Annotated in this window: 119 protein-coding genes and 3 tRNA genes (1 of these 122 running past the window's edge); 39 read left to right on the top strand and 83 right to left on the bottom strand. The window is 55.8% G+C overall.

The annotated features are described in order from the left end of the window. Positions 1-374: 374 nt before the first annotated feature. Together PHF39_RS01870 and PHF39_RS01875 are read left to right on the top strand one after the other, a co-directional pair. On the top strand, positions 375-1,001 hold the full coding sequence (locus tag PHF39_RS01870; protein ID WP_300219581.1) for a hypothetical protein: 627 nt from the start codon (positions 375-377) through the stop codon (positions 999-1,001). Positions 1,002-1,060: 59 nt separating this feature from the next. Further along, complete coding sequence (locus PHF39_RS01875; RefSeq protein ID WP_300219583.1) at positions 1,061-1,219, top strand: hypothetical protein; 159 nt, start codon at positions 1,061-1,063, stop codon at positions 1,217-1,219. A 349-nt stretch (positions 1,220-1,568) separates the two neighbouring features. On the opposite strand, the gene PHF39_RS01880 is transcribed toward PHF39_RS01875, so the two are convergent. Together PHF39_RS01880 and PHF39_RS01885 are read right to left on the bottom strand one after the other, a co-directional pair. Next, a complete protein-coding gene (locus PHF39_RS01880) occupies positions 1,569-2,345 on the bottom strand; it encodes a hypothetical protein (RefSeq protein ID WP_300219585.1) in 777 nt (258 codons plus the stop codon). Positions 2,346-2,442: 97 nt separating this feature from the next. Then, positions 2,443-3,222 carry a hypothetical protein gene (locus PHF39_RS01885; protein ID WP_300219587.1) on the bottom strand — a complete coding sequence of 260 codons (780 nt, stop codon included), beginning with the start codon at positions 3,220-3,222 and terminating at the stop codon, positions 2,443-2,445. Between the two features lie 311 nt (positions 3,223-3,533). Here PHF39_RS01885 and PHF39_RS01890 point away from each other — a divergent pair, with 311 nt between their 5' ends. From PHF39_RS01890 to PHF39_RS01900, 3 genes are all read left to right on the top strand, one after another. Beyond that, on the top strand, positions 3,534-4,319 hold the full coding sequence (locus PHF39_RS01890) for a response regulator (RefSeq protein WP_300219589.1): 786 nt from the start codon (positions 3,534-3,536) through the stop codon (positions 4,317-4,319). A gap of 21 nt (positions 4,320-4,340) precedes the next feature. After that, positions 4,341-5,027, top strand: a complete 687-nt coding sequence (locus PHF39_RS01895) for a class I SAM-dependent methyltransferase (protein WP_300219591.1) — start codon at positions 4,341-4,343, stop codon at positions 5,025-5,027. 78 nt (positions 5,028-5,105) lie between these two features. Then, complete coding sequence (locus tag PHF39_RS01900) at positions 5,106-5,912, top strand: tetratricopeptide repeat protein (protein ID WP_300219593.1); 807 nt, start codon at positions 5,106-5,108, stop codon at positions 5,910-5,912. A 32-nt stretch (positions 5,913-5,944) separates the two neighbouring features. Here the strand turns inward: PHF39_RS01900 and PHF39_RS01905 are convergent. After that, positions 5,945-6,019, bottom strand: a tRNA-Met gene (locus PHF39_RS01905). Positions 6,020-6,141: 122 nt separating this feature from the next. Between PHF39_RS01905 and trxA the strand changes: the two genes are divergently transcribed. The 4 genes from trxA to eif1A all read left to right on the top strand — a co-directional run bounded on the left by trxA (position 6,142) and on the right by eif1A (position 9,614). After that, on the top strand, positions 6,142-6,543 hold the full coding sequence (gene trxA / locus PHF39_RS01910) for a thioredoxin (protein WP_300219595.1): 402 nt from the start codon (positions 6,142-6,144) through the stop codon (positions 6,541-6,543). Positions 6,544-6,618: 75 nt separating this feature from the next. After that, positions 6,619-8,433: a KUP/HAK/KT family potassium transporter gene (locus PHF39_RS01915; RefSeq protein ID WP_300219597.1), complete on the top strand. Its 1,815-nt coding sequence runs from the start codon at positions 6,619-6,621 to the stop codon at positions 8,431-8,433. A gap of 130 nt (positions 8,434-8,563) precedes the next feature. After that, complete coding sequence (locus PHF39_RS01920) at positions 8,564-9,205, top strand: LysE family transporter (RefSeq protein WP_300219599.1); 642 nt, start codon at positions 8,564-8,566, stop codon at positions 9,203-9,205. A 100-nt stretch (positions 9,206-9,305) separates the two neighbouring features. Beyond that, complete coding sequence (eif1A, locus tag PHF39_RS01925) at positions 9,306-9,614, top strand: translation initiation factor eIF-1A (protein ID WP_300219953.1); 309 nt, start codon at positions 9,306-9,308, stop codon at positions 9,612-9,614. Between the two features lie 123 nt (positions 9,615-9,737). On the opposite strand, the gene PHF39_RS01930 is transcribed toward eif1A, so the two are convergent. Genes PHF39_RS01930 through PHF39_RS01955 form a run of 6 tightly spaced genes read right to left on the bottom strand, consistent with a single transcriptional unit; the run spans position 9,738 to position 13,633 of the window. Next, a complete protein-coding gene (locus PHF39_RS01930; RefSeq protein ID WP_300219601.1) occupies positions 9,738-10,517 on the bottom strand; it encodes a hypothetical protein in 780 nt (259 codons plus the stop codon). After that, a complete protein-coding gene (locus PHF39_RS01935) occupies positions 10,514-10,987 on the bottom strand; it encodes a hypothetical protein (RefSeq protein ID WP_300219603.1) in 474 nt (157 codons plus the stop codon). Before PHF39_RS01935 ends, PHF39_RS01930 begins: the two co-directional genes overlap by 4 nt. Further along, on the bottom strand, positions 10,965-11,336 hold the full coding sequence (locus tag PHF39_RS01940; protein WP_300219605.1) for a hypothetical protein: 372 nt from the start codon (positions 11,334-11,336) through the stop codon (positions 10,965-10,967). Before PHF39_RS01940 ends, PHF39_RS01935 begins: the two co-directional genes overlap by 23 nt. Then, on the bottom strand, positions 11,324-11,824 hold the full coding sequence (locus PHF39_RS01945) for a hypothetical protein (protein WP_300219607.1): 501 nt from the start codon (positions 11,822-11,824) through the stop codon (positions 11,324-11,326). The genes PHF39_RS01940 and PHF39_RS01945 overlap by 13 nt, the downstream gene beginning before the upstream one ends. Continuing rightward, positions 11,818-12,924, bottom strand: coding sequence for a hypothetical protein (locus tag PHF39_RS01950; RefSeq protein WP_300219609.1), 1,107 nt, complete (start codon positions 12,922-12,924; stop codon positions 11,818-11,820). The genes PHF39_RS01945 and PHF39_RS01950 overlap by 7 nt, the downstream gene beginning before the upstream one ends. Further along, positions 12,917-13,633 (bottom strand): hypothetical protein, encoded by a 717-nt coding sequence (locus PHF39_RS01955; protein WP_300219611.1) that lies wholly within the window; start codon positions 13,631-13,633, stop codon positions 12,917-12,919. The genes PHF39_RS01950 and PHF39_RS01955 overlap by 8 nt, the downstream gene beginning before the upstream one ends. A gap of 302 nt (positions 13,634-13,935) precedes the next feature. Between PHF39_RS01955 and PHF39_RS01960 the strand changes: the two genes are divergently transcribed. Next, on the top strand, positions 13,936-17,073 hold the full coding sequence (locus PHF39_RS01960; protein ID WP_300219613.1) for an invasin domain 3-containing protein: 3,138 nt from the start codon (positions 13,936-13,938) through the stop codon (positions 17,071-17,073). Between the two features lie 169 nt (positions 17,074-17,242). Here the strand turns inward: PHF39_RS01960 and hisG are convergent, their stop codons facing one another. Beyond that, positions 17,243-18,115: an ATP phosphoribosyltransferase gene (gene hisG / locus PHF39_RS01965; RefSeq protein ID WP_300219615.1), complete on the bottom strand. Its 873-nt coding sequence runs from the start codon at positions 18,113-18,115 to the stop codon at positions 17,243-17,245. Positions 18,116-18,173: 58 nt separating this feature from the next. Further along, positions 18,174-19,439 carry a DUF1015 family protein gene (locus PHF39_RS01970; RefSeq protein WP_300219617.1) on the bottom strand — a complete coding sequence of 422 codons (1,266 nt, stop codon included), beginning with the start codon at positions 19,437-19,439 and terminating at the stop codon, positions 18,174-18,176. 177 nt (positions 19,440-19,616) lie between these two features. Between PHF39_RS01970 and rimI the strand changes: the two genes are divergently transcribed. Both rimI and PHF39_RS01980 read left to right on the top strand, forming a co-directional pair. Next, positions 19,617-20,102: a ribosomal protein S18-alanine N-acetyltransferase gene (rimI, locus tag PHF39_RS01975; protein WP_300219619.1), complete on the top strand. Its 486-nt coding sequence runs from the start codon at positions 19,617-19,619 to the stop codon at positions 20,100-20,102. Positions 20,103-20,212: 110 nt separating this feature from the next. Beyond that, positions 20,213-21,811: an amino acid permease gene (locus tag PHF39_RS01980; RefSeq protein WP_300219621.1), complete on the top strand. Its 1,599-nt coding sequence runs from the start codon at positions 20,213-20,215 to the stop codon at positions 21,809-21,811. A gap of 47 nt (positions 21,812-21,858) precedes the next feature. Here PHF39_RS01980 and hmgA read toward each other — a convergent pair whose 3' ends face one another. Continuing rightward, positions 21,859-23,139 carry a hydroxymethylglutaryl-CoA reductase (NADPH) gene (gene hmgA, locus PHF39_RS01985; RefSeq protein WP_300219623.1) on the bottom strand — a complete coding sequence of 427 codons (1,281 nt, stop codon included), beginning with the start codon at positions 23,137-23,139 and terminating at the stop codon, positions 21,859-21,861. A gap of 5 nt (positions 23,140-23,144) precedes the next feature. On the opposite strand from hmgA, the gene PHF39_RS01990 reads away from it, so the two are divergent. After that, a complete protein-coding gene (locus PHF39_RS01990; protein ID WP_300219625.1) occupies positions 23,145-24,095 on the top strand; it encodes a class I SAM-dependent methyltransferase family protein in 951 nt (316 codons plus the stop codon). Between the two features lie 458 nt (positions 24,096-24,553). Here PHF39_RS01990 and PHF39_RS01995 read toward each other — a convergent pair whose 3' ends face one another. The 7 genes from PHF39_RS01995 to PHF39_RS02025 form a co-directional block, all read right to left on the bottom strand. After that, entirely contained in the window at positions 24,554-25,156 is a 603-nt protein-coding gene (locus PHF39_RS01995) for a MarR family transcriptional regulator (RefSeq protein WP_300219627.1), read from the bottom strand. 64 nt (positions 25,157-25,220) lie between these two features. Further along, positions 25,221-25,877 (bottom strand): hypothetical protein, encoded by a 657-nt coding sequence (locus PHF39_RS02000; RefSeq protein WP_300219629.1) that lies wholly within the window; start codon positions 25,875-25,877, stop codon positions 25,221-25,223. Between the two features lie 103 nt (positions 25,878-25,980). After that, positions 25,981-26,553, bottom strand: a complete 573-nt coding sequence (locus tag PHF39_RS02005) for a hypothetical protein (protein WP_300219631.1) — start codon at positions 26,551-26,553, stop codon at positions 25,981-25,983. A gap of 248 nt (positions 26,554-26,801) precedes the next feature. Continuing rightward, positions 26,802-27,194, bottom strand: coding sequence for a Zn-ribbon domain-containing OB-fold protein (locus PHF39_RS02010; RefSeq protein WP_300219633.1), 393 nt, complete (start codon positions 27,192-27,194; stop codon positions 26,802-26,804). 1 nt (position 27,195) lies between these two features. Then, positions 27,196-28,362, bottom strand: a complete 1,167-nt coding sequence (locus tag PHF39_RS02015; protein ID WP_300219635.1) for a thiolase domain-containing protein — start codon at positions 28,360-28,362, stop codon at positions 27,196-27,198. After that, the gene (locus tag PHF39_RS02020) at positions 28,359-29,408 is read right to left on the bottom strand and encodes a hydroxymethylglutaryl-CoA synthase (protein WP_300219637.1); all 1,050 of its coding nucleotides are present in this window, start codon (positions 29,406-29,408) and stop codon (positions 28,359-28,361) included. Before PHF39_RS02020 ends, PHF39_RS02015 begins: the two co-directional genes overlap by 4 nt. Next, positions 29,402-30,112, bottom strand: coding sequence for a helix-turn-helix domain-containing protein (locus tag PHF39_RS02025; protein ID WP_300219639.1), 711 nt, complete (start codon positions 30,110-30,112; stop codon positions 29,402-29,404). The genes PHF39_RS02020 and PHF39_RS02025 overlap by 7 nt, the downstream gene beginning before the upstream one ends. Before the next feature lie 124 nt (positions 30,113-30,236). Here PHF39_RS02025 and PHF39_RS02030 point away from each other — a divergent pair, with 124 nt between their 5' ends. The 3 genes from PHF39_RS02030 (at position 30,237) to PHF39_RS02040 (ending at position 32,854) form a co-directional block, all read left to right on the top strand. After that, complete coding sequence (locus PHF39_RS02030; protein WP_300219641.1) at positions 30,237-30,902, top strand: DUF120 domain-containing protein; 666 nt, start codon at positions 30,237-30,239, stop codon at positions 30,900-30,902. Continuing rightward, complete coding sequence (gene ribB, locus PHF39_RS02035; protein ID WP_300219643.1) at positions 30,899-31,582, top strand: 3,4-dihydroxy-2-butanone-4-phosphate synthase; 684 nt, start codon at positions 30,899-30,901, stop codon at positions 31,580-31,582. Before PHF39_RS02030 ends, ribB begins: the two co-directional genes overlap by 4 nt. 87 nt (positions 31,583-31,669) lie before the next feature. Next, positions 31,670-32,854, top strand: coding sequence for a Xaa-Pro peptidase family protein (locus tag PHF39_RS02040; protein WP_300219645.1), 1,185 nt, complete (start codon positions 31,670-31,672; stop codon positions 32,852-32,854). A 72-nt stretch (positions 32,855-32,926) separates the two neighbouring features. Here PHF39_RS02040 and PHF39_RS02045 read toward each other — a convergent pair whose 3' ends face one another. The 6 genes from PHF39_RS02045 to PHF39_RS02070 all read right to left on the bottom strand — a co-directional run bounded on the left by PHF39_RS02045 (position 32,927) and on the right by PHF39_RS02070 (position 38,629). Further along, positions 32,927-33,088, bottom strand: coding sequence for a hypothetical protein (locus tag PHF39_RS02045; RefSeq protein ID WP_300219647.1), 162 nt, complete (start codon positions 33,086-33,088; stop codon positions 32,927-32,929). A 145-nt stretch (positions 33,089-33,233) separates the two neighbouring features. Further along, complete coding sequence (locus PHF39_RS02050) at positions 33,234-34,061, bottom strand: methyltransferase domain-containing protein (RefSeq protein ID WP_300219649.1); 828 nt, start codon at positions 34,059-34,061, stop codon at positions 33,234-33,236. 44 nt (positions 34,062-34,105) lie between these two features. Beyond that, on the bottom strand, positions 34,106-35,422 hold the full coding sequence (locus PHF39_RS02055) for a hypothetical protein (RefSeq protein WP_300219651.1): 1,317 nt from the start codon (positions 35,420-35,422) through the stop codon (positions 34,106-34,108). A 156-nt stretch (positions 35,423-35,578) separates the two neighbouring features. Next, positions 35,579-36,328, bottom strand: a complete 750-nt coding sequence (locus tag PHF39_RS02060) for a hypothetical protein (protein ID WP_300219653.1) — start codon at positions 36,326-36,328, stop codon at positions 35,579-35,581. A 442-nt stretch (positions 36,329-36,770) separates the two neighbouring features. After that, positions 36,771-37,370, bottom strand: a complete 600-nt coding sequence (locus PHF39_RS02065; RefSeq protein ID WP_300219655.1) for a nucleic acid-binding protein — start codon at positions 37,368-37,370, stop codon at positions 36,771-36,773. Continuing rightward, a complete protein-coding gene (locus PHF39_RS02070; protein ID WP_366144146.1) occupies positions 37,367-38,629 on the bottom strand; it encodes a nucleotide-binding protein in 1,263 nt (420 codons plus the stop codon). Before PHF39_RS02070 ends, PHF39_RS02065 begins: the two co-directional genes overlap by 4 nt. Positions 38,630-38,780: 151 nt before the next feature. Here PHF39_RS02070 and PHF39_RS02075 point away from each other — a divergent pair, with 151 nt between their 5' ends. Continuing rightward, positions 38,781-38,975 (top strand): DUF1858 domain-containing protein, encoded by a 195-nt coding sequence (locus PHF39_RS02075; protein WP_015284064.1) that lies wholly within the window; start codon positions 38,781-38,783, stop codon positions 38,973-38,975. A 233-nt stretch (positions 38,976-39,208) separates the two neighbouring features. Here the strand turns inward: PHF39_RS02075 and PHF39_RS02080 are convergent, their stop codons facing one another. The 4 genes from PHF39_RS02080 to PHF39_RS02095 all read right to left on the bottom strand — a co-directional run bounded on the left by PHF39_RS02080 (position 39,209) and on the right by PHF39_RS02095 (position 42,153). Beyond that, complete coding sequence (locus PHF39_RS02080; RefSeq protein ID WP_300219658.1) at positions 39,209-40,099, bottom strand: adenosylcobinamide amidohydrolase; 891 nt, start codon at positions 40,097-40,099, stop codon at positions 39,209-39,211. Then, positions 40,096-40,458 (bottom strand): anaerobic ribonucleoside-triphosphate reductase, encoded by a 363-nt coding sequence (gene nrdD, locus PHF39_RS02085; protein WP_300219659.1) that lies wholly within the window; start codon positions 40,456-40,458, stop codon positions 40,096-40,098. The genes PHF39_RS02080 and nrdD overlap by 4 nt, the downstream gene beginning before the upstream one ends. Before the next feature lie 124 nt (positions 40,459-40,582). Then, entirely contained in the window at positions 40,583-41,221 is a 639-nt protein-coding gene (gene pyrF, locus PHF39_RS02090; RefSeq protein WP_300219660.1) for an orotidine-5'-phosphate decarboxylase, read from the bottom strand. Beyond that, entirely contained in the window at positions 41,218-42,153 is a 936-nt protein-coding gene (locus PHF39_RS02095) for a deoxyhypusine synthase (protein ID WP_300219662.1), read from the bottom strand. The genes pyrF and PHF39_RS02095 overlap by 4 nt, the downstream gene beginning before the upstream one ends. A 131-nt stretch (positions 42,154-42,284) precedes the next feature. On the opposite strand from PHF39_RS02095, the gene PHF39_RS02100 reads away from it, so the two are divergent. From PHF39_RS02100 to PHF39_RS02125, 6 genes are read left to right on the top strand one after another with little or no spacing between them, the layout of a single operon-like run. Continuing rightward, positions 42,285-42,758 (top strand): hypothetical protein, encoded by a 474-nt coding sequence (locus PHF39_RS02100; protein WP_300219664.1) that lies wholly within the window; start codon positions 42,285-42,287, stop codon positions 42,756-42,758. A 37-nt stretch (positions 42,759-42,795) separates the two neighbouring features. Next, positions 42,796-43,179, top strand: coding sequence for a hypothetical protein (locus tag PHF39_RS02105; protein ID WP_300219665.1), 384 nt, complete (start codon positions 42,796-42,798; stop codon positions 43,177-43,179). A gap of 1 nt (position 43,180) precedes the next feature. Further along, positions 43,181-43,498 carry a hypothetical protein gene (locus tag PHF39_RS02110; RefSeq protein WP_300219667.1) on the top strand — a complete coding sequence of 106 codons (318 nt, stop codon included), beginning with the start codon at positions 43,181-43,183 and terminating at the stop codon, positions 43,496-43,498. Continuing rightward, positions 43,495-43,716 (top strand): hypothetical protein, encoded by a 222-nt coding sequence (locus PHF39_RS02115; protein WP_300219669.1) that lies wholly within the window; start codon positions 43,495-43,497, stop codon positions 43,714-43,716. Before PHF39_RS02110 ends, PHF39_RS02115 begins: the two co-directional genes overlap by 4 nt. Position 43,717: 1 nt before the next feature. Next, on the top strand, positions 43,718-44,071 hold the full coding sequence (locus PHF39_RS02120) for a hypothetical protein (protein WP_300219671.1): 354 nt from the start codon (positions 43,718-43,720) through the stop codon (positions 44,069-44,071). Next, a complete protein-coding gene (locus tag PHF39_RS02125) occupies positions 44,025-44,330 on the top strand; it encodes a hypothetical protein (protein ID WP_300219673.1) in 306 nt (101 codons plus the stop codon). Before PHF39_RS02120 ends, PHF39_RS02125 begins: the two co-directional genes overlap by 47 nt. Positions 44,331-44,523: 193 nt before the next feature. Here the strand turns inward: PHF39_RS02125 and PHF39_RS02130 are convergent, their stop codons facing one another. Beyond that, positions 44,524-45,246 (bottom strand): chemotaxis protein CheW, encoded by a 723-nt coding sequence (locus PHF39_RS02130; protein ID WP_366144147.1) that lies wholly within the window; start codon positions 45,244-45,246, stop codon positions 44,524-44,526. Between the two features lie 209 nt (positions 45,247-45,455). On the opposite strand from PHF39_RS02130, the gene PHF39_RS02135 reads away from it, so the two are divergent. After that, positions 45,456-47,795 carry a hypothetical protein gene (locus PHF39_RS02135; protein WP_300219675.1) on the top strand — a complete coding sequence of 780 codons (2,340 nt, stop codon included), beginning with the start codon at positions 45,456-45,458 and terminating at the stop codon, positions 47,793-47,795. 239 nt (positions 47,796-48,034) lie between these two features. On the opposite strand, the gene PHF39_RS02140 is transcribed toward PHF39_RS02135, so the two are convergent. The 3 genes from PHF39_RS02140 to PHF39_RS02150 form a co-directional block, all read right to left on the bottom strand. Beyond that, positions 48,035-48,550: a hypothetical protein gene (locus PHF39_RS02140; RefSeq protein WP_300219677.1), complete on the bottom strand. Its 516-nt coding sequence runs from the start codon at positions 48,548-48,550 to the stop codon at positions 48,035-48,037. Positions 48,551-48,685: 135 nt separating this feature from the next. Continuing rightward, the gene (locus PHF39_RS02145; protein ID WP_366144157.1) at positions 48,686-52,483 is read right to left on the bottom strand and encodes a PAS domain S-box protein; all 3,798 of its coding nucleotides are present in this window, start codon (positions 52,481-52,483) and stop codon (positions 48,686-48,688) included. A gap of 24 nt (positions 52,484-52,507) precedes the next feature. Then, the gene (locus PHF39_RS02150; protein WP_300219679.1) at positions 52,508-53,344 is read right to left on the bottom strand and encodes a response regulator; all 837 of its coding nucleotides are present in this window, start codon (positions 53,342-53,344) and stop codon (positions 52,508-52,510) included. A 154-nt stretch (positions 53,345-53,498) separates the two neighbouring features. Here PHF39_RS02150 and PHF39_RS02155 point away from each other — a divergent pair, with 154 nt between their 5' ends. After that, complete coding sequence (locus PHF39_RS02155; protein WP_300219681.1) at positions 53,499-54,584, top strand: tetratricopeptide repeat protein; 1,086 nt, start codon at positions 53,499-53,501, stop codon at positions 54,582-54,584. Positions 54,585-54,604: 20 nt separating this feature from the next. Here the strand turns inward: PHF39_RS02155 and PHF39_RS02160 are convergent, their stop codons facing one another. Both PHF39_RS02160 and PHF39_RS02165 read right to left on the bottom strand, forming a co-directional pair. Next, a complete protein-coding gene (locus tag PHF39_RS02160; protein WP_300219683.1) occupies positions 54,605-58,432 on the bottom strand; it encodes a PAS domain S-box protein in 3,828 nt (1,275 codons plus the stop codon). A 118-nt stretch (positions 58,433-58,550) separates the two neighbouring features. Continuing rightward, positions 58,551-59,774 (bottom strand): tRNA(Ile)(2)-agmatinylcytidine synthase, encoded by a 1,224-nt coding sequence (locus PHF39_RS02165; protein WP_300219685.1) that lies wholly within the window; start codon positions 59,772-59,774, stop codon positions 58,551-58,553. A gap of 43 nt (positions 59,775-59,817) precedes the next feature. Between PHF39_RS02165 and PHF39_RS02170 the strand changes: the two genes are divergently transcribed. Then, positions 59,818-60,747, top strand: a complete 930-nt coding sequence (locus PHF39_RS02170; RefSeq protein WP_300219687.1) for a transcriptional regulator — start codon at positions 59,818-59,820, stop codon at positions 60,745-60,747. A 166-nt stretch (positions 60,748-60,913) separates the two neighbouring features. On the opposite strand, the gene PHF39_RS02175 is transcribed toward PHF39_RS02170, so the two are convergent. After that, positions 60,914-62,182: a site-specific DNA-methyltransferase gene (locus tag PHF39_RS02175; protein WP_300219689.1), complete on the bottom strand. Its 1,269-nt coding sequence runs from the start codon at positions 62,180-62,182 to the stop codon at positions 60,914-60,916. Between the two features lie 41 nt (positions 62,183-62,223). Continuing rightward, entirely contained in the window at positions 62,224-62,373 is a 150-nt protein-coding gene (locus PHF39_RS02180) for a DUF2080 family transposase-associated protein (protein ID WP_300219691.1), read from the bottom strand. Positions 62,374-63,076: 703 nt separating this feature from the next. Here PHF39_RS02180 and PHF39_RS02185 point away from each other — a divergent pair. Together PHF39_RS02185 and thsA are read left to right on the top strand one after the other, a co-directional pair. Beyond that, positions 63,077-63,343, top strand: coding sequence for a hypothetical protein (locus PHF39_RS02185; RefSeq protein ID WP_300219692.1), 267 nt, complete (start codon positions 63,077-63,079; stop codon positions 63,341-63,343). A gap of 619 nt (positions 63,344-63,962) precedes the next feature. Next, the gene (thsA, locus tag PHF39_RS02190) at positions 63,963-65,618 is read left to right on the top strand and encodes a thermosome subunit alpha (protein ID WP_300219694.1); all 1,656 of its coding nucleotides are present in this window, start codon (positions 63,963-63,965) and stop codon (positions 65,616-65,618) included. Positions 65,619-65,847: 229 nt separating this feature from the next. On the opposite strand, the gene PHF39_RS02195 is transcribed toward thsA, so the two are convergent. After that, complete coding sequence (locus PHF39_RS02195; RefSeq protein ID WP_300219696.1) at positions 65,848-66,465, bottom strand: cupredoxin domain-containing protein; 618 nt, start codon at positions 66,463-66,465, stop codon at positions 65,848-65,850. A gap of 269 nt (positions 66,466-66,734) precedes the next feature. On the opposite strand from PHF39_RS02195, the gene PHF39_RS02200 reads away from it, so the two are divergent. Then, positions 66,735-67,079 carry a hypothetical protein gene (locus PHF39_RS02200; RefSeq protein WP_366144148.1) on the top strand — a complete coding sequence of 115 codons (345 nt, stop codon included), beginning with the start codon at positions 66,735-66,737 and terminating at the stop codon, positions 67,077-67,079. A 35-nt stretch (positions 67,080-67,114) separates the two neighbouring features. Here the strand turns inward: PHF39_RS02200 and PHF39_RS02205 are convergent, their stop codons facing one another. From PHF39_RS02205 to PHF39_RS02225, 5 genes are all read right to left on the bottom strand, one after another. Continuing rightward, positions 67,115-67,375, bottom strand: coding sequence for a 4Fe-4S binding protein (locus tag PHF39_RS02205; protein ID WP_300219700.1), 261 nt, complete (start codon positions 67,373-67,375; stop codon positions 67,115-67,117). After that, positions 67,372-67,899, bottom strand: coding sequence for a 2-oxoacid:acceptor oxidoreductase family protein (locus PHF39_RS02210; RefSeq protein ID WP_300219702.1), 528 nt, complete (start codon positions 67,897-67,899; stop codon positions 67,372-67,374). The genes PHF39_RS02205 and PHF39_RS02210 overlap by 4 nt, the downstream gene beginning before the upstream one ends. Beyond that, positions 67,892-69,004, bottom strand: coding sequence for a pyruvate ferredoxin oxidoreductase (gene porA, locus PHF39_RS02215; protein ID WP_300219704.1), 1,113 nt, complete (start codon positions 69,002-69,004; stop codon positions 67,892-67,894). Before porA ends, PHF39_RS02210 begins: the two co-directional genes overlap by 8 nt. Next, positions 69,001-69,879: a thiamine pyrophosphate-dependent enzyme gene (locus PHF39_RS02220; RefSeq protein WP_300219961.1), complete on the bottom strand. Its 879-nt coding sequence runs from the start codon at positions 69,877-69,879 to the stop codon at positions 69,001-69,003. Before PHF39_RS02220 ends, porA begins: the two co-directional genes overlap by 4 nt. Before the next feature lie 415 nt (positions 69,880-70,294). Beyond that, a complete protein-coding gene (locus PHF39_RS02225; RefSeq protein WP_300219706.1) occupies positions 70,295-71,173 on the bottom strand; it encodes a hypothetical protein in 879 nt (292 codons plus the stop codon). 313 nt (positions 71,174-71,486) lie between these two features. Between PHF39_RS02225 and PHF39_RS02230 the strand changes: the two genes are divergently transcribed. Together PHF39_RS02230 and PHF39_RS02235 are read left to right on the top strand one after the other, a co-directional pair. After that, positions 71,487-71,972, top strand: a complete 486-nt coding sequence (locus PHF39_RS02230) for a TrkA C-terminal domain-containing protein (protein WP_300219708.1) — start codon at positions 71,487-71,489, stop codon at positions 71,970-71,972. Further along, the gene (locus PHF39_RS02235; protein ID WP_300219710.1) at positions 71,972-73,114 is read left to right on the top strand and encodes a cation:proton antiporter; all 1,143 of its coding nucleotides are present in this window, start codon (positions 71,972-71,974) and stop codon (positions 73,112-73,114) included. The genes PHF39_RS02230 and PHF39_RS02235 overlap by 1 nt, the downstream gene beginning before the upstream one ends. Before the next feature lie 3 nt (positions 73,115-73,117). Here PHF39_RS02235 and PHF39_RS02240 read toward each other — a convergent pair whose 3' ends face one another. From PHF39_RS02240 to PHF39_RS02265, 6 genes are all read right to left on the bottom strand, one after another. After that, complete coding sequence (locus PHF39_RS02240) at positions 73,118-73,765, bottom strand: DUF2284 domain-containing protein (RefSeq protein WP_300219712.1); 648 nt, start codon at positions 73,763-73,765, stop codon at positions 73,118-73,120. An 86-nt stretch (positions 73,766-73,851) separates the two neighbouring features. Continuing rightward, positions 73,852-74,310, bottom strand: coding sequence for an FAD synthase (locus PHF39_RS02245; protein ID WP_300219714.1), 459 nt, complete (start codon positions 74,308-74,310; stop codon positions 73,852-73,854). Next, positions 74,307-74,678 carry a Mov34/MPN/PAD-1 family protein gene (locus PHF39_RS02250; protein ID WP_300219716.1) on the bottom strand — a complete coding sequence of 124 codons (372 nt, stop codon included), beginning with the start codon at positions 74,676-74,678 and terminating at the stop codon, positions 74,307-74,309. Before PHF39_RS02250 ends, PHF39_RS02245 begins: the two co-directional genes overlap by 4 nt. 87 nt (positions 74,679-74,765) lie before the next feature. Beyond that, positions 74,766-75,584: an acetolactate decarboxylase gene (gene budA, locus PHF39_RS02255; protein ID WP_300219718.1), complete on the bottom strand. Its 819-nt coding sequence runs from the start codon at positions 75,582-75,584 to the stop codon at positions 74,766-74,768. Positions 75,585-75,606: 22 nt separating this feature from the next. Next, a complete protein-coding gene (locus PHF39_RS02260) occupies positions 75,607-75,888 on the bottom strand; it encodes a peptidylprolyl isomerase (protein ID WP_300219720.1) in 282 nt (93 codons plus the stop codon). A gap of 45 nt (positions 75,889-75,933) precedes the next feature. Then, on the bottom strand, positions 75,934-77,346 hold the full coding sequence (locus tag PHF39_RS02265) for a dihydropteroate synthase-like protein (RefSeq protein WP_300219722.1): 1,413 nt from the start codon (positions 77,344-77,346) through the stop codon (positions 75,934-75,936). 41 nt (positions 77,347-77,387) lie between these two features. On the opposite strand from PHF39_RS02265, the gene PHF39_RS02270 reads away from it, so the two are divergent. Continuing rightward, positions 77,388-78,065 carry a PHP domain-containing protein gene (locus tag PHF39_RS02270; RefSeq protein ID WP_300219724.1) on the top strand — a complete coding sequence of 226 codons (678 nt, stop codon included), beginning with the start codon at positions 77,388-77,390 and terminating at the stop codon, positions 78,063-78,065. Continuing rightward, positions 78,020-78,862, top strand: a complete 843-nt coding sequence (gene truA, locus PHF39_RS02275; protein WP_300219726.1) for a tRNA pseudouridine(38-40) synthase TruA — start codon at positions 78,020-78,022, stop codon at positions 78,860-78,862. Before PHF39_RS02270 ends, truA begins: the two co-directional genes overlap by 46 nt. A 4-nt stretch (positions 78,863-78,866) precedes the next feature. Here truA and PHF39_RS02280 read toward each other — a convergent pair whose 3' ends face one another. Together PHF39_RS02280 and PHF39_RS02285 are read right to left on the bottom strand one after the other, a co-directional pair. Further along, on the bottom strand, positions 78,867-80,081 hold the full coding sequence (locus PHF39_RS02280; protein WP_300219728.1) for an NADP-dependent malic enzyme: 1,215 nt from the start codon (positions 80,079-80,081) through the stop codon (positions 78,867-78,869). Between the two features lie 91 nt (positions 80,082-80,172). Then, positions 80,173-80,589: an arsenate reductase ArsC gene (locus tag PHF39_RS02285; protein WP_300219730.1), complete on the bottom strand. Its 417-nt coding sequence runs from the start codon at positions 80,587-80,589 to the stop codon at positions 80,173-80,175. 105 nt (positions 80,590-80,694) lie between these two features. On the opposite strand from PHF39_RS02285, the gene PHF39_RS02290 reads away from it, so the two are divergent. Next, positions 80,695-81,234 carry a YkgJ family cysteine cluster protein gene (locus PHF39_RS02290; RefSeq protein WP_300219732.1) on the top strand — a complete coding sequence of 180 codons (540 nt, stop codon included), beginning with the start codon at positions 80,695-80,697 and terminating at the stop codon, positions 81,232-81,234. A gap of 44 nt (positions 81,235-81,278) precedes the next feature. Here the strand turns inward: PHF39_RS02290 and PHF39_RS02295 are convergent, their stop codons facing one another. The 8 genes from PHF39_RS02295 to trpE are packed head-to-tail and all read right to left on the bottom strand — an operon-like array spanning position 81,279 to position 88,310. Further along, complete coding sequence (locus tag PHF39_RS02295; RefSeq protein ID WP_300219734.1) at positions 81,279-81,824, bottom strand: DUF333 domain-containing protein; 546 nt, start codon at positions 81,822-81,824, stop codon at positions 81,279-81,281. Positions 81,825-81,881: 57 nt separating this feature from the next. Next, positions 81,882-82,688 (bottom strand): tryptophan synthase subunit alpha, encoded by an 807-nt coding sequence (gene trpA / locus PHF39_RS02300; protein WP_300219736.1) that lies wholly within the window; start codon positions 82,686-82,688, stop codon positions 81,882-81,884. Continuing rightward, positions 82,685-83,860 carry a tryptophan synthase subunit beta gene (trpB, locus tag PHF39_RS02305; RefSeq protein ID WP_300219738.1) on the bottom strand — a complete coding sequence of 392 codons (1,176 nt, stop codon included), beginning with the start codon at positions 83,858-83,860 and terminating at the stop codon, positions 82,685-82,687. Before trpB ends, trpA begins: the two co-directional genes overlap by 4 nt. Next, positions 83,857-84,447, bottom strand: coding sequence for a phosphoribosylanthranilate isomerase (locus tag PHF39_RS02310; protein ID WP_300219740.1), 591 nt, complete (start codon positions 84,445-84,447; stop codon positions 83,857-83,859). Before PHF39_RS02310 ends, trpB begins: the two co-directional genes overlap by 4 nt. Further along, complete coding sequence (locus PHF39_RS02315) at positions 84,438-85,193, bottom strand: indole-3-glycerol-phosphate synthase (protein ID WP_300219742.1); 756 nt, start codon at positions 85,191-85,193, stop codon at positions 84,438-84,440. Before PHF39_RS02315 ends, PHF39_RS02310 begins: the two co-directional genes overlap by 10 nt. After that, on the bottom strand, positions 85,190-86,209 hold the full coding sequence (gene trpD / locus PHF39_RS02320; RefSeq protein WP_300219744.1) for an anthranilate phosphoribosyltransferase: 1,020 nt from the start codon (positions 86,207-86,209) through the stop codon (positions 85,190-85,192). The genes PHF39_RS02315 and trpD overlap by 4 nt, the downstream gene beginning before the upstream one ends. Next, positions 86,206-86,787: an aminodeoxychorismate/anthranilate synthase component II gene (locus tag PHF39_RS02325; protein WP_300219746.1), complete on the bottom strand. Its 582-nt coding sequence runs from the start codon at positions 86,785-86,787 to the stop codon at positions 86,206-86,208. The genes trpD and PHF39_RS02325 overlap by 4 nt, the downstream gene beginning before the upstream one ends. Further along, positions 86,784-88,310 (bottom strand): anthranilate synthase component I, encoded by a 1,527-nt coding sequence (trpE, locus tag PHF39_RS02330; protein WP_300219748.1) that lies wholly within the window; start codon positions 88,308-88,310, stop codon positions 86,784-86,786. Before trpE ends, PHF39_RS02325 begins: the two co-directional genes overlap by 4 nt. 382 nt (positions 88,311-88,692) lie before the next feature. Between trpE and PHF39_RS02335 the strand changes: the two genes are divergently transcribed. After that, positions 88,693-89,274 (top strand): hypothetical protein, encoded by a 582-nt coding sequence (locus tag PHF39_RS02335; protein WP_300219750.1) that lies wholly within the window; start codon positions 88,693-88,695, stop codon positions 89,272-89,274. 36 nt (positions 89,275-89,310) lie between these two features. Here PHF39_RS02335 and PHF39_RS02340 read toward each other — a convergent pair whose 3' ends face one another. The 3 genes from PHF39_RS02340 to PHF39_RS02350 form a co-directional block, all read right to left on the bottom strand. Then, complete coding sequence (locus PHF39_RS02340) at positions 89,311-89,544, bottom strand: hypothetical protein (RefSeq protein WP_300219752.1); 234 nt, start codon at positions 89,542-89,544, stop codon at positions 89,311-89,313. Between the two features lie 105 nt (positions 89,545-89,649). Next, positions 89,650-89,817: a CxxC-x17-CxxC domain-containing protein gene (locus PHF39_RS02345; protein WP_015286826.1), complete on the bottom strand. Its 168-nt coding sequence runs from the start codon at positions 89,815-89,817 to the stop codon at positions 89,650-89,652. Positions 89,818-89,922: 105 nt separating this feature from the next. Then, positions 89,923-91,047 carry a TIGR04084 family radical SAM/SPASM domain-containing protein gene (locus PHF39_RS02350; protein ID WP_300219783.1) on the bottom strand — a complete coding sequence of 375 codons (1,125 nt, stop codon included), beginning with the start codon at positions 91,045-91,047 and terminating at the stop codon, positions 89,923-89,925. A 99-nt stretch (positions 91,048-91,146) separates the two neighbouring features. Between PHF39_RS02350 and PHF39_RS02355 the strand changes: the two genes are divergently transcribed. The 3 genes from PHF39_RS02355 to PHF39_RS02365 all read left to right on the top strand — a co-directional run bounded on the left by PHF39_RS02355 (position 91,147) and on the right by PHF39_RS02365 (position 93,178). Further along, entirely contained in the window at positions 91,147-91,788 is a 642-nt protein-coding gene (locus PHF39_RS02355) for a hypothetical protein (protein WP_300219785.1), read from the top strand. A 293-nt stretch (positions 91,789-92,081) separates the two neighbouring features. Further along, positions 92,082-92,297, top strand: a complete 216-nt coding sequence (locus PHF39_RS02360; protein WP_015286823.1) for a hypothetical protein — start codon at positions 92,082-92,084, stop codon at positions 92,295-92,297. A gap of 188 nt (positions 92,298-92,485) precedes the next feature. Continuing rightward, the gene (locus PHF39_RS02365) at positions 92,486-93,178 is read left to right on the top strand and encodes a transglutaminase domain-containing protein (RefSeq protein ID WP_300219789.1); all 693 of its coding nucleotides are present in this window, start codon (positions 92,486-92,488) and stop codon (positions 93,176-93,178) included. A 94-nt stretch (positions 93,179-93,272) separates the two neighbouring features. On the opposite strand, the gene PHF39_RS02370 is transcribed toward PHF39_RS02365, so the two are convergent. The 3 genes from PHF39_RS02370 to htpX all read right to left on the bottom strand — a co-directional run bounded on the left by PHF39_RS02370 (position 93,273) and on the right by htpX (position 94,409). Then, positions 93,273-93,346, bottom strand: a tRNA-Val gene (locus PHF39_RS02370). Positions 93,347-93,350: 4 nt separating this feature from the next. Then, positions 93,351-93,421 (bottom strand) — tRNA-Gly (locus PHF39_RS02375). Between the two features lie 103 nt (positions 93,422-93,524). Next, on the bottom strand, positions 93,525-94,409 hold the full coding sequence (htpX, locus tag PHF39_RS02380) for a zinc metalloprotease HtpX (RefSeq protein ID WP_300219791.1): 885 nt from the start codon (positions 94,407-94,409) through the stop codon (positions 93,525-93,527). 125 nt (positions 94,410-94,534) lie between these two features. Between htpX and PHF39_RS02385 the strand changes: the two genes are divergently transcribed. Beyond that, positions 94,535-95,185: a putative phosphothreonine lyase domain-containg protein gene (locus PHF39_RS02385; RefSeq protein ID WP_300219793.1), complete on the top strand. Its 651-nt coding sequence runs from the start codon at positions 94,535-94,537 to the stop codon at positions 95,183-95,185. Between the two features lie 477 nt (positions 95,186-95,662). Here the strand turns inward: PHF39_RS02385 and PHF39_RS02390 are convergent, their stop codons facing one another. The 18 genes from PHF39_RS02390 to PHF39_RS02475 all read right to left on the bottom strand — a co-directional run. Continuing rightward, the gene (locus PHF39_RS02390; RefSeq protein ID WP_300219795.1) at positions 95,663-95,809 is read right to left on the bottom strand and encodes a 50S ribosomal protein L40e; all 147 of its coding nucleotides are present in this window, start codon (positions 95,807-95,809) and stop codon (positions 95,663-95,665) included. 60 nt (positions 95,810-95,869) lie between these two features. Continuing rightward, positions 95,870-96,424, bottom strand: coding sequence for an XTP/dITP diphosphatase (locus PHF39_RS02395; RefSeq protein WP_300219963.1), 555 nt, complete (start codon positions 96,422-96,424; stop codon positions 95,870-95,872). Beyond that, positions 96,421-98,001 carry a bifunctional N(6)-L-threonylcarbamoyladenine synthase/serine/threonine protein kinase gene (locus PHF39_RS02400; RefSeq protein ID WP_300219797.1) on the bottom strand — a complete coding sequence of 527 codons (1,581 nt, stop codon included), beginning with the start codon at positions 97,999-98,001 and terminating at the stop codon, positions 96,421-96,423. The genes PHF39_RS02395 and PHF39_RS02400 overlap by 4 nt, the downstream gene beginning before the upstream one ends. A 9-nt stretch (positions 98,002-98,010) precedes the next feature. Continuing rightward, entirely contained in the window at positions 98,011-98,193 is a 183-nt protein-coding gene (locus tag PHF39_RS02405) for a 30S ribosomal protein S27ae (protein ID WP_300219799.1), read from the bottom strand. Between the two features lie 2 nt (positions 98,194-98,195). Further along, a complete protein-coding gene (locus PHF39_RS02410; protein WP_366144151.1) occupies positions 98,196-98,549 on the bottom strand; it encodes a 30S ribosomal protein S24e in 354 nt (117 codons plus the stop codon). A 42-nt stretch (positions 98,550-98,591) separates the two neighbouring features. Beyond that, on the bottom strand, positions 98,592-99,083 hold the full coding sequence (locus PHF39_RS02415; RefSeq protein ID WP_300219802.1) for a GTP-dependent dephospho-CoA kinase family protein: 492 nt from the start codon (positions 99,081-99,083) through the stop codon (positions 98,592-98,594). Then, positions 99,083-99,289 (bottom strand): transcription elongation factor subunit Spt4, encoded by a 207-nt coding sequence (spt4, locus tag PHF39_RS02420; protein ID WP_300219804.1) that lies wholly within the window; start codon positions 99,287-99,289, stop codon positions 99,083-99,085. The genes PHF39_RS02415 and spt4 overlap by 1 nt, the downstream gene beginning before the upstream one ends. Next, positions 99,273-99,914 carry a DNA-directed RNA polymerase gene (locus tag PHF39_RS02425; RefSeq protein WP_300219806.1) on the bottom strand — a complete coding sequence of 214 codons (642 nt, stop codon included), beginning with the start codon at positions 99,912-99,914 and terminating at the stop codon, positions 99,273-99,275. The genes spt4 and PHF39_RS02425 overlap by 17 nt, the downstream gene beginning before the upstream one ends. An 8-nt stretch (positions 99,915-99,922) precedes the next feature. Beyond that, positions 99,923-100,339: a PIN domain-containing protein gene (locus tag PHF39_RS02430; RefSeq protein WP_366144158.1), complete on the bottom strand. Its 417-nt coding sequence runs from the start codon at positions 100,337-100,339 to the stop codon at positions 99,923-99,925. Continuing rightward, positions 100,303-101,538 (bottom strand): translation initiation factor IF-2 subunit gamma, encoded by a 1,236-nt coding sequence (locus tag PHF39_RS02435; protein ID WP_300219808.1) that lies wholly within the window; start codon positions 101,536-101,538, stop codon positions 100,303-100,305. The genes PHF39_RS02430 and PHF39_RS02435 overlap by 37 nt, the downstream gene beginning before the upstream one ends. A 256-nt stretch (positions 101,539-101,794) precedes the next feature. Then, a complete protein-coding gene (locus PHF39_RS02440) occupies positions 101,795-102,088 on the bottom strand; it encodes a DUF2098 domain-containing protein (RefSeq protein WP_300219810.1) in 294 nt (97 codons plus the stop codon). A gap of 93 nt (positions 102,089-102,181) precedes the next feature. Next, positions 102,182-104,776 (bottom strand): oligosaccharyl transferase, archaeosortase A system-associated, encoded by a 2,595-nt coding sequence (locus tag PHF39_RS02445; protein ID WP_300219811.1) that lies wholly within the window; start codon positions 104,774-104,776, stop codon positions 102,182-102,184. Between the two features lie 80 nt (positions 104,777-104,856). Then, entirely contained in the window at positions 104,857-105,990 is a 1,134-nt protein-coding gene (locus PHF39_RS02450) for a glycosyltransferase (RefSeq protein ID WP_300219813.1), read from the bottom strand. 47 nt (positions 105,991-106,037) lie between these two features. Next, a complete protein-coding gene (locus PHF39_RS02455) occupies positions 106,038-106,637 on the bottom strand; it encodes an N-acetyltransferase (RefSeq protein ID WP_300219815.1) in 600 nt (199 codons plus the stop codon). Next, positions 106,634-108,379, bottom strand: coding sequence for a glutamine--fructose-6-phosphate transaminase (isomerizing) (gene glmS, locus PHF39_RS02460; protein ID WP_300219817.1), 1,746 nt, complete (start codon positions 108,377-108,379; stop codon positions 106,634-106,636). The genes PHF39_RS02455 and glmS overlap by 4 nt, the downstream gene beginning before the upstream one ends. Before the next feature lies 1 nt (position 108,380). After that, entirely contained in the window at positions 108,381-109,535 is a 1,155-nt protein-coding gene (glmU, locus tag PHF39_RS02465; RefSeq protein ID WP_300219819.1) for a bifunctional sugar-1-phosphate nucleotidylyltransferase/acetyltransferase, read from the bottom strand. A gap of 7 nt (positions 109,536-109,542) precedes the next feature. Next, positions 109,543-110,742, bottom strand: coding sequence for a bifunctional sugar-1-phosphate nucleotidylyltransferase/acetyltransferase (glmU, locus tag PHF39_RS02470; protein WP_300219821.1), 1,200 nt, complete (start codon positions 110,740-110,742; stop codon positions 109,543-109,545). 23 nt (positions 110,743-110,765) lie between these two features. After that, positions 110,766-111,638 carry the 3' portion of a phosphopentomutase/phosphoglucosamine mutase gene (locus PHF39_RS02475; protein ID WP_300219823.1) on the bottom strand. It continues 378 nt past the right edge of the window, so only the last 873 of its 1,251 coding nucleotides appear in the window; the start codon falls outside the window, past its right edge — the gene reads right to left on this strand; it ends in the stop codon at positions 110,766-110,768.

Raw genomic sequence — 111,638 nt, forward strand, 5'->3', positions numbered from 1 at the left:
CAGATTCGGAGCGGATCTGAAAGCTCGGTTATACCAAATGCAGAGGAAGGAAATCTCTTGCAAGATTATCCTTGCTAACCTTGACAGATTCATTCAATTTATCTTAATTGAGGATTTCTACAGAGCACAAAATTTAAAGTATCCGATGAGATTTCCGGATTTGAATTCTTATCCGTGACATCCATATTCACATCTCCAGCTACTGGAAGTATGACGATCCCCGATAAACAGAAAATTAAGACTATACAAATTTTATTCATAATAGAAATTGACATATCTTATTGTTTTTTTAATTATTGTATAAAAGAAGATCGTTTTAATTTTTGACATCAAAATTTTAATATTTTGATAGTGTATCAGATTGTACGATTCTCATGCGTTATCAAAAAAGGGAAAAAATCCTGATCCTTTTACTGATATTCAGTTCGATCTCATCCATAATCTGTTGTTGCTGGGCACTTGAACAACCACAGAATTCATCCGTTCTCGAACCTGTTAAAATCAAAACCCCGTCTCGACCTATACCGGATATTACTTCTCTTCAGGACGCCGATCAGAACACTTTTGTTTATTTACCAAAAACAGATTATGATTCAGGAGAACCAATCGAAATCTCCGGATCGACCACACTACCTGCGGGCACACATCTGTATATTGAAATTCACCGGGACTGGCATCAAAAAACAGTACCAGAAGGAAAAGCAATAGGTTGGCAACTCGATACAATAGTCCGGAATCGAACCGATGGAACTGATCGCAATTTTTTCGTCAGTTTTAATTCAACTATGCTGCTTCCCGGTGATTATTATATCAGTGTATGGAATCTCGATGCAGGCCCTGATGAGGAAGTATTACTCAATCGGACATCATTTCCTCTCACTATAGACAGATCTCTCAAACCTACGCAATCGGGAGTTCAGTTGCTTTCATTTTTTTTATCCCTGTCAGCAGCTATTGGTGTTGTAACAATCCTGAAAAAAGCCGGAGAAAAACCTGAATAATGGTATTGTGATATAAGCTTTGATTGATTTTCACTTCTGCATCATTTTTCAGTAATTATTTGCATTTACCTGATAATCGGCTCAAGTGGCAACGCTCTCTCCACCGGCGCCTCAGAATCTGCTACCCGCTCCCGATCGAGGGCGAGCAGGCGAAGACCTGCAACGTGGATTTCGTGGACGCGACGTACCAGACCAAGCTCGGGAGCTATGAGGCGTAAGATAGCCCCCATTCCCTGTTTGTCCAGTCTTTTTTTTGACGTAAAATCACCACCCCCCGGAAAACCGCCTTATCCTGCCCCGGTGCCCTGCCGGGAACAGTTTTGACTAAAGGAGCGGGCTCCAAATGGGGGCATTTGCGGGCAGCTGTTTTGCAGGTTTGGAAATCCGCTAAAATGCCCCGTTTCCAGAAAGACGGCTGTTATGGGATTTTTCCTGGGGCGGTGGACAAAAATTCTGTGGATCCGGAAAACCGAATCGCCGGATTGGCAAACGGGGCCCGTTTTGGGCTTATCTGAGAGATCCTTTTTCAGGTCCTTTCCGGAGCCGGCCGCATCACCATATGATCCGTCAGCGTATCCCCAGTCGCGGCAGAATATATTCCGATATCACGATCCCGCCAAGGACGAGACAGAGTATCACTGCCAGGATCGAGATGACGTTGGGCAGGACTTTATCAGGCTGACCCGGCGGGGAAGGAGGGAGACCCTCAAACTGCCACACCAGGAATTCCGAATGGAGCGCCGATGTAATCAGATCGCTCTGGACGGATGAGTTATCATCAGGACGATCAATTCCTGTCCGGCCGTAATATATGATGTACATGTAACCGGGTAACGTGACGAGATATCCGGATGTCGTATTGCTCCGGTATCCGATGGCAGGAATCGTATGAACCACGATATCCGCTGAGGAATTGGACCCGTTTGAAAAAAGACAGAGCGAAGTATTCGAAATTTCTCCATGAGATGCCAGATACGATGTGATCCGGGCAGACTGGTCTGAAAATTCCTTTCCTTCCGTAAAGTACCAGACTTCCGTAACATAATGGTCTCCGGTCTTCGTGTACAGGATATTCTGGTACGCGTGATACTTCGAGAGATCCGGGAATTCCGGCACCGGCTCCCGGGTTACGATAAAGTCACCGCGGATGGAGGCGTTGAGACTCTCGGGGCGGGGCAGCATGTAACCGGCCCGGTATTCCGGCGGCGGGATACCTGCGGAGGCTGGTACTGCGATGATTTGGGAGAGGAACATGCAGAAAACAAGGAGAGTACCGATTTGGATTATCCGGTAAAGATCCCGGTTTTCCGCTGCCATGTGTCTCATGGTGTACTCTCTTTTCATGGGTAATTGTATTTTGATGTGCCTGATAATCCCGACAACCGGCCCTGCCCGCCTCGTCCTGCCGTGACATCCTCTCATCGGAATCCGGCCTCCCCGGTCATGGTAATCTCATTCCCGGTAACAGGTACCCGAACACCACTATCCCGAAACCAAAGAGGAGGAGCACCAGCAGCCAGTCCAGCGGGGAGAGGGACGGGGACGCGGAAGAATGTTCCGGCATATGAGGTAACGAGTGGCCGAATTCCCCGCCCAGATTCGGGGGAACGGAACTTGCCATGAGGATCTTCTGGAAGGAAAAATTTTCACCGGCCCGGTACGAGCCTGCCCTGCCATAGTATGCGATGTACGAATGGTTGGGCAGGACAATGAGGTATCCCGAAGTGGCGTTGCTCCGGAATTCAGTCACCGGGATCTTCAGAACCGAATAATTCAGCCCGAGATAATACCCGGCGTACCAGGGATTTTTTGAGTATTGTTCCAGTTCCGGGAGAAGATCGATGGTGGTATCCGACAGCTCCCCCCGCGAGGCCATCCAGGATTTGATGGATGCTGACCCGGCGGACAGCTCGTGGCGATCGGTGAAATACCATGCCTCGCAAGCGTAGTGGTCTCCCGTTCTGGTATCCAGGAACGTCCGGCTGACGTTATACCGGGAGAGATCCGGGAATTCAGGTAACGGCTCGCGGGTCTCGCTTACATTGATCCGGACGGACTGGTTGACCCCATCAAGATACGGCAGCATAACGCTGGCCCGGTATTCCGGCGGCGGGACCCCGGCGGGGACCGGCACGGTGATGCATGGCATGAGGAGCAGGCAGAAAACAAGGAGAGACCCGATCCGAAGTGCCCGGGAAGGATGCCCGTGTTCCGGTGCCATGCGTGTCGTATTCCACTCTCTTTTTTCCGGGTATTATGCCTGAGGGTTGCGTGAATCCCGGTTCAGGCAGGGCCCTTTTCAGAGCGGTTTGATGAAAATTTTGAGATCTGGTATACCGAAATCGGGTGACGGTCTTCATTTTCCCCGATGTTCCGGGATCTCAGAAACCGGGGGGTACCGAAGAACCCTGCGTGGCCGGTCGAAGACCAGTGGTCTTCTCCTGGCCCGGGTGTGAAGATTCTCGTCATCAGAAAAGCATAAACAATTTCAGGTTCCACATCCGGCATAAACAACACGACACCCGGTGATCCATGCCCCCCTCTGCCACCCGCATCCTCATTGTCGAAGACGACACCATCATCACGCACCTCCTTGCGACCATGCTCCAGAAGAAGGGCTACTCGGTGGCGGGAGTCGTGACGACCGGTGAAGAGGCGGTCATAAAATCGGCGGAGCTTGACCCCGACCTCATCATCATGGATGTGGGCCTTGCAGGGAAGATGGACGGTCTTGAGGCAGCGCATTACATCTTCCAGCTCTTCTCCTACCCCATCCTTTTCGTGACAGGTTGTACTGATGAGGGCAAGATTAGTAAAGCAAAGTTCTCGCAGCCGTACGGAGTGATCTTCAAGCCGTTCACCCCCATTGAGATCGCGACCAACGTGGAGCTTGCGATCTACAACCACAGCCAGCGGTCGAAGTCCGCGAGCCAGTATCCCGCGGGAGAACCCGGCAAGATCAAGGAGATGCTCGACGCGGTCATCATGACCGACAAGCGGGGCCGGATTATCTACTTCAACCCGACAGCGCTCTGGTACATCGATCTTCCTGCAAAGGACATCTACCTCAGGCACTGGCGCGAGGTCATGATGTTCATCAACGACAAGACCGATGAGCAGCTCAAGGATCCGATCGCCGAGTCTGCCACCCACATGACCGGGGTCATCCATGAGTCCAATACCGCGATGGTGACGACAACGTCCAAGCGCCGGAAAGTCCGGCTCAATATCCGGCCAATCCTGGACAACCGCGGGCAGTTCCTTGCGGTTCTCGTTTCAATCCGGGAGAAGACCCCGAAGCCCGGGATGCCCCAGTAACGTAAGAGGAGGCGGGAGGATATGGATCATATCCGGCACGCGTTCAACCGGTTCGCGCAGCACTATGACCGGCAGCGGGAGTATATCATCCCGGAGCTCCGGCAGTTTTACGGAACCGCAGTCTGGGCTGCGGAATCGGAAAAAGCCGAACCGGAGATCCTTGACATCGGTGCCGGCACCGGCCTCTTCTCCATGTTCCTGCTGGAGAAGTTCCAGGGTGCGCACCTGACGCTCATCGATATCGCCGAGAACATGCTGGAGATGGCCCGCCAGCGGTTCGACGGCCGTGAGCACACAGAATACATCGTGCGCGACTACTCCACGGGCGAACTTGGCGGGCCGTTCGATATTGTCTGCTTGGCCCTCTCCATTCACCATCTTGAACCGGCGGATAAACGTCAGCTCTTTCGCCGGGTTTACGATGCTCTCCGGACCGGGGGGATCTTTGTCAACGCTGACCAGGCTGACGGGGAGACGCTCTACTTCCAGAAACGGTACTTAGAGTACTGGAACGATTTTTTGAAGACCGGCCCGATGAATGCGGAGCAGCATGAAGAGATCCTGAAGCGTCGCGATTCACTGGACAAGAACGAGAAACTCTCCGACCAGCTCGCGTGGCTGAAGGAAGCCGGCTTCTCGGATGTGGACGTGGTGTACCGGAACCGGACATTCATGGTAACCGTTGCACGGAAGGGCGGGGCCCTGTAAGGATTCTGTTGGGGACCCGGTGGTTTCAGACCACAGGACTATGTAGTCCCGCGTTGTACCTCTCATCAGTGATTCTCCATGAGAGTGCCTGCCAGACTCTTTGTTGCCATTCTTTTCTCGCTCTGCCTGCTGATTGCCGCTGCTTCTGCAGCCCCGACCGTTGCCGGTGTCTCATCTGCTGCAGCCGATACGTCGGGTACGCCCCCTCAGGACGCCGCGGTATATATTGCCGAAGCACAGGCAGCAGTCACGGAGTCGAACTGGACACGTGCGCTTACGGTCACGACACGCGGCCTTGCGTGGTACCCGGACAACCCGGGCCTTCTCTGTCTCCAAGGCTACACGTTCCGGAAGATGGGGCAGTACCAGAAATCTGTTGACCTCGTCTCACGGGCTATCCCTCTCGACCCAAAAGCAGTGCGGTACGCGAACCGGGGGTACGGTTATCTTGCCCTCGGTAACTATTCTGCGGCCCTGAACGATGCGAAGACCGGCATCTCCCTGGATCCAACGTACACCACAAACTATGGCGTGAAAGCACTGGCCCAGAGCGGGCTTGGACAGAATGCCCTGGCACTTGCAGCTGTTGATACGGCCCTTGAACAAGATCCCGGGAGCGCCCATTACTGGCACATCAAAGGCATGGTCCTTGCCGCCAGCGGAGACTGCTCCGGTGCGGTGGCTGCACTGGAACACTCGATCGCGATTGACCGGGAATATGTGCTACCCTGGCCGGGCTTTGGCACTGCAGAAGAGAAACTTGCTGCCGTGAAAACAGGCTGCAGCCCCGCTCCTGCAGGGACAACGCCGGCAAAATCCCCGCTGGGATGGATCGCAGTTGTCGGGCTCGCTGGTGCAGTCATCGCCCTTGGATCGAGAAAGTAATCTTCCGCAATCAGGTTTTTAAAACAGATCAGTAGCGAGGGATGGATTTGAACCATCGATCTACGGGTTATGAGCCCGTCGGGATATCCTGACTACCCTACCTCGCTTCCTTAATAATCAGGGTTATAATATAGTCAGGCGGCGCTGATATACTTTACTCAGTATTCCCGTCCCGGTCTCTCCTGTTGCCTCCGCTAGGATTATATCGGGACAACGGTATAGTGAAACCATGGATGATGAGCTTGCCCGTATACGGGAGAAGCGGATGCAGGAGTTGACCGGGAAAATGCAGGGCGCACAAAAAGGCGGAGTACAGCACGTCGATGAGATGCACTTCCAGCAGTTCGTGACCACGAACCAGTTTGCCGTCATCGATTTCTGGGCGGAGTGGTGCGGGCCCTGCCAGAGGATCGCGCCGGTGATGGACGAGCTCTCCATTGAATTTTCCGGGAAGGTTGCCTTTGGCAAGTGCAATACCGATGACAACCGGCGCATTGCCCTACAGTTCAACATCGATGCCATTCCGGCGATCATGCTCTTCTCCCGGGGCCAGCTGGTGGACCGGATCATCGGGGCGTATCCCAGGGAAGCGATCCGGGAGAAGATCATCCGCAGGTTCGGGCTTGATTAACCTCTTGTTCAGGTCTTCCCTCCCGGCGCAGGAAATGAAAAGGTTTACCCGATATCAATCCTAACCAATGAGATAATGGGCGATCCGGGAACACCTTTATCGAAGATCGTCAAGTCTCTCGGGCTCGTTTTCGGGGATATCGGGACGAGCCCGATCTATACGATGGGTGCGGTCATGCTCTTCATGATCCCGTCCTCGTTCAACATCTTCGGCCTCCTCTCCCTTGTCACCTGGACGCTCCTTATCGTCATCTCGGTCCAGTACATCTGGCTTGCAATGTCCCTCTCCGACAAGGGCGAGGGCGGGACAATCGTTTTGAAAAATATCGTTGATACGCTCCTGCAGCCCGGGATTGCCGCGTCCGCGGTCTCGGTCCTCACCATCATCGGGATTGCCCTCTTCATCGGCGACGGTGTGATCACCCCGGCGATCAGTATCCTCTCGGCGGTCGAGGGGATTGCCCTGATACCCGGGTTTGCGGGGATCCCCCGGTTCACGCTCCTCCTCATTGCAGCCGTGATTGCCATCGGGCTCTTCCTCTTCCAGAAGCGCGGGACTGACCGCATTGCCTGGACGTTCGGGCCCGTCATGGTGGTCTGGTTCGCTGTCCTTGCCCTCTCCGGGATTATCTCGATCATCGCTGCCCCGCAGGTCCTCTTTGCCTTAAGCCCGACCTATGCCATTGATTTCATTATCGACAACGGCTGGGCATCGCTGATGGTCATGTCGGCAGTTATCCTCTGTGTCACGGGTGGCGAGGCGCTGTATGCCGACATGGGGCACCTGGGCCGGGAACCGATTGTCAAGGGCTGGGCGGTGGTCTTCCCGGCTCTCGTCCTCAGCTACCTCGGGCAGGGGGCGTATGTCATGCAGACGGACAATACCCACAATGTCCTCTTTGCGATGATCAACCACATCAATCCCCTGCTCCTGGTCCCGTTTCTCATCCTCTCCATCTGCGCCACGGTCATTGCCTCGCAGGCGATGATCTCCGGAATGTTCTCGATCATGTACCAGGGAATGATGAAAAAAATCATCCCCAAGATGAAGGTCGAATACACCTCCCCCGAGCTCCGGTCCCAGATCTACATCGACGCGGTCAACTGGATGCTCCTCTTTGGCGTCCTCCTTGTCATCTTCGAGTTCCAGTCCTCGGAGAACCTCTCGGCGGCGTACGGCCTCGCCGTCTCGGGCTCGATGATGATCTCCGCCATCCTGATGACGATCATCTTCTTCAAGAGGGACCAGAAGATAAAGATGCTCATTGCCGGCACCCTGATCGCCCTCGACGCGATCTTCTTCATTTCCACGCTCTTCAAGATCCCCCATGGTGCATACTGGTCGTTCTTCATCGCCACCATCCCGCTCATCGTTATCGTCACGTTCATCCTCGGCCAGGACCGGCTCCACGCGATCCTCCGCCCGGTTCCCATCGAGGAGTTCCTCCCGAAGTACAAGGAGAGCTACGCGAACCTGCACAAGATCCGCGGGACAGCTCTTTATTTCGTCGGGGATGTCCACCGGCTCTCTCCCTACCTCCCCCAGGTCATCTTCAAAAACGAGATTTTGTACGAGAATAATATCCTTGTCTCCATCCAGATCACGGAGAAGCCATTTGGCATTACAACGGACTTTGACACCGCAATTGCACCCGGCCTCCACATCTTCCGGGTGGAATGCGGGTACATGGAGATCGTGGACGTGGTGAAGCTGCTGCAGGAGAAGGGGATCGACGAGAAGACGATCTTCTACGGCATCGAGAGCGTGGTCTCCGATACGCTCATCTGGAAGATCTACGGCATCATCAAGAAGAACACCCCGCCGTTCATCCAGTTCTATGCCCTTCCCCCGGAGAAGATCCACGGTGTCGTGACCCGGGTCGTGATGTGACCCGGGGAGTGCAATGCGGGTGTGCCGGGCAGCCGCCATCCCTGCCGGCCCGGCGCTTTTCGGGCGCGACACTGCAACATTGATGACAGGATACAGTCAACAGAGTAACCAGTAACACCGGGGTAACGCTATGGATTTCGGGCTCGTCATCCAGGGAATCATTGTCGGCCTCATCCTTGCCGTACCAGTCGGGCCGCTGTCCCTCATCTGCATCCAGCGGACCCTCTCTTCCGGCAGGCTCCATGGCCTCTTCTCCGGGTTTGGCATAACGGTTGCTGATTCCGTCTATGCTGTCATTGCATTCCTCGGGCTTGCCGCCATTTCAGGGTTTATCCTCTCCTTTGAAGTCCCGCTCAGGATCTTTGCCGGGCTGGTCCTCATTGTTGTCGGTGTGAGGATCATCGGTTTTGTCCCCGACCGCAGGCAGGACACGACCGGCCAGGACAGGTATTCGAAAGACTTTCTCTCGATGCTCGCCCTTGCCCTGGCAAACCCGATGACGCTGGTCTTTCTCATGGTGACCCTGCCGGGCTATGGGTTTGTCTTTGGCGGGACTTCGCTGTTGTCGGCAGGATGGTTTGTCTCCGGTTTCATTGCCGGTTCGGCTCTGTGGTGGATCATCCTGTGCTGGATGGTCGGGTCGTTCCGGGCCCGGCTCACGGAACGGAACCTGACGCTCATCAACCGTGCATCCGGTATCTTCATTGCCGGTGTCGGGGCGGTGATGATCCTCACGCCGGTCCTCGCACTGGCGGGGATAACCGGTATGTAAACCGGTGCACCCCGGCCCCCGTAAGAATAACTATATTTTCCCAAACACCAATAATTAAGCACGTACCAGCCGTCTTTACGGGATCAAGGGAGAGGTTCCACTGACAGAGAAGAAACCGGCAGCACCCCCGGGCGATGAGGTCATCAGGGTCAGGCTGCCCCAGAAACGCAACCGGGAGATGTTCGGCAGTGCCGAGCTCATGATGGGTGCAAACCATATCCGCATCCGCTGCTTTGACGGCGTGACCCGGATGGGAAGGATCAAGGGAAAGATCAAGAAGAAAGTCTGGATCCGGGAAGGCGATATCCTGATTATCATCCCGTGGAACTTCCAGGACGAGAAATGCGATATCGTGTACCGCTACACCGGCCCGCAGGTTGAGTGGCTGAGGCGGAATAATTATCTGTAATCTCTCTTTTTCGATAATTCAAGAATCTTATAAATTTTATAGTGAAAACAGGGTAACCGGGGAGTCACTTTTTCCTCGCACCTATCTGAAAACAAATTCCATGGACTCCTGCTCAAAAAGAGATCAGAGTGACCGGATAATCACTTCGTATTGTTTGATTACCAGTCGGCTTGTCGGGGGAAATTTATACGTCCGCAGCGGTTCGGTTGCAGGTATTTGTGTCATCCCCAGGGTATTTCGGAAATAATTATCCCAAGCGGTCGAGTAATCCCGGTCAGGATCGTATGTATAATCGATATATATATCATTCAACGGCACGTGGTCATCGAACCGGGTCTCGCCCAATGCCATCTGCACCGTGCCGATACCATGCTTTGCCATCAGGCCGTTGCTTGTCAGGTTCACAAGGTTGATAACCATGGTTTTCGTCTGCCCGTCATAGAACCACCGCGGCTCTGCGAGCATCACGGAACCCAGATTCTGGCGTTTCACAACAGCGCCGTTCTGGAGAGATACTTCTGTATTTGTTGATGCGGAATCGTACGTCAGGTCCCCGGACTTAAAGTCCTCAACAATAGCGCCTGATCCATCACGGATAGTAATTGTTGACGACGGGGGAGTATGGAGTGAATTATAGACTGTCAGGACCCCTCCCCCAATCTTCAGCGAGGTCTCCTTATAGGGGACGGTCTTGTAGGCCAGGCTTTTAACATCATTCTGGAGCACGATCATGTTTTTCTCCATGATCTGTTCGTCCGCGCTCGTCTGCTGCTGCATCAGCATCGGGTACCCGTACAGGGTGACAAGGCCGATGCCAGCCATCATCAGCGTGAAGATGAGGAGAAACCCGATGGACTCCGACACACCGTCACTACCCGATGCCTGGAATATTCTCTTCGTCATACAAATCCTCCGGAATTGTAACTGATCCTGTTCATACCACTGCCCGTGGTATTCCCGCCGGCCCTCCGGGTAGATCCTATCCCGGCGATTGCCACATTGGCAGTAACAGAATTTCCGCTGATGCGCACAGTCTGGGCAGAGAGGTCTTCGTCATAGAGATTCCCGACCTCAACCAGATATCCTCGCCCGGCAACCTCATCCGGGATGTCGAACTTCGAGGTGATATCGCCGTTTACCGGTGCGATGGAATAGATATCAACAATCCTTGTGGAGACCCCGTTGCTGATGTCCGTATATGCCGAGTACGTGATGGTTCTTGCGGGCATTTCCATGAAATGCGTATTCGTGAGAAGGAGTACAACAACGAACAGGCCGGTAAGGACGCCGGAGATCAGGATATACTCGATAAGGGTTGCAACCCCGCCATCAGTTTCGCCCGGGTATTGTTTATTCTGATCTCCACGTCTCATTATATGCTGTCACCCCGTTGTTGTAGTGAATTTCAATATACGTGTAGGGATCCAATCCTCCCGGCCGGTTTGAGGAGAAATTTACCACGGCATTATGCCTGCTTAAGGAAAGGTTCCGGATCTCCCTCTGCACGGTGGTTTTATCGTTCTCATCACTAAGGAATTCCGACCGGATGATCATACCCCGTACCTCACGGATATCCGTTTTGGGGAATTCCGACACCGCCTCGGCGGTGGTCTGCCCTACAACCGTTGACTGGTTGATCAGGATCGCGATAAAGAACAGGGCAAAACTCACGACAAATCCCATAAGCACAATCCACTGTGCATCATCGTTCAGTCGCGCCATACTAATGCCTCCACTAAAACGGCATGTTTACCGGATGAGGGATCCGTACAGTCAGAACTGTCAACAATGACCCACTCGGATACCCGCACAGCATGTTCTCCTCCCGCAAACATATGGGAAGACTCACTTAAAGGTACACTGCTGACAACTCCGTCCCGTTCGCAGGTAACGTTTGCCATGAACTGGATACGATCCCGGTCTGTGCCGGTCTTTGCATTCACGATAGTATCAAACATCGTCCGGAACTGCGCAGAATCGCCTGTCTCAACAATGGTTTGCAGGGAGGTTTTGTCAACCGAGCTGTTGGGCGCAGTGTTCATCATCTTCAGGGCATCGTCCCCCACAACTTCAAGCTGCATATCGCTGATGTGGGTGTCCCCCGCTGTGTATACGGATGTGGAGTTCACTACCATGTACGCGGTCAGGAGGAGGATGAGCGCTGCTGCGACCCCCTCAATGGTATACAACTGGCCGTCATCATTTACCATATCGCCACCTCTATCACTGCATCGGTCAGTTCAGGCTGGGTTACGTTCACCGGGTTGTAATCGTACGGAAACGGTTCGGTGTGGGTGTTGTTCAGGAACTGCTGCTTTTGATTTACCGTAAATGTCAGGTAGATGAAGATCGTATCGTCGGTACCTATATCGCCAATTGTATTGAAAAAGCCCGGTTCAAATACCATCGATATGCCATTTGAAAAAGCCGCCGGGAACGCAGGAACTGCTGTCGTTTCCCCATCCATATAGAGGAATCCACTGGGGGACACAGCCGGTAACGGGTCGAGCGTGGACTTCCCATAGGATCTCGTATAAAACTGGACGTTTGATACTGACTTGGTGGTTCCTGGCTTTAACGGTTCCGGCATTTTATCAAAATCCGTGATATTGATGATGATCCTGTCCCTCATGGGGTTGAGGCGGTACGCTGCATCCCCGGTCGGACTCTTCAGCATTCCTACATCATCGAATAACAGGGACGATGTATTGATCATGATGGAGAACCGGTGATTAAACACTTCTTCGGTATTGTTATAGTGGTATGTCTTGATCATTGTCTCACCGATCGTTGTATTGCTCCCGCTCCGGATTTTTACGTCCCTGCGTATGTAGCCATACGGGTAACTGACGGGAATTATGTCACCGACTGACCTGATGGTATCTTTTCCTTCCTCTTTCAGGGAAATATTGAACCGGTAAGGGAAATCCCCGAATATCGCCCATTTCTGGTAGTCCGTGGGATAGACAAACTCCGTGGTGTTGAAAAACCGGTCTACCTTGGTTTCATCGAGAATTCCCGGGGTGTCTTTTGAGACGGCAAGACCGAACCGGGCAATTTTGTCCGGGTACTGGCTCGGATTCGACTGCAGCTCCCAGGGAATGCCGGCTGTTGCCAAAGAACCGACATCTCCGGGATCCTCTGCAAGGATGACTCCTGTCCGGTACGCAACGGCATCGAAATCGATTGTGTGGGACTGGATCCCGATGAACAGTCCGGGAATCATGGTTGCTACCCAGATGAATGCAAGCATGAATATGGTGAATCCGATCAGAAAGTCAATCGACATTGCACCGGTATCGTCAGTCATTGGTGGAAGTCAGCGCTCCTGTTATTGCATCGAATCTGAGATCCCGTTGCCGTCCTGTGCTGGTGATGGTAAGGAAGTAAGTACTCCCTGCGAGAGCCAGTTCCCGCGACTCGTTTGCGGCCGAGTCCGGTTGCAGGAAGATCCTGTCCCTGTTTTTCAGGAACAGATCCCGCGGCGTTATCATATGGCCGAGGTTAATATCCTGTTCCGGGCATGTGCCTGACCAGTTATACGCTCTCTCTCCATGGTGGTTATAGGTCACCAGGATTGTCTGCCCAGATTGGCAGATAATGACATCCCAACTGCTGGCATTGCCCGTGGGATCGAGACCATATCCTTGGATCATCCGGATACTGGGTGTTGCAGTAGCGTTTTCTTCCATACCAGACATGCTGACCGGTATGCGGGATGCCACATCATCAAAACTGATCCCGGTGAACGGATCAGACTTGTTGAGCATAATGAAACTCGTATTGGCTTTTGGCTCCGCGGTATCAGGAAAGACTGTGAGTGATGGCAGGGAAATAATGGCAAGTACTCCAAGAACAGCGACTGCTATCACGATAAAAAAAAGAAGATATTTCATTCTTTTCATGAGATTGCCCAATGGTTTATAAGAGAGATCAGGGATATAAACATTCGTTAATTGCGGTAGGTTGAATTTTCCATTTATTATCCTGATTAAGAACAACCGGGTGGATTTTTTCACAAAACCGCTTACTCATGTATACCTGAAGAAAAGATACCGGCAATCCCTCCCGTTAGCCCTTTTCCTGTCAGAAAACAAATCGAGAAAAATTCCACTCTTATAAAATTAACTTGTTCCCTGGAAGAGCCCGGCCAGCATTCTGGTTCTTGTGTCCCAAACGGTCAGAAATAGTGCGGTATAATATCAATAAATGTGAAAATTTTTGTTTTTTCACGAATCTAACAATAAATTGGCCAAAATTTTAAATAAAAAGTTATATATACTATTGCGTGGAGAAACTTGCTCAGAACGGAGGCAGGATAGTGAAACAAACAATTCTGGTTCTATTCGGACTTCTCCTCCTGAGCAGTTCTGCAGTAGCAGCACTGGATCTTTCCTTATCGACGATAAGTACCCCGGGATGGATCACTGCAAACGGTGCGGACAGTTCCATCATCACCGTGACGGTAGTGGATACGGCGACTGCGCCTGTCGCGAATGCGGATGTAACCTTCACCCTCGATGCTGCCTCGCAGGTTCTGGGGACGATCTCTCCGACAACACCTGTCAAAACCGATGTGAATGGAGTGGCAACAGCAGTATTTTCTGTTAAAACGATCAGCGGCAATGCTACCATTCATGCAACGGTGTCCGTCAACGATGGCCAGACACTTCCCGTTACGCTCACGACATTCCAGCGGATCGATCACGGCATCCCTGAAAAAGCGAGTTTTGATGCGTATCCGACAGAGTTACCCGTTGGTTCGGAGATCCGGGTAAATCTTACTGTTTACGATTACTGGAATAACCGCGTTGATAGTAAGAATGCCCCTGAGGCTGTCCAGATCACCGTTACCGGAGAGGATGGTGTCGGATTAAAGGATGGTACAAATTTCGTAACCGAAAAAACGTATTATACAGATACAGAGGGTAATGTATCCATTGACTTAAGGCTCTCCACCGTTGCAGGAGAGAACAAGCTCTGGATGTATCGTATCGGCAATATGGTGATAATGCCCTCCAAAACGGTTATCGGGATTGCAGAGGAGACGCCCTCGTATATCGAGCAGACCCGCGCCATCAACATGGAAGGAACGAAATCACCCCTCCCGGCAGACGGTCTCCCGGTCAACGATGTGACCATTACCTACACGCTCACCGACAAATTCGGCAACCCGATTCATAGTGCGCCTGTGCTCTGCACATCCACCGACGGGCAGAGTGCAACACAGTATACCAATCTCAACGGCAAGGTCACGGTCATCTTCCCGGCACAGGATGAAGCGAGGGTGTTTACGCTCAATGCCTCTTCCCCCGCTAATCCGGCCGCTGTCTGCAGGGATCCAACCAATGTCGGATACTGCAGCCAGCAACTTGAATATTACAATACCGACCCGGTTGATCTCCTGTTTACTGCAAATCCGCAGTCCATGGCAAGCCTCGACGTGGACAGTGCGACCCGGGCCATTCTCCAGGCACGGGTTGTCGATGCGAAGGGCAACCCGGTGAAAAACGAGAAGGTGTATTTCTCGCTCGGTACCACAACCTATGATGCCGTGTATATTGGGGCAACCGATCCGGTGCTTGCAGTCGGGCCGACCGAGGCAGTCCTGGTTGGTGACGACGGGTATGCAACCACAGAATTCAGCCCCGGGGCATTTGCAGCTGAAGGACAGCCCGGATTCGATCCGACGGCCACCGGCCAGGTGGTCGTGACAGCACGGTGGACGAACACGGCAGGTACTATCACCAAATCGCGGGATATCCTTCTTGTCTGGAAGAACTACCCTTATCTCAGTACCTATTCGTCCATGAAATGCGACAATGCTCATGTCGGGGATGAACTGAACCTTACTATCCAGCTCAAAGGCGATGGCATAGCGCTCAAACCGAATCCCATCGATGTGGTCCTCACCACCGATCGTTCCGGAAGTATGATGAAGGGTAACCCGGACAGGATGGTCAACGTTATGGCAGCATCTTCGGCATTTGTCGACGAGATGGGAACGAACGACAAAATCGGGGTTGTCTCGTTTGGAAACAAAGGTGATTACACTTCCGCCACAACCTATTCTGGTCTGGGCCCCGGAATTGATCTGGATACACATGACGACCAATCGTATAGAGATGAACATTATAAGTCCTCTCCGACATCCTATCTCTACTATGCAACAGTAGACCAGGAACTGACTTCTGTTCCGGCAGATGCCAAGAAGGCGATCAATTCCATGGTTCCCTACTCGGGTACCCCCCTGAGGGATGGTCTCCGGAAAGCGGTCCAGGAACTGAAATCAGCGAGGGCTCGATCCAATGCGATCAAGGCCATTATCGTCCTCTCCGATGGGGATTATAATTACTATGGCGACCCGCTTGCACGGGGGCGCGGCTATACATCGTGGCGTCCTACGGACTTTGGGGATTTGACGGAATCATATATGTCCTATTCCGATACCGACGGATACCAGAACATGGCTGCATACGCAAGCCACAACGGGATAAAAATATACTCTATCGCATTCGGCGACAGCATTTCCAGCGGCGGGAAGACAACACTTGAAACTCTTGCCACAGCCACCGGTGGAAGGTACTTTGAAGCTTCTTCGGCAAATATCGAAGACGTGTATATTGCGATTGCCGGCGATCTTCAGGAAACCGCTGGAGGTGACACGGAAGTGTCCCTCGATTTCGGGACCGTGACAATCGACGACAATACGGGAGGCGACATCACCCAGTATATGGACTACGTGTATGAGATGAAGACGCCTGTTGCTGACAGTTCGACCTATATCAACAAGACCAATATCACCAAGCACGGTATCTTTCACCAGCTCTTCAGTACAGTCCAAGACGACACAGCAGGATGGAGTGCCCGCCAGATAAACTACAATGTTGGAACAATCAAGCTCAACGAGACCTGGAGTGCAACGTTACGCCTCAGACTGATCCAGGCGGGGTCGTTCGATCTCTTCGGCCCTGACAGCACCTCCTCTATTACATTCACCGACATGAGTGATACCACGAATCCGGTGACACAGACAGCGTTCATCCCGGAAATGCAGTGCAAGGTGTATCCGGTGGGAGAAAATCCCGGGTTTGGTACAAAAACACTCCAGGTCAGCGATCTCACGGTCACTACATCCGATCCAACCGTGTGGAAGCTGGCATGGAAGACCTCCTATGACGGCGATAAAACCGTTACAGAAACGCTGCAGTCCCGGGTGGCGGATAGTGCTGCGGCATGGCAGACAATCCCCGGCGGCATAACGATGATCAGCAGTCAGGTGGTCAATTCACCCTCGTACTATACACTATCCCTGTCGGATACGTCGCTCTGGGTAAAAGGGAAATGTTACGAGTTCCGGGTCGTTGCCCAGGCAGAGGATACCGATGATTCGGTAACACAATCCGGTTCAACCTGCATCAGTGCATCGGAAGGAACGATCTATATCAAACTCGAATAATTGATTGACAGGGCATCCGGAAAAACGACTTTTTTCACACCTTACCGGAGTGCGAATCATCGTGCATCAGAATACATACCCGTATTGTGTGCTGCACCCGTTACTGGTAACCATAAACGGAAAAATAGCACGTAAAAAGAAATAATGGAAACTTTTTTCCGTGCCTGCATCACGCCACAATCTTCGTTATCGGTATCTCCAGAATATCCTCGGCACCGCACTTCTTAAGCTTCGGGATAAGCCCGTTGACTGATCCCTTCGGCACAACAGTCTGGATGCTGTAGTAGTCGATCCCGTGGAGCCGGCTCACCGTAGGTTTCTTCATCGCCGGCAGTGCCGCAACAATCTTCTCCATGGATGCTGTCGGGACGTTCATGGTCAAAAGGACCTTATGCCGGGCATCGATAACACCGAACAGGAGCGTCTTGATCTCCTCGATCTCGCGCCGCTTCTCCGGGTCTGCCCAGCTTGCCTTGTTTGCGATGATCGCCGTGTGGGACTCCATGATCTGGCCGATGATCTTGAGGCCATTCTTCCGGAGCGTTGTCCCGGTCTCGGTAAGGTCGACGACCACATCCATCAGGTCGGGGACTTTTGCCTCCGATGCACCAAACGAGTGGAAGAGCTGGACCGGGATCTTTAAGTTCTCGAAGAACTTCTTCGTGAGCTCGGGGTATTCGGTCGTGACCCGGCTGTTTGGCCGGATCTGGCTGACGTTCTCAATGGGCTCGTCACGGTGCACCGCAACAACGATCTTGACATTTCCCTCACCGGTTTTACTGTAGGAGAGGTCTGCCACCTCAACCACGTCGGCGCCGGTCTCGGTGATCCAGTCAAGGCCCGAGATGCCAAGGTCGAAGTATCCCTTGTCCACGTACGTCGGGATCTCCTGCGGGCGGAGGATCTTGACCTTCCCGATCCGGGGGTCATCAATACGGGGGTTGTAGTCGCGGTCCGTGCGCCGGACCTCGAGGTCTGCCTCCTTGAACAGCTGGAGGGTCTGCGCCTCAAGGCTGCCCTTCGGGAGTGCGATGGTGATCATACCATACACCATCGTTTTAAAAAACAATAAAGGATCGGATAAAAAGCGGATGAGGGCTTCAATCAAACGAATGGACAACGAGGCCGCTCAGCAGCTTGGGTTCGAACCACGTGGACTTCGGCGGCATGATGCCTCCGGCGTCGGCAATGGAGAGGACGGTCTCCACCTTCACCGGCTGCATTGCGAACGCGAGCTGGTAGGTCCCTTCATCAACGAGTTTTTCAAGGTCGGAGACCGGGCGGGCCCCGCCCAGGTACTGGAGGCGTGCATCGCCCCGGGGATCGGTGATGCCCAGCATCCCTTCCAGCACGTGCTTCTGGAGCACGGCGACATCAAGCGTGTCGGGAGTCTCAGCACCGGACTCCCGCAGGCGCGTGCACTCGTACCAGGTTCCCCTGAGATAGAGGTGGACAATGTGATACTTTTCCGGATCGGCAATCGCGGGGGGAATGTTGTACACGCTGCCATCGACTGCCGCGTATGGCCGGACCGTGTAGTGCTTTCCGAGCTCTTTGAGGAAGGTGTCGGGAGTAAAGGGACCAAGGTCGGTAAGGAGCCGGCTGTACCCGTGGATCTTCACCCGGTTGTGGGCGAACAGGACTCCCATGAACCTGCAGACCTCTGTTCCCGGCTGGTTACCGGATGCAAGGATCTTGTCAACAAGGTTCACCGATGCCTTGGCGCGGTGGTGGCCATCGGCAATGTAAAGTGCCGGGATTTCAGCGAAGCGCCGTTCGAGTTCAGCGAGGACCGTGGGATCCGTGATCCGGAAGATCTGGTGGACTGCCCCCTGCCCTATCTGCACCTCTGCAACCGGCGGTTCTGTGCGGGCAACCTGTGATTCGATGAAGGAGAAGAGGTCTGCACCGTCGCGATAGAGGAGGACCACCGGCCCATTGTGCGCACGGACGGCTTCGATGTGCCTTGTCCGGTCCTCCTCCTTGTCGTACCGTGTCAGTTCATGGCGACGGATCTTGTTTTTCCGGTAATCATCCACGTCAAGGCAGCAGCAGAGGCCAAGGAACACGTCCCCGTCCTGCTGTGCCCGGTACAGGTATATGCCGGGTTCCTGGTCCTTCTTCATGAGCCCTTCCTGCTCAAGGTGGAGGAACATCTCCCGCGCCCGTTGGTACACGCGGTCATCATGGGGGGGAATGCCCGGGAGTTCGGCATCGGGCCTGCTCACGCGCAGGAAACTCTTCGGGTTCTGTGCAATGATCGCCTTTGCCTCGTCAGCAGTCACCACATCATACGGCACTGCCGCGATCTCCGGCGCAGCCTCCCGGACCGGCCGCACCCCTGAAAAACGATATATCCTCACCATGCAAGACCCCGCGCATTGACAGTACGTTTACGTGCTCTCATTATTGTGTGTGATCCCATATAACGCAGACTCACCCCGTCATGCCGGGCGTTCTGCACACGCCCGCAGGACAAATGCTATGAATACCAAGCACTCAGGATGTTTACCCAGATCCGCCAGGCACCAGGAGAATGTCCCATGATCCGGCCCCATGACCTCGCTCTCTTCCCGCTGCCCCAGATCCGCCGGGCAACACCCGCCGATATCGCGGCGATAGTTGCCATCGAGAAGGAGTCGTTTATCGATCCCTGGGAGCAGGCAGTCTTTCTCGAAGCGCTGACGTACTATCCCACCACCTATTTTGTCGCAGAGTGCGATGGCGCCGTTGTCGGGTTCGTTGTAGGCGGGCTTGAGGACACCGGGGAAAACATCTACGGCCATCTCTGCAATCTCGGGGTCAGCCCGCGGTACCGCAGGCGGGGGATAGCAAAGCTGCTCGTGAACCGGGTCGAACACCAGTTCGCACTGGAACTGGCCACGGGCGTCCAGCTGGAAGTCCGGGTTTCCAATACCGCAGCCCAGCGCTTTTACCGCAGGATGCGGTACCGCGAAGTCTTCGGGATTGAGCATTATTACGCAAATGGCGAGGACGCCATTGTCATGATGAAGTGGTTCCGGTTCTGACGGTACGGGCCACGTTTTTTTGTTCCCGTCCCGTCCGGATCAAATGAAAATAATTTATTTCACAAATGCATCATGTATGGTCTGCTGATCGTGCAACGAGTGAGTACCGCTTGATCCAGACCAGCCCGCCACCAGAACCTGCCGGTAACAACGACAAACCGGTTTTTCCCTTCCCGGACGCCGATCAAACGAAGGAAGAGATCGAAGAGAGCAAAACGCACCACCACCGTCCCCGCGACCCGCTGCCGCCCATGGGCGAGTTCGGGCTGAAACGCGGAATCCGCCCGTGGATGGCCAACCTGATCGCCATCGGGGGCATCATCGGTTCCTGCTATTTCCTCGGCACCGGGTACCTCATCTCCGAGATGGGCCCAAGCGTCATTTTGCTCTACGCCATCGGCGGCCTCATCATCTATACCGTGATGCAGTCGTTTGCCGAGCTGCTGGTCAATGTCCCGCGGCAGGGGAATTTCATCAGCTATTCGGCGGAGTTCATCTCCCCGACATGGGCCGTTGGTACCGGCTGGAGTTACTGGTTCAACTGGTGCGCGTATATCCCCTCCGAGGCTGTAGCAGGGGGCATCATCATGCACGTGTTCGTCCCCACGGTGCCGGTGGTGTTGTGGGCCATTGCATTTCTCCTGATGATCACGATCCTGAACCTGATCCAGGTCGGGGGGTTTGGCCTGGTGGAGAGTTCGCTTGCGATCATCAAGATCGCGCACAACGTCATCTTCTGCGCAGTTGCGGCCCTGATTGTCCTGGGCCTCATCGGGACGGCAGGGTTCATCGGGACAAGCGTGGTCCTCCCTCCGGACGTGAACCTGTATGACGCCATCTTTCCGGCCGGGGCCTTCATCCTTGTCGTCAACATGGCCCTGATCCTCGTCAACTTCCAGGTCTCGGAGATCGTGGGCCTGGCCGCTGCCGAGACCCAGAACCCGAAGCAGACAGTTCCAAAAGCCTGCCGGCAGGTGGTGCACCGGATCATATGCGTTGACATCCTCCCGATCTTCTTTCTCATTCTCATCATCCCGTTTGCCGAGGCAGGGCTCACGGACAGCGTCTTCTCGACCGCACTTGCCAGGTACGGGTTCCAGGAGGCGGCAGCCGTCCTCTCCTTTATTGTCCTGACGGCCGCGTTCTCCTGCGCGAACAGCGGGTTCTACGGCGCTGTCCGTGCCCTCTACGGGCTGTCGGTTGAGGAGGGCATGGCGCCCCGGTTCCTCTCGCGGCTGAACCGCAACTGCGTCCCCATGGTCGGGACACTCGTCACCCTTGCGTGCTGCTGGCTCGTCCTCTCCCTCTGGTGGTTCACGAACGGCGAAGGCCAGCTCTACATCTGGCTCCTCTCCGTGTCGGCGTTCACTGGTGCCATCTGCTGGATCTCCATCTGCTGGGCGCAGGTGGTCTTCCGCAAGCGCATCCATGAACGCGGGTATACCAATGCGGATATTATCGCCCCGGCCCCACTCTCGCCGTGGATGCCGGTAATTGTCGGTGTAGTGCTGGAAGTAATCGCCCTTGTCGTGCTCGCGTTCAACCCCGACCTTTCCGGGTCCCTCTACCTCTCGGTTCCGGTCCTGTTCGTCCCGATGATCCTCTACTGGGTCGGGAGGCGCACCGGAAGGCTCAAGCCCTTCAGGTACCTGAATCCCGATGAAAAAACCTTTGACGAGCTCTTCCCGGACAAGCGGGTAAAACAGTAACCAGTCCCTTTTTGATCGGAAAGAAAAGGAAGGGGAAGGGCGGGAATTTATCCCCGGCCGAGCTGCTGGTGGGCGCGGGCCAGGTGCTGGGCGGCAAGGGCGCCGAGGAGCGAGAGTTCACCCGCAAGGACGCCTGCGCCGATGATCTCCGCGAGTTTCTTCGCGTTCGTGCCCGGTGGCGTTCCGCTTCCCGCGACACCGAGAAGTTTTAAGCATTCCTGCTGGGTGTCAACTCCTGTGCCCCCGCCAACGGTGCCGACCGGAAGAGAGGGCAGCGTAACGGAAACGTACACCCCTTGTTCTGTCTGGTCGACCGTGGTGATGCAGGTACTTCCGTCGATCGCGTGGGCCGCGTCCTGGCCGCAGGCAATGAACATGGCCGCAACGATGTTTGCCGCGTGCGCATTGAACCCCATGGCACCGGCGCGGGCAGATCCAACCAGGTTCTTCCGGTAGTTCACCTCGAAAAGGGACTGTGCGTCGGTTTTGAAGATCGTTTTAACCTGTTCATGGGTGAGGGCGACCCCGGCAACAACGCTCCGGCCCCGGCCCATGATAGCGTTGATGGCGGCTGGCTTCTTGTCGGTGCACATGTTGCCCGAGAGGGCGATGAGCCGCGCACCGGTGCCCTGCGCGATCATGTCGGCGACCTTCGCGCTTGCGATGGTGACCATGTTCATGCCCATCGCGTCCTTGGTGTCGAACTCCATCCTCACGTAGACGCTGGTGCCGGTCACGAATGTGACAATGTCGGTCAGTTTCCCGTGCGAGGTCGTGCTCTCAGCAGCAGCCCTCAGCTCATCGCGGTGGGCTTTCACCCAGTCACAAACCTGTACCGCGTGCGCAACGCTCTCCGTTGCAAAGACGGGCGCCCGGGTCATGCCGTCATGGAGGATCCGGACTTCTGCACCGCCGGCCTTCGTGATCGCGTTGCAGCCGCGGTTGACCGAGGCGACAAGTGCCCCCTCCGTTGTCGCAAGCGGCAGCCAATACTTCCCACTGGCACAGCCCCCGTTGACGAGGACCGGCCCGGCAACGCCGACCGGCACCTGCACGGTCCCGATCATGTTCTCGCAGTTGCGCTTTGTCACGCGGTCAACGTCGATACTGAAGATACCGATGTTATCGAGTTTTGCCCCTGTCTCCTGCTCGATGAATCCGCGCCGGACCCGGATGGCGTCGATGGGCATGAGCTCCTTTTCCAGTTCGTAGATCTTCAGTGTCCCGTCTTTCAGTTTTGCGTGAATAACGGCATCCCTTTCCTTGTCCTGACCTGATTGTGCGCCGCCGGCCTGCCCCTCAGAGCGGCGCTGTGCATCATCAGCCATGATTAATGGTTAGCACCTATACTCTTATGATACACGTGGTCGGGAAGACGGCAGGTCGGTGGGGGCTCCGCGTCCCAGCACGGCAGGGGGAGGAGGTGCGGCAGGCGCTCATACGGGAGGGCGCGCTCGATCCCTCCCTCAAAGTCCTGCGCGAGGGTTCCGACCTCATCCTGCCGCTCCGTGAAGAGCGCGAGGGTGCATCATTGTTCGAATTCGAGGCGCACCCGGGGAGGGAGCCGCTGCCCCGGCACGAACTGGTAGGCGGGATTGCCATCATGCAGGAGAACGATCCCTCCGGTGCGCAGCAGTTGCTGGCATCCCGCCCCTCGCTCCACACGGTTGTCTTTGCACAGGGCGAGGTCCACGGCGAGTACCGGATCCGGGAGTTCTCCCACCTTGCCGGGGAATCGACGACCCGCACGCTCGTGACCGAGCATGGGCACACCTTTGTTGTGGATCTTGCAGGTGCTTACTTCTCGGCCCGGCTCTCTACCGAGCGCCAGCGCATCCTTTCCCAGGTGCGGGAGGGGGAACTCGTGCTCGACATGTTTGCCGGGGTCGGCCCGTTCGCGATCACGCTGGCGAAACGGGCATCGCTTGTCGTCGCCGTGGATCTCAACCCAAAAGCGGTTGCCCTGATGTTCGAGAACCTGCACCGGAACCGGACAGAAAATGTCCTCCCGCTGCTCGCGGATGCCCGACACCTCGCCCGGATCCTCCCGTGGCGATTCGACCGGGTGGTCATGAACCTGCCCCTTGCCGACACGGAATTCCTGTCGGAGGCATTCCGGCTCGTCCGGCCGGGCGGAATGATCCATTTCTACTCGCTCGTCTCCGCTGAAGGAGAACACGCGGACCGGATCCGGGAACTGGGTGGGGCCATTGCCGCGGAACGGGTCGTGCGGTCGTACTCGCCGGCGCAGTGGCATGCGGTGTACGATATCCGTGTGAGATAGCGGTGGCTGGGGTTGCAGGGCAGGCCCCTGGAAAATCCGGTATCCCCGTAGATCTCCATAACCCTCCTATCCCCGTTTCCCGGCCCCCGCCCCCCAGAACCAGAAACCAGCCCCCGTTCCCTGACCTCCGCTGGAACTGCACTGTACAGGCCGGTTATTCTGAGCGTAAAACCGGCAGCCAGCCGATCCGGGCCTTTATATCGGTTTCCCGGAAAACCATCCCAGAAAACAGCCAAAACAGGCCGGCCGGGCAGGTCCGAAAGAAGGCAATCGGAGCCCATTACGACCCCGGATTGGATATTTTACCCGAAACGGGGGGTGAGACCCCCCATGGTCGAAAAGCGATCCCTTCCCCTGCCCCCGTCGGGGACAGGGATCCTGCGGGGAACCGTGTATCCTGCCATGACGCAGAGCAGCACGGTCCGGACTTCGCATCGGGAAGGACAATGCTGCGTACCTCAGTGATGGTTATTGCTGCCTGTGCCTTTCCAGTGAATCTCGGGTTTCACCATCTTGCTCATGCCATTGTCATAGCGGAAGATGAGCCTGCGGTTTTCAAGGTTCTGCAATGTCCTTGAGAGTGTGGACTTGGGTATGCCGGTCCTTGCAGAGAGATCCGCCTGGTTCATCTCGCCGTGGTTCATGAGCGCTTCCATAACGGATCTCTCGTTGCCTTTCAACAGGTTCAGCACAATGCCGGGGCTTTCTTCAGGGACCGTTTCCGGGCCCGGTCCAGCGATTTGATGAAGGGTGGAATGATCAGGACTTTGCAGGATTTCCGGTACCGGCTCCCCTTTCTGAAGAGAGACGATCGTTGCGTCATCCGCCGAGTGGGAATAGATCCGGTAAAGAACCATCATACTGATGCCCAGCAGGAATGCTGTGACAGCAATGATAACACAATCAAGGAGGGTGTATACACCGGGAATACTTGCTACCGCCGGGTCGCCACCGTTGAATACCACGTTGATGGTCAGGGGACGGAGGAACGTCAGGGCAAGAAGAAAGGCCGATGCTGTGGATATACCCATGGCGAACGCGGCTTTTTTATTCAGGTGCATTGTATCGAGTATCCGGTAATATTAAAATAGATTTTTTAGAAGAATAACTTTCAGGTTTTTGTCGTCACTCACTCACAGGGATTGGTGGGCTCACACGCACGACGTTTTCCTTGTCGAGATCGACATGGACGATGAATGTCGTCTCGTTCCTCGCCGTAGTCGTATTGACGGTCGTAAAGACGATGGAAACGCCGGTCCCGCGCAGAGGAATCTCTTCGGAATTTTTCACCTGGATGCAATCGAACGACTGGATATTTATGGTATACATCCCGGCTCCAATGATTTCCCGGACTCTTGCATCCGCAAGGGCGATGTCTTCTGCAAGGTTCCGCTGTTCCGGCGTTAAGGTGCCGGTTTTGGTCTCAGGATTATTCCTATCGATTAACAGTAGCCTCCCCAGTTTTCCATCGGGATACAATATCAGTGTCGCGCTCTGGTTATGGGCGATGGTCTCTAATTTTATCGTAGTCTTACTGGCATTTGACCAGTTTGTTGTTACAACGGGCCGGGGCGGGGTCTCATTCTCCGGCATAGTTTTTAAAACACTATCCAGTCCCTTTTCTGAAGGGTGACCGGGTGCCTGTGCCGATTGCGTGTTCCGGATAAGCCAGATATCTTCAGCCCGCCCGTTCTCGCCGCCAGCAATAAACGCAACAGCGAATGCCAGTGCCAGTCCCGCCAGGACCAGCATTCCCATCATTGCGATAATTCTTCGATCCATCAGTAATCCCATTCACATGCAATCACGATAAACTCCCCAGTCTGAAAAAAAGAGGAATTTGATGTACAATATCAAATCCATTCAGAGGGTAATTACCGAGCACTCAGGTAAGGACGTAATTCACCGTTGCAGGATTTGTTGCCGGATTCCTGATGGCAAATGTCCACTGGCTGCTCGTGTAGGGAACGAACGCTGAATAGGTTCCCGATCCGCCGGTCTTCCACTCCGTGTATGCCCATGATGGATTTGCTCTATCATAGATGCCTAGGTAAACACCCTCGCTCGTAGGAGTCCACGTGGCAGAAACGCTCACTGGATCTCCGGCATTCCATGAGAAGGGACCCCAGAGATCGGCATATCCTGGAGCTACGGATCCGGATCCGCCTTTTGAGGTGGGATTGTGGATAACACCGATCTTAATACGATCGGGACTTGGTACAGGATCAGGCCCTGGATCGCGACCTGCCATAGCGAAGTTGTCTCCAACTTGTGTCTCATTATCCACTTTGATAGTTATCTTTTTGATAATCTGTCCATCACTTGTCTTTGCTGTATCAGGTCCGATTTGCGTGATGGTTATTTCTTCAGGCTTCTCGTTCGATGCTAGGGCGCTTACGACCCCGGTCATCAGCAGCGCAACAATAAACATCGCCGCTGCAATTCCGATTCGTCTCATGCTTTTTTCACTCCTCGATGTCCGGTATTATCCGCCGGGCACCATATTTCCCGTATGATGAAACGCCATGAGAATATCACGTGGAATGCAATGTTCCAAAAAATGGGACTTGCGTTCCGGATACCGGAATATCTTTTAAAATATTCTGTTGGCAATCCGCTCAGGATTTAATAAATGACTATCGTGTCCGAAAACAATCGTACGTAAAGGGGATTCCCGATTTTGAATATTCTTGAAAAAAGAAAAATTTACTCCACCGGCACGAACTTCGTGCCATAGTGGATGATACCGCTCTCGCCATCGGTGGCGATCTTGCGGAAGACACTTTTTACCCGCATGCCGATCTTCGCCTCTTTCGGGTCGCAGATAACCTGCGAGGTCATCTGCGGGCCCTCGTCGAGTTTGATGATGGCAAGCACGTATGGTCCGGGGGATGCGAACTGGTCGGGCTCGGTCATGATGACCGTGTAAGTCACCACCGTGCCGAGGCCGGCGAATTTGTGGTCCACGATCTTGCCGTTCCGGCGGCAGTCCGGGCAGAACGTCCGCGGGGGGAAGAAATGCCGGCCGCAGGTCGTGCATTTCGTGCCGATCAGGTTGTAGCGCTGGGGGATCTTTCTCCAGAATCGTGCAACGGTCATCTTAGACCCTCCCGAGGATGTGCACGGCAACGGTTGCACCGGTGCCGCCCACGTTGTGTGTCATGCCGACCTTTGCGTTGTCTACCTGCCGCTTCCCGGCTTCGCCGCGGAGCTGCTGGACGATCTCGCAGACCTGCTTGATGCCGGTTGCCCCGACCGGGTGGCCGCAGGACTTTAACCCCCCGCTTGTGTTGACCGGGATCTTTCCGCCGAGCGCGGTCTCGCCGTCAGCGGTGAATTTGCCGGCCGTGCCCTTTTTGCAGAACCCGAGGTCCTCGATGGCGCAGATCTCCGCAATCGAGAAACAGTCGTGGACTTCGACCATGTTGATGTCCTTCTGGGTGAGCTTGGCCATCTTGAAGGCCCGCTGCCCTGCGGCAACGGATGCGTCCAGGGTCGAGATATCGCGCCGGTCATGCAGGGCGATCGAGTCGCTGGCCTGTGCCGTTGCCAGTACCTTGATGGGCGTGTCCGTGAACTCCTTTGCCCGCTCGAGCGGGGCGACTATGACCGCCGCCGCACCGTCCGTGATGGGTGAGCAGTCAAAGAGCCGGAGGGGGTCGGCCACCATGGTTGACTTCAGCACGGTATCGAGCGTGATCTCCGAGGGGAACTGGGCGATGGGATTCCGTGCCCCGTTGTAGTGGTTCTTCACCGCAACGTGCGCCAGCTGCTCGCGGGTCATGCCGTACTTGTGCATGTAGTCCTGGGCAATCATCGCGTACAGGCCGGGGAATGTCGCGCCGACAAATCCTTCCCATTCGCGGTCCGCTGCACCCGTCAGGGCGTCGGTGCTCGCACCGGGTGCTACGTCGGTCATCTTCTCGACACCCGCTGCGACAACGATGTCTTCCATGCCGCTCGCAACGGCGATGACTGCCTGCCGGAAGGCAAGGCCGCCCGATGCGCAGGCTGCCTCGACACGGGTCGAAGGGATGTGGCGGGATGCCATGCCCGCGTAGTCCGCGATCAGGGCACCGATGTGCTCCTGCTCCACGAACCGGCCGGCGCTCATGTTGCCGACATACATTGCATCGATCTTCTCCCCCGACATCTTCGCATCTTCGAGCGCAAGCGAGCCTGCCTCGACAAAGAGGTCGCGGAACGAGCGGTTCCAGTGCTCGCCGAACTTCGTGCACCCGATACCGATTACTGCAACGTCTCTCATGCCTGCATCACCAGTTTCCCCTTGTGTTTCGCATAACGTGCATAGTCCAGGTAGATCGGATTCTGCAGCAGCTTCTCAACGGAAGGTGCCGCTGCACGGTTGATCTGGTCCTTGATCGCATCGGTCACCGTGATGTCGAAGGCATCACTGCCGGCACCGGAGCCGAACGAGCAGACAAAGATGTGGTCGCCCGGCTTGGCGATATCCAGCGTTGCGGCCAGGCCGATCGGGGATGCGCCCGAGTAGGTGTTGCCAAGGCGCGGGACGGCAAGGCCCGGCTTGATCTGTTCTGCGGTGAACCCGAGGTCCTTTGCAACCTTCTGCGGGAACTTCGCGTTGGGCTGGTGGAAGACCGCGTAGGTGTAGTCCTTCGGCGTGGTCTTCATCTGTTCGAGCATGAGCCGGCTTGCGCCCTTGACATGTTTGAAGTAACCCGGGTCGCCCGTAAACCGGCCGCCGTGGCGGGGATAGTCCTGCCCTTCGCGGCGCCAGAAGTCGGGTGTGTCCGTGGTGAACGAGCAGGTGTGGTTGAGGGTTGCGATCGGATCATCGTTCCCGATGATGTACGCTGCCCCTCCTGCTGCCGCAGTGTATTCGAGCGCATCGCCCGGTGCTCCCTGTGACACATCGGAGCCGATGGCGAGGCCATATTTGACCATACCACTCTTGACCAGGCCCATACAGGTCTGGATCGCGGCGGTTCCCGCCTTGCAGGCAAACTCGTAGTCAGCAGCGGTCATGACCGGTGTTGCACCGATCGCCTCTCCAACTGTACACGCGGTTGGTTTCACCGCGTACGGGTGGGACTCGCTGCCCACGTACACGGCCCCGATCTCCTCCGGGTTCACGGCCCTGCGGCGCAGGGCGTTCCGTGCTGCTTCAACGGCAAACGTTGCCGCGTCCTCGTCCATGTCCGGTACCGATTTCTCGAATACGCCCAGGCCCCCGGTAATATCAGATGCGTTCGCACCCCAGACCCGGGCAATCTCCTCGACCTTGATACGGTATCTCGGTATGTATACACCGTACGTGATGATGCCTACCATTTCTGTTCCCTCAGGGTACTCACGATTTTGTCAATATCCATGCCCGTGCAGAAGACGGTGATTCTGTCCTTCTCCGCCATCTTTGTCACGATCGGGTGTACATCAGGGGCATCGATCCCCTGCAGCACCACACACCGCGGCTTGAACGGCGTAACGCGGATCGCAACCATCGGCGATTTGCCGGTCGAGACATTGGTGAAGACCACCGCCCGCTCGGTGCTCCAGCCGTAGATGCGGTTGAATTCGTTCGATGAGAGCTGCATGATCGCGTTCAGGCTGTTGACCACCGTGTAGCCGAAGATGGCCTGGTCGGCCGACCCGCAGAGCAGCGAGCACCCGATCACGTCTGCGAATTCCTGCAGGGCAACCGGGTTCTCGTACTCGTGGAGGTCGTAGATCACGTCATCCTCGACATTCGAAAAGAGCATGGTTGAGTATTTCTGGATGTGTTTTCCGCCGTCCTCCTCGTCAATGGCAAGGATGGTGTCGACGATCTTGCCGACAACGGCAGTTCCGGGGCTTTTCCGCCGGCCGCTCTCGTAATCGGAGATGACCGATGGAGAGACGCCCAGGCGTTCTGAAAGGACGCCCGGGGCGATCTCGAAGTTCATGCGCCATTTCTTCAGCGCGTGTCCCGGTGAGTCCGACAGCGTAATTTCGCCTGCCATCTTCTCGGCAAGCTGGTTCCGCAAACCGGATTTCATGCTCATAACCATTGAGCCCGGGTGTTAAATAATTAACGAACGTAATTTCGACAAGAAACGAATCCCGACAGGGAACAACGCCAAGAGCAACTCATAAATAATAAGCATCTCAATTTTGATAAGCATGATAGCAGCGGAGGATCTCCAGTGTCTCAAGGCGCTCGCGGTACGGGGCGGGTGCCACGGGCCCATCTTTGTATCAACGCAGAGCATCGGCGAGATGCTCGGGATCAGCCAGCAGACCGCGTCCCGGCGGCTGAAGGGGCTTGAGACAGCCGGGCTCATCACCCGGGCGCTCTCGGCCGATGGCCAGCACGTAACCGTGACAAAGGCCGGCGAGGAGGTGCTCCGGCGGGAGTACCAGGAATACTGCCGGATCTTCGCGGAAGGTGGCAAGTCCTACCAGCTCTCCGGCGCCGTCGTGAGCGGAATTGGTGAGGGCAAGTATTACATGAGCCTCAAGCCGTATAAGGAGCAGTTCGCACAAGCACTCGGCTTCGAGCCGTACCCCGGCACGCTCAACATCAAGCTAGCCCCATCGAGCGTAACGGTCCGGAAGAAGATCGATGCACTCGACTGGACCCGGATCAAGGGTTTCTCCACGGACGGCCGTACGTTCGGCGACGCCCGCTGCATCCCCTGCCAGATCGGCACGATCAAGTGCGGCATCGTGGTGCCGGGCCGGACTCATTATCCCGAAGACCTCATCGAAGTTATCGCCCCGATTGCCCTCCGGCGCAAGCTGGGTGTCGAGGACAACGACAGCATCAACGTCGAGGTGGGGCCGTGATAGACAAGGCCCTTGCGGCGCTCCGTGACGGGAAGTTCATCCTGCTCTACGATTTCGATGACCGCGAGGGCGAGACAGACTTTGCGATCCGGTCCGATGCCGTAACCCCGAAGGATATCGTGAGGATGCGGAAAGACGGCGGGGGACTCATCTGCACGGCCGTCCACCCGGTTGCCGCCCAGAAACTCGGCCTCCCGTTCGCGAGCGACGCCCTGCGGGCGATTGCGGTTGCCGAGCGCGAGGGGGACATCCCCTACGACCGGAAAAACCACTCCTCCTTCTCGCTCTGGGTGAACCACCGCAACACCTTCACCGGCATCACCGACCGCGACCGGACCCTGACCGTGAACGCGATCGCCGAGCAGGTGAAGCGGGCGATGAATGGCGGCAATGTGAATTTCCACGAGACCTTCCGCACCCCGGGTCATATGGCCCTCCTCCGGGCCGCTGACGGGCTTCTCGACGTCCGCCGTGGTCAGACCGAGCTCTCCATCGCGATGGCACAGATGGCCGGTATCACCCCGTCAATAACGATCTGCGAGATGCTGGACGACGAGTCCGGTTACGCACTCTCGAAAGAGGACGCAAAACTCTACGCCCGCAAGCACAAACTCGAGTTTGTCGAGGGCCCGGAAGTGCTGGAGCGCTGGGAACTGGATAAGAAGAATAATAAAGAATAATCTCCCCCTTGTTTTTCTCCGGCACTGGTGCACTGCCGGCCCCGTTTCATCAATTTTATCGTTCTCTCGGCCCCACTCATTTACTGCATGAACGTCCCGCTTACCGAACTGAATGACCGCATGAACCGTTTCCGGGAACGGATGGACACGACAGAACCCGGCTGGGAGATGGCCGGCATCACGGCAAAGGTCCCCCTCTACTACTTCACCGGCACCATGCAGGACGGCCTCCTCCTGATCGCCCGCGATGGCGATGCAACCTTCTGGGTGCGGATGAGCTACGAGCGGGCACAGGAAGAGTCATTCTTCCCCGACATCCGGAAGATGCGGAGCTACCGGGACATTGCTGCCGTAACAAAGGATCTTCCCAAAACAATCCACCTCGAGACCGAGCATGTGTCATTTGCCCAGTTCCAGCGGATGCAGAAGCACCTCCGTTTTACAAATGTGCGCCCTGTTGACGACCAGGTCGGGGCGGTCCGGGCGAGAAAGAGCCAGTACGAGCTTGCCCTCATGGAGCGGGCCGGGGAGATCCACCGGCACGTGCTCGAGGACCTCGTGCCAGGGATGCTTGCGGAAGGCATGGATGAGGTCTCCCTTGCCTGCGACCTCTATTCGGTGATGGTGAAGGAAGGGCACCAGGGGATCATCCGCTTCGGTATGTTCAACGAGATGGTCATGGGTCAGATCGGGTTTGGCACCAGTTCGCTCTCCCCGATCTGCGTGGATACCCCCGGTGGCGTTGCCGGCATGCACCCGTCGGTCCCCCAGATGGGCTGCCGGGAACGCAAACTGAAGCCTGGCGACCTTGTCATCATTGATATCGGGTGCGGGGTCAACGGGTACCAGACTGACAAGACCCTCTCGTACATGTTCAGAAAACCCATCCCGGATGCAGCAATCCGGGACCATGAGCGCTGCGTGGAGATCCAGGACATGGCAGCGGCTATGCTCAAACCCGGTGCGGTGCCGTCTGATATTTATCGGACCGTCATGAGCAGCATCGAGCCGGCGTTTCAGGAGAACTTCATGGGGTACGGCGGGAAGCAGGTGAAGTTCCTCGGTCATGGGATCGGGCTCTGGATCGATGAACTGCCGGTGATTGCGGAAGGATTTGACGAACCGCTCGAAGAGGGAATGGTCATTGCGCTCGAACCCAAGAAAGGGGTTGCGGGCGTGGGGCTTGTTGGCATCGAGAACACGTTTGTCGTGACGCCACAGGGTGGCCGGTCCCTGACCGGGAAGAGCAAAGGCCTGCTCGAAGTGTACTAAACGGCTCGTACAGTAGGGGGCGGATTTTTCCTTTTTTTCGAGAAGAGAAACGAAGAGACGCAGGCTGCCCGGTCACTTGTGAGCCAGTTTCTTCACCGTGGCTTCCGGCAGCATCTTTGCGATCTGGAGCTTGGTCGGGCAGCGCCCGAGCTTCAGCCCCAGCTTCTTTGCCTCTTCCCTGAGCACCTTTGTGTCAACGTCCTTGATGAGGGCACTCAGTTCCTTTTGCTCCATGATGGATCAGTGGATGATGGGAATGCGGGGGGATAAGATTTTCTTCCCGGTCACCATCGCCCGAATCGAAATGCTATACAGTGATGGAAGCTCCCGGGCGGACACACCCGTGCGTGGAGATGACCGGGGAGGGGCCGGTGACGGGTTACGCCTTTGTTCCCCGGACAAGATACCCGGTATAGCCGGCCCGGAAGCCTCCTTTCCGCTCCGTGCGGATGAGTTCTTCCCAGATGACGGCGGTCTCGCCCGGTTCAAGCTCACCGGCCCGGACCATCCGCTCCAGCAGGTCCGGCAGGTCGAAGACCTGTTTTGCCACGGCAAGGTCGGTGAGCACCAGTTCGCGGGGCTCGGCACGGATTGCAACGATCCCGCAGGTCTCGAACAGCGAGAAAAGGTCCCGGCCGATCCTCCCCGAGGCAAAGCTTTCGAGCCATGCCCGGCCGATCCGGGAAGCCAGATCCTGGTCGCCAAGGCTGATCGAGAATGTATCCCAGTCATTGTCGAACGCAACCAGTACCCCGCCCGGCCGCATGACCCGGGCAAGTTCGCGTATCACGGTCACCGGCTGGCGGATATGCTGGAGCACCCGGTCAATCCGGCATGCGTCGAAGACTTCTGCTCTGCAGGGAATCGCTGCCAGGTCTCCCCGGACCAGCGAAGACTGTCCTGCAATCCCCTTCGTCCGCTCTGCTGCCCGGGCAAGCAGCGACTCACTTGCATCTATCCCGACAATGCCAGAGCCCGCTGGAAGGCGCGACACAAGAGAGACGAGGTCCGTTCCCACGCCACAGCCGGCATCGAGCACCAACGAGGGATTCGTGTCCGCAAGGATCCGGAAGCTCTCTTCTTTGACGTTCTGGAAGAACGGGATGCCGGTGATCAGGTCAAGGCAGCGGTGGCATGCGCTGGTATCGCCGGAGCTGTCTACATCGCGGAAACCGGTGGCAAGGGACTGGCGGGAGGGTTCTGGCATGCAAAAAACCTGCTGATGTCATAGATATTGGCGGTTGAGGGTTTTTATTCTCCCTGTTCATTGATTTTTGTCAGGATGATCTCCCCGTTGAGGCTGATCCTGGTGACATTCCCGATGGTCCCGTCATCCCCGGCTGCCCCGTTCGGCACCTCCATCATGTGCGCCTCGTTCGAGTTGTATACTGCAAGGAACTGGACCCCGGACTGGTCGAATACCCTGCAGATCCCGTCGGGTGCGCAGTCAATGATCGAACCGTATGGCACGTGATTGTTTGTCTTCCCGGTCCCGGGAGGCACGATCTTCCATTCGCCCTCCAGCATTACCGGCTGCATCGTCTCATTCACTGCAAGGGGGGGCAGTGCAAGGCGGGACCAGTCGATATAATTCCCGGTTTTCGGATGTGCAGGCGGTAGTGCGATAATCTCGGCAGTACTGTCGGCAGTAGCCTGCAGGGCATCATCGCGGGATTCGACAATGACCAGGTATTTGCCGGTATTGAGAAGTGCAGTATCGATGATGCCAGAGAACGTGTTGATCCCATTGCTACCGGGAACGACCATCACACTCCCCTCCGCAATTTCATGAGACCAGTCATAATTTTTCGTTGAGGGATGGAAAAATGCCGTTACAACCGATATGGACAGGAGCGATCCTGCCGGCAGGCTCGTGGTGCCGGACACGGTCATGGTTCCCGGGGGCACAGGGTTGATGGGATCAATAGCGATCCACGCGTCGATCCCGTTCATGAAATAGAACTCACATGAATTCCCGGCGCCATATCTGGTTATGGCCTGGTCAAGGTAATCAGCGAGCATTGTGGGATAATTCTTCTTGCTGTTCAGCTCTGCAAGGATTCTTTCCGGCGTTGTACCGGTTCCGGTGACGTTTCCGGATACCGCATCATGGTTTACGGTAAACTGATTGGGTGGTGAAGGGTACTGGATGATAATCGCCGAGGTAAACTTCCGGGACAGCTTGTTGGTCTCTTCCGGGCTCAGGCTGATCTGGAAGGATCCATCTTCCTGCACCGGTACGTGCCAAGTGCTGATGGTGTCATTCAACATCCAGACCTGCACTTCGGTGATCGACCGGTCTTTCACCGACCCGTTGATCGTGAATGGTTCTCGCCGTAGTACATTCACGGTTTTTCGCACCGGCATCTCCGGCTCCCTGGCAACAGCCGTCGTCACCACCGTTGCCGGGGCCGGCACTGGTGAAGCAGCATATTCCACGGGAACTTCCTGAGTATCCGGAAGGCCCGGTGTCCCGGTTGCCTGCTGGCGGAGGTCTGTGCATCCTGAAAGGAGGACCAGAAGAATCAGAAAACTTAAAAGAACAATGCGCATGCCGGAACAGACCATGGTAACCACCCGATAACAGGATCAGGTTGCACCGGCATGTGGATAAACATTCTTGAATAAATGTATGGGGATGAAAAAGTAAACTGGGAGATGGGCGTGTATACGCATCAAATCCGGGATAAAACCGGTAACCCCAAATCCAAAAAAACTGGCGCCCTAATGCCGACGCCACGCAGCAATTCCCACGATCAGGACAAGTGCTCCGATGGGCGCAAACTGAAGCGGGGATGGTTTGGTCTGAGGCCGGATCGGGGTGGGCGCTCCTTCTTGTACCTGCGGTGCTGAAATGCCCGTATCATCGACAATGAGCGGGATCGCTGTATAGGTGTCATCGACATTGGAGTCGCTGATACCGGCAATGAGCGCCTGTACCGTGTCGAGACCCTGCAGGCTTCCTGCTCCGCTGATCTTGAAGATGTTTATGCCGCCCGTTAAATTCCCGCCGCTGAGTAGGAGGTTATTGACATATTCCCCGCTCACAACGATCTCGTGCCGGTTGTTCTGCATCGGGTGCTGGACGATGAGAAAAGCCGGCCCTGTGGGAATATTTGCTGCGATTTGCGTATCGGCATTAAAAGTATATGATGCGTCAGGATTCACCGGAACCATTGCATTATATACGTATTTACCGCCGATAATCCATACCTGGACCTCCGTTGGATCCCCTTCCGCAATGCCGGTGACCGTGAACGGCTGTCCTCTCGGGACTGGTGACGGTGAGACTGCGGCAGATATGAACGGTTTTCTGATGATTATACTGGTCGTACCATATGTTGTTAGATCGTTGAACCCATCTTTCGCTTGTGGCTGGCTTACGGCATGAATGGTGTACGATCCAGGATCAAGCGGAAGATTGTAGGTATAAAGGGTATACTCCCAGGAGTGATCCGGTTTTGTTGCTGCCATGTCGAATGAACCCGGATCTCCCGTGACAACATTTCTGGTGAGGTGCAGTGAGTTTCCCGCCACTCGCGGAGATGCCCGGCCCGGTGATGAAGAGGTAGGTGGAATCGGAATCAGAATTCGTCCCGCGGAAGACCACTTCTTCCCCCAGAAAATATGATCCATCCCCTTCCGCGACGATCACCATCACCGGTTTTTCCGCAGATACGGGAGACAGCCCCAATACTACTGTGCCTGCTATGATGAGCAGCAGGATCATCATCGATAATCTGTACCGGTGGTTTGAGGTTGACTGGAACATATGTAAATGTATTTACATTTACAATATAAAATCTGTTTCATTCTCATTTTTATCCGGTAATCTTCTTACAATGTGATTAAGTGCCCATTTTTAAAAAAATTTGAGCAGTATCATAGCCATCTATCAGACGGGACACATCCTATATCAGATCTTGATCTGCGCCAGCGCATCGTACGCGATCTTCCGGAAGAGCGACGGGTCTATCGTGGGGTACTGCTCTTTTGCCTTCAGGATGTCAGGTGTCGGCTCCTTTGCGAATGCATCCACCCGGTCAAGCGTGTGCTTTGCCGCATCCAGCACCCAGATATCGCGGGTGTCCATGTCCACGACCGTGATCGACTCGACTCTTACGGATACGAGCCATGATCCGTCGGGCTTCTGGTACAGGTTCGGCTTCCCGATCACTGCAACGAACTGCGGCGGCTCGATCTTGGCGAGTTGCTGCATTGCCTCGGGCTGGTAACTGCCGGCCATGACAAAGAACGTCCCGGTGGGATCGACTACACGGCCCCGGTAGAACATGTTCTGCTCGCCCTGCCGGGTCTTCTCGGTCAGGGTACCGACAATGAAGATCCTGTTTGAGCGCTCGCCGCTCGGCAGCAGGACAAACGTCGGGCTCTTCTCGTCCTCCCCGTCCTTGAACTGGTACCGGCATTCCCGAAGTTCGGCGGCAAAGACCCGGCGTGCGGGCTCGCGCTCGAAAGCCCCCTCGCGGCGGGGCATGTCATGGGGGTTCGTGCTCATGAGGGTGCCCCCCCGGCACGGTTCAGCAACGCAGTATGATCCGATGATGCGAACGCCACCTTGTCGCACTTGTTGACCAGCAGGCGGCCGTCAATCTCCCGGCCATGGCAGGTGATGTACCGCCCGAGCACCGCATCCCGCATCTGGAGAAAGACCTCGTCCATCCCGAGCGGGTTGTTCTCCGCAATCTCCTGCGCCTGTGCAAGGGAGATCCCGGTCAGCGCCTCGACCACGTCGCGCTGGATCAGGATGTTATGGGTCTTCTCACCATCGTCAAGCCATCCCTTGATCCGGAGGTCGTATACGAACTTTGGCTGGATCTCGTGGACCGGGCAGTAGTTCTGCCTTGAGAGGGCACGGTTGCAGCCCTCCACCGGGCAGCGCTTGATGATACCGGAGCCCGGTGCGATATGGACGATGGCGCCGGTGAACGTGCTCTCCCCGCCGCTTACCGCGATCTCGCCCTCCTCCTGCAGGATGGTTGCCGCGTTCAGGTTCAGCGAGAGCCGGCCATTGAACTCGTCCACCTGTGCATAGAAGATACTGTACACGGCACCAGGCACGAGTCTCTCTTTTCCCGGCTCTTTCCAGATCACGAACTTGATGGTGCCGCTCTCATCGCCCAGCAGACCGGACTGGAGCATCCGCTCGTGGTTTGCCTCCCACTCCTGCACGAACTTGACCCGGACACTGCCGATGCCGGGACGAAGGTCCCTTATCGGGGCCGGTGCCGGGATGAGAGACCTGTCCTCCGTAATCTCCTTAATGGTTGTACCGGAGTGGACCTTCAGGTTGGCAACACCCTTGTACTCATCGACCACCGCGGACTCGATGCGGTACCACGACCCCTCGGCCATGGCCGGGGCATTGGACTTTGCCCAGACAACGAACCGGATCGCACCGGACTCGTCGGCAATGATCCCGCTCTGGGCAATGGATGGTGATGCCGGTGCAGAGAGTGCCACGATCTTTCCTTCGATCGTCACCCACTCGCCGGGCACACCCTCGGCAATCTTCTTCTCCTGCGTACCGCCGCCCGATCCACCGGCACCGGAACTTCCGCCGGAACCCGGTGCCGGGAGGTTGTACTCCTTTGAAAGCTCGCTTATCACGCTGCGTTCCGCCTCGGAGGGCTGGACACCGAACTCGTCCACGAGCCGCCTGAGTTTGCCTTCGATCTTCTTTACATCAGGCGTCTGTCCGCCCTGGGCAAATTTTCGGGAGATTCTGTTTGCTGCTTCGGAATAATCCATTTTCATACATCTCCAGCAATAAAATTCGAAATACTCTTGATATAAGTGTGTCACCATGCGTAGTGAAAGTGTTGCTTTGGATCCCGCTTTCCCCCGGTAATGGTGTCGGGTACTATCGCGAGATTTATCTCACGAAAGAGCTGAACTAAGAGATACTATGTCTGAGATAACCGCTGACAGCACGATTTACGAGCTCCTCAAGGCAAAGCCCGAGGCAACCGAGGCCCTCTTCAAGTTCGGCATGGGTTGTGTCGGGTGCGCCATTGCCCGCGGCGAGACCATCCGCCAGGCAGCCGAGGCACACGGTATCCCGCTCCCCGAGCTCCTCAACGCGCTTGGAATCAAGGAATAAATTCCTCTCCATGAACTCCTGACGGAGTTCAATATCAAAGAGTGATTGAAATCACTCTTCTCCTCGGGCAATAAAATTACCCAAGCATAAAAGAGTGAGCCCACTCTTTTAGTCGGGCAATAAAATTACCCAAGCCTAAAAGAGTGAGATCAATCATAAATCGGGCAAGACGATTGCCCGAGCCTCAGGAGATAAAAACAGTTTTTCCTTTTCAGCAGATCTGAAAAGGCGGATCATTTTTTCAGTTTCAGTTTTTCGGAGTATTGCATCAGTTCTTCCCGCGAAGCATTCGGGAATTTCCTGAAATAAGATGCAACGGCCGGCTCGTGCAGGAGCGTACAGGCTGCACAGTTCCAGACCTTCCCTCCGTTCGAACCTTTCACCCACTGCCCGAGATTCTCGTCCTTGCATGGGTAGAAGGGACAGTAGCAGAAGTCGCAGGCCTGTCCTTCGAAATGGCAGTGATAATAGGGGCACTCCTTCCCGGGCTTCCACTCTGCCCAGTGCGCACCCTGGAACCGGCTGTAGATGAAGAACGCCGGGCGGCCGGAGGGCGTACCGGCATCGTGCCGGCGGAGCGCCTCGGGAACCCCGTGGAGGACCGCCTCGCGGACCCGCATGCCGGCCGGTGTGATGCGGCCGGCATACCGGTGTTTCTCCTTTCCCTCCGAGGCAGCGATCACGGCATCGGTGGGTGTTCCGGTTGCCGGGAGGTCGAGCCCGAGCAGCGCCTCGGCCTTTGCCTCGGTCGCTACCATGATGGTCTCGAGAAGGGCCGCGTCCTCCATCCCTTCAGCGCTGCAGACAATAATGTTGATAGTGCCGGCGGTTGCCGGGGGTTCGCGGCGGAATCCGGCCGTGACAAAGACCGTGATGAAGTCGTACTGGAGGATGCAGGCCTGCTGCATGGGGACCGCGGTCAAAAGGCCGAAGAGATCGGGGCTGATCCCTTCTGCGGCAGCGACCCGCTCGATCTCCTTTTCCGGGGCATCGTGGCGCCAGTCAGGGGGGACGGTATGGCAAAGAAGGGAAGAGACCGACCGGATGCCCCCGAGGACCCCGGTGCTGGCGGCGCGGAACGACCCGCGGATAAAAAGCGTGGAGTTGTCGAGGTAATATCTCATGCAACAGAATAGCGGGTGCGGTCCTTGAGCTCCTGCTGCTTGCCGGCATTCCAGCCGGAGACGTCCTGCAGGTATCCCGTGACCCTGCTGATCTGGGTGACGTCGTGGGAGCCGCATTCGGGGCAGACCGCCTGGCCGCAGAGCGGGCAGTACTCGATGCCCGCAATCACTTCATGGGTGCAGTTGCAGTGGTCAAGGGGGCACATGACCTCGAGGTGTGTCTCGCCGCAGTTCGGACACGGATTCTCCTCGACAATGAGGTGGCAGGTGTGGCACTTGTACTTCCGGTCATGCTCGGGAATGTCGGATAGTGTCTTGTAGTGCTCTGCCAGTTTGCGTTGTTCTGCGGTCCAATCCATAGTATAACATCTCACAGGTTCTTAATAAATATTTAGAACGATCTGGTCAGGCCATTGGCCGATCCCCGCTTTATATAGCGTTCATATCCGGATTCGTGAAAATTTTGAGGGTATTAATAAATCTTTACGCGTTCCTGACCGCGGAAAATTCCATTATCGCGGTTACCGGGTCTTTTGCCTCATAAATCGCCCGCCCCACGATGATGCCGTCAACGAGCTTCGCGATGGTGGCTGCGTCCCCCCCCTGGGCACCCACGCCCGGGGAGAGTATCTTCCGTTTGCCAACGATTTCGCGCAGGATTTTTGTGCGCTCCGGGCGCGTTGCCGGGGCGATGATCCCATCCGCGCCACACTCTACGGCAAGCGCGGCGATCTTCTCGGCGGTCCCGCCATGGAAGAACGCAGTCGCGCCCGGGTGGCTCATCTCCGCAACCACGAAACACGCGCCCCCGTAGTCCGCGGCAACACCTACGCACGCCTGGATTGCGTCGGCGCCGGTGAACCCGTGGCAGATGATGGACGAGAAGCCGGCATCGAAGACCTGCTCCGCGATGAGCCGGTTCGTGTTGGGGATATCGGCGACCTTGAAGTCCGCGATGAGAGGCTTGTCCAGCTCCTCGAGCTCTGCTGCAATCGAGAGGCCGCTTGCGAGGATGAGGGGGTACCCGAGCTTGATGGCGTCGAGATGCGGGGCGCAGGCATTTGCGATCTTGATCGCCTGTTTCTTTTCGGTTACGTCCAGCGCAAGGATCAGTTCGGTCATTTCGCGAGCCTCTCCATCACCGCGGCCGTCAGCACCGGGAGGGTGATCGTTGCGTCGCCGTACACGGTCACGGCCTGGGCGTCTTCCGTGATCTTGCCCCAGGACCGGGCTTCGTCCAGCGTTGCGCCCGAGAGCCCGCCGAGGTCAGGCCGGTCGCCCGTAAGCTGGATCGCGTAGCGGAAACCGTTCGGGGTCATCAGCATGCTCTGGAGGATGAAGTTCTTGGGCACACCGCCGCCCACGAGCATGGCGCCGGCCTTTGTTGCCGTAAAGCACCGGTCCATCAGCGACTGCATGTCGGCAAAGGCGTCCACGGTGATTTTGTTGGTCTGCGAGAATAGCCAGTACTGGAGGCCGATCATCGAGTCCTGCACCGCAGGGTTGTACACCGGGACCTTGTTCCTCGCTGCCGTGTGGAGGATACCGGATTTTGTATGGTTCCCGATGTGTTCCAGCAGGCCCGAGATGGAGATGGTGGATTTTGGTTCGAGTTCGGAGAAGACACCCTGCATGAACTCCTCGAAGTGTTCGAACGCGTCGTTGGGGAGGTAGACATCGTAGATCCGGTTGATCTCGTCGTGCCGGAGCTCGATGTCGTTACAGAACGCAGTGCCGTGGAAGTGGTGGCAGCCGATGGCCTCGATGATGTCGTGCGTGAGGTTGGCGCCGGTCGAGACAAGCACGTCGATATGACCGGCCCTGATGAGATCGGAGACGATCCCGCCCATGCCCGCGGGGACCATTGCCCCGGCAAGCCCGAAGAACTTCGTGGCCTCCCGGTCTCTCAGCATCTGCTCCCAGATATCCGCGGCGCGGGCAAGCGATCCGCCGTTGTAGGCGCCGGCTTCTCCCATCGCCATCACCAGTTCGTTCACCGTCATCTTCGGTTTCACGTGGAGCTGGTTTACCGGCATCTCGCAGGGTTGTGTCATGGTATTTTTGCACTTCCGCTTGTTGCCGGATATTTGGCGTTCCGCACAGATAACTGTGTTTCAGGACCGTGCGGCGGGGATAAGCCGGGCTTTGGGGAAGGTATTTACCCTTTCACTGTCGTTTTTCCTCTATGCAGGAGATCCGGTTATCCTTACGAAAACGGGCGTTCCCGAGCGAAGGCCGGGCGCGCCTCAATGCAGCCCACCTCCCGGAGCTGGGAATCACCGAAGGGGGACAGGTGGACCTTGTCAACGAGGCGACCGGTGCCAGCGTGACCGTCACGATCGTTGCCGACACTCTCGTCCTCGAGGGGCAGGTGCGCGTGAGCGCAGAAGACCTCACGGTGCTCGGCCTCTCCGAGAACGAAGCCGTCCTTGTCAGGAAGTCCCCCCCGCTGGACGAGAAGATCAAAAAAGCCGCGGGGGAAGCTGGTGAGGTTGCCCGGAAAGGCGTTGACTCGCTGGACCGTGCGCTGACAAAGGCTGCCGGCGATGTGAAGGCGGGAGCCGGAAAGGCTACAGAAACGATCGGCACCGCGGCGAAGAAGACCGCAGACGGTGTCAGGGACGTTGCCCGGAAAGTTTCCGGCAAGGACGATCTCTGAATCCCCCATCATCGCATCATAAAAATCTGGTGAAACCATGGCATCCGAAATGATCATCAACGACACGATGCTTGCAGGACTGATCGTTGTCCTCGGCATGGTGGTTGTCTACCTTATCATCCGCGAGATACGGATCATGAAGACCTCCAACCGGGCGCTGGAACTGGACCTGGAGAAGGACAAGCTTGCGCTCCTCCAGCAGCACGAGGCAAAGAAGGCGTTCCCGTTCACCCGGCTCTCCCCGGAACAAACGGCGCAGATCCGGCAGGTGCAGGAGGACAATGCCGCAATCGAGACAACGGTCTTTGCAAAAGAGAAACTGCTCGAGGCCCGGCTGGCGCGGCTGGAGAACATCGTGAAGGCAAAGAAGCTCGACACCCTCCTCACCAATGCGGAGGAGCAGGAGAAGAAGGTGAAGTGAGATGAACCCGACCGTATACCACGCACCGGAACAGGACCTGACGAGCGGATCGTTCTGGGACGAGCTTTCGCAGGTCCCTGCAACCATCGGCTCCCGGCTCCCGACGCTTGACCGGTCGCTTGACGCCTACTTCGACCGGCACTTTGCAGCCATCATCGAGGAATGGGACCTCGTGACCGGAAGCGATCTCAAAAACCTCGAAAACCGGCTGGAGCGGGTGAGCAGCGAGATCACCCGGTTATACGAAGGAAAGATGGCCCTTGAGGCGCGGGCACAGGATCTCGACCGCCTCATATCATCCCTGGAGCGGTCGAAATGATCGGGATGGATTCCTACCTCAACGCCTACGTGGACCGGCGGATGAAGTACCTTGTCGAAGAGTACGACCTCACCACGCAGGGCGAGCTTGCGGATTTCACGGTCCGGCTGGCGTCAATCGAGCGGGAGATCCCAAAACTCGCATCCTTTGAAAAGGAAGCAGCAGACAAACTTTCGGCGCTCGAAGCCCGGGCAGCAGCGCTGAAGGGGAGGCGGTGACATGGACCTTTTGACGTTCCTTATCCTCGTTCTCATCCTTGTCGTGGTCCTCTTCCTCGTGTACTGGTTCTTCCACGGAGCAAAGGGCAACATCGCGCTCACCCGCCCGGTGGAGAGCCGGGTGGACGAGTACCTGGACCGGAGGTTCCATGAGATGATCGCGGAATGGGAACTGGTCCCCGGCCCGCAGCTCCGGCGGTTCACGGAGGAGCGTTCCCGCGATCTTGCACAGGAGGAGGCCCGGCTCGGTGAGCTGAAACAGTTCGAATCCGGTATGCGGACAACGCTCTCATCCCTGGAGGCACGGCTTGACACTCTGGAAAAAGAACTCGAAGGCAGCGCAGCAAAAAAGTAGCGCACCCTCCGAAAAATTCCGCGAGCTGAAAAAAGAGATCGCGGTGATGCGCAAGCAGGGGGAGCCCCAGGCAAAGGACCCCCGCACGTTCTCCCAGTACCTCTGCGATCTCTGTGCAACGCCGCACCCGGTCTCGGGCCTCCGGCAGTGCGTGCTCTGCGGGCGCTGGGCTTGTGATGCCTGCTGGAAAGACGAGTACTATACCTGCAAGTCCTGCGCCGGCCTGATCAGGATCCATTCGCTGATGGGAAAGGAATAATTTTTTCGCGCAGTCTTACGATGCTTCCGGTCTGACGCTGATACCTGCGTATCGTACGGGATTTTTCGCATCGGGCGGGATAACCGTCTCTTCCCGCAGTTCCGGTATCGTGCCCGTACCCGGGGAAACAATAAAAGCCTCAGTCAGGAGAAAACGGGGGTAAAGTCGCAAACAGGAAAAACGGCGAGGAGAATTATGCCGCCTCGATATCCTCGATGAGCTTCCGGATATCGAGCCAGATGATCAGTTCCCTGGTCTCCTTGTCGCCGATCCTGACCTTCTTCTTGATGATGCCGAGGATGGCCTCATCCTCGTTGTTCATGGCCCCCGATGCATAGTCCACCTGCGCAGTCCCGAACGTGGAGACGGATGTGACATCGTTGACATGGATGCCGGTCTTTGTGCGGGTGACCGCGTTATCAAGCACGATGATCCGCGAGTTCTCCCCGGGCTCTTCGGAACTTTCGCCGAGGCTGAGCCGTTTCCGCAGGTCGATGATGGTCGTGATCTCGCCGCGGAGGTCCATGATCCCCCTGATGTAGGACGGGACATTGGGGAGCTTGGTGATGGTCGTGTACTCGACCACTTCCCTGATATCGAAGAGATCGATCGCGAACTGTTCGTTTCCGAGGGTAAAGACAACAACCTCGAACGTTTTTGCCGGGCTTGTGGCCGACCCTGCCCCCCTGCCCGCTGCTTCATTTTTTGCCGGGGCCGCCACAGGTGCAGATTCCGGTTGTGCCGGGACAACCGGCGTTTCGGCTGGGGCCGGTGCACTCACGGGTCCCGGCGCAGCAGGAATCCCCGGCACGTCCACCGTTTCCGTTGCTTTTTGCGGCTCCGGTGGTAGTGGTGTTTCCTGCACAGGTGCCGCACTCCTGCTTTCCTTCTTTCTCGCTGATCTCTTTACTGCCATGACCTCTCCTCCGATCCGGTGACTATACAATTACGGTGATCCCCTTGTTGTCATGGAAGCTCTTTAACTGTTGCGTCGCGGAAACGTATCAGCGGGGAAGAACAAAGGTGGAGTGACGACCTGCTCACGGAACCAAAGCACGTTCATCCACCCGGTTCCTCCACGCTCCGCCACACTCTTATCGCCATCCAGATCTATTATTTACTAAAATGGCTGAACTGGCGGCATCGGACAGAACGGTACAGGCCCCCCTCTCCCCTGCCGGGGCAGCACTGCTCTTGGCCCTTGAGTCCTCCCGCGATCGCATTGCCCGCCGGCTTGTCAGCGACGTGCACGCTATCACCGATCAGGATCTTAACTACCTCACCGTCTCGTCCCTCGCGCAGCAACTCTTCCTGAAAGCCGGCCAGGCGTGCGGGTTTATTGAGCAGGGCACGCTTACGGCTCTCGCGGGATGCGACAGGATCGCGCAACGCATGGGACGTGCGTGTTCCGATGCCGGGCTTGACCCGGAACAATTCTTTGAAACCGGGCCTGCGGGCTCCCGTGCGCTGCCCGCGGTCCATGACGAACCGCTCCGGTTCGCGATCGAAATGCTGGACAGTGCGGATCTCCCTGCACCGGTAACGGGACTCCCGCTGGAAGATCTTGCAGCGGTTCTCGACCATTTTGTTGCCACGCGCCTGCAGGCAGGAGAGGGGTATCGTGTTGCCCGGGCCGGGAAATCCGCGCTGCTCTATACCGGGACAGTCGATGTTCCCCGGCAGGAAGTTATTGAACAGGTTGTAGCAATTGCCGTCCGCGAAGGAAGCGGGAGCGCCCCGGCAGAGATGCGGGAGGTCCGGGTCCTTGATATGGCCTGCGGGGCCGGGCTCTTCCTTCTTGCATTGTTTCGCTGTCTTGTACGGAAACAACAGGGCCGGAAAAACCGGGCGCTGACAGGGCCGGAGCTGCTGGAGGTCCTCTGCACATCCGTCTTCGGCACGGATATCGACCCGGAGTCCGTGAGTGCAGCCCGCCTTGTTCTCCTGCTTGCGTTCATTGAGGAATGCCGGAAGTCCGGCCCTGCGGCTCCTGGCCCGGATCAGGTCGCGGCAGCCTGCACTGCTCTCACGCAAACAATCCGGTGCGGCAATGCCCTGATTGCGCCGGATTATTTTACCGGCAAGCCGGTATTCCCGTTCAATGCGGAAGAACGCCGGCGCGTGAACGCGTTTGACTGGCAGGCAGCCTTCCCGGTGATTATGACCGATGGCAGGTTTGATGCGGTGATCGGTGCCCCGCCTCCGTACCGGCCGTTCGCTGTGAAGGCACGCGAGGAATACTTCCAGACGCACTACGACTCGTACGCGGTTTCCGCCGGCCTGTACGGGTACTTTATCGAACGCGGGCTCTCGCTCCTCCGGCCCGGAGGCACGGTTGCCTTCCTTGTGCCCGGGACATTTTTTCGCTCGGAACCTGCACGGCCGCTCCGGCGCCTGCTTCTCTCGCGGCAGATCGAACGGATAGCCTTCACTGGCAGGACGCGGGCATTACCGGAAGGTGACATCCCCGTGTATCTCCTTACGCTGAAAAACCAGCCGGTATTTGAGCCTTTTGTGGTCTCTCCGGATTTTTTTTCGGGCCGGAACGATTTTTCGCTCGACCAGCGTTCGCTGGATGACGGCGGCTGGAGGCTGGAGGACACCCGCACGGAAAAGATCCTTGACAAGATCCGGGCACAGGGTACGCTGCTTGAAGAGTATGTCATGGGAGAGATCGGGACGGGGACGCATGCTGTAGAGAACAATCCTCTGGTCGTGGACCGGGAAACACGGAACCGGCTGACAAAAAATGCATGGTGGGCCCGGCGGTTTTTCATACCGCTGCTCTGCCCGGCTGATATCCGGCGCTATGTTCCGGAAAAACCGTCGCGGTTCGTGATCACCGGGACGGGCAGCAGGAAGATCCGGAACTGCCGGGCACTGGCAGAGTATCTTAAGAGGGGCCAGGATCGTGCGGAGACAGACTCCAGTCGGGGAACTCCCCATGATGGGGAAGGACGTGCAGGGGAAAATATTCAGGAACATTTCCTTCCGGAAAAACCGATGCGAAAAATTATTTTTGCGCTTCATCAGCACAGCCCGGCATTCAGTCTCGATCAGAACGGTACGTACGCCATGGCAAGTACGGTCTCTGCAATTCTCCGGAATGATCCGTATCTTTTGGCTATCCTGAACTCAACACCCGGCCGGTTCATCATCCGGCACATCTGCCCGTACACGGATCGCGGGTACCACCTGAGCCCGGCAGCGCTCGGAAAATTTCCGGTCATCGTGCCGGACTTTGAAAAATTTTATGAGAAAAAATTTTTTGAAAAGATCACGCTGCTGGTCTCGCAAATGATCTCGCTATGTGAGTATCTCCCGCAAACGAAGACCGACCAGGAGCGCCGGCTCGTGCAGCAGGAGATCGATGCAACGGACATCCGGATCGATGCGCTGGTGTACGAGCTGTACGGGCTGACACCGGAGGAGATCCAGGTAATTGAGGGGAGTTCACCGTCGTAAAATCTCCGTCGGTAAAAAAAACCGTCATATTCGCGTTCAGGCAGGGTTTTTTCTGCGTGATGGCTGTAATACCCCCCTCTTTTTCCCGCTGCCGGACGCCCGCCAATTTGCAGGTTGAAGTGGGATTAAAATCGCTGCATTTTGAGAAAGAACCCCAAAAAGCGCCTATCTCCATCGGCGTGGACCATATTTCCCCTCCACAAAAAAGTGCCCTTCGTCCTTTTGCCAATCCGGGCATTTTACGGGCTTTTTCGAGAGACTCTTTTCCGGGATCCCTTTTCCGGGGGAGTTGTGCCAGGGGCGATCAGGGGATTGGGGATATCCGGCAGGGGGATGTCCACCCGGTACGGCGCCTTCTTCCAGTACGCCTCCCGGTAATGAGGGTTCCGGTACCCGTCCCGGGTGTTCTCCTCGATCTCTGCGGTTACGGCCGGCATAATGAGGAACCGCCGGTACATCCGCTCGTTCTGCGTTCGGAGCCAGAGCTCGCGGAACAGGTACGGGGGAAGGGGGAGCGACCGGACCTCTGCAACTTCATCCGGGTACTTGTCTTCGATCCTGCAATCGTCCGCGATGCCGTACCGGACCTTCATCATTTTCACGGCAATCGTCACCATCTCCCGCCACATGAATCCCGCAAACGGCAGCGATGTGCTGGTGTTCTCCGCCCAGTAGTATCCCATCCGCTCTGCAAGATCTTTCCCTTCGCCTCTCAGGTCCGGTGCCCTGCGTCCTTTCACGGTATCAGTCTCCATTCATAGCACAAAAAAATTTTTCATACATATATTTCTCTAAGTGAATGAACCAAAAGCTAATACCTTTTCCGGTCTGGTTATTCCGGTCTTACCGGCCGATCCCATGAACAGGGCCGGACCGGAGTCGTGCAGTACTTATTTTGCGCCCGGGAAGATCCGCCAGTTCTCCCGTGGCACCGTGATCTCGAACCGGGCCCCGACGCCCACGTAGCCGGTTTCGCGGATCGTGATGCCGGTGGTTGCCAGAATCTCCCGGGCAAGGAAAAGACCAAAGCCGGTGTGCTTACCGAACCCTTTCTCAAAAATTTTTTCCTTCTCTTCCGGTACAACACCAATCCCGTCGTCTTCAACATAGATGACAAGGCCGTCCGGCGCCCGCTCGCACCGGACCCCGATCGTTGTCACGTGTTCCCCGTGCCGGATCGCGTTGTCGAACAGGTTAAAGAAGACACGCTCGATCATCGGGTCGGCGAAGACCTCGATGGCATGGCAGGTCTTGGAGAAGGAGACCTCGGGCCGTGCGGTCCTCTCGACAATCTCTTCGAGCCGGAACCACGCGGGGGTCTTCTCACCCAGTTCCTGGTAGGCCTTCGTGAACTCGATCTGGCCGGTAATCGTGTCAGTGGCGGTCTCGATCTTCTGCAGGAAATCGAGGACAACCGGGTCCGGGTTGCTCAGTTCGGCCAGCTGGGCGTATCCCCGCAACGCAGTCAGCTGGTTTGCGACATCGTGGCGCGTGATGCTGTTCAAGAGACTGAGCTTCTTGTTCGTGTTCTCGATGGCCTGCTCCATGGCCTTGCGTTCCGTGACGTCCCGGATGAGCCCCTCGGTACCGATAAGTCGTCCATCCTCTCCCCGTATTGCCTGCAAATTGATCGATGCCCAGAATGTTGTGCTGTCCATGCGCAGCATCATCTCAACAAAATCGGTTACCTTTCCGTCCTTCCCGAGTCTTGTCAGGAGCTCCTGGCGCTTTTCAGGATTGGTATAGACGACACTGGCCGGGATCCCGCGCATTTCATCAGGAGACGAATACCCGAACATGCGGGCTGCCGACGGGTTCACCATCGCGATCTTCCCCTCGCTGTCCGTACGGAGGTAGGCATCCTGCATGGTGTCGAGGATCCGGCGGTACTCCGTCTCGCTCTCGCGACGCGCCCGTTCTGCCTTTTTCCGGTCGGAAATATCCCAGACGAAAACCAGTGCCGCGTTCTTTCCCTGGTACTCGAAGGGGACCGCGGAGACCTCGACTTCGATCTCTGCCCCGTCAAGCCTGACATAGACCTCCTCGAGTGTTGATGCTGTAACATGGTCGTCATAGAGGTCATTCACCCGGTTTTTTATGGCATCATGGAATTTTTTGTGGACCCGGTCGAGGAACGGTGTGCCAACGAGCTGGTCGCCAGAGGTTGCGCCAAAGAGTTGGATCGCAGCCGGGTTCAGGTACTGGAACTTCCAGTCTGCACTGATGTAGATTGCTTCCGGCGCCCCCTCGATGACACGGCGGAATGTCTCCTCGCTCTCCTTTAAGGCAGCCTCCGCTAACTTCCGATCCGTGATGTCGGTCATCAGGCTGAGTATGCCCGGCTTTCCCTGCCAGGAGATTCCCGTTGTGGAGTTCGAGACCCAGACAGGCCGGCCTCCGGCACCGGTGATCCGGAAATCGTACGTCTGCGGTGCGGACTCGCCGGCAATCCGTTTCGCGTGGAGGTCTCTGAGGAGATCCCGGTCTTCGGGCCAGATGAAGTCGATGAACATCTGGCCTTCGATTGCCGATACCGGCTTTCCCAGCATTTCAGCACCTCTCCGGTTGACAAAGACGATCTTCCAGTCCTGCACAATCGCGATGGACTCGTGGGCATTCTCGACGAGGGTTCGGTATTTCTCCTCGCTCTCGCGAAGTTCCTGCTCTGCCATCATCCTGCGCGTGATATCGCGGTCCGCTCCCCGGAATCCGGTCAGGGTGCCGTCACTGCTAAAGACCGGGATGCTGTTACTCTCCAGGTAGTGCCAGGACCCGTTCTTATCCCGCCACCTCACCACGACATTGTGCCACCCTTTCTTGTCGCGGATCGATGACCGGAGCAGGTCAGTTACCATCTCCTGATCGTCAGGGTGCATAAGATCAAACAGGTTCATCTGCCGGATCTCCTCCATGGAATAGCCTATGATCGTGGTAATTACAGGATTCGAAAAGGTATGGTGCCCTTCAAGGTCCATCTCCCAGATCCATTCGGTCGTGGTCTCCACAATGTTCCGGAACCGTTCTTCGCTCTCTCGGAGAGCCTCCTGGCTTCGCTTGTACTCGGTGATGTCCTCGTACGTTCCGAGAACGCCGACAACGTTACCTTCCCGGTCGCGGAGCGGGACTTTACTTGTCCGCAGCCAGGCTTTGCTGCCATCCGGCCTGACCAGGGGCTCTTCGTAATTGATCCACCCCTGCCCGCTCTCCATCACCTGGCGGTCATCAGCACGGTAGAGCTCCGCGATCTCTGCTGAGGTATAATCAAAATCAGTTTTCCCCACTATGTCAGCCGGGTTCGAAAAGCCGGCATCGCGGGCATTCTGCCGGTTGCACCCAAGGAAAACCGAGTTTTTATCTTTCCAGAAAACGCGCTGGGGGATGGTGTCAAGGACGGTCTGGAGCATCTGCTGGGAATTAAAGAGCGCCTCCTCAGTTCTCTTCCGCTGGGTGATATCCCGCATGAGTACCATGACTGACGGGTAGCCCTGGAAGCTGATCGGCTTTACCGCAATCTCCACGGTCAGTTCCTCGCCGTCAACTGCGATAATGCCCTGCTCCTGGCGGTGGAAGCGTATCCCTTCCTCAGCCATCTTCCTGACAGATTCCACGGTCCGTTCATGATACTCCGGGTTGACAAACGTGAGGATGTCTTTCCCGATAATATCTCCCGGCACTTTTGCCTTAATCATCCGGACGGCTTCCGGGTTTGCGTACACGTTCTTCCCGTTGCGATGAACGACAATGGCAACCGGGGCAAGCTCGATGAGCGACCGGTAGTTTTCCTCGCTCTCCCTGAGTGCTTCTTCTGCCTTCTTCTGGATGGATATGTCCCGGAATGTGACGTACGTTGCGGGTCTTCCCTGCCACGTGCAGGGTGTTGTCGCAACATCGACATGCATGATGCTGCCGTCAGCCCGCACGAACCGTTCGTGGATGTGTTCCAGTGACTGCTGTGGAGAGACACGGATCCGCTCCTCAATCAGCGCACGGTCATCGGGATGGATAACTTCAATCGCCGGTTTTCCGATGAGACCTTCCGGATTGGACAGCCCCATCATCCGGACTCCGGTCTGGTTGACAAAGACAAGCTTCCCGTCCTGGTGGATGGCAATCCCGTCGAACGATGAATCTACCAGCGTGCGGTACCGCTCCTCGCTCTCGGCCAGGGTCTGCTCGGTGCGTTTGCGGTCGGAGATGTCCCTGACCGAGACAAGCACGGTCAGCTGCCCCTCGAGATCGAATACCGAGATCAGCGTATCGGCAGGGAAGGTGCTGCCGTCTTTTCTCTTGTGGATCCACTCGAAGTGTTCGCTCCCTGTCTTTTGGATCCCGCGGAACAGCTCGACTGCGGCTTCCTGTGAGTTGCGCCCGTCCGGCTGGGTTGGGGGAAAGATGTCCTTTGGCTGAAGGCCGACCATCTCCTCTTTTCCGGCGTACCCGAACAGGCTGACCGCCTGCTGGTTGCAGTCAATGCACTTCCAGTCTGTAAAGACAATATTGGCATCGTGGCTCTTCTCAAAGATGCCCCGGAACTTCGTCTCGCTCTCGCGGATCCGTTTCTCCCCCAGGGCCAGTTCCTCGTACTTCCTCCGGAGTTGCTCCTCCGATGCCGTGAGCTGTTCGTATGACTGCCTGAGTTCCCGGTTCTTTTGTGCGATCTCCTCTTCAGCCTTTACCCGGTCGGTGATGTCGCGCCCGTGGAAGAGAAGTCCCTATATCCCCTTCATGTCCGGCAGGTACGTGACGGTCCCCTCGATGAAGACAATAGATCCGTGGACATCCCGTACACGGAACGGTGGCACCGGCACCGGCTCACCGGGTTTTTTTAAGGCGCTCCTCCCGCTCCCAAGGATCATCTCTGTATCCTCAGGGACGATCCCAAAAAGGGCGCTCCTCCCGTCGTACTTCTGACCCACAAGGGAATCCGGGCCCTGCCCGGTGATCCGCCGGATCGACGGGCTGATGTACAGGTAATTCCCGTCCACGTCAGAGATGGTCGTAAGGTCGGGGATATTTTCCGTGAACGCCCGGAACTTCTCCTCCGAGATCTTGAGCGCTTCCTGTTTTGCTGTCAGCTCGTCAAGCTGCTGGCGGAGCTCCTCCTCGTTTGCCGCGATCTGTTCGTACGAGGAACTGAGTTCGTCGCTCTTTATCTGCAGTTCCTTCTCAGCCCGCCGGTGGTTGACCGCGTACCGGATCTTGTTGGCAACCTCGGCGAACTGGGCTTTCGGGGCCCCGCCTTTCTGGATGTAGAAGTCTGCCCCGTTGTTGAGCGCCTCGATGACGATCTCTTCACGGCCCCGGCCGGTGAAGAGAATGAACGGGAGACCGGCTGACCGCTTCCGGATCTCCTTGAGAAAGGTAATCCCGTCCATGCCCGGCATCTGGTAATCGGAGAGGATGACATCGAACGAGAGGATCTCCGTGCTGCAAAGGGCATCTTCTGCCGAAACCGAGGTCCGGACCTGAAACTCTCCTGACTGCTCCAGGAAGATCCTTGCCAGTTCCAGGAGATCCGGCTCGTCGTCGACATAGAGGATAGAGATCATATGTGCAGGTACGGGTCTATTGGTAATTTAGAGAAGAGTATTATACTATAAATATGATCGTGTCTGCCCGACAGATGGGGAATCGGGATTACCCTGCTGCACTTGCCGGGAATTATATGCAAAACACTATAGTTTTCCGCACCCCCGGACTGCTATGAAGAAGTGCCCGGAGTGCGGGGCGAACATACCTTACCGTGATAATTACTGTTATGCCTGTGACCGCACGTTCGGGGATCCCGGACCAGAGAATGGAGACACTCCCTGCCTCGACCTCTCGAAGGAAGAGTGGAGAAAGCCGTGGGCGGCAGCAGCCCTCTCCGCAGCAGGGATCGGCCTCGGGCAGTTCTATAACGGGGAGACGGCCAAGGGGGCCCTCTTTCTCATCATCGTCCTCGGGGCACCGTTCGTGCTTCCCCTCTTTACCCCTTTCAACCCGGTCTTTGTCATGGCAGTGGTCTGGGCAGCAGCCGTGGCAGATGCCTGGCTCTCCGCGGGAAAGATCAACCAGCTGCAGAAAACATTTGAAAAAAAGAGTCCCCTTTTCTGGTCGGAAGTTGCCTGCCTGGTCCTCGCGTGCGGCATGCTTTTTTTAGTTGCCCTTGCGCCCAACACGGCAGCCCACGGCCTGATCCTCTCGGGTGCAGCAGTTGCGGACACAAAGTACCCGGAATCTGCCACGCCACTCTACGACTCCGCCGTTGCGCTTGCCCCGGACGATATCGACATCCGGATGAGCAGGGCCCGGTTCCTGTATGCCACCGGGAGGGATACTGAGGCCAACGCCGAGCTGTCAGCCCTCATCACAACAATGCCTGATGAGAGTGCGCCGCTGGTGATGACCGGGAACATCCTGTACGAGAACGGGGAGTACGAGGCATCGCTCCGGTATTTCGAGAAGGCGCTTGATCTCGACCGGGAGAGTGCGGCGATCTGGGTGAGGAAGGGAGACGCGAACCTCGCGATCGCGATTGCCGACATGCAGAAAATGCGCCGGCAGTACCGGACGCTCACCGCGGGCAGCCAGAAGGACACAACGGAGTACCCGGCAACGGAGATGGATGCATTCAAATCCACGCAGTCGTACCGTGATGCGATGGAGGCCTACAACCAGGCTATCAAGCTCGATCCGCTCATGAGCGTTGAGATCTCTGCGCATGTCCTGGCAGCAACGCAGTCGCTCGTTGAGATGTATGACGGGATCCTGGATGACATCGGGATGCCGGTGTCACCCCCCGCGTAAGCTGGTGGGCCGGTCTGCCGTTATCCCTCTTCCTGCTCCTGGTCACGGTTCCGGTATGCACCTTTTGGTACTGTTATCTCGAACCGTGCGCCTTTCCCTTGCACGCCGGTCTCACGGATCTGGATGTTTGTCAGGGAGAGGATCTCCCGTGCAAGGAACATCCCCAGGCCGGTGTTTTTCCCAAAGCTGCGCTTGAAAATATGTTCTTTGTCCTCCGCATCAATACCCGCCCCGTTGTCCTCCCAGAGGATCACAAGGTCGTCTCCTGACTTTCGGGCGGTGACATGGATCTCCGTCACGTGTTCCCCGTGGTGGATGGAATTGTCGATTAAGTTGAAGAAGACCTTCTCCAGCATCGGGTCGGCCATTATCTCGATATCCTGCACGCCCGTCTTCATGGTTACCGATGGCGGGACATGCGGGCGGGGCATGACGGAGTCGAGCGCGATCCACTGTGGGTCGTGGGTACCGAGGTTCTGGTAGACCCGGGTGAATTCTATCTGGGACTTGATTGCGCTTGTGGCATACCGTATCTTTTTAAGGTGCTCCTCTTCCTCCGGGGACGCACACCCCCTCTCTACCAGCTTGAGGTTCCCGAGAATGACCGTGATCTTGTTTAAGAGGTCGTGCCGGGTAATGCTGCCCAGCAGGTTGAGCTGCCGGTTCGCCCGCTTGAGGGCCTCTTCGGCCTTCTTCCTCCTCGTGGTGTCATAGGCAACACCCCGGAACCCGATCACGGTGCCTTCGATGCCGAGAACCCGGGACGGCCGGATCTCGAGGACCAGGTCGTGACCGTCCCGGTGGCGGGCAATGATCTCGAAGGGGAGCAGTGGCCCGGAGGACGTCGAGGCCATGGTGGCTAACGCGCGCTGAAAGATCGGCCAGAACTGTTTCAGGATGAGGGTTTTGAAGTTCTCTCCCACGAGCCCCTCCGGTTCGTGCCCCAGGATCTCCTTCACCATGGGGCTGATGTAGTGGATTTTTCCCGATATGTCGATCTCCCAGATCATACCGGGAGACGTCTCGACAAGGGAGCGGAACTTCTCCTCGCTCTCCATGAGCGCGTTCTCGACTTGTTTTCTCTGGGTGATGTCGCGGATGACCCCGACAACACCAATGGGCTTTTTGTTCTCATCATGGGCAAGGGTGACGACGGTCTCGGTCCAGACCGTGGAACCATCCTTCCGGAAAAACTCCAGTTCCATGGTGCTGGAAGGAAGAACCGGGGCCGCCACCCTGATGCGTTCGATTCCCGTATCGCGCGAACGCGTCAGGACTTCCAGGGATGCTGGTGTCAGGGCATTGTGCAGGGACTCTGTTATCGCCTCGTCCGCGGTAAAGCCCCTCAGGGCCATCACCGAGGGGGAGATGTACGTAAGGTTCATATCCATGTCGGCTGTGAAGATCACGTCATGGACATTCTCCGCAAGGAGCCGGTATTTTGCCTCGCTCTGCCAGACCGCTTCCTCGGCCTTCCGGGTATCTGTGATATCCTGGTTTGCCCCGTGGGTCCTGACCGTCTTTCCGTCCGCGTCCTTATCGAGCCGGATCCTCACGACAATATGCCGGACTGCCCCGTCCCTCCTGATAATCCGGTGCTCGATCTCGGCGAAGTACTTCGGATCGGTTGTTGTCAGTGCCCGCTGGACTTCTTCTCCTACCATGTGGCGGTCGTCCGGGTGAACGAACTCACGGGCATAGGTCTCTGAGGACATCCGGGTGCCCCCCTCCCGCTCCGCGGTCGTTCCGTACAGGGCATAGAACCGGTCGTTAAACGTAAAAAGGTCAGATGCAACATCGTATTCCCAGTTCACCAGGCGGGCAAGGTCCATTGCCTCTGCGAGCATCTGCTGGCTCCGGTGCAAGGCGTCCTCCGCCTTCTTGCGCTCGGTGATGTCTTCAACCGTGGAGAGAATGTGGGATTTTCCCGCCATCACGATGGTGCGGGCAGAGAAGAGACAGGCCTTGACCTCACCGGATCTTCCCCGGCAGGTAACCAGCATTCCGGAGATATCCTGCCCGCTCCGGAAAAGCGGGATGAGCTTCTCCCGCTCACCTCTATCCGGAAAGAGTTGCAGTTGATCCGTCGTTTTACCGATTGCCTCTTCACGCGAGTAGCCGGTATCGCGGGCGAAGGCATCATTGACATCGATGATGATCCCATCCGTTGCCGAAACAAGGGTATGATCCACGGGGCTGTACTTGAAGACCGTGGCGAACTTGTTCTCCGATTCACGGATCTCTTCCTCGGCTTTCTTTCGTTCGGTCACATCACGGACGATACCAAGAATGAGGTATTCTCCCCGTATCAGGATACGGTTGAGGCTGACCTCGGCGTGGAATGTGGTCTGATCGCTTTTTTTATGGATCCATTCAAAGAACTGTGGTGTCCCGGAAAGGGCCGCTTCAATCTTCTCCCTGGCTGTTGCACCGGACAACCGGCCGTCCGGCTGGCGTTCTGGTGAAAGATCGATGAGGGAAGCATTGACGATCTGTTCGCGGGTGCAACCGAACAGCGTTTCTGCGGCATGGTTGCAGTTGATGATGGAGCTGCGGCCTCCAATGATGATAGCGTTGGTTGCACTCTCAAACAGTGTCCTGTACTGCTCTTCGCTTTCGGCAACCTCCCGCCGGCTTTTGGAGATCTCATCATACTGCCCGCGAAGCTCCTCCTGTGCGGCGGCCAGCTGCTCGTACGCTGACCGGAGTTCATCCTGCGTCCTCCGCAGGCTCGTGATATCATGGGCGAGCAGCTGGACTCCCTCAAAGATGCCCTCTTTCTGGATCGGGACGCCATGGAATTCTAAAATGATCGATCCCTGGCCCGGTGTGGGAAACGTGATCTCCAGCGGCCCGGTGGTCTTTAAGGCCTGGTTTTCCCGGAACGCAGCGCGGACCTTCTCCTGGTCCTCAGGCTTCAGCGGATTGAGCGGAAGAGGGATACCCAGCAGTTCTTTCTCGCTCTTTCCGGTCAGTCTCGTGAACGAGGGAGAGACGTATGTCAGGTTAAAGTCCTTGTCAACCAGGAGAACCATATCCGAGATCCGCTCCGCCATCCCGCGGAATTTTCCCTCGCTCTCGCGCAGGGCTTTTTCAGCCAGTTTGCGGTCGGTGATATCCACGGCCTGGGAGAAGAGAAGGTCCCGGTCGCCGATCCGTATCCGCTGCCCGGTGAACTCCAGCGTCCGGATCTCCCCGGATTTGGTCCGTATCCGGCTCTCGATATGCCGGACAATCCCCTCTTTTACCAGCACTTCGGCCATCCGTTCCCGGTCTGCATAGTCAACGAATATGCCAAGCTCCCGGTTTGTCTTCCCGATGAGTTCCTCCCTCGTGTATCCGGTTGTCTGGATGTAGGTATCGTTGACATCGATCAGGGCTCCGGTGTCCAGTTCCGAGATCGCTTCCAGGCTCGGGTTGGCCATGAACAATTTTAAGAACATCTCTTCCGACTGGAGCCGTCCAGCTTCAGACCTTTTCCGGCGCATGGTGCGGCGGATCCGGTGCGCCAGTTCCGCAAACTGCGTCTCAGGATCCCCACCCTTTTGCAGGTAGGAATCAGCACCGTTGTTGATCGCCTCGATGACGACCTCCTCCCGGCCCTTCCCGGTAAAAAGGAGGAACGGGATATCTTCGGTCTGTTGCCGGACCGCCTTCAAAAACGCGATCCCGTCCATATCCGGCATCAGGTAATCGGAGATGATGGTATCAAAGGAACCGATATCCATGGCAAGGGCGTTCTGTGCTGATGTGACGCCAGTGACCCGGATGTCCCCGGCCCGTTCGAGAAAGAGCTGGACAAGCTCGATAAGGTCTGGTTCGTCGTCAACATAGAGAACTGAAATCATGAATAGTTCCGGAGATGTCGATGATGTAAAGAAGACTACGTAGATACAAAAAGATTCCGTGGCCGGCCCTTTTAAAATGCCGCGGGATTTGGGGGATCTGCCTGCCCGTATGACCGGTTTAGGCCTCAGGTTCAGGACGGCACAGGGGCCGGGCAAGGTGCCTTCGTGCCGTTGGCGGCACTTCATACCATCCGGTCTTCAGCGTGCGGGGGACCTGCTGGACCTCCGGCTCATCTGCCCGTGCCCCGCATTTTTTGCATTTCCAGCCTTTCCCCCTGCCATCGCTGGTCATCCGCTTGCTGCATGCCGTGCAGAGCGGGGGGCGGACAGAAGTTCCCGTCTCCAGCCCGATCACGTTGATCTTTTCCAGGTTGATGCTCCCTTTCTTGAAGCTCCCGCATGCAAGGATCTCGTCGCCGGGCCGGAGCTCCCGGATAACCTGCCGGAAATTCTTGGTGGGTTCATACGCCATGCACCGCACCCGGTGACCTTCGTCGCCCATCGTGAACGAGACATGCCCGCCAGTCCCGGTCTTCGGGCTATCCTCAACCGTGCCACGGACACGGTACGAGAGGCCTTCCTGGAAGTCAGTGATGTCCGCATCCAGCAGGTGGGCGTCGGTGCCCTGGTTTGTCACCCAGATTTGCTCAAGGGCCGGTGGTTCTGACCGGACCACCTGCCGGGCGGCCCTCACCCACTGCGGGCTCTCCCCCCGGATCCCGAAGAGGACCGGATCAGGCGTGTGCGGAACGCAGACAACGACATCATTCACGGTATCGACCGTGTCCCAGGTATGTGGGAATGTCGCGGCCTCGGCCGCAAACAGGCTCTGCCGGTCGACAAAACGGGGCGTGCCGAACCGCTCTTCCTGCCGGTACACCAGGATCTCGGAGGTCCGGTCCGGGAGCTCGCTTGCCACGGCTGCCGTTGCCCCGATGAGCCCGCGCCGGTTTTTCCAGCCGCGGTACCGTGCGCCGGTGGCCTCAAGGAGAGCGACTGCGTCTTCAAGAGTGCAGAAATCCGTCACGGCGTTCTGGTAGAAGGCCACATTGGGCTTGCATTCAGTGACAACAAGACCGGGATTGGTGTTCTCGCAGGACTGGTCGGCAAGCTCTTCAACAAGATCGCAGGCAATCCAAAACGCAGTTTCGGGATCCCCTTTCACGTCAAGCATGACCGCGGCATTGCCCCGGGTCTTGAACGTGACATTCGGGTTGAGCCGGACGAGACGGGCCTCGCGTACCTGCATGTGTTCCCAAATCAGCCTGCGGGCGAGCACGGCCCCGAGGTATGTCGTGCACATCCCCTGCGGTGAGTCCGTGTCATCAATCCCGATCAGCATGTCTCTATTAATATAGGGGAGCGCTCAATCCATTTGTATCCACATGTCCCAGGACCGCCAGCTCCAGCTGGTCACCAGCGTAATGATCACGGCAGGCTTCGATGTCTCGGAGCGGTTTACGCTCCGTCCAAGGAGTTTCGACCTTATTGCGCGCAACGACGGGACGCTGCTGGTCATCAAGGTGGTCTCCCACATCGATTCCGTGAGCGAGGAGGTGGCCTTTGATCTCGATCTCATCTCCCGGCTCCTGGGCGGGATACCGCTCATTGTCGGTGAGCGTGCCCGCGATGCCGAGCTGGAACGGGGGGCGGTCTATGTGCGGTACGGGATTTACGCAATCAGCCCCGCAACGCTGTACGATTACTTCGTGGAGAAGATCCCGCCCCTTGTCTATGCATCGCCCGGGGGCCTGTATGTCAACATCAACGGCGATGCGCTCAAAGACCTCCGCGAGAAGCGGAACATGTCGCTTGGCGACCTCGGCACCGTGCTCGGGGTTTCCCGGCGCACCATCAGCAAATACGAGAGCGGGATGGGAACTACCCTCGATATCGCGATCCGGATCGAGGAGTTCTTTGACACGGGCGTAGTCGAAGCAATCGACCTGGTCCGGCATGAACCGCCGCCCAAGGCAATGGAGTCGGAGAAGAAAGAGCCCGAAGATCACATCCAGAGCCCGATGGAGTTCCTGCAGCAGATAGGAATCTCGCTCCATACGCTGCACGGTGCGCCCTTCCAGGCGCTCCTCACCTTTGACAAGCACACGATCCTCACCGGCTATGGTCCGGCACAGAAGGTGGTCAAGCGGGCTGCCCTGATCGGCAACCTCTCGCAGATTGCAAAGAAGCACGCGATGTGCGTCATCACCGACTCCGCAAAGGAGAAGAAGATCGGCCGGACGCTCGTGATCAGCGAAAAACGCCTCCACCGGGTAGAGGACGGCTTCGAGCTCCTCGACCTGCTTGGCGAATGAGAGTTTGAGGGGGTGATATGTTCCCGGCGGATCAACCGCGTGAACGGTTGGTGATATGGTGCGGTTGATATCACACAATCAGGTAAAAGCTGATAATGGAGAACAGCGATTAACCCACCAGAAGGCAACCTCTCCTGTAGAAGAAGACCGGGAAATGAGGGGATTATCAGCAATCCTCACCAGATGAGTTTGTGCCCGGGAAAATCTCTTTCAGTCTCTTTTCTGCAATCGTGCAGTATTTCTGCGATACATCAATCCCGATGTATTTTCTGTTGAATCGTTTTGCAGCAACACAGGTTGTTCCTGTTCCGTTAAAGGGATCTAAAATGATATCCCCCTCATAACTGAACAGTTTCAATGCTCTCTCGACCAGTTCTTCCGGGAACATTGCCGGATGATCGTAGTGTACCATCTTCCTCTCCGGAGCAATAGACCACTTCGCAACAACCCATTTTTTGAATTCATCGGCAGTTATGTCGATATTTTTCGGATCCCCGTCTTTTTTCAGATCGCCTTTCGCGAATATCTCTAAAAATTCCCAGGTATATTTCAGGTAGGGACTGCCCGGGCTCTTCCAGCTTCCCCATGCAGTATATTTGCAGTTATAATTGTTCTTCTCCCAGAGGATTTCCCCTTTCCAGATCATTTTTTTCTCTATAAAATGGTTTGAAATAATGTGATGACTTGGGATATAATCCGAGAATAACGGCTGAATATTCACAATAATGCGGCCACCGTATTTCAGTACCCGGATACACTCGTCAAAGATGGCAAACAGCGTATGGAAATAGTTCTCCCAGTTTACGCCGTCCTTTGAAGTATCATATCCCAACCCGAAGTTATACGGGGGCGAGGTAATTATCAGGTCAATGCAATTGTCCGGTAATCGTTGTAAGGCATGCCTGCTGTCATCACAGATGACAACATTCTCCAGTTTTTTTGGAGCCGTATTGTTTTTCTTCGGGAATTTGTTATCCTGCGCATAGTAATACTGACCCCGGCGGGTGACTTTTGATTGCCGGTCCTCGACTTTTCGCTCATCATTATATGCTGCGAAGACTCGCTTTCCCCCCTTGACCCCATAACTCCGTATTCGTGATATTTTTTCAACAAGTTCAAGAATGAGGGTTTTGTTAACTTTTTTATCGTCAGTTGTGCTTAACAGACCGTGAATGCAGGTTTTGAATGCTTCAAGGTCTATTGAGTGAAGGTAAAGAATGATCTTATCGTCTGTTATTTCGATCTGGAAATCATTCTTTGAAAACTTCTTTTGAATTTTGTCAAGGATTTTCCTCTCTGATGCGGTGAGCGGGGCTTCGGGTTCCAGTATGAGTTTTTTGCAGGGAAATTCCGGAGATTTCTCTTTGGTTTTTTCCGGGTTTATCATTTTTGAGTCCGGCTTAAAGTGTGTTTCAACGATGATATTATCCGGCATTGTACGCCACCGCTTTGATTTCTCCTGGAACCGGACATTGTCTACCCCTCAGCAATCTGCTCAACGGGTTCCAGAAAAACGATTTTCACCTTTTTACCAACCCAGTCAACAGGGACGTATACCCTTCCGGAATTTCCTGATGGTTTGACGGTTTTTTCAATTATTTCATATCCGGAGACTTCTGCTTTCATTACATGGCTCATAAGCGATGAATTGTAATTACAATGTAATTATTTTGTCAGTTATTAATTGCTATAAATTTCTCAAAAATTACACCTCACGACCACAATTCCGATTACACTCTGGCCGCACGATAAACGAATACCACGGTTTGAGCGTAAGCGTCTATCATCCACACATCCGGCTGAAAGACATCACGACAAAACCGAACAACAACATCCTTGAGAGGTTAAACGGCACGTTCCGAGAGAGGACAAAGGTAATGCGCAGCCTTGACAGCTCAATGGGTGCGCAGGAGTTCGCAACCGGCTTGCAGACCTGTTACAATTGCATCCGATCCCATATGGGCATCAACGGATTAACACCGGCACAGATGGCAGGTATCCCCATCAACCTTACAGGAAACCGATGGGAGACGATGATTGGGTTGGCAAGTGGAAAATTAAAACTCATATATTAGTCAATTTTTAATTCCGGCTAAAATTTGAACTTATTTTTTATCCTATATATACATTTGTGCCGCAAGAAGAATGAATAGAGAGAACTTAAACGGTAATTAGTACAGTTTTTCGCGCGGTCGAGGCAATTCTTGGTATTTTTCTGGTTTATTTAGCACAATAATCCGATTTAATCAAGATTCAGGCAAATCAGATTCTTACATGTTTATAAACTTCATTTTCCAATTCTATGCATACAAAAGGGTGTGCGTACTTAATGCCATTGTTCCATGGTCAGGATTGCCCCAAACGAGTAATGGGATTTGCAATTGGTTTGATACTTCTAGTTAGCATCATTGCAACCATTACGTTTACGGTTATCGGGGTGTATTTTGGCATCGCAGTAATTGCACTTTCTACAGTTGTTTTGTGGTATATTTTAGATCAATGTGCCGATAAATTATTCACAGATCCAAAATATCGCATGTCAAAAGAAGAGATGGAACGTTTTGGGAAAACAACAATTCCGCAAATTTCAAAATAGAAAACGTTGGTGCGAATTTTGCACAACAATCTTTTTAAATTTTATTCGGATAAAGCAAGAGATGTACTAAATAACAGAAATTTTTTTGAAAGTGTCTATCTTACTTCACTAATAACTTTATTGGCTCCTATCCTCTCTTTTCAAAGTGCTTCGGATGGAACTTTATTAGCAGTTCTTTTAGGAAATTATCTAGCGACATTCATTTTTTTAATTTGTTTGTCTGGAATTCCAATATTAGCGTATATTTTCTTTGAGTTAAAATATCGAGAATACCGATTCAACTACATGCGAATTGTAATTGGCCATTTATACAATACTGATATCAAAAAAAGAGAGGGGGCTCCAACAACATATTTCGAATTATGTGATATTCTTATTGAAATGACATTATTTTCGAGAGATCATATAATGATAATTCTACGAGATCTCGCTCTTTATCAAGAACCAGATTCGCCACCACAAGCAATCGCATAAATTTTATTCTTCACCAACCTCAGCGCAACACCAATCGGTGCTGCTGTGGATCAACCATTAAAGCAACAGAACAATTTCAACAAACTTTATATAGAACCACAAACCAATTTTAGTGCTAAATCTAGTGCAAAACGTGGTGATTTTAATGTCACAGCAACTTGGAGGACAACAGATTCTTATTCTCAAGGAAGGCAGCACCCGTACCCGCGGCCGCGACGCCCAGGGTATGAACATCACCGCCGCAAAGGCAGTGGCAGCTGCAGTCAGGACCACCCTTGGCCCCAAAGGTATGGACAAGATGCTCGTCGACACCATCGGGGATGTCGTCATCACCAACGATGGCGTGACGATCCTCAAAGAGATGGACATCGAACACCCGGCCGCAAAGATGATGGTCGAGGTCGCAAAGACCCAGGACGACGAAGTTGGCGACGGGACCACCTCAGCGGTCGTTATTGCCGGGGAGCTCTTGAAGAAGGCAGAGGACCTCCTCGAGCAGGACGTCCACCCGACGGTCATCACCCACGGGTACCGCATGGCCGCAGAGAAGGCCCAGGCAATTTTAAAGGACATTGCCATCGATGTCAAGGCAACCGACAAGGCACTCTTAAAGAACATTGCCGGAACCGCAATGACCGGGAAGAGTGCAGAGGCAAGCAAGGAGAAGCTCTGCGACCTCGTTGTCAGGGCAGTCACCATGGTGGCTGACAATGATGGCAGCGTAGACATCGAGAACATCAAGGTCGAGAAGAAGAACGGCGGTTCGATCGAGGACTCCGAGATCATCGAGGGCGTCCTCATTGACAAGGAGCGCGTCCACCCCGCGATGCCCAAGAAGGTCACCAATGCAAAGATCCTCCTGCTCAACGCAGCAGTCGAATTCAAGAAAACCGAAGTCGACGCCGAGATCGCTATCACTTCCCCCGACCAGCTCCAGGCATTCCTCGATGAGGAAGAGCGGATGGTCAAGGGCATTGTCGACAAGATCGTTGCAAGCGGCGCAAACGTCCTCTTCTGCCAGAAGGGTATCGACGACATCGCCCAGCACTACCTGGCAAAGGCCGGCATCTTTGCCACCCGCCGGGTCAAGAAGAGCGACATGGAGAAGCTCGTCCGGGCAACCGGTGCAACCCTCGTCTCGTCCATCGACGCCATCAGCAAGGAAGAGCTCGGGAAGGCCGGGCTCGTTGAGGAGCGCAAGGTCGGCGGCGAAGAGATGACCTTTGTCGAGCAGTGCAAGAACCCCAAGGCAGTCTCCGTAATCGTCAAGGGCGGCACCGAGCACGTTGTTGACGAGCTCGAACGCGCCATCCACGACTCACTCCGCGTTGTTGGTGTCGTTATCGAGGACAAGAAGGTCGTTGCCGGTGGCGGTGCACCCGAGACCGAACTCTCGCTCCGTCTCCGCGAGTACGCGGCAACTGTAGGCGGCAAGGAACAGCTGGCTATCGAAGCCTTTGCAGCCGCACTCGAGATCATCCCCCGCACCCTTGCAGAGAATGCAGGTCTCGACCCCATCGACATGCTGGTCGAGATCCGTGCATCCCACGAGAAGGGCAAGAAGACCTTCGGCCTGAACGTGTACGAAGGCAAGGCAGTCGACATGAAGGCGGCCGGTGTTGTCGAGCCCCTCCGCGTCAAAACCCAGGCAATCTCCTCCGCAGCAGAAGCAGCGGTCATGATCCTGCGCATTGACGATGTCATCGCCTCGTCCAAGTCCCCCGAGCCCGCAGGCGGCATGCCCCCGGGCGGCATGGGTGGCATGGGCGGTATGCCCCCCGGCATGGGCGGCGACTTCTAAACCCGATACCTCTTTTTTCGGATTATTTCCGTCTGAATTTATCCGCTGTTTTTCTTCGCATCATCCGGTTCGTATTCTGCAAGAGCAACACCAGACCGAAGGTTCAACAGTATACCCAATCCCGAAAGCACTTGCTCCGCTCTTCGATCAACTATCTGCAGGAACTCTCTGTTTGACCGGTCCGCCCATCCGCAGATCAGGTCAGAACCGAAAAAAGAAAAAAAGGATTTTACCAGGTCGCGTTGCTGGTCATATAGGTTGTCGGGGTGCCCATACCATAGAAGGACTCGCCCTTCTTGACGATGATGACACCGGTCACGTTCAGGTTGTAACCGTCGGCATATTCAAAGGTACCTTCGTTCTCGCCGAAGTCGTACCCCCACTGGGCGGTGGGTGCGATATCCATGGAGTTGAACTTCCCTGCAATGGCACCGACTGCCTTGACCGAGTGGACTTTATTGTCAGAGTTGACCCAGGTAATCCGCGTTCCGGGAAGGACCATCAGGGTGGATGGGGTGAAGGTATTGTTTGCAATGTGGATCACGGTGACCTTGGTGGACGGGGTCATTCCGGCGGTCACAATCGCGGTCTTCGTTGCCGTTACTTCGGCGGTTGTTTCCGTGGCAGCCGGTATCGCTGTGGTGGCGACAGGCGTGGTCTCGACAACGGCAGGTTCTGTCGTGGCAACAGGTGTCGCCTCAACAGTTGTCTCAATAACCGTCGGCACTGCAGTTGGTGTTTCGGTTGCAACGGTTGTCGTTACCGGGGCTGTCGATTGCGGCAGGGTACATCCGCTGGCTGCGACAAGGGCGATAACCAGAATAAGAAATCCAAGGATTTTCTTCATAGTATGTAGTTTTATTTCTCCCTATGATTAAATTTACTTATCAGATCTCCGTTCTTTTTCTGTTAGGGGCGCGATTTTTCTTTTAACCGGGAAATCCCGCGTTTTTCTCTCCAGGGGGAGTCATCACAGCAGGAAATCCTAGATGGAACGGTAAATGTCATAACCATCATTTTTCATAAAAATGTCCTGTTCAGAACGATCAGTGACACCCAACAGGTTAATGAACCCTGACAGATCCAGTATCTGCCATGAGCGACCGGTTCATCTCCATGAAACATCGGACAGACTGTTATCATTGTCATGAGATAGCGGATCAGGTCATTACCGCAGTGCCGTACCAGGCGCAGGTGGTCTGCGATCACTGTGGTGCGACACGGGTCTTTATCCCGCGTATCGAGGATGTCGATCCATCAGGGACACTGGGAAAAGCCCTGAAATACCCGGTCTGGGAACTGGTGCAGGATGCGACATGCCGGAACTGTCACGTGACCGGTCCCCACGATATCGTTGTCAGTTCGCGTATCCTCACGGTCCGGTGCCACAACTGCCGGTTTACGCATTTCTATAAGTTCGATCTCGAGTACATGGCAGGTGATGAAGAAAAAGGCATGTGAAACCGGCGGATTACATGCCTTACTGGCGAAAAAAGTTACTTCTCTTCCCTGACCATGGATATGGCTTTCTTCGGGCATTCGTTGGCACAGATGCCGCAGCCCTTGCAGAAGTCCAGGTCGATTACCAGTTCTTCATCAATCACGCCGTCCGGGCAATAGGTCTGGCAGAGCCCGCAGGCATTGCATTTCTCTTTATCGACAACCGGCCGGAAGACCCGCCAGGTGCCGGTTTTGCCGGCTGCTCCCTGGATTGGCCTGTTGATTGCGAGGCGCTCGCGTGCCTGTGAGGGGGTCATGCGTTCATCTCCTGGTATGCTGCTTCGGCAGCCTTCACGTTCCGCTCATCGGAGAACATCTCCTTGATGGCCTTCTTTGCAGATTCCACGGAGACCAGCCCCTGCTTTGCAAGGGCGCCGATGACCGGGGTGTTGAGGATGGGGCTGCCTGAGACCACAAGGTTCTCCCGCAGGGCGATGCCGGTAAGGTCGACATTGCTAGATAAGAACCCGGGGAAGTCCTTCTTCTGCTGGCTGTTGACCAGAACTTTTCCGCCTTTTTTGAGCCCCTGGAGGACATCGACCACGTCCATGACGCTTGCGTCAAGCACGATCACCATGTCCGGTCTCTTGATCTGGCTGTAGATCCGGACCGGCTTGTCATCGATCCGGACAAACGAGACGATCGGTGCACCCCGGCGTTCGGCCCCGTAGAACGGTGCTGCGGTTGCGTACTTGCCATCGTGGATTGCGGCAAGGGCGAGGAGCCGGGCTGCCGTGACACCGCCCTGCCCCCCACGGGAATGGATGCGGATCTCAAACATTGCCGCTCACCCCGAACCAGAACTCTTCTCCTATCCGCCGTTTCCGGACAAACCCGGCAATGTCCTCATAGGTGACTTCCTGTCCGCCAATACCGGCAATTACGCTGAAGACCGGCTCTCTTGTCTGTGCTACTATTTCGGTTGCGAGGATCCCCCCGCGCCCGAACGAGTAGTCGCGGTCGATGACAACGACCTGCTTCCCTTTGAGGTCCAGTTTCGGGAACGGGCGGAGCCAGCGCAGGCGCATGGACCCGGCCTTTATCCCCTCCTTCCGGAGGAGGTCGACTGCTACTTCTGCCTCCTTCCCAAGGGTGCCCAAAGCCACGATCACGACCTCAGCATCTGAACACTGGTAGTCTTCCGTGAACCCGTACTTGCGGCCGAACCGCTTTGCAAACTCCTTCTGGGTCTCTTCGATCACCTTCACCGAGTCACGCATCGAGCGTTCGATGTCCCAGCGGAACCGGAACTGCTGGTCCGGGCCGGTAAGGCAGCCATAGCCTGCCGGGTTCTTGACATCGATTGCATGCGGGAGGTGGATGGGGGGGATGAAGTCCCCAAGGTCAACGGTGTCGAGCGGCTGCATGATGTGGGAGAGGAGGAATCCGTCGAGGTTCACCATCACGGGAAGAAGGACATCGTTGTGCTCTGCAATCCGGAATGCCATGAGCGTTGCATCGTAGGCTTCCTGCACTGTGCTGACATAGACCTGCAGCCAGCCGGTGTCCCGCTCCTGCAGGGCATCGGTATGCTCTGCCCAGATGTTCCAGCCGGGGCCGAGCGAGCGGTTGACATTTGCCATCACGATGGGGAGCCGTGCGCCAGCGGCCCAGTTGGTCATCTCGTGCATGTAGAGAAGACCGTGAGAACTCGTTGCGGTGAAGGTGCGAATCCCCGTGATGCTCGCACCAATACAGGCTGCCATTGCCGAATGCTCGCTCTCGACTGCGATGTAGCGGCTTTTCAGCTCGCCGCTGGAGACAAACTCGGCAACCTGCTCAACGATCTCGGTCTGCGGCGTGATCGGGTAGGCAGCAACAACGGTTGGCGCAGCCTGTTTTACGGCTTCGGCAACTGCCTTGTTGCCGGTGGCGATCTTCTTCATGACGATGCCTCCTCTGCCGCCAGCTTTGCAAAGTTCTTTGCAATGCGCTGTTTTAAGATCTCGACCGTCTTTGGATCAATGCCTTTGAACCGGCCCTGCGGCTTCAGGTAGTCCTCGAGCGGTATGGGCTTTTTCATTGCCGCCTTCGACTGCGGGCCAATAGTGAGTTTCCCGTACTCACGCTCGTACAGCACCCACATACCTGACTTTACTGCGAGCTTGCCCATCTCAACGCTCCTCTCGGTTGAGTATCGCCAGCCGGGCGGGCAGGGGGCGAGGATATGGATGAATGACGGGCCCCGGACCGCGAGGGCTTTTGTGACTTTCTTGAAGAGGTCCTGCGGGTAGGCGGCGCAGGCTGTTGCCTGGTAGGGCAGGTCGTGGGCTGCGGCGATTGCGTCGATATCCTTCTTGGCATCGGTCTTCCCTGCCGGGGTCGTGGTGGTCCGTGCGCCAAGCGGCGTGCCGCTCGAACGCTGCATGCCGGTGTTGCCATATGCCTCGTTATCATAACAGATGTAGAGGAAGTCCGTGCCCCGCTCGAATGCCCCGGACATCGCCTGGATACCGATGTCGAGTGTCCCGCCGTCACCGGCATAGACGATGACATTGGTCTTTTTCCCGGCTGCCCTGAACGCGTTGCTCATGCCCGAGGCGCATGCAGCGGCAGCGCCGAACGCGATGTTGTAGACGGGGACGTTGAAGGCTGTGTTGGGGTAGATGCCCTGGATGACGCTTGTGCAGCATGCCGGCACAACAAGGACCGTATCCGGCCCTGCTGCCTTGAGCACGTACCGGAGGGAGAGCGAGTCGCTGCACCCGGCACAGGCAGATGTGCACTTCAGGATGAATTCTTCTTTGGGGATTTCTGCGATGGTGTCCAACTCCTGCAGGTGGTTTGAGTGATCGGAGAGCGCAGTACGCGATCGTGAGATCTATCATTATTTATCATCCGTGCTGGTGAAAAAAGTATCATAATTGAGCTGAGAATTTTGCAGGAAAATCCGGATCCGGCTCGCATAAAAAAACGCGATCGCTCGTGCGAAATTTTTTTTTCTATCCCCCTCTTGCCCCCTGCCTAAAATTTTTCAACCACCCCTGGCTTCATAGGTTGCACCATCACGCCGGAGATCCAAAAGTTTTGTAGCATGTACATGCAGATTCTAGGTTAATTATCCGATTGTAGCCTCATCAACTAACACCTCATGATCGCGATGAAAAAATTTTCAGCAGGGTCTTCACCCAAAAAATGGTATCCAACGCGTTTGGAAAAACAATCCCGGGACCTAATCAAGCCCCCTCAAGCATGCTCCTGACCAGTGAACCGGTTGCAGGATCGGAAAAGAACCGGAAGGCAGTCTCCCCGGCTTCCGTAATCCGGTAGCTCTTCTCTTTCCGGCTGTCCACAGAGAATTCCTCCTCGACAAGCCCGGCATCGCGGAGAGTGCCCATAAATCCGGAGAATGTTGCGTGAGATAATTCTGCGGTCGGCGTCCGGCCTTTTCTCCCATGGATGACCGGTCCGGGGGCATCCTGCGATCCGGCCTTTTTTGTCCGGGTCGGCACATAGGACGAGAAGAGCTGCCCGTACAGGTACTGCCGGGACACCCACACTTCTGGACTTGCAAAAGCCGCTCCCTTTGCCGGGCGCATTTCCATCCTCTTCCGGTTGAGGAGGATCGCGAGGATCATCTGGTGATTGGGACTGGAAAGCAGGGAACTGACCGTGCGGTCCGGCAGCGGTATGGGGCGTGCGGGCTCCTCGCCAAAAGAGAGATAGACCTCCGCACCAAGCCACGGCGCAAAGGCAAAGAGTGCCATGCAGAGTTCTTTCGATCCTCCCGACAGGTCAAACGTGAAGTGTGCACCCGGGTTCTCCCGCTGTATCCTTGCAAGCGCTGACCGGACAGAACCATATGACGGTGGAAAAATCAGCTCACGGGAAATGGGTATCGAGAGCGATGCAGCGATCTCCTGTACCGTTGCGACCGCATTCCGGACCGCGAGCCGGTGTCTCTCCGTTGCCGGGTCCGCCGATCCCTCATGAATGATGCTGTCAGTGAACACAATTGTCCGGGAGATGGTCGGGAGTTTTCGGATAAGTACGGGATATGCGACTTGTATCTTCTCACCGGCGCTGATGATATGGATATGCCCTGCCCGATCCATGGATTAGTGTCCGGCAGGGCGGGTTAAATGGTTGTTTGTCATCCCCCGGGTAGTACCGGGCATCACCGGCAAGCCGCAGGCAGCGTTCACTTTCACCCCGCGCTCTCCGGGATTTATACCCCCGGTCTCTCAACAGGGTATGTGGGGAGGGCGACAAACCCCTCAGATATCAGATGCCAGAAACTACCCCTGCATCGCACCTCCCGACCTCTCAAGACCAAACCCACTTTCCTTTTTTCGTGCAGCGCCGGATGGCGGTGCACTCCTCTTTTAAAACCATAATTATTTGAGCAATACTTCTCAAAAATCTCCTATGGCGCTTCGATCGCTGAAACTTCCGGGCGTGGGAACCAAATATGAATTCATGACCGACAAGGGTGATACGGTCGCAATCTTCTTCACAACAACCGGGACAATCCAGATGTACACGCTCCAGAAGGGCTGCCAGTCCTCCAGCGCGGCCGAGATGACCCCCGTTGAGGCCCGGCGCCTGGGCAATATCCTCACCGGGGCAATTATCGAAGCCGACCAGGAGAGCGTGGAGATAGCGTTCTCGGCGCTTGCCGACCTCCGGGTCACCATCCATACGTTTTACATTCCCAGGGCCCGGGCAGGTCAGACCATCGAAGACCTCCAGATCCGGGCCAAGACCGGGGCAACCGTCATCGCGGTCTGCCGCCAAGACAAAAATATCATCAACCCGCCGCCATCGTTTGCCTTTGAGGAAGGCGATGCGGCGCTGATAATCGGTGAAAGCGACCAGATTAAAAAATTTGAGAGCGAAATACTGGTGGAGTAATGGAAGGCTTCATCATCGCGCTCTTCGTCTGCCTGGTACTTGCGCTTATTTCCAAATATCTCTCGGTCCCGGCCATCCCGTTCTATATCCTTGCCGGGATTGTCCTCGGTAAGGCAGGGCTGGGCATTGTCCAGTCGGACGAGATCAGCCAGTTCTTTTCGGAGATCGGCCTGCTCTTCCTCCTCTTCTTCATGGGCCTTGGCCTGAAGCTGGACCGGATGATAGCCGATCCCAAAAAGCTTCTCACAGCCGGTATCATCGGCCTTATCGTTGACATGGGGATTGGGTTTACCGCTGCCTATCTCCTCGGGTTCACGCTGCTTGAGTCATTCATCATCGGCACGGCGTTCTATATCACCAGTACGGCGATCGTTATCACGACGCTTATCGAGAACCGGAAGCTGATGATGAAGGAGGCCGAGCTGATCATCTGGCTGGAGGTCTTCGAGGACATCGTCCTGATCGCCATCATCGCCCTCCTCTCGTCAGGGGACAAGGACCTCCTGTACTTCTTCCTCAAGATCGTGCTGGCCCTTTGCGTGATGTATGCCATCGCCCACTATGGCAAGGAGTTCCTTGTCTCGATCCTCGACCGGGACGACGAGACCCCCATCCTCTTCACCTTTGCCGCAGTCCTCACCACGGCGGCCCTTGCCATCATGTTCGGCATTCCGGACAGCATGATGGTGATCGCCCTTGGCGCCGCCCTCGCCACAACAGACCCGGAGGCGTTCGAGCAGCATGCCCGGCCGTTCAAGGATGTCTTTTTAGTCATGTTCTTTGTCTTCTTCGGGGTAACGATCAATTTCACCGCGGGAACAGACCTGTTCAGCATCCTGATCCTCTGTCTCCTTGCCGTGGTGAGCAAATTCATCTCCGGTATGCTCATCGGGATCACGATTTACGGTTCTGCCATGTCAGGGCTTGAGATCTGGGCAAATACCATCAGCCGTGGCGAGTTTTCCATTGCCCTTGCTGTGCTGTACGGGTCGGCGGTTGTCGGGACGGTCATTGCCGCACTGGTGATCTTCACGACCATTGTCGGTGCGTTCACGGCAAAATACAGTACCTGGATGCGGCGCGGGATCACCCATCGAAGCCGGAGAAAAGCCCTTATGCACCGGCCCCACAGCAGCAGGTAGCAGTTATTCGATCAGGACGAGGCCCACTGAGTTGATACGGGAATGGACGATCTTCCCGTACTCCCTGTCTTTGCACGGGATTGTCTCCAGTTTCCACCCGATGTTGCGGGCTGTGGCAAACACATCTATCCCGGCTGCCTCCATGCTGGGACGGACAAGGTCCATGTGACGGCATCTTCTCCGGAGGCTTTCGTCCACGATCCCCTCGGATTCTTCCGCCACGCAGTGCTGGTGCTCGCACCAGATGCAGGGATAGCCGCCGAACCCGAACGCCTTGTAAAACCCGTCGTAGAACGCGGTCTTCTCGAGCATGTGCACGGTCCCGTTCACCCAGCGGATGAGATCGGCATACCACGGGTGGAAATCGTCGGGAATATCATCCGGCCCGAACTCCCCGTGGCCCGGCACTCCCTCAAACCAGAGGAGGAGCCCGATAGAGTATTCGTTCACCATGCGCCGCGTCTCATCCGGTGAAGGGGCATACGGGGGACAGCCGAAATGTTTGCCATAGCCCTTGCATCCATACCGGCACTTGAACCGGACCCACTGGGAAACCACGATATCTCCCGGGGCGATCTCTTCTGCCTTTACCCCTTTTTCCGCAGAAATTGCCTTCAGGTAATCGATCTCTTCCTGCACGCTCCGCTCCATACCGCAAGACTCCTGGTACGTGCAGGATCATTGCCGGAAGCGATAAGGGTTCCGGCTGGAGAGGCTGGAAAAATGTTCCTTGTGGATCAATGATCCCTGTGCTCCGGGTGGTGCAGATCATGGCACCGCTTGTCGAGGATACGCTGGACGACCAGCCGCGAGCTGCAAAGGTCACCGTCGGCATATTTGCCGATGCGGACGATCCGGGAAGCGATGCTTCTTGCCCGGAGCTGGTCTTCCAGTTTTTGTTCATTGAAGAGCTGGTTGAATCCTATTGTGATGATCTCCGGTTGGATCTCTTCAATGGGCCGGAACATATCTGTCTTGTCCCCGAGGATCGCATTGTCGACCGGCTTTAATGCCGCAACCATGGCGAGCCGGTGCTCCTCCGGAATAATCGGGCGTGGCTTGTGCTTGACATTCGAGTCACGGGCAACGATGACCCAGAGTTCATCGCCGAGTTTTTTCGATTCTTCCAGGTAGTAGAGATGCCCCGGGTGGAGGATATCGAATGTCCCCGTAGCAACAATCCGGCGCCCGGTCACGGGATCACCTCCAGATCGTGGGGCTCTCCATTGGCAGTAAAACACCGCCAGTTGTTCTTCCGGTAAGGATAGCCTATGATCAGGTGGTACCTCCCGGTCCGCGGGAAGAAGCTGAGATCGGCGTCTGATGGGAGGATCACACCATTGGGATGGCTGTGGGCGCTGCCGACAACATGGGTATCGAGCGGCATCATGTCATAGAATACGGATGCAGAGTCCTCGCGCCCGATTGTCCCGGGCAGCAGGTTCAGCTCCTCCATGATCCCGTCCTGTTCGCGGATGATGCCCGCAAACTCGTTGGGGTGGTTCTCGCGCCCCATCTGGAGAAGGAGAAAAAGGAGGTCCTGCCGGATTCCGCGGATGTTCATGTCTCTCTCCCGTCCGGCTTCGCTGGTGCCGGATATACCGGAATTATTGGTTTCGCTTGCTCAAATATACTGCCATTAAAAAAGCGATTATTTCTCGACCTTTGCAAGGTCAGCACTCAGATCTTGTGAGAGATCGGCACCAACGAAATCACCGCTTGTGGGAAGCGCCATAGTAAACCCGGGGGTTACATCGTACTCGACCAGCATGCCCACAGGCAGGGTGAAGTCGAGGATATGGCCTCCTGCTGTCCTGTCGTCACTCAGGTAGTGGAGGTGGAAACCGGGGACATTCACGCCCTTGAAGAAGACCGGGGTATAAAAGCCTACGATAGTCCCCGTTGTTCCGGAAAAGGTATACACGGACTGGTTCTTTACCGCCTCAGAGAGCACCGGGAAGGGTTCCTGCTGTGCCGGGACCGAGCGAACCTTCATGACGGGGAATGTCCCGTGCACCCGGACCGCATAGATCATGTTCCCGGTCGGGAGCTGCTCCTCCAATGAGGCTGTAAAGACCGAGAGGTTCATCGTGCTCTTCGTGGTGATATTCTGGTCGGCCTGGAAATACGTGACCGTGGCAAACGGCGTTGTCAGGTTGTCCGGCACGATCAGGATCCTGCCATCTGCCTTTGCCTGGTAGATAACGCCATCCAGGACGATCATTTCGCCGTCGAGGGCATCGAAAGTTCCAATTCCGAAATCCCCGCGATGCTTCAGGTCACCGGTGGGCTGTATCCCGTCATATACCCCGAGCATGAGCGCATCGATGGTCGAGACCTGGTAGAGGGTGTCCTGGTCGGCAGGAACCGGAGCCGGTACTGATCTCATATAATGCGTATATGCAGATACACCGGCAAAGACGATCACGACGGCAAGTCCGATGCCGAGAAAGAATTTGAGATTATCCATAGATGGTTTACCAGTCAGGGGATTACTTCTTCCCGGTCACTTTAATAACATGGAACCCGAACTGGGTCTTGACCGGCCCGACCACCTTGCCGACCTCTTCCTCGAATGCGACCTTCTCGAACTCAGGGACCATCATTCCCTTGCCGAACCAGCCAAGGTCTCCCCCTTTCTTTCCGGAGGGGCATGAAGAGAACCTGCGGGCGACTTTGTCAAACTCCTCACCATCAGAAAGGCGTTTCATGATCTGGTTTGCCTGGTCTTCCGTCTTGACAAGAATGTGGGATGCGCGAGCCTGTGCTGCCATGCTGTACAGGTGCCCCTTTTCGGGAGATAAAGCGTTGGATCCTGTTCAGAACTCCCCGTCCTGCTCGAAGCTTCTCCCGTACCGGATCGCCAGCTCCGCCTTGTAGAGTTCCCTGCCCAGGTACGCGGCATGATCAAGAAGCGAGACATCCCCGTGCAGGAGGATGGTATGCAGGACGTCCTGCCAGCGCGTGCCCTGCACCGCTTTCCCCCGGATAACCGCAACGATCCGGTCGCCCTCAATACCGATCCGGAAATTCCCTTTCGGATCGTACTCGATCTCATCCGGCATGCTCCGTGCGCTGGTGATGGTATCATATTCCAGCGGGGGTTCGCGCCGTTGCCGTTTCTCCTTGAGGATAAGGAGGTCAATTCCCAAATCCTTCGGGTAGGGTCGCCCACTGGTAAGGGCCATCATCTCCGTTGCCCTCCGCATTTCACGCACTGATCCTTTCGTCTTGTCGGAGTGCTCGCTGGTGAAGATCACCGCCGCCCCTGCTTCCATCGCCATGCCCGCAAGGAGGGCATTGACACCGGGGGAGTCGGCGTCGATGAGCTCGGTGACATTGCCGGCGCCGAAGAAAAGGGGATACTTTCCTCTCCTGAACCCCTTCAGCGAAGAGATCAGCCCGGATCCGACCGGCTGGAGGAGGGGATCGGCAATGATGCATCTGATGCCCTCCCGTTTTGCCCGTGCGATGTTCTTTTGGAGCGTTCCCGTTCCCGGAACAATGACTGCTGCTGCCCCGGCATCAGCCACGTCCCTGCCGACCGTTGGGATGTTCTCCTCCTGCAGGCTGAGGATAATATCGGCACGGACAAGTGCGGCACGGATCAACGCGGGGTCCTGCGTGTCCGCTGCAAGCGGACGATCAATCCCGTCCAGTTCTGAAAAGACCCGGGCGACATCAGCCGGTGCTGCATCGAAGCCGAATCCCAGGTCTACAATATCCGCACCCGATTCGAAGAACTGTAGTACCCGCTCCCGGATATTCCCGCACCGGGGGGCATCCATGATCTCGGCAAGGACCTTCATCCGCGATCCACCGCCGATCTTCAGACCTCGGATAAGGAAATCGCATTCAGCCTCCCGCTCTGTGGTTTCAACACGGGCCATTGCTTCTTTTACCCTCTGCGAAGCAAGAAAATCGTCCGCGGGAACAGACCTTGAAAGAGTGAGTTTTCCGATGAGGGGGAGGATCAGCGAAAGGTCAGCAGCGTGACGTGGCCCGCGGTATACCGGGACACCGGTATCACGCTCGACCTGTTCAAATGATGCCGTGCTCATCCCGGAGACAATCACCATGTCGCAGGTCTTTTTCTGCAGGATCACCTTCAGCTGGTGCGGTGTCAGGAAAGATGCAATCTCCCCGGTTACGACAACGTCTGCGTCGTACCCGGTGGCTGCCTGCCGGACCATCCCTTCGGTGGCAGAGCCGGTGGGGAGGAGGATGCGCATAAGTTTCCTTAATACCAGAGAGATAAAAACACTATGATCAGATGCTTGCCTGCGATCTGCACGTGCATACCAGTTATTCCAAAGACGGCGAGAGCAGTGTCGAGGAGATCCTCCGGCAGGCCGAGGCGGAAGGGCTCGATGCCATTGCCATCACGGACCATGATTCTGTCGAAGGAGCGAAGAAAGCACTGACCATCCCGTCTCCCGTTCTGGTCATCCCGGGTATCGAAGTCTCCACAAAACAGGGCCACCTGCTGGTACTCGGCGTGACGGAAGTCATTCCGGCAGGCCTCGACGTTGTCGCAACGGTACAGATAGCACGGGAGATGCATGCCCTTGCCATCCTCCCCCACCCGTACCATGTCTGGCGCCACGGCGTTGCCCGCCGGAAGAATGTGGGGATGAACGCGGTCGATGCCGTCGAGGTCTTCAACAGCAGGTATATCGTGGGCTCGGCAAACAAGAAGGCAGCCCGCATTGCTAAACGCCTCGGAAAGCCGTGTGTCGGCGGGAGCGATGCCCATAATGCACGGTTCATCGGGTTTGGCCGGACCTATGTTGATGCGGAAAAGAATGTTCCGGCCATTCTCGATGCAATCCGGGCCGGAAGAGTATCCTGTGGCGGCAGGAAGACGCCGCTGCGCACGTACACGCGCCAGTCGATCAACAACACATGGAGAAAGATCAAGCGGATCACCCGTCACATCCAGCTCCGGTGAGGCTCGCGTTCCGGGTATCCTATCTCGGCAGCCGGTTTTTCGGATCCCAGATGCAGGTATCCGAGCGGACGGTTGAGGGAGAGTTCGTTGCTGCCTGCCAGCGGCTCAGTCTCTTCTCCGACTGGCGGGAGGCCGGGTTCCTGTTTGCCGGAAGGACCGACCGGGGAGTTCACGCGATTGGGCAGGTTGCAGCATTCTCAACGGACGCACCGGAGCGTGCGATCGCGACAATCAACCTGCAGCTGCCTCCCGACTGCTGGTGCACGGCGTATGCAGAGGTACCCCCTGCTTTCCACCCGCGGTATGACGCAAAGAAGCGCACGTACCGGTATTACTTTTCCCGTGCCCCGCCCAGCACCGATGCAATGACCCGGGCGGCTAGCCGGTTTGTGGGGAACCATAACTTCACCAGCTTTGCACGGATGGATGGGAGGAGCCCGTTTCGGACCGTTTATTCCGCACGGGTGTTGGACGAGGGAGGTTTTGTCTGCCTTGAGGTGACCGCAGAGAGTTTCCTCTGGCACCAGGTCCGCTGCATGGCGACTGCGCTGCTCCGTGTCGGTGAAGGAGAGGAGGATGAGGATTTCATCGACCAGCTCCTCACGGCGGAGCCGGAAAAAGCCCTCACACCTGCTCCGGCCGAAGGGCTTGTCCTGTGGGATACCGATTGTGGCATCTCCTGGAAGCCGATTGCTGCCCGGGAGCGGAGCGCACATTTTATTGACGATCTCATGCGGCACCATTCGCTGATGGATAATGTGTGCCGGGTATTGCAACAGGACCGGCCTTCTTCCTGATCGGTTAACCGATATCCCGTGCACAACCGCTTTCCACGGCGGCGTTCCGGACCGCATCAGCCACAGCGGAAACAACGCGACGGTTCAGGATAGCAGGCAGGATCCGGTCATGGCGCGGGTGCTTGACGAAATCTGCAAGCGCGTGGGCTGCTGCGACTTTCATCTCATCGGAGATCCGCGTTGCCCGGGCATCGAGAGCCCCCCGGAAGATCCCGGGAAATGCAAGCGCATAGTTGATCTGGTTGGGATAATCATTCCGGCCGGTGCCGACGATTGCTGCGCCTGCCAGCAGTGCGTCCCCGGGCAGGATCTCCGGTGTGGGGTGGGCAAGGGCAAAGATGATCGGGTCCTTGTTCATGGACCGGATCATGGACGGGGTGATGATCCCGGGCACGGAGACGCCGATACAGACATCGGCCCCTTTCAGGGCATCGGCAAGGGATCCCGTCCTGCCGGATTTGTTGGTCTCCTCGCTGATGATGAACTTGTACTTGTTTGCGTACAGGCCGTCTCGGCGCCGGTGGATGATCCCGTTCCGGTCACAGACAATGATGTCATTGACACTGCTGCAGATATTGGGATTGTACCCGATGCACTTGAGCATCCGGGTGATCGCATATCCTGCCGCCCCTGCACCGCACACCACGATATTCAAATTCTCGAACTTCTTGTTTGTCACTTTACAGGCATTGATGAGCGCTGCCAGGACAACCACAGCGGTACCGTGCTGGTCGTCATGCATCACCGGGATGCCGATATCCTGCAGTGACTCTTCGAGTTCGAAGCACCGGGGAGCTGCAATATCCTCCAGTGCGATCCCGCCAAAGACCGGCGCGATATTCCTGATATCGTCGGAAAATTCCCGGTGGTATCGTTCGAAACAGAGCGGAAACGCATCTATGCCTGCAAGCTTCTTGAAGAGGAGTGCCTTTCCTTCCATGACAGGAATTGCAGCATATCCCCCGATGTTCCCGAGCGAGAGGACCCGGGAACCGTCGGTCACGATGGCAATGGTGTTGGCCTTGAGCGTGTACTTGTAGGCAAGGTCCCTGTTTTTGTGGATCTCCCGGCAGACCTCTGCAACACCGGGTGTGTAGGCAAGGGAGAGGTCCTTCCGGTTCTTCACCGGGACTTTCGAATAGACCTCTATCTTGCCCTTGTGCTTCCGGTGGAGTTCAAGCGATTCTGCGTAAATGTCCGCCTTCTTTGCCCGTTTCATCAAGACCGGTCCTACTTCAAAGAAGGCAATGGCATTTCATCAAGCTTGTTGTCAGATCCGGTTCCACAACCAAGACCTGGTGCATCTCAGCTCATGCCGGACCAAACGCGATATCAATCCACGCTGCGATCTCATCCCTGACCCTCCGGTACCCGGCAAGGACCTCCTCCTCTGTCCCCGGGGTCAGGTGCGGGTCAAAAAATCCATGGTGTATCGTCCTCGCGGCGTTCGAAACAACCGGGCAGACTGTATGCGCCTTGTCGCAGAGCGTAACAGCGAGATCGAACGGGATGCCGGAGACAGCATCAAGGGTCTTTGACTGGTGATGCGAGATATCGATCCCGATCTCCTGCATCACGGCTATCGCCCGCGTACTCACTCTTGACTGGCGTGTGCCGGCACTATACGCCTCGTAGCGGTCGCCATACCGGGCCCGGAGCAATCCCTCTGCCATCGGGGAGCGGGCAGCGTTCGCAGTACAGATAAAGAGGACCCTGGTTTTGGCCATGCGATTATCTCCCGTGATACTATCTCCTGCTGGTTGTGTGGTATGTCTGCATGCTGATTGAAAAGCATTGGGCGGATTACCTGTCTTTATGATTACAGCGGTCGTATGAACGATCACCGTATGGCAACATTCACCTGCAACTCCTGTGGCAAGTGCTGCTCCAGCTTTGGATCGTTCATTTCCATCGAGCGGCAGCTGAGTGACCGTGATTACTATTGCCAGTACTCTCTGACCAGAAACGTGTTTCCGGTCCACGTAAACCGTGAATATGCGGACGAGGTCTCCGATCGATACTCGCGTCAGTCCGGTGCGGTTGCATCTCCCGGAAAAAAGCCCTGCCCGTTTCTCTGTCGCAAAGCGGATGGCGGGGGATTTGACTGCGCCATCTACGACAGCCGGCCCCCCGTATGCCAGGAATTCCAATGCTACCGGATGCTCGTGTACGACAGGGAGAACCAGCTTATCGGGAAGGTGATTGGTGCAGGGGAGATCAGGACTACTGACGAAACGCTGGACCGGCTCTGGAAGGAACAGATAGCTCCGCTTCCCCATGCACATCCGCCCGGGGGAAATGATCCCGCCTGGGCAAAAAAGGTCACTGCCATTCTCGCGGCACACGCGTTCCGCGGGGATGCAGTAAAGTAACTGTCCGACAGGAATCGTTACCTGGAACCTGTTACGGGCACGTTTTACTGGGTTGCAGTTGTTGTTGCCACTGGTGCTGTGTAGGGCTTGCAGCCTTCGCCGCGGAGCGCCCACTCTTCGCAGTTTGTCCCGTTGGGGAAGCTGCACATGCCGTACTGGCCGCCGTCCGGCGCAGTCCTGATATCGATCTTGTCACCAAGGGTGTCGCAGTTCACGGATGCGGGGTTAGCCATACCGGCCATTTCAGGCTTGCCCGCGGATGGGGGATTCGCTACCGGAGCATCTGCTATACAGCCCTCGCCACGGAAAAGTGCCCACTCTTCGCAGGTTGTCCCGTTGGTGAAAGTGCACATGCCGTACTGGCCGCCGTCAGAAGCAGTCTTGATCTCTGTTTTTCCCCCAAGAGTACCGCAGTTCACAGAGGCAGGATTTGCCATGCCTACAGTCACTTCAGCAGCGGGTGCTGCAGGTACGGACGGGGCGGTTGTCTGGACAGCGGTCGTTGCCTGCGGCTGTGTGCAGCCTGCAATGAAGATACCTGCAATGATGCATGCACCAAGAAGTACAAAAATACCTGTTCTGGAAATCATGATAATTCCCCGGTATCGTTTGCGGGCGCACTATAAAAAGAGAGTGTAATTATGGCGCTATTCCCTGATTGCGCAATGAATTGCCGCTTTCATCTGTGCAACATATTCTTTGAGTTCTCGTTCCATTGACTCAGGGCTGCCAAGATTCCGTTCAATAATGCTGACAATAGCGCTGCCCACGATAACGCCATCGGCATTCGCTTCTGTGCAGGTCTTTGCATGATCCGGTAATGAGATGCCAAAACCAAGGGCCAGTGGGAGGTCCGTGTGCTTGCGGACACGGCTGAGGAGCTCAAGTGCTTCTGATGATACCTGATCACGGACGCCGGTCACTCCCAGCACGGCGACAAGATAGAGGTATCCCCGCGCCTTTTTTGCGATCCTGTCAATCCTTTCATCGGATGTCGTCTGCGTGACCAGAAAGATGGGGTCGATCCCGTACCGTTCAGCCGCCACCATGACCCCGGCGGACTCTTCCACCGGCATGTCCGCGACAAGGATGCCGTCGACACCGGCTTCGCGGGCTTCGCGGTAAAACCGGTCAATGCCTCTTTTGTGGACAATGTTATAGTAGGTCAGGAAGACGATGGGGATATCAGAGTATTCCCGGACCGCCTTCACAAGCCTGAAGATGGTATCCGGATTCGTGCCGGCAGCCAGTGCCCGTTCGTCGGCCCGCTGGATCACAGGGCCGTCGGCAACCGGGTCCGAGAATGGCACGCCGAATTCAAGGATATCAGTCCCGCCGTCGATGAGTGCCTTTGCGACCCGGAGTGAGGTGGCCTCGTCCGGGTCCCCGGCAACAGTGAACGCGATGAACGCGGTCTTACCGCGCTTCTCATACACACGGTCGATACGGCTCATACTGCACACCCCTGCATCCGTGCCACTTCTGCCACATCCTTGTCTCCCCGGCCGGAGAGGTTGATGACCACGATGTCATCGCGCTCGAACCGGTCGCGGTTCGTCATCACGTAGGCAACGGCATGGGCCGATTCAAGCGCCGGGATGATCCCTTCGGAACGCGAGAGGAACCGGAACGCATCGAGTACGTCCGCATCATTGGCTGCGGCGTAGGTTACCCGGTGGCTGTCCTTCAGCATTGCGTGCTCGGGACCAACGCCGGGGTAGTCGAGCCCGGCAGAGATGCTGTGGGTGGGCAGCACCTGGCCGTCGGGATCCTGCAGCAGGTACGAGAAGGCGCCGTGCAGCACGCCCGGCTCGCCGGCACAGAGCGTTGCTGAGTGCTCGCCGGTCTCGATCCCTTTGCCCCCTGCCTCGACACCTATGAGTTCGACATCGTCCTTGACGAAGGGGTAGAAGATCCCCATGGCATTCGAGCCGCCGCCAACGCAGGCAACGATCGTGTCCGGCAGCCGCCCCTCTTTTTTCAGTACCTGCCCGCGGGTCTCCCGGCCGATCACGGCCTGGAAGTCGCGGACAATCCGGGGGTACGGGTGCGGGCCGACAACCGACCCGATCAGGTAATAGGTGTTCCGCACATTGGCCGCCCAGTCGCGGAGCGCTTCGTTTGTTGCATCCTTGAGGGTGCGAGTCCCGGATGTTACCGGAATGACCTTTGCCCCCATCAGTTCCATCCGGAAGACATTGAGCGCCTGCCGCTTCGTGTCCACCTCGCCCATGTACACCTCTACCTGCATACCGAATGCAGCGCCAACGATCGCTGTTGCAACGCCATGCTGGCCGGCACCGGTCTCGGCGATGAGCCGTTTTTTCCCCATGCGTTTTGCCAGCAATGCCTGCCCGAGCGTGTTATTCAGCTTGTGCGAGCCGCCGTGAACGAGATCCTCCCGCTTGAGGTAGATCCTGCACCCGAGCTCCTTTGAAGCGTTCGGGCAGAACGTCAGGGGGGTCTCCCGCCCGGCATACTCTTTCTGGAGTGCAGCCAGGTCCGGTGCAAACGTCCTGTCCTCCCCGATCTTCTCGTATGCTGTTTCCAGTTCCAGCAGCGCGTTCATCAGGGTTTCTGAGACGTATTGTCCGCCATAATCCCCGTATCGTTTTTCCAGTGTCATGGTATCTGCTCCTGCCAGCGGCATGCGGCGATAAACGCCTTGATTTTCGTATGGTCCTTGATCCCCGAGAAGATCTCGACTCCGCTCGCCACGTCCACGGCATACGGACGGACTTCGTGGATTGCACCCCCGACATTTTCCGGTGTAAGGCCCCCGGCAAGGATGACCGGGATGTCAGAAGTTTTAGCCGCTTCCCTTGCGTACGAGCGGTCAAACGTTCTCCCGGTCCCGTGGCTGTCGTCAACAATGATGGCATCGCAATCGACAGGCAAGGGGTCTCCCCTGCCGACAACGCGGATGATCTTCACCCCATGATCGTCAGGAAACCTGAACGGGTGTGATACCTGGATCGCGTCCGGATGGAGAGCAATCATCCTTTGGAGTTCGTCTTCTGAGCTTGTGTGCGACACGACAACCGTTGTGGTGAACGGGCCGACGGCATCAAAGATTGTTTTTGCCTGCTCCAGCGAGACATTCCTCTTTGAAACGTCCCCCGAGCAGACAACAACGCCGATGGCATCGGCCCCGGCCTCTTCGGCAAAACGTGCATCCTCCGGCCTGGTGATGCCGCAGATCTTTATGCGCATACGAACTCCTCCAGTTTCTTTCCCGGTTGTTTCTCCGACATGATGGATGAACCGATCAGGAATGCGTCACAGTATCCCCGCATCTCGCGGATATCGTCTGCCGACCGCATCCCGCTCTCTGAAACAATCAGCCTCCCCTTTCCCCGGATGGTCCCGGACAGGATACGTGTTGTCGAGCGATCGATGGTCAGGGTGGCAAGGTTCCGGTTGTTGATGCCAATCAGGATTGCGCCCGTATCGAGCGCGGATTCAGCTTCAGCAGCATTGTGGACCTCGACCAGCGGTTCGAGATGATAGTCTGTCGCCATGTCGACAAATGCCGGCAGGCGCTCCTTCAATACAGCGGCAATCAGGAGGACGGCATCTGCCCCGAGAGCACGTGACTCTGCGATCTGGCGCTCGTCGATGATGAAGTCCTTCCGGAGCACCGGTACATCCACTGCCGATTTGACCCGGGCAATATCCTGCCCGGTGCCCCCGAAGAAGTAGGGTTCGGTCAGCACCGAGAGCGCAACGCACCCGGCTCCTGCAAGTACGCCGGCCATCTGCGCCATGTCCACGCTGCGCCGTATGATACCCCGGGTGGGGGAGGCACACTTGATCTCTGCGATCACGGCGTTTTTACCATCCCGCTCCCGTATAGCCGTGATCAGGCTGGCATGGTTGTTCCGGGAAGGTTCCGGAAATGTTTCGGGAAGCAGGGCCACCCGCTTCTCCGTGCGCCGGACGATATCGTCGAGGATCATGCGGCACCCCGTGTGGCATCCACCAGTGCGTCGAGCCGTGCAAGGGCATTTCCCGAATCGATCGATGTTCCGGCAAGCATGATCCCCTCATGCAGGTCGCGGGCCATGCCCCCGACATAAATGGCGGCGCCGGCATTCATGAGCACGATGTCCCTTCCTGCACCCCGCTCACCATGGAGGATGTCCCGGATAATGCGTGCATTGGCAGCAGAATCCCCGCCAGACAGATCAGGGACCTGTGCAGGTGCAATGCCATAGTCCCTGCAATCCAGGGAATAGTTCCGGATTGAATCGCCCATCAGTTCCGACACCACCGTCTCCCCTGTCGTGGTGATCTCGTCAAGACCGCTGCCGTGGACCACCATGGCACGGGATATCCCAAGGAGCCGTAAGACCTCCGCCATCGTGGGAGTCAGGTCCGGGCGGTACACTCCCAGCACCTGCGCCTGTGCGCCTGCCGGGTTTGTCAGCGGGCCAAGGATGTTGAAGACCGTCCTGCACCCGATCTCCTGCCGGGCCGCCATCACGTGGCGCATGGCCGGGTGGTGTATTGGTGCGAAGAGGAACGCGATACCCGCCCTCTCAAGAATCGCTGCCTGTGAACCGGGTTCAGGGGCGATGTTCACCCCGAGTTCTGACAGGACATCCGCAGAACCGCAGTTGCTGCTGACGCTCCGGTTGCCATGCTTGACAACCGGGATTCCCGCACCCGCGGCAACGAATGCCGACGCTGTACTGATATTGAACGTGTGCATGCTGTCGCCCCCGGTGCCGCAGGTGTCGACCAGCAGCCGTGTCGTAACCGGCCTGATGGAGACAGCGTGCTGCCGCATGATGCGGGCAAACGCGGCGATCTCAGAAGGTCGTTCTCCTTTCATCCGGAGCGCAGTCAGGAACGCACCAATCTGTGCCGGGCTTGCTTTGCCCTCCATGATCGTGTCCATGGCTCCGGCCGCCTCGGCCTCGGTAAGGTCCTGCTGGTCCATCAGCCGCTGGATGATTGCCCGGAAGGTCATGATCCCGCCCCCATGTGATACAGGAAATTCCTGATGATGTGGTCCCCCTCCGTTGAGAGGACACTCTCCGGGTGGAACTGAACGCCGTCAATCGGGTAAGAGCGGTGACGAACCCCCATGATATAGCCGTCATCGGTGCTGGTTGCAGTGACTTCCAGTTCGTCGGGAAGGGAGGCATCACTTGCGATAAGGGAATGGTACCGGGTGGCAACAAAGGGCGTCGGGACCCCGGAAAAGATCCCCATCCCGGTATGCCGGATAACAGATGTCTTCCCGTGCATCAGGTGCGGTGCGCGCACAACCTCCCCGCCAAATGCGGTGCAGATCACCTGGTGGCCAAGACAGACCCCGAGCGTTGGGATCTTCCGGCTCATCGTTTCCAGTACATCAGGACAAACACCGGCGTCCTGCGGCGTCCCCGGGCCCGGCGAGAGAATGATGCGATCGCAGGGAGTTTTCCGTATCACGTCAAGGGGAGCATCGCAGGGGAGGACAACCGGTTCGGCTCCCAGCTTTCCCACCTGCTGGTACAGGTTATAGGTGAAACTGTCGTAACAGTCAACAATCAGAACTTTCATGAACAGGCTCCAGAACGTTCGATTGCCCGGACCATTGCCGCTGCTTTGTTCTCGGTCTCTTTCCACTCGTTTTCCGGCACCGAATCGGCAACGATTCCCGCACCTACCTGGACATATGCCCGGCCATTCATCACCTGTATCGTTCGTATGGCAATGGCGAAATCCAGGTTCCGGTCGAATCCGATGTACCCCACTGCACCGGCATACAGCCCCCTCCGCTCCGGCTCCTGCTCGTCGATGATCTGCATTGCCCGGATCTTGGGGGCGCCCGAAACGGTCCCGGCCGGGAAGCAGGACCTGAAGGCATCATAACAGTCAAGGTTGTCGCGGAGCGTGCCGGTGACGGTTGATACGATATGCTGGACATGGGAGAACTTCTCAGTACCCATAAACTCGCTGACCTGCACCGACCCGAAGCGGCAGACCCGGCCAAGGTCGTTCCGGGCAAGGTCTACGAGCATCGTGTGCTCTGCACGCTCTTTCTTGTCCATCAGCAGTTCTTTCTCCAGCCGTGTGTCCTCTTCTGCCGTGCGGCCGCGTGGCCGTGTTCCGGCAATCGGGACCGTTGTCACGCGGCGTCTCTCGACACGTACCAGCATCTCGGGACTTGCCCCGATGATCTTCTCATCGCCGAAATCGAGATAGTACATGTAGGGGCTTGGGTTGATCTCGCGCAGCGCAGCATAGACCGCGAAGGGATGTTCCGGAACAGGGAAGTCCAGCCTCCTTGAAAGTACTGCCTGGAAGATATCCCCGGCAACGATGTGGCTCCTGACATCAGTCACTGCCTGCTCGAATCTTTTCTGCGAAACAGAAGAGCCCAATGAAGAGGTTGTTACTGTTGTGGAGGGGGGAATAACATCCGGATTTTTTGGTACGAGCCCTGCGATCCTGTTGGCAAGGGCTTGGATCTTCCGTGTGCATTGCTCATATTCCCCCCTGAGATCGGAGTCATAGGTAAGGAACGGGCTGGAGAAGAGAAACAGCCGTTTGTCCCGGTGATCGATCACGATACAATCCTTTGTGAGCATGAACCGGGCATCGGGGTAACTGTCCTGCTGAGCTGCCGCTTTTTTCGAGACGGGTGTTACTTTGTCAAAGAGCGTATACACGCAGTCATACGCGAAATACCCGACCATGCCCCCGAAAAACCGGGGTGCCTTGACATTCATGTAGTGGAACCGGGAGAGGATTGCTTTTATCTGGTCAACCGGATTTGTCCCTTCAGGGTCCCTGGCGATCGAAGTAAACAGCTCATTTCCGGTAACGTCAACGGTATCCCGTACCGTGACGATCATCTCCGGTTCTATCCCGATAAAGGAATACCGGGCAAGTTTCTCGCTCCCCTCCATTGATTCCAGCAGGAACCCGCATCCTGTCTTCGTTCCTTCGTACAGGTCAAGCGGCGAGATATCCGGGAGCGGCAGTTCCGCACACAGGGGGATGATGAGCGGTTTGGGCTGAGTCTTTACCGCGGTTATGAACTCATCCAATCCAAGATTGAGTGTCAGTTTTTGCGCCATTTTTCTGGTATCCGATCCGGCCTTTCAAGGGCCGGTTGTTCTGTCTGTGAGAATTCCTGATTTTTCGTACGGGAACATTTCCGCAGAGTGTGAATACATAGTCAACTTTGTACATATTTATACATTATTGTAATTTTTTGGTTATTGTAGTATTTTTTGTTGCATTTTTTGGGTGCAGCGGATCTCATTCAGTACGATCGCGCGGGAATTCCGGGTACCTAGGGCTCTCCAAATCACGTGCATCACGATACCGCACACTTGTGATCGCCTATCTCAAACGGTTCCTGAACGGAGTCCAACACTCTTATAGCCTGCCCTCCAACACTGATACGAAATTCCGGGAGGTATCCTGATGCGCTGTCGTTCACATTCCTTGGGGTGGGTGTTTGCAACCCGGATGATCGGGATCATCTGCCTTCTGATCGCCATCGTCCTTGCAAACATCCTGATGCATTACGTGGAAAACCCCATCTTCACTTCCGGCGTAACATTCATCAACGAAAATTTCTGGCTGCTTGTCCTCATTGCGCTGATCCTCATGGTCGGTGACGTTTTTACAGCATTCCCGTTTCCCTTCAATCTCCCCGCACCGATCATAACAGCATTTGGCAGTGTTTTTTTCATCATGTTCCTCCTCAGGATCTTCGAGTGGACGGACATGGTTACTTCGACAACCCTCTCTTCCGTGTTCTCGTTATTGGCTCCCATTCTTGCGACAGTGGTATTTCTCATCGTCCTCGTCAGCGGGTATTATGCGATCCTTCGCGGGCTCTGGTTCCAGTCCCGCGCCGGGGAGGTGCCTTACGGCGGGCAGGTTGCTGGTGCACCGGGCCCAACCGGACAAGAGGCAGAATCAGGTGAGGTCACGGATGCGAAATCGTGGGAGGAGATCGGGGCAGAGTTCCGCCTGATGCTCTACGATGTCATCAACCGGTTCCGGGAGGAGATCCGTAAAAATCAATAGGTACAGCGGGCTAAAGGACCCGGCCCCCTGTCAGCATTACCAATCCGGGTTCTCTGTTCGGAATTGTCTCTCTTTCTTTTCCATCTCTTCTGCGCTCAGGTGCGAGGGCATGCAGATACAACGATGTTCGATGAATACCCCTTCTTTGAATGATCCCTGGATCTCCCCTTCCCGGCATGCCCCGAAGGTGTCGTTGTCACAATCATGGTACACATGGGACAAGCCTTCCCGCTCTGCACATTCCTTCGCTTCGATCCATGACACAGTCATAATGGAGCAATGGCCCGGAGACACGATGAGGTTGTCGGATATGGCATAAGGTTAACGGGAACCAGATACCGGAAGAAATCAGGGAAAAAAGGAAAAATGATGAAATCAGAACCGGGGTTTCCGGTGCTTGGGCAGGCAGTCCCTGCAATAGACCGGCCGGCCTTCCGTGGGCTTGAACGGGACTTCGCATTCCTTTCCACAGTCTGAGCAGACTGTCTTTGTCATTTCCCTGGGACCGAAATTTCTCGGGCCACCAAAACTCTTTCTCTCCATTGTTTTACTCATGCAGTGGTTATCTGCAAGTATACCATTACCTGTCCAGTATAAATACATCTCCCTCAACAAAGGCGCTTTTATATAACTGCTTCCATGGGTTGGTTACGGGATGATCTCGCACCCGTTAAACTTTTCATGATGGAATTGTTCCCGGGTAATCGTGCCATGAGTAAGGAGTTCCTTTACCCTTGGGAGAGCCGCACTCAGTGCTGCATGGAGGTTCTCAACAGTCCCACAGACAAGGCGTCGTTCGGATTCGCCCCAGGGGCGGGTGATGTTGGAATAGAGACAGCGGCCCCCGCAGAACGATCGGATTGCGCAGGTCTCACATTCCCCGCCCACAGAGATGTGATCGAGGTTTTGCGGATCAGCATCCCTGATATGGCCCGCATAGTACTGCTTCATACCGATCATTACCGGGCAGGGTGCGATATGGCCGTCGGTCATGATGGAATAGTTCGTATGCCCTGAACCGCACCGGAGCAGCGAGGGGCGCCCGAGAAGAAGGTCCTCCATGGGATCGAGGAACGGGTACCAGCGGAGCACTTCCCCATGTGTCTCCATATGGTCGACCCAGTCCTGAACAAGGGACCGGATACCCGGGTTATAGCTTCCGGCAGCCCACGCGGCAAACTGCCGGCGGGAGAAGTCACCGGCAAAGTTTGCGTCCAGCTGCCAGTGGATGGAGCTAAACGGGAAGTCGGGATTATCCGCCAGCCAGTGGACGGCATCCACGATATCCGTCTTCTCTGTAACGGTCATCCGTGCAATGAGTTCTCCGGAGTATCCATGGGAACGGATATCCCGGACATTGTTCATTACACGATCGTACACCCCTTCCCCCCGGCTTGCATCGGTGAGATCCTTTTTCCCGTCAAGGGAGACGAAGATGGTGGTGAACTGGTTGATAATTGCCGGGGAAAGCCGGTTTAGCAGGAGCCCGTTGGTCTGCATCATGAACCGCTGAACCGGCGCCTCCGTTACGATCCGCTCGATGAGATCGGCCCGGAGGAGCGGCTCCCCGCCGTAGAATGTCACCGTGGGCGATGGATCCTTCCTGAGGAATGCATACAGGGTATCCAGGTCATATTCAAGGTCAATGGGAATATTCTCGTCAATCTCCACTGCCCGCTCATTCTCGCTCTCATCCAGGTCAAGGAAGGCCTTGGCCCGGCAGTAACTGCAGCAGAGGTTGCAGTTGTCTGTAAGGATGAGATGAAAGTACATGGGATTCCTGTACTATTAGGGGTTGAATGACGATAAAACAGGATACTGCAGGTACAGTGCCGGCATAGATATAAGCCCCTTCTCCTGAAACGATCAGGTATGACACGGGGAAGTGAATGCACAGAGGAGGCGCTCACCGGTCTGGGAATCGTCATCCTGATTGGTGTCGTAATTGCCGGTGCTGCCCTTGTCCTGATGGTTCTTCCCGGGGGAATCCCGAATCCGCTGCGCTCGTTTCCCGGAGGCCTTGTTGCGGAAAGCACGTATATATCCGGCGATCACATCCGGACAACCGGTAATGTGTATGGATTCCCGATGATGAGCAGGATAACAGGCCCTCTCCGTATCATGACGGTAAGGGAAGATTCAAAGCAGCTAGGAGTAGTTCGTTTTACGGTCTCTCTTTTTATCGGTGATACCGGGGCAATCGATTTGGATAAGGTCCGGGTTTCCTGGAGCCAGGATCACGCATCTGAAACACTCCGGAAAACATCTCCGCAGGTGCTGGTTTGCCCGAACTGGACGATCTCGAACAAATACAATATGCTCCCCGGACGAACTGCAGACTCTGATGAATGGCTGGAACCAAATGAACAGTTCGAGATCACTCTCTGTCCCGCAACAGGCGTCCAACCGTACGGGCAGTTCACGGTTATCCTCCAGCCTGATGGCGTTGCGGCACCACTGACGCTTCCCCGGATGGCCCCGGCCCGGATCCAGCCGGTCATGAACCTTGGCTGATCCTGCCGCACCCCCCGGCAATCCTGCCAAACAATCCCCCTCCGTGCCGCGCTTCTGTATCCGGTTAATCCGGGTGCAGAAACAGGCAATCTGCAAAGATAAAGGGCGATTCTGGCGAAACGGGCGAAATTTTGAAGGTTTTAAAACGGAGGAAATAATGCGCCAGAATGACCAAAAACGCCTTAAATATGTGGCTAAAATCCGGACTTCGACGGGCTTTCGACGGAAACTTTTTATATTAACAGGCGGCAACTCTCATTATCAAAACCCGATTGCGGTTTTGAGGTGTTTAAATGGGAACGAAAATTGGAAAAGAAAAGATTCAGCGCGAAAAGGGATACCTCTACTTCATTGGCAAGGACGGGTACGTCTGGGCAGCCCCGATGAAGCACAACAAGTCCGGCAAGAAGAAGAAAGTCGGAACTGAGAAGGTAGCCAAGGAAAAGGGCTACATGTACTACATCGGCAAGGACGGCTTTGTCGCCAAGGCAAAGATGAAGAACGCATAATCTCACTTTTTCCTTTTGCACGCACGGCCGCCGGAACATCCGGTGGCCCTGCTCATACATTTGACCTGTGGGGGAGATTCTCTCGATGGGTCCCCGTATTCACTTTTTTCGTGCAGCCAGCAATCCCAAGTTTGAAGAATCCCGGCGGGAATGTGGATTGTAGCAGGATTCTTGAGATCGGATGAACCATGTCAACGCTGGTTGATGCATCTTTTCGGGAATGGACGCTCGGGCTTGATCCACGGGAAAGCAGGATCTCAGTCTTCGAGCATATCCGGGATATCCCCTATTCGCTTTCGGTCCGGATGACTGGACCCGACACCGCACCGGAAGAGATCCTGTCTGCAGGGAAAGGATACTGTGGCCCCAAACACTACCTTCTCGCGGCAATGTTTCGGAAACTGGGCCTCGAAGTTGTTTTTGCCACGTTCCCGTTTCTCTGGAATGATCCGGATCTCCGGTATCCTCCCGATCTCCGGGCACTTGCAGCTGCGGTGCCGGTCGCGTATCATCTTGCCTGCCGGGTCCGGATCAACGGGCACTGGGTACTGGTGGATGCGACATGGGACCCGGCTCTTGAAAAAGGCGGATTTCCCGTCAACGGGCACTGGGACGGGCTCTCTGAAACGCGGTGTGCGGTAAAACCGCTCCGGTCAGCAGTCCGGACCGCATATTGTCGCACGGCAACCAATGAACCGTGCCGACGGGAAGAGGATTCTGCGTTCCGTCCCCTTGACGGGGAGGAGGATCACCGGGACGAAGATAACCAGGTGCGCTACTATCGGCAGAAGACCGGGATACGTTCACCAGGTGAGATCAGGCGCATAGGGCAGTTTTACCCGGCATTCGACGCATGGCTCGAACAGGTAAGGCGGGAATAACCCATGAGGGAGCGTGACGGAGGTCACCTCCCTTGATGATGGTTTTTGCGTCCTCTCCGGTCTGCAGATTGGGAAAAATCAGGGAAAAACGCAATGGGCCCGTCGTGATTCGAACACGAGATCTTCGCCGTGTGAAGGCGACGTCATAGCCAACTAGACCACGAGCCCAAAATGCATCGACCGGGAATCGAACCCGGGCTATAGGCTTGGAAGGCCTAAGTCATGCCTCTAGACCATCGATGCACTGTGCTCTACAATTTTGGCGGGGAGGTGTATTAAGGATTGTCACTGTATGACAAACGCCCATGCAGGAAATCCGGGATAACCCGAAGAAAAAAGATGGCGGTTAATAGCCCCGGAGTTCTGCCTCAACCTTCTGGAGGTTGGCGATACGCTTCTCGAGAGGCGGGTGGGTGGAAAGGAGTTCCATGATGGAATTTCCTGAGAGCGCCGGAATGATGAAGAACGCGTTTGCCCCCTCTACCTTTGCCTTTGCTTCCGGGGGAACGACATCGATTCTTCCACTGATCTTATTGAGTGCCGAGATGAGCGCCCGGGGGTTCCGGGTGATCTGGGCGCTTCCCCGGTCTGCGGCGAATTCGCGGTACCGTGAGAGTGCGAGGATCAGGAGAGTACTGGTGGCGTACACGATGATTGAGACGATCCAGATGATAATCCATGCCCCGCCATTCTCCCGGTTGTTGCCGCCGAACAATGCAGAGAAGAAGAAACTCTGCATGATCATCGAGGCAATCATGGCGATGAAACTGGCGAGGGTCATTGTCAGGATGTCGCGGTTCTTGACATGCGAGAGCTCGTGGGCGAGCACGGCTTCCAGTTCATCCTTGTTCAGGAGCCGCATGATCGAGTCCGTACAGGCAACAACCGCGTGCTTCGGACTCCTCCCTGTAGCAAAAGCATTGGGCACCGGGCTCTGCATGATGGCGATCCTTGGCATCGGCAGGTCGGCCTCCCTGCAGAGTTTCTCGACCATCATGTGCAGTTCGGGGCGCTCATCCGCCTCGACAATTTTGGCCCCGGTACTCCAGAGCACCAGCTTGTCGGAGAAGAAGTACTGGACCAGTCCCATGCCGACGGCAATCAGGACAATGAACCAGGCACTCACGCCGAATGCGAGGAGGATGGTCATGAATACGAGATACAGCAGGAGCAAAAGCAGTCCCGTGAACCAGACCCTGGCAGTTAAGCCCCAGTCGCGTTTCCATTCCATAGTTAGTACATGTTTCTATCGCGCACTCATAAATCAATCGACAGGTGCAATTTGTGGAAATGCTAACCGCAGGTGCAGGAGAAATACAGAAACCTATTTTTTAGCCAACATCGTTTGTGGTACCAATGGCTGAAGCAGATCCCGAAGCACTGGCAGATGTGGCATATGGCATCTTCGAGCACCTGCTGAACCGCGGGCTGCAGGAGAAGGGGAAGTACCTGTATGCACTGGTCGAGAGCGGAACCGATTTTACCGCGGACCTTGGCGATATATTCTCGAAGTTCCGGGAGGAATACCCGCAGCTGGCTGAAGCGATGCTCGCCCGGTTCTCCGATGTCGGCACGGTATACCGGATGCTCTGTGATGGGGAAGGGGTGATCCCCACGAAAACAACGCAGATGTACTGGATTGTGCTGGATGCCCCCGGCAGTGCTCCTGAAGCGATCGAGGACGAGAACGCCGGCAAATGGCTGATCTTCCAGGAGCCGGATGCCGTTGATGCGGCATGGAAGAAGGTAAGAGATGCAACGGTTGCCCATGAGCTCGGGATCTCGGCCAAGGTGAGCACTGCAAAGCCCAATCCCGATTCGCGGGACAACCGGAAGGTCATCTACGTTTACACGAAGGATTGGGCCGATGAGGCAGATGTAATGCGGGTCCGGGAAAAACTCCGGGAACTGGGATTTGTCGACCGCATCGGGTACAAGCGCAATATCGAGACTTTTGCCGGGGAGTACGCATCCAAGGGCAAGCGGGTTACGTATTATTCCGCATGACCATTTTTCCCTCCCGGAACGGCGTCTCATAAGAAAGTCATACCCGCGATCAGATCCGGGCAATCAACAGCAGAGGGGTACCCATCCCTCCCCCTCTTTCGGGCCGGAACCGGTGCTAGGGACCCCCCCGTCCATGAGGGGAGAGGTAGCTACCCCTCCCTTTTTTCTTTTCCCGGATTATCCGGATACCAGGCCTCCGTCGGCAGGTTCAGGCGAATATCTGTCACTGCCAGTGCAAGGGACGGGGGTAGTCCCCCTTCCCGGGTATGGAGGGGTGGGTAGGGGTCCCCCTCTCCAATTTTTAAAATGGCGGGCGGGGGGATGCCTCGTACTGTGGGGGGTAGGTATCCCCCCTTCGCCCGGATTTACCGGAGCCTCTCCCTGAAGAACCGGGGGATTGGGAAAAAAGGTGTAATGATGCGCCTGCACCAGTAACGATAGCTGCGAAAAAGGGAAATAAAATATTGGGTTGAACGGTTACGCCTTGCGCTCTTTGTTCTTGGGGCGCAGGTTTGCATAGCCGCACTTGCGGCAGGTGGTTGCGCGGATTGCATTGCGTGCGTTACAGTGCATGCATACTTTCACATTAAGGAGCCGTGCCTCGGCTTCAGGGAACTTGACCATTATTGAACACTCCTGTCTGCCCTTATAACAAAGCTGTAAGACATATTAACCGTTTGCGTTTCAGGAAGTAGTGTATTCCTGTACAAACCAGCCGTGAAACGCAGCGAGTGCCCGTGCCCGGTGGGATATCCGGCTTTTCTCTTCAAGAGGGATCTCTGCAAGCGTCTTCTCTCCCGTCTCGAAGATGGGATCGTAGCCAAAACCGCCCTCTCCCCGTGGGGCGTGTGCAACCCTGCCCTCGATAATCCCTTTAAAGACACGGACGCCGTTCTCATCGGCAAAGGCAATGGCCGTGACAAACCGGGCAGTGCGATCTTCCCGCCCCTCCATCAGCTTCAGGACGCCGCTGTTCCCAATCGTGTTCAGTACGTAGGCCGCATACGGGCCGGGGAAACCGTTCAGTGCATCGATGAAAAATCCCGTGTCATCCACGATGAGGGGAGTCTTCAGCTGTTCGTACGCATACCCGGCCTTACCCCGGGCAATCTCACCCACATTATCGGAACGATGCTCGGGTAAGTCGAGAAAGATGTGGGTGATCTCCGCAGTGCCATGGAAGAACGCGGCAACCTCTGCGGCCTTGTGCGCATTCCCCGTCACGACCGCGATCTTCAGAGATATCTCCCCCGCAATTCAATCTCGTGCTCGCGGGCAATGACCTCACGAGCCCGGGCAAACGTCCCGCTGTACCCTGTGATGAACGCGGCCTTCAGCAATTCAGCGCGTTCAGGCGCGGTGCTCTCGAGCGTCTGGAAGAGGACATGGATATCCACGCCCCGCTGCTCGATCTCGCTCGTTGCCTGCGCAAGGCCGAAATCGATGAGTACGCATTTCCTGTCGCTCTCGCGCAGGATGAGGTTGCTCGTCGTGAGGTCGCCATGCATGATCTCTGCACTATGGAGCAGGCCGATGACGCGGCCGGCTTCCTGAAGGTTTTCCTTTGAGAGGTCTTCAGTCAGCAGGATTCCCATAACCTGCTCCATGACAATCGTATCGGGGGTAATATCGGAAATTATGGGTGTCGGCACGCCCCCCCTGCGTGCAGCATGGATGAGCCGTGCCTCTGCGCGGATCCGCTCTGTTATCAGGCGCCTGTCCAGTGCCGGCACACGGTACCGTTTGGAGACCCGGTGCTTCTCTGCTCTCCCCTCATGGAAGGTGATAATCGCTTCTGCCCCGCGTCGCTTCGCACCTGCATCACTGGTGAGGGTATCTTTTGCTGCAGGATCCCTCTTCCAGGTGACCTCAACCTCATCCGAGCGGAACGAGGGATTGATCCGGGAGGACTCAACCGGGGATGACACTCCGCTCTCCAGCATCAGTTTTCCCGTATAGGCGATCATTGCACCATTATCCCCGAGATATTTCTGTTCGGGAACGAAGAATGTGGCACCGCGGTCCTCGCACATGACCCGGAGCATCTCCTGCAGCCGGCGGTTCGCACCGACGCCCCCGACGAGGAGCACCTCGTTCTTTCCTGTGAGGGATAGTGCCCGTTCTGTTACTTCAACGCACATAGCAAAAGCGGTCTCCTGCAGGCTGTAACAGACATCGGGCAGCGGGGCCTTATGATCTTTTGCAGCCGAGACAAGACCGGAGAACGCAAGGTCCATACCCTTCACGGTATAAGGGAGGTCGACATACGTCCCTTCCCGTGCCTGCGCCTCGATATGCGGGCCGCCCGGGTGCGGGAAGTTCTTTGCCCGGGCAAACTTGTCGAGGGCATTGCCGATCCCGACATCCAGCGTTTCGCCAAAGATCCGGTATCTCCCGTTCAGGTACCCGATGACCTGGGTGTTTGCCCCGCTGGCGTAGAGGACTATGGGATCCCTGCAGCCGGTGGCAAAGCACCCGATCTCGACATGGGCGACACAGTGGTTCACCCCTACGAGCGGGACGTCGAGGGCAAGGGCGAGTGAGCGGGCAGCGGTGGCAACCGTCCGGAGGCAGGGGCCAAGTCCCGGCCCCTGCGAGAACGCTATTCCTTCAACCTTGGCTGGCTCTGTTAGGACCGTAGCGATCAGTTCTTTCATTGCGGAGGCATGGTGCTGTGCAGCCTCACGCGGGTGGATACCCCCGGAAACGGGACGATATGGCCGTGAAACAAGAGAAACAAGATCGTGATCAAAAAGAGCGGCACTGAGGTTCCAGGCCGTGCCCTCAATCCCCAGTATCTGCCCAAAAACAGGCATTGCTGATGTTTACTTTCTGAATTCAGTATATCCGCACTTGCCGCAGGTGGCCCGGTCCTTGTGGTCTGCCATCATGACACCGGGTCCGCAGCGCGGGCAGTATTTCTTTTCGGTGGTGACTTTTGCACCCTCGACCTTGAAGTATGCACCTCTCTTGGGGGCCTTCGAGGCTGCCGCCTTCTTTGCTGCCATGATTATGCAGCCTCTTCCTTGGGCTTGGGCATGCCGCGCGCTGCAAGATGCGGGCGCTCGGTCTTGTTCCGGCTCTCCTCGCTCTCGTATACCCGGGCGGAGCCGGTGAGTTCTGTCTTGCCAAAGCTGCTGTGCAGAGTGTCAAGGGTGACCTGATGCTCTTTTACATTGAGCAGAGCGCAGAGTTTCCCGATGATCTGCATACGGGAGGGGGTAGCTCCGTCGTATTTGAGGGTAAACTGAACCTCTCTTCTGGATAAAAGTTCATTTCTTTTATCGCTGGTGATCTCAAAGTCCATCGATATCCTGTAATTATTGGAAAGCGGGTTATTTAAAACATGACCTTCGCCAGTCATGCTGAAAAGGGAATCACTGCAAAGGATTGTAATGATAAAAGACTATCCTTCAGAACGGACAAACCGTTCAAGAAACGCCCGTGCAGTTTCCTGGGCACCAGGTGTAACCGTGCGGAGGACTACCCCCTCGTTTGGCTGCCCATAGAGGACAACAGACCCGAGCGGGGCGGCAAGAACCATCGGGATAACCGCGAGATCCTCTTCACCGTCGACAAGTATCGTGAGTGGCGGGTGTTCCACAGCATATTCGATTGCCGCAACCAGTTCGTCGGTGAGCGTGCCTGCAGGGTTTTTCACGCAGATGGATTCACCGGATACCGCAGATGCCCGGTTACAGGGCGAACGCATCGTGTACCCGTCAATAATCCCGACTGCCGGTGTTATCCCCGCTTTCCGGAGGTTGTGGGTTACCACGTCGCCAACGGTAAAAACAGTTTTTTGCGAGAGAAGGGGAAGGATATCCGTAATCTCGCGATAGAGTTCGCCAAAGGGATCCTTGAAGAGCTTACGGTGCTCTTCGGGGAGGGTAAGCATCAGCGGACCTTCAGCGCGTACCGGCCGGGGAGCTTGATATTCATGCGTTTGGCCACTTCGGAATTCTCCGGGTCAATAATGACCAGGTAGCCGGACCAGTCTTCGCTTAAGTTTGAGATGCCGCAGACAACGCAGCTCTCGCCATCGACAACGCGGTGGCAGTCACGACAGACTTTTCCCTGTTTCTTCTTATTCGCCGGTGGCATGCTCCTTCCTCTTTCCCCTCACCTTCTCGGCCCCCTTCTCCTTTCCGGGGCCGGAAGACTGTCCGGACTTTTCTTTCTCTTTCTCCATCTCCTCTTCAAGCCAGAGTGCAGTGCCGAGGCCTGCCTGGCGCATGGTCAGCCCGATCTTGCTGTCACGGGGCTCGCGCTCGTTCAAGGATAATGTCACGACGCGGACGCGGACAACATCGCCTACGCCGATGAAGCGCTTGGACTCCTGACAGATCAGCCGGGCGTTCTTTTCGTCATAGTTGATGTATTCATCGGAGATCTGGCTTACGTGCAGCATGGCATCGATCGGGCCAAGGCTGACGAACGCACCGAAGCTGGTGGTCTCGACAACAACCCCTTCAATCACTTCCTGGAGGGCGAGCCGGAGCACCAGTGCCTCGAACTTCACATCGTAGTAGACCCCGCCGTCTCCGGGAACAAGTTCCCCTTCCCCGACATCCGTCACTTTCGTGACGCAGATAAAGATCCCGATCTCCTTGTCTATGCTTCCCTCAAGTTGCTCCTGGAGGACATCAAGGATCACTTTTTCGAGATTCTCCCCCAGTCTCTGGGGGGGGACCCGGACCTTGTCTTCAAGCATCAGTTTGTGATACATCCTTCACCTCATCTCCGCAATAGTTCCAGTTTCTTCTGTTTTCTCATAGATAATACCCCAATCCCGCGTGCAAGCAGAGCCTCTCTCAATCCTCGGTCGTTCGTGACTACGGTACAATTATTCCGGACAGCATAATCAATGATCTGCTCATCAACCGGCATTGGCTGCAGGGCAGCGGTATCCGCTATCGTGCACCGCTCCCCAAGCGCGAGTCCCATGCGTGCGGCAGCCCCGTTGCGGCCTTTTGCCCGTGCAAGTCCGTCCAGTTCATGCATCACCGATGCCAGTACGATGGGTTCGAACCCGCCAAGAATGTTCCTGATCTCATCGAAAAGATCGATCTGGAACTGGGCCGGCATCATTAGTGCGTTGGCGTCAAGGAGAATTGTTACTCTCCCAGAACACCCATCCCGATCAGGCGCCAGCGTGCTCCCACCTGCCGGCTGATAGCGATCCTTGAGCCGATCTCAGCACAGACGGGTCGTTTCAGCTGTATTTCGACACTGTCTTTCTTGGTGTTTGTAACAACACCGACCGTGACCGCGGTCCCAACGGATAGCATCAACGGTTCGGAATGCTTCAGCGGCTCAATGACGAGTTCGCTTGTGGCGCCGACAACCCGCTCCATAAGGGTCACCCTGCATCGGATCTTGTCCCAGACCGGGGGAAGTTTTCCCTCGTGCCCGAGGACCTGGCCGGCAAGGGCATCGCTTTTTGTCAGCGCCGGGTCAAGCCTGGTACCCACACCGAGCAGTCCGCCGGGGGTTGCAGTCTCGACGATCTTCGATCCGGCGTTGATTGATGTGATGGTTGTTGTAATGGGAATCCATTTGATTCTGTTCTCGACCTGTGTCTGCCTTCCTGGACGGATCTCGATTTTCTCATCGGCGCGGAGGATGCCCCGGATAAGAGACCCCCCGACAACACCGCCTTTCACGTCCTTCCAGTTGCACCCGGGCTTGTTCACATCGAATGAACGGGCGATCAGCATCACCGGTTCAGCTTCGGGATCGCGTTCAGGCACCGGGATTACCTCATCTAGCGCCTGCACGAGTGCCCCCATATTGATCCCTTTCTGGGATGAAACCGGGATGATGGGTGCATCTTCCGCAATGGTTCCCTTCACGAATTTTTTAATCTCGTTGTAGTTGTCCACGGCCTCTTTCTGGCTGACAACGTCGATCTTGCTCTGGACGATGACAATCCTCTTGATCCCGACCAGTTCCAGCGCCATCAGGTGCTCCTTGGTCTGGGGCTGCGGGCACTTCTCACTCGCCGCAATGACAAGCATCGCCCCATCCATCAGCGCGGAACCCGAGAGCATGGTTGCCATGAGGGTCTCGTGCCCCGGTGCATCGACGAACGAAATGGAACGGAAGGGTGTCCCCGTGCCCCCGCAGACCGGGCACTCGGGACGGGTGGAGAAAGCATCGGTGCCTTCGCACTGCTCGCAGCGATAGAATGTGGTATCAGCATATCCAAGCCGGATAGAGATACCCCGTTTCACTTCCTCGCTGTGGCGATCTGTCCACATCCCGGTGAGCGCATTGACGAGCGTTGTCTTGCCATGGTCAACATGACCGACAACCCCGATATTCACACTGGGAACTGTCACATCGTGCAAATGAAATCGAACCTCCTTATTCTATATAGGCCAAACCTACTTATACGTAACCAGTGGAAACGGGGCAGGTATCCGGTGCTTGTTTGTGAGGTTTTTTCCCGGTTCCCCGTGATTCAAACAGATGGAAAAAGCTGTCCCGGTTCACGTTATCAGAGTACCTGCAGGATACTATCAACCAAAGATAATTCTCCTGAAGGGATCGGGAAAAACAGTACGTGTCAGTCCTTTGCAGCATCCAGGGAAAAAGGAGTGGGGATTATCCCCCGCCTTCACAACTCTGGTCGATATTCTTGAGCGAATCCTGGAATTCGCTGCCTGCCGCGTATTCACGCTCGCGGGCTATGATCTCCTTTGCATCCTCGCGGGCCGTGGTGGTTGTTCTGTCTGTGACCGTTGCAGGTATCAGTTGATCGACGCGGTAGAGGAGGTTCGTGGAATCCAGCTCAGCAAAGGAGACACCCCTGATCTCTTCGATACGGAGGACCTTGCCGGCAGTGCCCGTCCGCGGGTACCGTACCCGCATTCCCAGTGTCATCTCTTCTGCAAGCATACGAGAAAATGGGTATTTGGGGATATAAGGTTTTTTACAACGCGTTCGGGAAACAGATGCCAGATAACTCGTTGCTGGATGTTCAAAAAGGTGTTATTGTATGGTCAGTCCCTGCATGACTGCTGATTCCGGTACATCAAATTCCCGCGTGGTACCGGAAATCCTGTATCTGTCTGTGGCCTTCACATCATAGGGATTGTCGGAAGTTGAATAGGGAACAATGAACTCCCCGTTCACGCTCTCCTGCCGGTAGGTGAAGATCCTGCCATTATTGGAAACGAGCGGGACCTCGATGATCCCTTCTCCTTTGATGTGAGCGCCTTTCACGTATTCGAAGACTTTCACGTATTTCAGATCAATCGCGTCCGATGTTGCCACATCGGTGGGCGATTCGTGGACAAGGCGATAGTGGTGTAATGCTGGCACGGTGTCGATGGGAGCGAGAAGATCCGCGCTGTAAACAGCAGCATGATATCCCGGCTGGGGATTACTGTTGTACTGTTGGGCTTTCTCTTGTGCGGAAACGGGATCCATAAGGACGGCGTCAGTGACTACCGGGATGCTCTGCCCGGTGATACTCGGATCCGCGTAGACCGTGTAATATACGTTCTGTGAGGCAGGAGTAAGGGATCCATCAAAGTTATGGAGCCGGGATATCACGGTCTGGTAATATGGCTGCTTATTGAGGAGAGCCAAGGTAAATCCGTTGTTCTTTGTTGGCACAAACAGGTTCTCGTAATACGGGCCTGCGGCATCTGTTGCATTGTACCAGGTCGCCATGGCCCAGAATTTTCCCTGGTCCATCTCGATATCGGTGATAATGTAGCGTGTCCCGAGATAATCAGCGATCCTGTTTGCGTTGTCTTCTGACTGGGACATGAAATAGGCAGCAGAACCATTGCTTCCCGCCACACCCTGCTGGAAGGGATTGGCATTGGGGATACGCTTTCCAACAGTTGTGATGATATGGCCGTAGTCCCACCAGGACATGATACCATAGGATTCGTCGGGATACTGGAATGTCTCCCTGTCATATGCAGTGAGATACCCGACTCCGGTATCGGGCGTATTGTTCACCAGCCATTCTGCAGATTCTTTCCAGTCCGGGTTCATGTCCGTCCCGTGGCTTAATCCATTGGTATACATCATTGAAACCGAGGAGTGGATGAAGAGGAGTGCAACCCCGATAACCAAGACTACTGCAGCAAGGGGAACGTAGTGTACGCCGGATCTGGCGGCCGGAGCTTTTCCGGCCTTTTTGTGCTTTTTCTGTTTGCCCGGAGTTTCACTATCCGCCCCCCCGGTCTTCTGGTCCGTGGGACCGGGGGATACAGCGCCTGACAGGAGTTTTCTTATGTCCGGCCAGCTCTTCTCGAAAATGAATGCTGCACATGCGCCCGACATCAGCGCTATGTTAATCGCGAGATAATATTCGTACCGGATGTGCTGCCACGTGGAGAAGAGCATCACGATCGACCAGATAATAGCGAAGACCTGTTCGGGACGCTCATGACGGAAATTGTTGTAGAGCATGACGAGGATTCCACCTGCCATGAGGAGGAGCCCGTAACCGAACGTTATCCATGCACCATTGAAACTCCAGCCTCGGGCCTCCTGAACGGTTTCAGTCACCGCAGCCTGACCGAAGAAGGCATACAATGCAGAGACGAAGAGCGAATAGAGCTGTGGGCTGGCAAAGAACAATACGATGGCCACCAGCACTGCAGAAGCAGCGACCGCGGAGATAAAATAATACCATGGACGTGACTTCAGATATTTCTGGAGTGTGTATAGATAGACTGACCCTCCGATGAGGGCAAGATATGCGAGGATGTGGCCCAGTGAATAGGTTGACAGATCAAGGCCCGGGTTTTTTAAGCCAAAAAGGAGGAGGCCGATGATTGCAATGCTAAAGACTACCGTGTTGATGATAACCAGGTATTCGCTTGTTCTCTGGCGGCTCGAATCGATGATGAGCTGGACTACAGTAAAAATGCCGGCAATCATCGCAAACAGGATCATTGTTGGCATCACAAAGAGGCCGAGCAGATAGGCAACGCCTGTAAGAGCTGCGATGAGAAGGGTACTTTTATACGAGTTTACATCCCGGATGTCAACGCTGGTGTCCTTCTCGGAAAACACCGAATACATGTAAAACAGGCAGAATATCACAGAAAAAAGGACTTCTGCAATGTGGTGATCAGCATACCCATACATGGACCGGTAATAAAACTGACCGGCAACAATCGCAGTAAATCCGGATGCGAGTAACCCCGTCTTCCAGGTGCCGCAGACCTTTCCGACATAATACATGATGGCAACGGTGGCTGCACCCATCAGGGGCGGGACGATGAGGAGGATGTGGATGATCTCGGGACGGGTTGATGCACCGGTTATCAGGCAGCCGATGGCCACGGTGAGCGGGAAGAGCGGGCCCCAATAGATCGATGTCCCGAATGGGTACTGGGTCATCGGCTCAAACCACCCGTACTGGAGATTGTTCGCGAGGAGGAACTCCACCTGCCGGAGGTTGTAGAGGGGGTCATCGCTTGCCACGAGGGTGAGGATATCTACGTCCCCCATGTTCAGCAGGGGGAGCAGCCGGAGACATAGAGCGAAGAGGGAAAAAAAGGCAACAAGAACGAGAATCGTCCAGGTCAGACGGTTTTTGAGATCAAGGGATATCATGGAATCAACCTATCTTCCTATCAACCTATCTTCCTTACTTGGTTTCGGGAGAGACCATTAATAAATTTTGGATGAATGTATCAGGTGATCGTTTTCAGGATCTCTTCGAACTGGCGGGATTTTTCCCTCCAGCTGTGCTGTGCGAGATCCAGCGAATAGGTTGCTGGGTGTTCCATAAGGTATTGAATGAGATTGACGAACTCTCCTTGGGTACGGTAAACTGAGAGGTGCGGCCCCCCAATCCTCTCGACATCCCGCATCGGCCGCATGACAATGGGTTTTCCGCACGCAGAGTATTCGAAGAACTTATTGGGAAGAGCGATATCCCCCCACTGCGTTGGAAGGAGCGGGATGGTGCATGCATCCATGCAGGCAATGTACCGTGGGAGTTCATGATAGGGTTTGGTCCCGGTGAAGATTACCTGTGAGGAGATGCCAAGGTCCTGCGCCAGCCGGACGAGCTCCTCGTGGTAATCGGTGAAGAGGGATCCCCCGACAATGAGGAGTTTTGTTTTTTTCCGGTACTCTACGAGTGCCGGAAGTGCCCGGATAATCTCATCGATTGCATACCAACGCTCAACACTCCCCGAGAAGCCGATGACAAAGTCATCAGGATCAATCCCGAGTTCCAGCCGTGCGGGATTCCCATCCAATGGTTTGAAAATTTCCGTGTCAACCCCGTTCGTAATGAGATGTGCAGAAAATCCGAAACCTGCCAGTTTCTCGACAAGGGAAGGTGAGACCGTGCTGATGGTAGTGCTGTGTGAGAGATTGTACCGTGTCACGGCCCATACACATTTGCGGAGGACCTCCTGGATGATCCGCCCCTTAAAATAGGCAGCGGCAGAGTCCGGGAACCAGTCCTTGAGATCAAAAATCACCGGAACGTGATGGTTTTTTGCAGCATGGATTACTGCAGACCCGGCAAGGATATTGGCTGCAACAATGACATCGTACTTTCCCTCCCTGACGATCTTGTTGAAGATGTAAAAGTGGTACGGTGCGTTGAGGGTATAGTGCAGCAGGGGATTTTTCAAGGGTAACAGGGAGGCATCTTTCACAACCAGCCGGGTTGGGCGGGGGGCATCCCTGCTGACATGGAAGTGTGCAACATGCACTTCATGCCGCTTTGCCAGCTCCTCGAATATGTAATGATGCCGGGAGGGCACCGGATGATGGATATAATCCTGGGTGGAAACAAGGAGGATCTTCATCAAACAGGATAATGTATGGTTCCTATTTCAGAATAAATCCCATGGTCTCATGCATCATCTTTCATTACTGAAGGAAGTTGGCGTAATCTTGCAGGAGAGCCGATGGCAAGCATGTGGTCCGGGACATCACGGGTGACAACAGATCCGGCTGCAACCAGCGCCCCTTCGCCGATACAGACTCCCGGAAGAATTGTCGTATTAGCTCCAATAGCAGCGCCTTTTTTTATCACCGGGCCCCTGAGGCCACCTATCCGGGTTGGAGGATAACGGTCATTTGTCAGGACTGCATTCGGACCGATGAAAACATGATCTCCTATCTGCGTATCCGTGGGGATAAAGACCATGCTCTGGATACTGACATCGCTACCGATGACGGTATGTCCTTCAATCACTGTACCAGTGCCAACAGAAACCCGGTTCCCAATAGTGGTTTTTTCCCGGATCATGACATTATGACCCGTCTGAAAGTCATCACCAATCGCAACATCGCAATACAGGATGGTCCCCGATCGTATGACCGCATTCTTCCCGATGGTTGTCCCAGTAAAATCTGTCTTTTTCAAATTCTCCCGGGAGGGGAACCCGAGGGTGACCGGGTCGAAGATCCGGGCATTCTCTCCTGCAACATTTTTTCCATATTCAATCATTCAACAGTCACGCTCTTTGCCAGGTTTCTTGGCCTGTCGATGTCCCGGCCCAGTGTTTCTGCGGTATGATACGCAATCAGCTGGAGCACTACGGTTGCAGTCAGGATCTGGGTGAAAATGTTTGCCCCTGGAAGGGGGATAAATACATCGCAAATCTCCGGAAGGTTCGTATCCCCGTTCCTCCCAATTGCGATGACCGGGGATCCCCGTGCTTTCATCTCCTTGATATTCGAGATCATGACGTCATACGTTTCACCCGGCATACAAAGTGCTATGACGGGCGTCTTATCGGAAAGGAGGGCGAAAGGGCCGTGCTTGAGTTCGCCGGCAGCATACCCTTCTGCATGGATGTATGAGATCTCTTTCATCTTAAGGGCGCCTTCAAGGGCGACCGGATAAAAGGGGCCCCTGCCGACATAAAAAATGCTCCGGGCGTTCTCGCATAGCGCCACAGTCTCCGAGATGTCCATTAACAGGACTTCTTCAATTGCCGTATGCGCATCGAGTAGTGTATCGGAATGGTTGTTCCCGCAGAATTTGTTAATGATCTGCATCAATACTGCCAGCTGGGCAATAAACGACTTCGTTGCAGCAACGCTGATCTCCGGGCCTGCCCGCATGTAGAACGTTGTATCAGCAAGTCTTGTCACAGTGCTCCCAAGTACATTGGTGATTGCAAGGGTGTGACAGTTGTGCGCTTTTGCCAGCCGTAGTGCCACCAGGGTATCTGCCGTCTCCCCCGACTGGGTGATCCCGATGACGAGCCCGCTTGCTGGTGAGGGATAATACCTGAATTCTGATGCATAGTCTAGGCGGGCCGGGACTTGGCAGCACTCCTCCAGGAGATACTTGAAGACCATGCCGGCATGGTAGGACGATCCGCATGCCACGATTGTGATGGGGTCTTTCATCCTGTAATAGTCCGGCAGGGAGGCATCATCAGTTCCACGGATTGTGTTGTAAAAAACCTGGGGTTGCTCATAGATCTCTTTAACCATATAATGGGCAAAGCCGCCCTTTTTCCCATCCTCAACACTCCAGTCAATTAACTCGACCGGGCGTTCGACACGTTCGCAATTGTGGTAAATGCTGACATCGTCCCTTGTTACGGCTGCGATGTCGCCGTCATCAAGAAAGATGACTCTCTCGGTATACTCAAGCATTGGTGTTATGTCGGATGCAATGAATGTTTCAGCATCCCCGATCCCGAGGACGAGTGGACTGGCCATTCTTGCGGCAACGATTGTCTCCTCATCCGATGCAAGGACCAGGAGTGCATAGGATCCTTTTAAGCGGGAGACTGCGGCCCTGACGGCTTCCGGGAGATCGTGTTGCTTTGCATACTCCTCTTCAACCAGGTGGACAATGGCCTCGGTGTCTGTATCAGACCTGAATACGTGTCCACGCTTGATCAGTTCACGCTTCAGCTCAGCATAATTTTCAATAATGCCGTTATGGACAAGGGCAATACGATTTGTGCAATCGGTATGCGGATGAGCATTTTTATCATTCGGGATCCCGTGGGTTGCCCACCGTGTATGCCCGATACCCCTTGTGCCTTTCAAGGTTCCGGCGTTGCCGGCGTGATTCGATATCCTCCCCTCTTTTTTTATCACGGAGATAGCACCGTCTGCAGTGGCTATGCCGAATGAATCATATCCCCTGTACTCGAGTTTCTTTAATCCCTCGACAAGTATCGGTGCAGCATTTTTTTTCCCGGTGTACCCGATGATGCCGCACACGTCAGATCACCAGGGAATTATCCTGGACCTGTCGGGATGAGAAGCTCGTGTTGCCTTCGATAGTTACATTATTTCCGACAAGGGTATTTTTCAGGATCAGGAAGGGGCCGCTGACAACAGAATCACCGAGTATTGCACCGAATTCTGACCTTGTGGGGCTGCACTCGATATCATGGATCCCGGTGATTGTTGAGATCGAGAGATGATCGGCAAGCTTACACCGTTCTCCCATGATTGAATCGAATACACGCGAATGTGACCCAATCGTGGTATCATCCATGACAATGGTATCGCCCATGACCGTAAACGGCTCAACCCCCACCCGCGAACCGATGCTGGTATTGGGCTGGATGCAACAATTGGGACCGATCCTGCAGTCATTTCCGATCACAACCGGTCCATTGATCACGGTATTGGGACCAATTGTCGATCCTTTCCCAATTTGGACTGCGCCATGGATACTTACATGGCGGCTGATCGTCCCATCATGGGTTGGTGAAATGTTCTGGAGAAAGCGACGATTCATCTTGAGCAGGTCCCATGGGTATATTGCATCCTGCCAGTCATCAGCCGGAATCCCCTGTATCTTCACACCGCTGGCTATCAGGGAAGAAATCGCATCGGTCAGGTTGTTTTCACGGATATGGGAAAAAAAATCCTTTGTCAGCGAATAAATACCCGTGCTGACCAGGAAACTGGGAGCGTGTGCCGGTTTCTCGATGATCTGGGTCACATGACCGTTGCTGAGCATCACGACCCCGAAATTTGAGGGGCTGGGATGTTCCTTAACCAGCATTGCATTGGAGTGGTCCTTGATCCGGGCGATGGAGGCGGGGTCGATGTAATTGTCCCCCGGGAGAACGATGAAGTTGCCCTGGATCTTTGGTTCAGCTGCAAGGAGTGCATGTCCTGTACCCAGTTGCTTGTTCTGCACAACAACCTCAACAGGAATGTCCAGGTTATTGAGATACCGGGTCACCAGCTCTTTACGGTACCCGACAACGACAATGATATCACGGATGCCGTTCTTTACCAGAGCATCGATGACATATTCGATGATCGGCCGGTTTGCTACCTGAATCATCGCCTTTGGGCGGTTCTTCGTCAATGGGCGGACGCGCTTTCCTTCCCCTGCTGCCAGAATTACTGCCTGCATCTTTCACCTACCGAATAATCGTTTTTTCCCCGATACATCCTTCAATTAGAGTATTTGGTGCAAACTGTGCCTCACTGCCGATCATTGTCCCGACATTGACAGAACAATTGATCCCGAATTGCACCCCGTCTCCGATAACGGCACCAAATTTTTTCCTGCGGGTATCCTTCCCGCAGACCCGCACGTTCGCATGATCATGACGAAGATTGGCGATCTTTGTCCCGGCACCGAAATTACACGCGGACCCGACAACGGAATCCCCGACATAATTGAAGTGAGGGATTTTTGTTCCGGTCATGATGATGGAGTTCTTGAGCTCGGAACAATGGCCGATGTGGCAATCATCGCCGATACTGGTTGCACCCCGGATATAGGCATGAGGTCCGATCCGGCAGTTCTTTCCAATCGTGCAAGGCCCCTCGATATAGGTGCCGGCTTTTATTACCGAACCCTCCCCGACCGAGACCGTGTTTTTCAGGGTCACGCCGTCTTCGATGATACCTTCATTTGTTGACGGGATATGTTCCAAAAATGAGGTATTTGCCTCGAGCAGGTCCCATGGATGACCGACATCCATCCAGTAGGTGAGCGGGTGGGAGTACAACTGCTTACGGGCAACCAGTACCGCAAGCGCATCAGTAAGTTCCAGTTCCCCGCGTGGCGATGGCCGGACAGCATCGATAAGATCGAAAATATCCGGGGAAAAAAGATACGCCCCTGCATTGATCAGGTTCGATTTCGGGCGCCTGGACTTCTCTTCAAGAGAGGTAATATGCCCGTTCCCGACCATAACGACCCCGTAGTCCTGAGCATGATCTGTGGTCGTCGTGCACATGCAGGATGGTTTCTTCCGGCACAATGCTGCGATGTCCTCCTTTTTCAGGATCATGTCCCCGTTCAGGACAAGGAATGGTCTTGTTATGTGGTTCCGGGCAGCGCCGACGGCATCCGCGGTTCCCCGCTGCTGCCGCTGCGTGGCATATTCAATATGGATCCCAAGTGATGTCCCGTCTCCAAAATGCCTGCGTATCTCCCGCTCGCCATAACCCACGACAAAAACAAAATCGGTTACCCCGGCCTCGCGTGCTGCAACAACAAGGTGCTCCATCATCGGGCGGTTCGCGATGGGGAGCATGACTTTCGGGCGTTTCGCTGTCAGCGGGCGCATCCGTTTCCCTTCCCCTGCTGCGAGGATAACGCATTCCATAGGTACAGCTCTCCTTACAATGTTTAAGCAGTTTTCCCCTGCCGGATGAGTTCCTTCCCTTTTTCAAGCATTGCCTTTGCCTTCTCCCGTGTCCTGCCTTCGGCCGTGACCCGGATTTTTGGTTCAGTGCCGCTGGCACGGACGAGATACCATCCGTCTTCATCTGAGAACCGTATGCCATCTGTCGGGTTCGTCGCCCCGATGGATGAGAGGATCTCTCTTGCAGCATCTGTCTTGAACGATTCACGCAGGACAGGATAATTGGGCATAGCATCGATCTCTTCGGCAATGTTCCATTCCCCTGCAATCTCACAGAGAAGTGCAGCTGCAAACGGACCATCCGGGCATAAGGAGATCTGAGGGAAGATCCATGCCCCGGAAGGCTCTCCGCCGAAATCCCCCCACGAGATCAATTCCTCGGAAACATACGCATCCCCGACCGGTGTCCTGTGGACATCGGCGATCTCATCGATGATCATCGAAGCATCGCTTGTTGTGACAACGCGTTTCGCCCCAAGATATCTGGCAAAGAGCATGAGGAGGTGGTCCCCCCCTATGTACCTCCCGCGGTTGTCGAATGCCATCATGCGGTCGGCATCCCCGTCGTGGACAACGGCACAGGAAGCCTCGTTTTTCACGACAATCCTGCCAAGATACCCAAGATATTCTGCCAGGGGTTCCGAGGGCCGGGCAAAGGTACCCGACGGATTGCAGTTGAGAAGAACGGTTTTTACCCCTGTCTCTGCAAGGAGAGAAGGGGTCAGGGTTGATCCAGCCCCGTTCCCGCAATCGACAATGACTGTTGCCTGCCTTTCGATGGTTACCCTGTCAAGAATTGCTTTTTTATGGGGTATACGTGCATCAACTGTACACTCCTTCCCAAGATGCTGCCAATC

It is taken from the genome of Methanoregula sp. (assembly GCF_028712425.1).
Classification (GTDB): Archaea; Halobacteriota; Methanomicrobia; order Methanomicrobiales; family Methanospirillaceae; genus Methanoregula.

Coding starts and splice junctions, on each gene's coding strand:
- PHF39_RS01885 (WP_300219587.1), bottom strand. CDS start 3,222: ATGGCACCGGAACACGGGCATCCTTCCCGGGCACTTCGGATCGGGTCT.
- PHF39_RS02415 (WP_300219802.1), bottom strand. CDS start 99,083: ATGCTTACCCTCCCCGAAGAGCACCGTAAGCTCTTCAAGGATCCCTTT.
- rimI (WP_300219619.1), top strand. CDS start 19,617: ATGATCCGGCCCCATGACCTCGCTCTCTTCCCGCTGCCCCAGATCCGC.
- PHF39_RS01945 (WP_300219607.1), bottom strand. CDS start 11,824: ATGGTAAATGATGACGGCCAGTTGTATACCATTGAGGGGGTCGCAGCA.
- PHF39_RS02405 (WP_300219799.1), bottom strand. CDS start 98,193: ATGGCAGCAAAGAAGGCGGCAGCCTCGAAGGCCCCCAAGAGAGGTGCA.
- PHF39_RS02095 (WP_300219662.1), bottom strand. CDS start 42,153: ATGACACAACCCTGCGAGATGCCGGTAAACCAGCTCCACGTGAAACCG.
- htpX (WP_300219791.1), bottom strand. CDS start 94,409: ATGGAATGGAAACGCGACTGGGGCTTAACTGCCAGGGTCTGGTTCACG.
- PHF39_RS02005 (WP_300219631.1), bottom strand. CDS start 26,553: ATGAGACGAATCGGAATTGCAGCGGCGATGTTTATTGTTGCGCTGCTG.
- PHF39_RS02020 (WP_300219637.1), bottom strand. CDS start 29,408: ATGGTAGGCATCATCACGTACGGTGTATACATACCGAGATACCGTATC.
- PHF39_RS02410 (WP_366144151.1), bottom strand. CDS start 98,549: ATGACTGGCGAAGGTCATGTTTTAAATAACCCGCTTTCCAATAATTAC.
- PHF39_RS02280 (WP_300219728.1), bottom strand. CDS start 80,081: ATGAAACGGGCAAAGAAGGCGGACATTTACGCAGAATCGCTTGAACTC.
- PHF39_RS01935 (WP_300219603.1), bottom strand. CDS start 10,987: ATGAGACGTGGAGATCAGAATAAACAATACCCGGGCGAAACTGATGGC.
- PHF39_RS02205 (WP_300219700.1), bottom strand. CDS start 67,375: ATGACCCCCTCACAGGCACGCGAGCGCCTCGCAATCAACAGGCCAATC.
- PHF39_RS01880 (WP_300219585.1), bottom strand. CDS start 2,345: ATGAAAAGAGAGTACACCATGAGACACATGGCAGCGGAAAACCGGGAT.
- PHF39_RS02345 (WP_015286826.1), bottom strand. CDS start 89,817: ATGGAGAGAAAGAGTTTTGGTGGCCCGAGAAATTTCGGTCCCAGGGAA.
- PHF39_RS02455 (WP_300219815.1), bottom strand. CDS start 106,637: ATGATTGAATATGGAAAAAATGTTGCAGGAGAGAATGCCCGGATCTTC.
- PHF39_RS02290 (WP_300219732.1), top strand. CDS start 80,695: ATGAACGATCACCGTATGGCAACATTCACCTGCAACTCCTGTGGCAAG.
- PHF39_RS02295 (WP_300219734.1), bottom strand. CDS start 81,824: ATGATTTCCAGAACAGGTATTTTTGTACTTCTTGGTGCATGCATCATT.
- PHF39_RS02230 (WP_300219708.1), top strand. CDS start 71,487: ATGGCGCTTCGATCGCTGAAACTTCCGGGCGTGGGAACCAAATATGAA.
- PHF39_RS01915 (WP_300219597.1), top strand. CDS start 6,619: ATGGGCGATCCGGGAACACCTTTATCGAAGATCGTCAAGTCTCTCGGG.
- trpE (WP_300219748.1), bottom strand. CDS start 88,310: ATGGCGCAAAAACTGACACTCAATCTTGGATTGGATGAGTTCATAACC.
- truA (WP_300219726.1), top strand. CDS start 78,020: ATGGAGAAAGATCAAGCGGATCACCCGTCACATCCAGCTCCGGTGAGG.
- PHF39_RS02080 (WP_300219658.1), bottom strand. CDS start 40,099: ATGAGATATTACCTCGACAACTCCACGCTTTTTATCCGCGGGTCGTTC.
- PHF39_RS02025 (WP_300219639.1), bottom strand. CDS start 30,112: ATGAAATCCGGTTTGCGGAACCAGCTTGCCGAGAAGATGGCAGGCGAA.
- thsA (WP_300219694.1), top strand. CDS start 63,963: ATGTCACAGCAACTTGGAGGACAACAGATTCTTATTCTCAAGGAAGGC.
- PHF39_RS01990 (WP_300219625.1), top strand. CDS start 23,145: ATGGTTAGCACCTATACTCTTATGATACACGTGGTCGGGAAGACGGCA.
- trxA (WP_300219595.1), top strand. CDS start 6,142: ATGGATGATGAGCTTGCCCGTATACGGGAGAAGCGGATGCAGGAGTTG.
- hisG (WP_300219615.1), bottom strand. CDS start 18,115: ATGATCACCATCGCACTCCCGAAGGGCAGCCTTGAGGCGCAGACCCTC.
- PHF39_RS02250 (WP_300219716.1), bottom strand. CDS start 74,678: ATGAACATCCGCGGAATCCGGCAGGACCTCCTTTTTCTCCTTCTCCAG.
- PHF39_RS02260 (WP_300219720.1), bottom strand. CDS start 75,888: ATGGCAGCACAGGCTCGCGCATCCCACATTCTTGTCAAGACGGAAGAC.
- PHF39_RS02235 (WP_300219710.1), top strand. CDS start 71,972: ATGGAAGGCTTCATCATCGCGCTCTTCGTCTGCCTGGTACTTGCGCTT.
- PHF39_RS02450 (WP_300219813.1), bottom strand. CDS start 105,990: ATGAAGATCCTCCTTGTTTCCACCCAGGATTATATCCATCATCCGGTG.
- PHF39_RS02135 (WP_300219675.1), top strand. CDS start 45,456: ATGGCTGAACTGGCGGCATCGGACAGAACGGTACAGGCCCCCCTCTCC.
- porA (WP_300219704.1), bottom strand. CDS start 69,004: ATGAAGAAGATCGCCACCGGCAACAAGGCAGTTGCCGAAGCCGTAAAA.
- PHF39_RS02285 (WP_300219730.1), bottom strand. CDS start 80,589: ATGGCCAAAACCAGGGTCCTCTTTATCTGTACTGCGAACGCTGCCCGC.
- PHF39_RS01970 (WP_300219617.1), bottom strand. CDS start 19,439: ATGGTGAGGATATATCGTTTTTCAGGGGTGCGGCCGGTCCGGGAGGCT.
- PHF39_RS02055 (WP_300219651.1), bottom strand. CDS start 35,422: ATGGTCTGTTCCGGCATGCGCATTGTTCTTTTAAGTTTTCTGATTCTT.
- PHF39_RS02210 (WP_300219702.1), bottom strand. CDS start 67,899: ATGTTTGAGATCCGCATCCATTCCCGTGGGGGGCAGGGCGGTGTCACG.
- PHF39_RS02010 (WP_300219633.1), bottom strand. CDS start 27,194: ATGACCGTTGCACGATTCTGGAGAAAGATCCCCCAGCGCTACAACCTG.
- trpD (WP_300219744.1), bottom strand. CDS start 86,209: ATGACCTTCCGGGCAATCATCCAGCGGCTGATGGACCAGCAGGACCTT.
- PHF39_RS02270 (WP_300219724.1), top strand. CDS start 77,388: ATGCTTGCCTGCGATCTGCACGTGCATACCAGTTATTCCAAAGACGGC.
- PHF39_RS02170 (WP_300219687.1), top strand. CDS start 59,818: ATGTCCCAGGACCGCCAGCTCCAGCTGGTCACCAGCGTAATGATCACG.
- PHF39_RS02040 (WP_300219645.1), top strand. CDS start 31,670: ATGAACGTCCCGCTTACCGAACTGAATGACCGCATGAACCGTTTCCGG.
- PHF39_RS02400 (WP_300219797.1), bottom strand. CDS start 98,001: ATGCCTGTTTTTGGGCAGATACTGGGGATTGAGGGCACGGCCTGGAAC.
- PHF39_RS02160 (WP_300219683.1), bottom strand. CDS start 58,432: ATGATTTCAGTTCTCTATGTTGACGACGAACCAGACCTTATCGAGCTT.
- PHF39_RS01900 (WP_300219593.1), top strand. CDS start 5,106: ATGAGAGTGCCTGCCAGACTCTTTGTTGCCATTCTTTTCTCGCTCTGC.
- PHF39_RS02225 (WP_300219706.1), bottom strand. CDS start 71,173: ATGGATCGGGCAGGGCATATCCATATCATCAGCGCCGGTGAGAAGATA.
- PHF39_RS02440 (WP_300219810.1), bottom strand. CDS start 102,088: ATGCTTGCAGAAGAGATGACACTGGGAATGCGGGTACGGTACCCGCGG.
- glmU (WP_300219821.1), bottom strand. CDS start 110,742: ATGGAATGCGTTATCCTCGCAGCAGGGGAAGGGAAACGGATGCGCCCG.
- PHF39_RS02150 (WP_300219679.1), bottom strand. CDS start 53,344: ATGATCTCTATCCTCTATGTCGACGACGAGCCGGATCTCCTGGAACTG.
- PHF39_RS02340 (WP_300219752.1), bottom strand. CDS start 89,544: ATGACTGTGTCATGGATCGAAGCGAAGGAATGTGCAGAGCGGGAAGGC.
- PHF39_RS02105 (WP_300219665.1), top strand. CDS start 42,796: ATGGCATCCGAAATGATCATCAACGACACGATGCTTGCAGGACTGATC.
- PHF39_RS02155 (WP_300219681.1), top strand. CDS start 53,499: ATGAAGAAGTGCCCGGAGTGCGGGGCGAACATACCTTACCGTGATAAT.
- PHF39_RS02115 (WP_300219669.1), top strand. CDS start 43,495: ATGATCGGGATGGATTCCTACCTCAACGCCTACGTGGACCGGCGGATG.
- trpA (WP_300219736.1), bottom strand. CDS start 82,688: ATGAGCCGTATCGACCGTGTGTATGAGAAGCGCGGTAAGACCGCGTTC.
- PHF39_RS02015 (WP_300219635.1), bottom strand. CDS start 28,362: ATGAGAGACGTTGCAGTAATCGGTATCGGGTGCACGAAGTTCGGCGAG.
- PHF39_RS02360 (WP_015286823.1), top strand. CDS start 92,082: ATGGGAACGAAAATTGGAAAAGAAAAGATTCAGCGCGAAAAGGGATAC.
- PHF39_RS01950 (WP_300219609.1), bottom strand. CDS start 12,924: ATGACTGACGATACCGGTGCAATGTCGATTGACTTTCTGATCGGATTC.
- PHF39_RS02070 (WP_366144146.1), bottom strand. CDS start 38,629: ATGAAAATGGATTATTCCGAAGCAGCAAACAGAATCTCCCGAAAATTT.
- PHF39_RS02030 (WP_300219641.1), top strand. CDS start 30,237: ATGATAGCAGCGGAGGATCTCCAGTGTCTCAAGGCGCTCGCGGTACGG.
- budA (WP_300219718.1), bottom strand. CDS start 75,584: ATGGATAATCTCAAATTCTTTCTCGGCATCGGACTTGCCGTCGTGATC.
- PHF39_RS02185 (WP_300219692.1), top strand. CDS start 63,077: ATGCCATTGTTCCATGGTCAGGATTGCCCCAAACGAGTAATGGGATTT.
- spt4 (WP_300219804.1), bottom strand. CDS start 99,289: ATGCCACCGGCGAATAAGAAGAAACAGGGAAAAGTCTGTCGTGACTGC.
- PHF39_RS02445 (WP_300219811.1), bottom strand. CDS start 104,776: ATGATATCCCTTGATCTCAAAAACCGTCTGACCTGGACGATTCTCGTT.
- PHF39_RS02000 (WP_300219629.1), bottom strand. CDS start 25,877: ATGGATCGAAGAATTATCGCAATGATGGGAATGCTGGTCCTGGCGGGA.
- PHF39_RS02325 (WP_300219746.1), bottom strand. CDS start 86,787: ATGAAAGTTCTGATTGTTGACTGTTACGACAGTTTCACCTATAACCTG.
- PHF39_RS01895 (WP_300219591.1), top strand. CDS start 4,341: ATGGATCATATCCGGCACGCGTTCAACCGGTTCGCGCAGCACTATGAC.
- PHF39_RS01870 (WP_300219581.1), top strand. CDS start 375: ATGCGTTATCAAAAAAGGGAAAAAATCCTGATCCTTTTACTGATATTC.
- PHF39_RS02425 (WP_300219806.1), bottom strand. CDS start 99,914: ATGTATCACAAACTGATGCTTGAAGACAAGGTCCGGGTCCCCCCCCAG.
- PHF39_RS02240 (WP_300219712.1), bottom strand. CDS start 73,765: ATGGAGCGGAGCGTGCAGGAAGAGATCGATTACCTGAAGGCAATTTCT.
- PHF39_RS01940 (WP_300219605.1), bottom strand. CDS start 11,336: ATGGCGCGACTGAACGATGATGCACAGTGGATTGTGCTTATGGGATTT.
- PHF39_RS02265 (WP_300219722.1), bottom strand. CDS start 77,346: ATGCGCATCCTCCTCCCCACCGGCTCTGCCACCGAAGGGATGGTCCGG.
- PHF39_RS02175 (WP_300219689.1), bottom strand. CDS start 62,182: ATGCCGGATAATATCATCGTTGAAACACACTTTAAGCCGGACTCAAAA.
- pyrF (WP_300219660.1), bottom strand. CDS start 41,221: ATGACCGAACTGATCCTTGCGCTGGACGTAACCGAAAAGAAACAGGCG.
- nrdD (WP_300219659.1), bottom strand. CDS start 40,458: ATGGATTGGACCGCAGAACAACGCAAACTGGCAGAGCACTACAAGACA.
- PHF39_RS01995 (WP_300219627.1), bottom strand. CDS start 25,156: ATGCACCTGAATAAAAAAGCCGCGTTCGCCATGGGTATATCCACAGCA.
- PHF39_RS02390 (WP_300219795.1), bottom strand. CDS start 95,809: ATGGTCAAGTTCCCTGAAGCCGAGGCACGGCTCCTTAATGTGAAAGTA.
- PHF39_RS02060 (WP_300219653.1), bottom strand. CDS start 36,328: ATGGCAGCAACAAAACCGGATCACTCCTGGGAGTATACCCTTTATACC.
- PHF39_RS01930 (WP_300219601.1), bottom strand. CDS start 10,517: ATGACGAAGAGAATATTCCAGGCATCGGGTAGTGACGGTGTGTCGGAG.
- PHF39_RS02365 (WP_300219789.1), top strand. CDS start 92,486: ATGTCAACGCTGGTTGATGCATCTTTTCGGGAATGGACGCTCGGGCTT.
- PHF39_RS02200 (WP_366144148.1), top strand. CDS start 66,735: ATGAAACATCGGACAGACTGTTATCATTGTCATGAGATAGCGGATCAG.
- PHF39_RS02195 (WP_300219696.1), bottom strand. CDS start 66,465: ATGAAGAAAATCCTTGGATTTCTTATTCTGGTTATCGCCCTTGTCGCA.
- PHF39_RS02350 (WP_300219783.1), bottom strand. CDS start 91,047: ATGTACTTTCATCTCATCCTTACAGACAACTGCAACCTCTGCTGCAGT.
- PHF39_RS02100 (WP_300219664.1), top strand. CDS start 42,285: ATGCAGGAGATCCGGTTATCCTTACGAAAACGGGCGTTCCCGAGCGAA.
- PHF39_RS02140 (WP_300219677.1), bottom strand. CDS start 48,550: ATGGAGACTGATACCGTGAAAGGACGCAGGGCACCGGACCTGAGAGGC.
- PHF39_RS02165 (WP_300219685.1), bottom strand. CDS start 59,774: ATGCTGATCGGGATTGATGACACGGACTCACCGCAGGGGATGTGCACG.
- PHF39_RS02045 (WP_300219647.1), bottom strand. CDS start 33,088: ATGGAGCAAAAGGAACTGAGTGCCCTCATCAAGGACGTTGACACAAAG.
- glmU (WP_300219819.1), bottom strand. CDS start 109,535: ATGCAGGCAGTAATTCTGGCAGCAGGGGAAGGAAAGCGCGTCCGCCCA.
- PHF39_RS02120 (WP_300219671.1), top strand. CDS start 43,718: ATGGACCTTTTGACGTTCCTTATCCTCGTTCTCATCCTTGTCGTGGTC.
- PHF39_RS02385 (WP_300219793.1), top strand. CDS start 94,535: ATGGCTGAAGCAGATCCCGAAGCACTGGCAGATGTGGCATATGGCATC.
- PHF39_RS02355 (WP_300219785.1), top strand. CDS start 91,147: ATGACACGGGGAAGTGAATGCACAGAGGAGGCGCTCACCGGTCTGGGA.
- PHF39_RS01890 (WP_300219589.1), top strand. CDS start 3,534: ATGCCCCCCTCTGCCACCCGCATCCTCATTGTCGAAGACGACACCATC.
- PHF39_RS02310 (WP_300219740.1), bottom strand. CDS start 84,447: ATGCGCATAAAGATCTGCGGCATCACCAGGCCGGAGGATGCACGTTTT.
- PHF39_RS01920 (WP_300219599.1), top strand. CDS start 8,564: ATGGATTTCGGGCTCGTCATCCAGGGAATCATTGTCGGCCTCATCCTT.
- PHF39_RS02050 (WP_300219649.1), bottom strand. CDS start 34,061: ATGCCAGAACCCTCCCGCCAGTCCCTTGCCACCGGTTTCCGCGATGTA.
- PHF39_RS02315 (WP_300219742.1), bottom strand. CDS start 85,193: ATGATCCTCGACGATATCGTCCGGCGCACGGAGAAGCGGGTGGCCCTG.
- PHF39_RS02075 (WP_015284064.1), top strand. CDS start 38,781: ATGTCTGAGATAACCGCTGACAGCACGATTTACGAGCTCCTCAAGGCA.
- hmgA (WP_300219623.1), bottom strand. CDS start 23,139: ATGGCTGATGATGCACAGCGCCGCTCTGAGGGGCAGGCCGGCGGCGCA.
- PHF39_RS02110 (WP_300219667.1), top strand. CDS start 43,181: ATGAACCCGACCGTATACCACGCACCGGAACAGGACCTGACGAGCGGA.
- PHF39_RS02065 (WP_300219655.1), bottom strand. CDS start 37,370: ATGAGCACGAACCCCCATGACATGCCCCGCCGCGAGGGGGCTTTCGAG.
- PHF39_RS02130 (WP_366144147.1), bottom strand. CDS start 45,246: ATGGCAGTAAAGAGATCAGCGAGAAAGAAGGAAAGCAGGAGTGCGGCA.
- trpB (WP_300219738.1), bottom strand. CDS start 83,860: ATGACACTGGAAAAACGATACGGGGATTATGGCGGACAATACGTCTCA.
- PHF39_RS02180 (WP_300219691.1), bottom strand. CDS start 62,373: ATGAAAGCAGAAGTCTCCGGATATGAAATAATTGAAAAAACCGTCAAA.